This window comes from Paenibacillus sp. FSL A5-0031 (genome assembly GCF_001956295.1).
GTDB lineage: Bacteria > Bacillota > Bacilli > Paenibacillales > Paenibacillaceae > Pristimantibacillus.
In genome coordinates this window covers 230,687-346,029 of record NZ_MRTD01000003.1, presented here as the reverse complement: position 1 = coordinate 346,029, position 115,343 = coordinate 230,687, and the positions used below count along the sequence as shown (strand labels likewise).

General features: G+C 45.8%; 108 protein-coding genes, 2 other RNA genes and 1 other annotated feature (2 of these 111 running past the window's edge). Of the genes, 22 read left to right on the top strand and 88 right to left on the bottom strand.

Going from position 1 to position 115,343, the window contains the following annotated elements:
* Both BK120_RS07815 and BK120_RS07810 read right to left on the bottom strand, forming a co-directional pair.
* On the bottom strand, positions 1-1,966 hold the 5' portion of the coding sequence (locus BK120_RS07815; protein WP_083681722.1) for a poly(ethylene terephthalate) hydrolase family protein. 359 nt of this gene lie to the left of the window's left edge; only the first 1,966 of its 2,325 coding nucleotides appear in the window; it begins with the start codon at positions 1,964-1,966; its stop codon lies beyond the left edge, outside the window.
* Positions 1,957-2,745 (bottom strand): ABC transporter ATP-binding protein, encoded by a 789-nt coding sequence (locus tag BK120_RS07810; protein ID WP_076266911.1) that lies wholly within the window; start codon positions 2,743-2,745, stop codon positions 1,957-1,959. The genes BK120_RS07815 and BK120_RS07810 overlap by 10 nt, the downstream gene beginning before the upstream one ends.
* A gap of 157 nt (positions 2,746-2,902) precedes the next feature.
* Here BK120_RS07810 and BK120_RS07805 point away from each other — a divergent pair, with 157 nt between their 5' ends.
* Positions 2,903-3,532 carry a GTP pyrophosphokinase gene (locus BK120_RS07805; protein WP_076266910.1) on the top strand — a complete coding sequence of 210 codons (630 nt, stop codon included), beginning with the start codon at positions 2,903-2,905 and terminating at the stop codon, positions 3,530-3,532.
* A 47-nt stretch (positions 3,533-3,579) separates the two neighbouring features.
* Here BK120_RS07805 and BK120_RS07800 read toward each other — a convergent pair whose 3' ends face one another.
* Genes BK120_RS07800 through BK120_RS07790 form a run of 3 tightly spaced genes read right to left on the bottom strand, consistent with a single transcriptional unit; the run spans position 3,580 to position 4,770 of the window.
* On the bottom strand, positions 3,580-3,996 hold the full coding sequence (locus tag BK120_RS07800; protein ID WP_083681720.1) for a hypothetical protein: 417 nt from the start codon (positions 3,994-3,996) through the stop codon (positions 3,580-3,582).
* 6 nt (positions 3,997-4,002) lie between these two features.
* Positions 4,003-4,215 (bottom strand): DUF1540 domain-containing protein, encoded by a 213-nt coding sequence (locus tag BK120_RS07795; protein ID WP_076266909.1) that lies wholly within the window; start codon positions 4,213-4,215, stop codon positions 4,003-4,005.
* Positions 4,216-4,269: 54 nt separating this feature from the next.
* Positions 4,270-4,770 carry a YpuI family protein gene (locus BK120_RS07790; RefSeq protein WP_076266908.1) on the bottom strand — a complete coding sequence of 167 codons (501 nt, stop codon included), beginning with the start codon at positions 4,768-4,770 and terminating at the stop codon, positions 4,270-4,272.
* Positions 4,771-4,954: 184 nt separating this feature from the next.
* On the opposite strand from BK120_RS07790, the gene BK120_RS07785 reads away from it, so the two are divergent.
* A complete protein-coding gene (locus BK120_RS07785) occupies positions 4,955-6,802 on the top strand; it encodes a S8 family peptidase (protein WP_076266907.1) in 1,848 nt (615 codons plus the stop codon).
* A gap of 67 nt (positions 6,803-6,869) precedes the next feature.
* Here the strand turns inward: BK120_RS07785 and rnpB are convergent.
* The 31 genes from rnpB to BK120_RS07630 all read right to left on the bottom strand — a co-directional run bounded on the left by rnpB (position 6,870) and on the right by BK120_RS07630 (position 41,714).
* Positions 6,870-7,276, bottom strand: an RNA gene (rnpB, locus tag BK120_RS07780) — RNase P RNA component class A.
* 77 nt (positions 7,277-7,353) lie between these two features.
* A complete protein-coding gene (locus BK120_RS07775) occupies positions 7,354-8,475 on the bottom strand; it encodes a Nif3-like dinuclear metal center hexameric protein (RefSeq protein ID WP_076266906.1) in 1,122 nt (373 codons plus the stop codon).
* The gene (locus tag BK120_RS07770) at positions 8,451-9,224 is read right to left on the bottom strand and encodes a tRNA (adenine(22)-N(1))-methyltransferase (protein ID WP_076266905.1); all 774 of its coding nucleotides are present in this window, start codon (positions 9,222-9,224) and stop codon (positions 8,451-8,453) included. Before BK120_RS07770 ends, BK120_RS07775 begins: the two co-directional genes overlap by 25 nt.
* Entirely contained in the window at positions 9,224-10,060 is an 837-nt protein-coding gene (locus BK120_RS07765; RefSeq protein ID WP_076266904.1) for a hypothetical protein, read from the bottom strand. Before BK120_RS07765 ends, BK120_RS07770 begins: the two co-directional genes overlap by 1 nt.
* 126 nt (positions 10,061-10,186) lie before the next feature.
* Positions 10,187-11,317 carry an RNA polymerase sigma factor RpoD gene (gene rpoD / locus BK120_RS07760; protein ID WP_053376806.1) on the bottom strand — a complete coding sequence of 377 codons (1,131 nt, stop codon included), beginning with the start codon at positions 11,315-11,317 and terminating at the stop codon, positions 10,187-10,189.
* Positions 11,318-11,335: 18 nt separating this feature from the next.
* Positions 11,336-13,189, bottom strand: a complete 1,854-nt coding sequence (gene dnaG / locus BK120_RS07755; RefSeq protein ID WP_076266903.1) for a DNA primase — start codon at positions 13,187-13,189, stop codon at positions 11,336-11,338.
* A 41-nt stretch (positions 13,190-13,230) separates the two neighbouring features.
* Positions 13,231-13,701 carry a YaiI/YqxD family protein gene (locus BK120_RS07750; RefSeq protein ID WP_144376704.1) on the bottom strand — a complete coding sequence of 157 codons (471 nt, stop codon included), beginning with the start codon at positions 13,699-13,701 and terminating at the stop codon, positions 13,231-13,233.
* A gap of 80 nt (positions 13,702-13,781) precedes the next feature.
* A complete protein-coding gene (locus BK120_RS07745; protein WP_076266901.1) occupies positions 13,782-14,597 on the bottom strand; it encodes a pyruvate, water dikinase regulatory protein in 816 nt (271 codons plus the stop codon).
* 27 nt (positions 14,598-14,624) lie between these two features.
* Positions 14,625-16,706, bottom strand: a complete 2,082-nt coding sequence (gene glyS, locus BK120_RS07740) for a glycine--tRNA ligase subunit beta (protein WP_076266900.1) — start codon at positions 16,704-16,706, stop codon at positions 14,625-14,627.
* On the bottom strand, positions 16,699-17,586 hold the full coding sequence (glyQ, locus tag BK120_RS07735; RefSeq protein ID WP_076266899.1) for a glycine--tRNA ligase subunit alpha: 888 nt from the start codon (positions 17,584-17,586) through the stop codon (positions 16,699-16,701). Before glyQ ends, glyS begins: the two co-directional genes overlap by 8 nt.
* A 358-nt stretch (positions 17,587-17,944) precedes the next feature.
* Positions 17,945-19,486, bottom strand: a complete 1,542-nt coding sequence (locus tag BK120_RS07730; RefSeq protein WP_076266898.1) for an MDR family MFS transporter — start codon at positions 19,484-19,486, stop codon at positions 17,945-17,947.
* A 153-nt stretch (positions 19,487-19,639) separates the two neighbouring features.
* A complete protein-coding gene (recO, locus tag BK120_RS07725) occupies positions 19,640-20,383 on the bottom strand; it encodes a DNA repair protein RecO (RefSeq protein ID WP_076266897.1) in 744 nt (247 codons plus the stop codon).
* Between the two features lie 127 nt (positions 20,384-20,510).
* Positions 20,511-20,672: a YqzL family protein gene (locus BK120_RS07720; protein WP_076266896.1), complete on the bottom strand. Its 162-nt coding sequence runs from the start codon at positions 20,670-20,672 to the stop codon at positions 20,511-20,513.
* Between the two features lie 100 nt (positions 20,673-20,772).
* Complete coding sequence (gene era / locus BK120_RS07715; protein ID WP_054024225.1) at positions 20,773-21,696, bottom strand: GTPase Era; 924 nt, start codon at positions 21,694-21,696, stop codon at positions 20,773-20,775.
* 8 nt (positions 21,697-21,704) lie between these two features.
* The gene (gene cdd / locus BK120_RS07710) at positions 21,705-22,142 is read right to left on the bottom strand and encodes a cytidine deaminase (RefSeq protein ID WP_076266895.1); all 438 of its coding nucleotides are present in this window, start codon (positions 22,140-22,142) and stop codon (positions 21,705-21,707) included.
* Positions 22,143-22,166: 24 nt separating this feature from the next.
* On the bottom strand, positions 22,167-22,529 hold the full coding sequence (locus BK120_RS07705; protein WP_076266894.1) for a diacylglycerol kinase family protein: 363 nt from the start codon (positions 22,527-22,529) through the stop codon (positions 22,167-22,169).
* The gene (ybeY, locus tag BK120_RS07700; RefSeq protein ID WP_076266893.1) at positions 22,529-23,026 is read right to left on the bottom strand and encodes an rRNA maturation RNase YbeY; all 498 of its coding nucleotides are present in this window, start codon (positions 23,024-23,026) and stop codon (positions 22,529-22,531) included. The genes BK120_RS07705 and ybeY overlap by 1 nt, the downstream gene beginning before the upstream one ends.
* Positions 23,023-25,269 carry an HD family phosphohydrolase gene (locus BK120_RS07695; RefSeq protein WP_076266892.1) on the bottom strand — a complete coding sequence of 749 codons (2,247 nt, stop codon included), beginning with the start codon at positions 25,267-25,269 and terminating at the stop codon, positions 23,023-23,025. The genes ybeY and BK120_RS07695 overlap by 4 nt, the downstream gene beginning before the upstream one ends.
* Positions 25,270-25,286: 17 nt before the next feature.
* On the bottom strand, positions 25,287-26,258 hold the full coding sequence (locus BK120_RS07690) for a PhoH family protein (protein ID WP_054026960.1): 972 nt from the start codon (positions 26,256-26,258) through the stop codon (positions 25,287-25,289).
* A gap of 6 nt (positions 26,259-26,264) precedes the next feature.
* The gene (yqfD, locus tag BK120_RS07685) at positions 26,265-27,464 is read right to left on the bottom strand and encodes a sporulation protein YqfD (RefSeq protein WP_076266891.1); all 1,200 of its coding nucleotides are present in this window, start codon (positions 27,462-27,464) and stop codon (positions 26,265-26,267) included.
* A gap of 48 nt (positions 27,465-27,512) precedes the next feature.
* Positions 27,513-27,791 (bottom strand): sporulation protein YqfC, encoded by a 279-nt coding sequence (gene yqfC, locus BK120_RS07680; protein ID WP_076266890.1) that lies wholly within the window; start codon positions 27,789-27,791, stop codon positions 27,513-27,515.
* 149 nt (positions 27,792-27,940) lie between these two features.
* Positions 27,941-28,435, bottom strand: a complete 495-nt coding sequence (locus BK120_RS07675) for a hypothetical protein (RefSeq protein ID WP_076266889.1) — start codon at positions 28,433-28,435, stop codon at positions 27,941-27,943.
* A 60-nt stretch (positions 28,436-28,495) separates the two neighbouring features.
* Positions 28,496-29,485 (bottom strand): flotillin-like protein FloA, encoded by a 990-nt coding sequence (gene floA, locus BK120_RS07670; RefSeq protein ID WP_076266888.1) that lies wholly within the window; start codon positions 29,483-29,485, stop codon positions 28,496-28,498.
* 33 nt (positions 29,486-29,518) lie between these two features.
* Positions 29,519-30,892, bottom strand: coding sequence for an NfeD family protein (locus BK120_RS07665; protein ID WP_076266887.1), 1,374 nt, complete (start codon positions 30,890-30,892; stop codon positions 29,519-29,521).
* A 156-nt stretch (positions 30,893-31,048) separates the two neighbouring features.
* Positions 31,049-31,492: a GatB/YqeY domain-containing protein gene (locus BK120_RS07660; protein WP_076266886.1), complete on the bottom strand. Its 444-nt coding sequence runs from the start codon at positions 31,490-31,492 to the stop codon at positions 31,049-31,051.
* Between the two features lie 15 nt (positions 31,493-31,507).
* Positions 31,508-31,681 (bottom strand): 30S ribosomal protein S21, encoded by a 174-nt coding sequence (gene rpsU, locus BK120_RS07655; protein WP_005547957.1) that lies wholly within the window; start codon positions 31,679-31,681, stop codon positions 31,508-31,510.
* 91 nt (positions 31,682-31,772) lie between these two features.
* Positions 31,773-32,120: a histidine triad nucleotide-binding protein gene (locus BK120_RS07650; RefSeq protein ID WP_076266885.1), complete on the bottom strand. Its 348-nt coding sequence runs from the start codon at positions 32,118-32,120 to the stop codon at positions 31,773-31,775.
* Between the two features lie 127 nt (positions 32,121-32,247).
* Positions 32,248-32,862, bottom strand: coding sequence for a hypothetical protein (locus BK120_RS07645; RefSeq protein ID WP_076266884.1), 615 nt, complete (start codon positions 32,860-32,862; stop codon positions 32,248-32,250).
* 15 nt (positions 32,863-32,877) lie between these two features.
* Positions 32,878-36,732 carry a helicase-exonuclease AddAB subunit AddA gene (addA, locus tag BK120_RS07640; RefSeq protein WP_144376703.1) on the bottom strand — a complete coding sequence of 1,285 codons (3,855 nt, stop codon included), beginning with the start codon at positions 36,730-36,732 and terminating at the stop codon, positions 32,878-32,880.
* A 3-nt stretch (positions 36,733-36,735) separates the two neighbouring features.
* Positions 36,736-40,251: a helicase-exonuclease AddAB subunit AddB gene (addB, locus tag BK120_RS07635; RefSeq protein WP_076266883.1), complete on the bottom strand. Its 3,516-nt coding sequence runs from the start codon at positions 40,249-40,251 to the stop codon at positions 36,736-36,738.
* 32 nt (positions 40,252-40,283) lie between these two features.
* The gene (locus BK120_RS07630; RefSeq protein ID WP_076266882.1) at positions 40,284-41,714 is read right to left on the bottom strand and encodes a class I SAM-dependent rRNA methyltransferase; all 1,431 of its coding nucleotides are present in this window, start codon (positions 41,712-41,714) and stop codon (positions 40,284-40,286) included.
* Between the two features lie 86 nt (positions 41,715-41,800).
* Between BK120_RS07630 and BK120_RS07625 the strand changes: the two genes are divergently transcribed.
* The gene (locus BK120_RS07625; RefSeq protein WP_076266881.1) at positions 41,801-42,775 is read left to right on the top strand and encodes a Na/Pi cotransporter family protein; all 975 of its coding nucleotides are present in this window, start codon (positions 41,801-41,803) and stop codon (positions 42,773-42,775) included.
* Between the two features lie 2 nt (positions 42,776-42,777).
* Here the strand turns inward: BK120_RS07625 and BK120_RS07620 are convergent, their stop codons facing one another.
* The 5 genes from BK120_RS07620 to prmA all read right to left on the bottom strand — a co-directional run bounded on the left by BK120_RS07620 (position 42,778) and on the right by prmA (position 47,282).
* Positions 42,778-43,209 (bottom strand): NUDIX hydrolase, encoded by a 432-nt coding sequence (locus tag BK120_RS07620; protein WP_076266880.1) that lies wholly within the window; start codon positions 43,207-43,209, stop codon positions 42,778-42,780.
* 115 nt (positions 43,210-43,324) lie between these two features.
* The gene (mtaB, locus tag BK120_RS07615; RefSeq protein WP_083681716.1) at positions 43,325-44,716 is read right to left on the bottom strand and encodes a tRNA (N(6)-L-threonylcarbamoyladenosine(37)-C(2))-methylthiotransferase MtaB; all 1,392 of its coding nucleotides are present in this window, start codon (positions 44,714-44,716) and stop codon (positions 43,325-43,327) included.
* Positions 44,717-44,721: 5 nt separating this feature from the next.
* Complete coding sequence (locus BK120_RS07610) at positions 44,722-45,498, bottom strand: RsmE family RNA methyltransferase (protein WP_076267065.1); 777 nt, start codon at positions 45,496-45,498, stop codon at positions 44,722-44,724.
* A 111-nt stretch (positions 45,499-45,609) separates the two neighbouring features.
* Positions 45,610-46,284: a site-2 protease family protein gene (locus BK120_RS07605; protein WP_076266879.1), complete on the bottom strand. Its 675-nt coding sequence runs from the start codon at positions 46,282-46,284 to the stop codon at positions 45,610-45,612.
* Entirely contained in the window at positions 46,284-47,282 is a 999-nt protein-coding gene (prmA, locus tag BK120_RS07600; RefSeq protein WP_076266878.1) for a 50S ribosomal protein L11 methyltransferase, read from the bottom strand. Before prmA ends, BK120_RS07605 begins: the two co-directional genes overlap by 1 nt.
* A gap of 230 nt (positions 47,283-47,512) precedes the next feature.
* Here prmA and BK120_RS07595 point away from each other — a divergent pair, with 230 nt between their 5' ends.
* Positions 47,513-47,782 carry a TetR/AcrR family transcriptional regulator gene (locus BK120_RS07595; RefSeq protein ID WP_076266877.1) on the top strand — a complete coding sequence of 90 codons (270 nt, stop codon included), beginning with the start codon at positions 47,513-47,515 and terminating at the stop codon, positions 47,780-47,782.
* Between the two features lie 235 nt (positions 47,783-48,017).
* On the opposite strand, the gene BK120_RS07590 is transcribed toward BK120_RS07595, so the two are convergent.
* The 13 genes from BK120_RS07590 to gpr all read right to left on the bottom strand — a co-directional run bounded on the left by BK120_RS07590 (position 48,018) and on the right by gpr (position 60,709).
* Positions 48,018-48,224 (bottom strand): hypothetical protein, encoded by a 207-nt coding sequence (locus BK120_RS07590; RefSeq protein ID WP_076266876.1) that lies wholly within the window; start codon positions 48,222-48,224, stop codon positions 48,018-48,020.
* Positions 48,224-48,391, bottom strand: coding sequence for a YfhD family protein (locus BK120_RS07585; protein WP_076266875.1), 168 nt, complete (start codon positions 48,389-48,391; stop codon positions 48,224-48,226). Before BK120_RS07585 ends, BK120_RS07590 begins: the two co-directional genes overlap by 1 nt.
* A gap of 110 nt (positions 48,392-48,501) precedes the next feature.
* The gene (gene dnaJ / locus BK120_RS07580) at positions 48,502-49,632 is read right to left on the bottom strand and encodes a molecular chaperone DnaJ (RefSeq protein WP_076266874.1); all 1,131 of its coding nucleotides are present in this window, start codon (positions 49,630-49,632) and stop codon (positions 48,502-48,504) included.
* Positions 49,633-49,731: 99 nt separating this feature from the next.
* Positions 49,732-51,564, bottom strand: a complete 1,833-nt coding sequence (gene dnaK, locus BK120_RS07575) for a molecular chaperone DnaK (RefSeq protein ID WP_076266873.1) — start codon at positions 51,562-51,564, stop codon at positions 49,732-49,734.
* Between the two features lie 83 nt (positions 51,565-51,647).
* Positions 51,648-52,208 carry a nucleotide exchange factor GrpE gene (gene grpE, locus BK120_RS07570; protein ID WP_076266872.1) on the bottom strand — a complete coding sequence of 187 codons (561 nt, stop codon included), beginning with the start codon at positions 52,206-52,208 and terminating at the stop codon, positions 51,648-51,650.
* Between the two features lie 52 nt (positions 52,209-52,260).
* Positions 52,261-53,286 (bottom strand): heat-inducible transcriptional repressor HrcA, encoded by a 1,026-nt coding sequence (hrcA, locus tag BK120_RS07565; protein WP_076266871.1) that lies wholly within the window; start codon positions 53,284-53,286, stop codon positions 52,261-52,263.
* 261 nt (positions 53,287-53,547) lie between these two features.
* On the bottom strand, positions 53,548-53,823 hold the full coding sequence (locus BK120_RS07560; RefSeq protein ID WP_076266870.1) for a hypothetical protein: 276 nt from the start codon (positions 53,821-53,823) through the stop codon (positions 53,548-53,550).
* Between the two features lie 199 nt (positions 53,824-54,022).
* Positions 54,023-54,493 (bottom strand): N-acetyltransferase, encoded by a 471-nt coding sequence (locus BK120_RS07555; RefSeq protein ID WP_076266869.1) that lies wholly within the window; start codon positions 54,491-54,493, stop codon positions 54,023-54,025.
* Positions 54,494-54,576: 83 nt separating this feature from the next.
* Positions 54,577-55,746, bottom strand: a complete 1,170-nt coding sequence (gene hemW / locus BK120_RS07550; protein ID WP_483874403.1) for a radical SAM family heme chaperone HemW — start codon at positions 55,744-55,746, stop codon at positions 54,577-54,579.
* 145 nt (positions 55,747-55,891) lie between these two features.
* Positions 55,892-57,709: a translation elongation factor 4 gene (gene lepA / locus BK120_RS07545; RefSeq protein ID WP_076266867.1), complete on the bottom strand. Its 1,818-nt coding sequence runs from the start codon at positions 57,707-57,709 to the stop codon at positions 55,892-55,894.
* A gap of 80 nt (positions 57,710-57,789) precedes the next feature.
* Positions 57,790-58,227, bottom strand: coding sequence for a hypothetical protein (locus BK120_RS07540; protein WP_076266866.1), 438 nt, complete (start codon positions 58,225-58,227; stop codon positions 57,790-57,792).
* A 17-nt stretch (positions 58,228-58,244) separates the two neighbouring features.
* Positions 58,245-59,498 carry a stage II sporulation protein P gene (gene spoIIP / locus BK120_RS07535; protein ID WP_076266865.1) on the bottom strand — a complete coding sequence of 418 codons (1,254 nt, stop codon included), beginning with the start codon at positions 59,496-59,498 and terminating at the stop codon, positions 58,245-58,247.
* Between the two features lie 203 nt (positions 59,499-59,701).
* Positions 59,702-60,709, bottom strand: a complete 1,008-nt coding sequence (gene gpr / locus BK120_RS07530; RefSeq protein ID WP_076266864.1) for a GPR endopeptidase — start codon at positions 60,707-60,709, stop codon at positions 59,702-59,704.
* Positions 60,710-60,926: 217 nt separating this feature from the next.
* Here gpr and rpsT point away from each other — a divergent pair, with 217 nt between their 5' ends.
* Positions 60,927-61,199, top strand: coding sequence for a 30S ribosomal protein S20 (gene rpsT, locus BK120_RS07525; protein ID WP_053376847.1), 273 nt, complete (start codon positions 60,927-60,929; stop codon positions 61,197-61,199).
* 162 nt (positions 61,200-61,361) lie between these two features.
* Here rpsT and holA read toward each other — a convergent pair whose 3' ends face one another.
* The 7 genes from holA to BK120_RS07490 all read right to left on the bottom strand — a co-directional run bounded on the left by holA (position 61,362) and on the right by BK120_RS07490 (position 69,813).
* Positions 61,362-62,396, bottom strand: a complete 1,035-nt coding sequence (gene holA, locus BK120_RS07520; protein ID WP_076266863.1) for a DNA polymerase III subunit delta — start codon at positions 62,394-62,396, stop codon at positions 61,362-61,364.
* A gap of 259 nt (positions 62,397-62,655) precedes the next feature.
* Entirely contained in the window at positions 62,656-63,606 is a 951-nt protein-coding gene (locus tag BK120_RS07515) for an anti-sigma factor (protein ID WP_256710829.1), read from the bottom strand.
* A 14-nt stretch (positions 63,607-63,620) separates the two neighbouring features.
* Positions 63,621-64,169 (bottom strand): RNA polymerase sigma factor, encoded by a 549-nt coding sequence (locus BK120_RS07510; RefSeq protein ID WP_053376850.1) that lies wholly within the window; start codon positions 64,167-64,169, stop codon positions 63,621-63,623.
* Between the two features lie 381 nt (positions 64,170-64,550).
* Positions 64,551-67,142 (bottom strand): DNA internalization-related competence protein ComEC/Rec2, encoded by a 2,592-nt coding sequence (locus BK120_RS07505; protein WP_076266861.1) that lies wholly within the window; start codon positions 67,140-67,142, stop codon positions 64,551-64,553.
* Positions 67,143-67,251: 109 nt separating this feature from the next.
* Positions 67,252-67,782: a deoxycytidylate deaminase gene (locus BK120_RS07500; RefSeq protein WP_076266860.1), complete on the bottom strand. Its 531-nt coding sequence runs from the start codon at positions 67,780-67,782 to the stop codon at positions 67,252-67,254.
* Between the two features lie 97 nt (positions 67,783-67,879).
* Positions 67,880-69,172 carry a homocysteine synthase gene (locus tag BK120_RS07495; protein WP_076266859.1) on the bottom strand — a complete coding sequence of 431 codons (1,293 nt, stop codon included), beginning with the start codon at positions 69,170-69,172 and terminating at the stop codon, positions 67,880-67,882.
* An 80-nt stretch (positions 69,173-69,252) separates the two neighbouring features.
* Entirely contained in the window at positions 69,253-69,813 is a 561-nt protein-coding gene (locus BK120_RS07490) for a ComEA family DNA-binding protein (RefSeq protein ID WP_076266858.1), read from the bottom strand.
* A 195-nt stretch (positions 69,814-70,008) separates the two neighbouring features.
* Between BK120_RS07490 and comER the strand changes: the two genes are divergently transcribed.
* On the top strand, positions 70,009-70,848 hold the full coding sequence (gene comER / locus BK120_RS07485; protein ID WP_076266857.1) for a late competence protein ComER: 840 nt from the start codon (positions 70,009-70,011) through the stop codon (positions 70,846-70,848).
* A 40-nt stretch (positions 70,849-70,888) separates the two neighbouring features.
* On the opposite strand, the gene leuS is transcribed toward comER, so the two are convergent.
* The 5 genes from leuS to BK120_RS07460 form a co-directional block, all read right to left on the bottom strand.
* Complete coding sequence (leuS, locus tag BK120_RS07480) at positions 70,889-73,327, bottom strand: leucine--tRNA ligase (protein ID WP_076266856.1); 2,439 nt, start codon at positions 73,325-73,327, stop codon at positions 70,889-70,891.
* A gap of 82 nt (positions 73,328-73,409) precedes the next feature.
* Positions 73,410-73,663 (bottom strand) — a binding site (T-box leader).
* A gap of 100 nt (positions 73,664-73,763) precedes the next feature.
* Positions 73,764-74,954, bottom strand: coding sequence for a CynX/NimT family MFS transporter (locus tag BK120_RS07475; protein ID WP_256710828.1), 1,191 nt, complete (start codon positions 74,952-74,954; stop codon positions 73,764-73,766).
* Positions 74,955-75,121: 167 nt separating this feature from the next.
* Complete coding sequence (locus BK120_RS07470) at positions 75,122-76,315, bottom strand: GNAT family N-acetyltransferase (RefSeq protein ID WP_076266855.1); 1,194 nt, start codon at positions 76,313-76,315, stop codon at positions 75,122-75,124.
* A gap of 143 nt (positions 76,316-76,458) precedes the next feature.
* Positions 76,459-76,761: a hypothetical protein gene (locus BK120_RS07465; protein ID WP_076266854.1), complete on the bottom strand. Its 303-nt coding sequence runs from the start codon at positions 76,759-76,761 to the stop codon at positions 76,459-76,461.
* 53 nt (positions 76,762-76,814) lie between these two features.
* Positions 76,815-77,009 (bottom strand): YwbE family protein, encoded by a 195-nt coding sequence (locus BK120_RS07460; protein WP_076266853.1) that lies wholly within the window; start codon positions 77,007-77,009, stop codon positions 76,815-76,817.
* A 127-nt stretch (positions 77,010-77,136) separates the two neighbouring features.
* Here BK120_RS07460 and BK120_RS07455 point away from each other — a divergent pair, with 127 nt between their 5' ends.
* On the top strand, positions 77,137-78,966 hold the full coding sequence (locus tag BK120_RS07455) for a DEAD/DEAH box helicase (RefSeq protein ID WP_076266852.1): 1,830 nt from the start codon (positions 77,137-77,139) through the stop codon (positions 78,964-78,966).
* A gap of 609 nt (positions 78,967-79,575) precedes the next feature.
* Here the strand turns inward: BK120_RS07455 and BK120_RS07445 are convergent.
* From BK120_RS07445 to BK120_RS07435, 3 genes are all read right to left on the bottom strand, one after another.
* Complete coding sequence (locus BK120_RS07445; RefSeq protein WP_076266850.1) at positions 79,576-80,373, bottom strand: Cof-type HAD-IIB family hydrolase; 798 nt, start codon at positions 80,371-80,373, stop codon at positions 79,576-79,578.
* A gap of 73 nt (positions 80,374-80,446) precedes the next feature.
* The gene (locus BK120_RS07440) at positions 80,447-81,199 is read right to left on the bottom strand and encodes a 16S rRNA pseudouridine(516) synthase (protein WP_076266849.1); all 753 of its coding nucleotides are present in this window, start codon (positions 81,197-81,199) and stop codon (positions 80,447-80,449) included.
* Between the two features lies 1 nt (position 81,200).
* Positions 81,201-82,856, bottom strand: coding sequence for an RsmB/NOP family class I SAM-dependent RNA methyltransferase (locus tag BK120_RS07435; RefSeq protein ID WP_076266848.1), 1,656 nt, complete (start codon positions 82,854-82,856; stop codon positions 81,201-81,203).
* Positions 82,857-83,166: 310 nt separating this feature from the next.
* Between BK120_RS07435 and BK120_RS07430 the strand changes: the two genes are divergently transcribed.
* The 5 genes from BK120_RS07430 to BK120_RS07410 all read left to right on the top strand — a co-directional run bounded on the left by BK120_RS07430 (position 83,167) and on the right by BK120_RS07410 (position 86,579).
* On the top strand, positions 83,167-83,856 hold the full coding sequence (locus BK120_RS07430) for a Gmad2 immunoglobulin-like domain-containing protein (protein ID WP_076266847.1): 690 nt from the start codon (positions 83,167-83,169) through the stop codon (positions 83,854-83,856).
* Positions 83,825-84,412, top strand: a complete 588-nt coding sequence (locus BK120_RS07425) for a sigma-70 family RNA polymerase sigma factor (protein WP_083681714.1) — start codon at positions 83,825-83,827, stop codon at positions 84,410-84,412. The genes BK120_RS07430 and BK120_RS07425 overlap by 32 nt, the downstream gene beginning before the upstream one ends.
* A complete protein-coding gene (locus tag BK120_RS07420; protein WP_076266846.1) occupies positions 84,405-85,355 on the top strand; it encodes a DUF4179 domain-containing protein in 951 nt (316 codons plus the stop codon). Before BK120_RS07425 ends, BK120_RS07420 begins: the two co-directional genes overlap by 8 nt.
* Before the next feature lie 175 nt (positions 85,356-85,530).
* Entirely contained in the window at positions 85,531-86,046 is a 516-nt protein-coding gene (locus tag BK120_RS07415; RefSeq protein WP_076266845.1) for a thioredoxin family protein, read from the top strand.
* Entirely contained in the window at positions 86,043-86,579 is a 537-nt protein-coding gene (locus BK120_RS07410; RefSeq protein ID WP_083681712.1) for a PCYCGC motif-containing (lipo)protein, read from the top strand. The genes BK120_RS07415 and BK120_RS07410 overlap by 4 nt, the downstream gene beginning before the upstream one ends.
* A gap of 121 nt (positions 86,580-86,700) precedes the next feature.
* On the opposite strand, the gene BK120_RS07405 is transcribed toward BK120_RS07410, so the two are convergent.
* From BK120_RS07405 to BK120_RS07395, 3 genes are all read right to left on the bottom strand, one after another.
* Positions 86,701-90,267: a LamG-like jellyroll fold domain-containing protein gene (locus BK120_RS07405; protein ID WP_076266844.1), complete on the bottom strand. Its 3,567-nt coding sequence runs from the start codon at positions 90,265-90,267 to the stop codon at positions 86,701-86,703.
* 282 nt (positions 90,268-90,549) lie between these two features.
* Positions 90,550-91,353, bottom strand: coding sequence for a GTP diphosphokinase (yjbM, locus tag BK120_RS07400; protein WP_076266843.1), 804 nt, complete (start codon positions 91,351-91,353; stop codon positions 90,550-90,552).
* Between the two features lie 17 nt (positions 91,354-91,370).
* Complete coding sequence (locus tag BK120_RS07395; RefSeq protein WP_076266842.1) at positions 91,371-92,468, bottom strand: quinone-dependent dihydroorotate dehydrogenase; 1,098 nt, start codon at positions 92,466-92,468, stop codon at positions 91,371-91,373.
* Positions 92,469-92,642: 174 nt separating this feature from the next.
* Between BK120_RS07395 and BK120_RS35170 the strand changes: the two genes are divergently transcribed.
* Positions 92,643-92,783, top strand: a complete 141-nt coding sequence (locus tag BK120_RS35170) for a hypothetical protein (RefSeq protein WP_179089760.1) — start codon at positions 92,643-92,645, stop codon at positions 92,781-92,783.
* A gap of 5 nt (positions 92,784-92,788) precedes the next feature.
* Here BK120_RS35170 and BK120_RS07390 read toward each other — a convergent pair whose 3' ends face one another.
* From BK120_RS07390 to BK120_RS07380, 3 genes are all read right to left on the bottom strand, one after another.
* A complete protein-coding gene (locus BK120_RS07390; protein WP_076266841.1) occupies positions 92,789-94,183 on the bottom strand; it encodes a L,D-transpeptidase in 1,395 nt (464 codons plus the stop codon).
* 160 nt (positions 94,184-94,343) lie between these two features.
* On the bottom strand, positions 94,344-94,580 hold the full coding sequence (locus BK120_RS07385; RefSeq protein ID WP_053376893.1) for a ferredoxin: 237 nt from the start codon (positions 94,578-94,580) through the stop codon (positions 94,344-94,346).
* 56 nt (positions 94,581-94,636) lie between these two features.
* Positions 94,637-95,923 carry a DNA polymerase IV gene (locus BK120_RS07380; protein WP_076266840.1) on the bottom strand — a complete coding sequence of 429 codons (1,287 nt, stop codon included), beginning with the start codon at positions 95,921-95,923 and terminating at the stop codon, positions 94,637-94,639.
* Positions 95,924-96,125: 202 nt separating this feature from the next.
* Here BK120_RS07380 and cimA point away from each other — a divergent pair, with 202 nt between their 5' ends.
* Positions 96,126-97,742 carry a citramalate synthase gene (cimA, locus tag BK120_RS07375; RefSeq protein WP_076266839.1) on the top strand — a complete coding sequence of 539 codons (1,617 nt, stop codon included), beginning with the start codon at positions 96,126-96,128 and terminating at the stop codon, positions 97,740-97,742.
* A gap of 67 nt (positions 97,743-97,809) precedes the next feature.
* On the opposite strand, the gene BK120_RS07370 is transcribed toward cimA, so the two are convergent.
* Positions 97,810-98,349 (bottom strand): TlpA family protein disulfide reductase, encoded by a 540-nt coding sequence (locus BK120_RS07370; protein WP_076266838.1) that lies wholly within the window; start codon positions 98,347-98,349, stop codon positions 97,810-97,812.
* A 252-nt stretch (positions 98,350-98,601) separates the two neighbouring features.
* On the opposite strand from BK120_RS07370, the gene BK120_RS07365 reads away from it, so the two are divergent.
* Complete coding sequence (locus tag BK120_RS07365; protein WP_076266837.1) at positions 98,602-99,057, top strand: M67 family metallopeptidase; 456 nt, start codon at positions 98,602-98,604, stop codon at positions 99,055-99,057.
* Here BK120_RS07365 and BK120_RS07360 read toward each other — a convergent pair.
* The 3 genes from BK120_RS07360 to BK120_RS07350 are packed head-to-tail and all read right to left on the bottom strand — an operon-like array spanning position 99,043 to position 102,264.
* Positions 99,043-99,777, bottom strand: coding sequence for a 3'-5' exonuclease (locus tag BK120_RS07360; protein ID WP_076266836.1), 735 nt, complete (start codon positions 99,775-99,777; stop codon positions 99,043-99,045). The two genes, BK120_RS07365 and BK120_RS07360, sit on opposite strands and share 15 nt — an antisense overlap.
* A gap of 12 nt (positions 99,778-99,789) precedes the next feature.
* On the bottom strand, positions 99,790-100,857 hold the full coding sequence (locus BK120_RS07355; RefSeq protein WP_076266835.1) for a DUF294 nucleotidyltransferase-like domain-containing protein: 1,068 nt from the start codon (positions 100,855-100,857) through the stop codon (positions 99,790-99,792).
* Between the two features lie 42 nt (positions 100,858-100,899).
* Positions 100,900-102,264: an ammonium transporter gene (locus BK120_RS07350; RefSeq protein WP_076266834.1), complete on the bottom strand. Its 1,365-nt coding sequence runs from the start codon at positions 102,262-102,264 to the stop codon at positions 100,900-100,902.
* 607 nt (positions 102,265-102,871) lie between these two features.
* On the opposite strand from BK120_RS07350, the gene BK120_RS07345 reads away from it, so the two are divergent.
* Positions 102,872-103,297, top strand: a complete 426-nt coding sequence (locus BK120_RS07345) for a MerR family transcriptional regulator (RefSeq protein WP_372238962.1) — start codon at positions 102,872-102,874, stop codon at positions 103,295-103,297.
* Between the two features lie 35 nt (positions 103,298-103,332).
* Positions 103,333-104,013 carry a zinc metallopeptidase gene (locus tag BK120_RS07340; protein ID WP_076266832.1) on the top strand — a complete coding sequence of 227 codons (681 nt, stop codon included), beginning with the start codon at positions 103,333-103,335 and terminating at the stop codon, positions 104,011-104,013.
* A 93-nt stretch (positions 104,014-104,106) separates the two neighbouring features.
* On the opposite strand, the gene gltC is transcribed toward BK120_RS07340, so the two are convergent.
* Both gltC and BK120_RS07330 read right to left on the bottom strand, forming a co-directional pair.
* Positions 104,107-105,003: a glutamate biosynthesis transcriptional regulator GltC gene (gene gltC, locus BK120_RS07335; protein ID WP_076266831.1), complete on the bottom strand. Its 897-nt coding sequence runs from the start codon at positions 105,001-105,003 to the stop codon at positions 104,107-104,109.
* 34 nt (positions 105,004-105,037) lie between these two features.
* Positions 105,038-105,685 carry a rhomboid family intramembrane serine protease gene (locus BK120_RS07330; protein ID WP_076266830.1) on the bottom strand — a complete coding sequence of 216 codons (648 nt, stop codon included), beginning with the start codon at positions 105,683-105,685 and terminating at the stop codon, positions 105,038-105,040.
* Positions 105,686-105,788: 103 nt separating this feature from the next.
* On the opposite strand from BK120_RS07330, the gene tpx reads away from it, so the two are divergent.
* The gene (gene tpx / locus BK120_RS07325) at positions 105,789-106,307 is read left to right on the top strand and encodes a thiol peroxidase (RefSeq protein ID WP_076266829.1); all 519 of its coding nucleotides are present in this window, start codon (positions 105,789-105,791) and stop codon (positions 106,305-106,307) included.
* A gap of 77 nt (positions 106,308-106,384) precedes the next feature.
* Here tpx and BK120_RS07320 read toward each other — a convergent pair whose 3' ends face one another.
* The 4 genes from BK120_RS07320 to cshA form a co-directional block, all read right to left on the bottom strand.
* The gene (locus BK120_RS07320) at positions 106,385-106,774 is read right to left on the bottom strand and encodes a DUF1499 domain-containing protein (RefSeq protein ID WP_083681704.1); all 390 of its coding nucleotides are present in this window, start codon (positions 106,772-106,774) and stop codon (positions 106,385-106,387) included.
* Positions 106,775-106,887: 113 nt separating this feature from the next.
* Positions 106,888-107,070: non-coding RNA, 6S RNA (ssrS, locus tag BK120_RS07315), on the bottom strand.
* Between the two features lie 48 nt (positions 107,071-107,118).
* Positions 107,119-107,895, bottom strand: coding sequence for a YesL family protein (locus BK120_RS07310; protein WP_076266827.1), 777 nt, complete (start codon positions 107,893-107,895; stop codon positions 107,119-107,121).
* Positions 107,896-108,076: 181 nt separating this feature from the next.
* Entirely contained in the window at positions 108,077-109,693 is a 1,617-nt protein-coding gene (gene cshA, locus BK120_RS07305; protein WP_076266826.1) for a degradosome RNA helicase CshA, read from the bottom strand.
* A 194-nt stretch (positions 109,694-109,887) separates the two neighbouring features.
* Here cshA and BK120_RS07300 point away from each other — a divergent pair, with 194 nt between their 5' ends.
* The 3 genes from BK120_RS07300 to BK120_RS07290 all read left to right on the top strand — a co-directional run bounded on the left by BK120_RS07300 (position 109,888) and on the right by BK120_RS07290 (position 112,446).
* Entirely contained in the window at positions 109,888-110,688 is an 801-nt protein-coding gene (locus tag BK120_RS07300) for a YitT family protein (protein WP_076267061.1), read from the top strand.
* A 144-nt stretch (positions 110,689-110,832) separates the two neighbouring features.
* Positions 110,833-111,021, top strand: a complete 189-nt coding sequence (locus BK120_RS07295; RefSeq protein WP_076267060.1) for a hypothetical protein — start codon at positions 110,833-110,835, stop codon at positions 111,019-111,021.
* A 228-nt stretch (positions 111,022-111,249) separates the two neighbouring features.
* Positions 111,250-112,446, top strand: a complete 1,197-nt coding sequence (locus BK120_RS07290; protein WP_076266825.1) for a putative glycoside hydrolase — start codon at positions 111,250-111,252, stop codon at positions 112,444-112,446.
* Positions 112,447-112,520: 74 nt separating this feature from the next.
* Here the strand turns inward: BK120_RS07290 and pfkA are convergent, their stop codons facing one another.
* The 3 genes from pfkA to BK120_RS07275 are packed head-to-tail and all read right to left on the bottom strand — an operon-like array spanning position 112,521 to position 114,942.
* A complete protein-coding gene (gene pfkA, locus BK120_RS07285) occupies positions 112,521-113,489 on the bottom strand; it encodes a 6-phosphofructokinase (RefSeq protein WP_076266824.1) in 969 nt (322 codons plus the stop codon).
* 29 nt (positions 113,490-113,518) lie between these two features.
* Positions 113,519-114,601, bottom strand: coding sequence for a tetraprenyl-beta-curcumene synthase family protein (locus BK120_RS07280; protein ID WP_076266823.1), 1,083 nt, complete (start codon positions 114,599-114,601; stop codon positions 113,519-113,521).
* A gap of 23 nt (positions 114,602-114,624) precedes the next feature.
* A complete protein-coding gene (locus tag BK120_RS07275) occupies positions 114,625-114,942 on the bottom strand; it encodes a hypothetical protein (RefSeq protein WP_076266822.1) in 318 nt (105 codons plus the stop codon).
* 134 nt (positions 114,943-115,076) lie between these two features.
* On the opposite strand from BK120_RS07275, the gene BK120_RS07270 reads away from it, so the two are divergent.
* Positions 115,077-115,343 carry the 5' portion of an MFS transporter gene (locus BK120_RS07270; protein WP_083681702.1) on the top strand. The gene runs 921 nt beyond the window's last position, so the window shows 267 of its 1,188 coding nt (coding positions 1-267); its start codon is at positions 115,077-115,079; its stop codon lies beyond the right edge, outside the window.

The window sequence follows — 115,343 nt, the reverse complement described above, 5'->3', positions numbered from 1 at the left end:
CTTTATCCTCAACAGCAATCAAATCACGTTCAAGATTTGCCATCGAAAATACAAGATTGCCCTCCGTTATTTCTGCGGCTTGATCAATCGTATTTGGCGATAATTCCAAAGCATATTCCGCCCCAGGCTCCGACCATTCCAGCTCGATTCCTTTTGTACCTTTGTTTTTGCCATCGCGGTCTTCGGCTGATGCGATGCTCCAATCGATCATTCCAGCAACGCTCGCCTTGCCGCCATTTTTCAGAGCTGTTTTTTGCTTGCCATCATCATACCTTGCAATCTCTGTAAAATCGGACGATTCAAACCGATTGGTATACGCTGTATTTGGCAGCCAATCAAGTCCAGAGCGATAATCTTCAAAAAGCTGCTTATAGCTGTTTTCACCCAGCAAAGTAGCTTGCAAAAATGCCGATACATAAACTTTGGAAACTTGACGCTGGTCCTCAGCTGCAAGCAGCTCCTTACGACTCAAGAATAGACCTCCCGGCGGACGCTCATCCATTCTCCCCCAGTCAGAATTAAATTGACTGTGATTAGCATCCGCGATATAAAGAGCTGCCTTAAACTTATCCGTTGACTCTTGGAACTTCGTTCTGCTGTACTGTCGATCACCGTAAAAATTGTTTACATCCGCATCTCGCGCCCCTTGAAGCGTCAAGTAATTTACATCGGTCAGCTGAGCCGATTTATTATCGACTTGCTTATCTGTTGGGGCGATTGCCACAACAGACTCGATTATAACATCATTTAAGCTCTTTAATGTTTTGTCGTCTTTAAACCAGCGATCCGCGTCAGAAGCCATAGCTACTGCTTGGCCGCCGCGGGAATGACCAATTAATGCAACCCTGCTTAAGTCAACCTTTCCGGTAAAAGGATTACCGACTTCTTCGTTCAACTGTTTAATTTGCTGCAAATGCTTAAGAAGTACCCAAGCGCGTACCTTCATATCATTATTAGGTATACCAGACCAAACGGAATAGTTTAAAAAATTCTCATCTACTGAAATGGCTATTATGCCTTGGCTAGCAAGCAGCTCTCCCAAATAGCCGTAACCCCCATCAGAAAAATCCTCCATCAAATGATTGCCATGTACGATAAGTGCAATTGGATATGGTCCTTCACCCTCCGGCATCCAGACACGGCCATTTAAAGGCAGATCATGCTCGTTAAATCCCCAAAATTTTGTTTTCAGTTTTGACCATTCTGTAATATAAGCTGAAGCATCAACTGCCGTAGATCGAACATCAACCTCTTTGCCAAAAATGACTCTATGCTTATCCAGCCCGCTTCCGTAAGTGAAAGTCTGAAATGCAAATTTCCCATTCTCAGCTGGATCAGGCGCATTTATTGTATTATTAATGGAATTGCTGTCCAGCGCGACGTCAGCCGTTTGAGACATAGCTGCAGTTCCTGGCCAATAAACAAACAGATAGCTGATCGCTGCAACAGAAGCTGCTCCAACCATAATCAAAAATTTGCTCCGTCGCTTTATTTTTAACTTTAAGAGGACACCGAGCAAACAGCCCGCAGCAGACCCTATTAAGGTAAAAGCTAACGCAATGATAATCGACATGAGTATGCCGAGCTCAGCATAATACAAAATCAGATAAGCCTCTATCGAAGCGTATGTCCATACAGCCGCAAGTCTGCGTGGTATTGGTAAATACAACATTGAATATATAAATGATAGCAAGTTTGCTGCTAGACTCATAGCAACGATATTCAAAATTAAAAAAAGTAAAATATCAATGCCCGTACCAAGTCCAGTCGGCATGCCAAGCGCGGCTGCCGTCATCGCTAGTGACGCAAATAGAGCTGTGCTTCCTGTAGCAATTCTCGCTATATAATGATCTCGATCATTCCTAAGCTCAAATCGATTTTTTAACCAAGCCATTATTTTTTTCCATCTTTTTGGCTCAGGAGGCTGCTGCAGCTGAAACTGCGGCTCTTGCAATACTAATTCCATAAATCCCCCTCAACAGTAATCCAGTTTCGGCTATTACGCTTCTCGATATGGACAGGCACTCCAAAAAAATCACTCATAAGTGCGGATGTCAGCACCTCAGAAGTGTCATTTGCTGCAAACACCTTCCCCTTCTTAATTAAAAGCGTTTTTGCAAAGCAAGGCAATATCTCTTCCACGTGATGGGTCACGTAAATAATGGTAGGAGCATTCTGCTCGCCTGCCACAGCAGCTATCATTTGGAGCAGCTGCTCGCGTGCAAATACATCAAGGCCTGTACATGGCTCATCCAGTATTAACAGCTTCGGAGAAGCCATCAGCGCCCTTGCGATCAACACTCGCTGCTTCTCTCCTTGTGACAGCGTGTTGTAGGTTCGCTCCATTAAAGCAGTACAGCCAAGCGTTCTCATTAATTCTTCTGCTTGGATCATGTCAGCAGAATCGGTTTGATCATATAGTCCAATTGTTGCAAATTTGCCGCTAAGAACAATTTTCAGAGCAGTCTCAGAGCCATATAGCTTTTGCTGCAATGAAGTACTAACCCAACCAATGCTTTTTCTCAGCTCGCGCAAATCAAATTCTCCGAATTTTTTTCCAAGAACCGCCATACTGCCTTCAGATGGCCATATATAGCCGTTAATCATATTCAGCAATGTTGTTTTGCCAGACCCGTTCAGTCCAAGCAAACACCAATGCTCACCTTCGTTTACTTTCCAGCTTATTTGTTCCAAAATTTTATTGTTATTTTGTTCCCACGATACGTTATGAATGTCAATAATCATGATTAACTCTCCCGTCTGTTGACTTTTAAGTATGCTATAAATTTGACTTGGCATATAATATCGACCATTATAATAATACAACGATTCTCGCTTATGTCGAAACCGTTCCAGCTAATAATCACATATATATAATTGTTATATCAGGAGTGATCTGCGTATGAAAACGAATCAACTAAAGCAATGGGCTCATTTTTTTCTGACTTATAAATTTGCGCTCGATGCTGTAGAAACAAAACTTAACATTCTAAATGAAGAATTTCAATTTATTCATGATTACAATCCGATCGAGCATATGAAGACCAGAATCAAAGCGCCAGAGAGCGTTATGCAGAAGCTTCAGCGCAAAGGGCTCCCTATTACTCTTGAGGATGCCAAAGAGCATATTCGGGATATTGCTGGTGTACGCGTAATCTGTTCCTTCTCTACCGATATTTATCAAATCGTCGACATGATTAGCAAGCAAAGCGACGTGCGTGTCGTTGAGCTCAAGGATTATGTCATCAATCCGAAGCCAAATGGTTATCAGAGCATTCATTTGCTAATTGAAATACCGGTCTTCCTTACCGATCGAACCGAAAATGTGCTTGTAGAAATTCAAATTAGAACGATTGCCATGGATTTCTGGGCAAGTCTCGAGCATAAGATCTATTATAAATTCAATGAGCAAATTCCGCTACATATACAACAGCAGCTCAAAGGCTCTGCCGATATGATTCATCTCCTGGATCGGGAGATGCTCGCTTTGAATGTGGAAGTACAGAAGCACCGTGAGCAAGCTCTAAAATAAAAAAAGCTCCCTCCCGATTTACCGGGAAGGAGCTTTTTTTTATTCGGTTAGGTGATCGCGTAATAAAAAGGGACGATAATTAAATTTAACATTAATGCAATAGCTCCGATCGCCATAGACCAACCGCCTAGTCCGCGTGCGCCTTGTCGGTATGCTATAAAACCAAGTACGACTGATGTTGCACCAATGAGTACAGGCCATAGAAACCAAGACGCAATTGCAAACACAAGTGATACCCATCCAAGAGCATAACCTCCGGACTCGGCATCTACCCGCTCTTCTCTCTCCTCATAACGGTCTTCTTTGCGCTCTGTATGAACCGCTGGATTGTTGATTGCAAAATCAGCAGCCATTTCTTCATTTACATCAATCAAGCGATCCGTCCCCACAACTGGATGGCTTGTTCGTTCAGATCGATCTCGATCATCCAACAATGATTTATAATCGTCTTCATATTTACCCATCGACCATCACTCCTTTGGTTTAAAGGTAAGGCAGCATGTTGACTTTGATTGTTCAGCTTGATCTTGATGAAATAGTCCGAGGTCATCCGCAGCAAATTCTTCTTTAAAATTGGCGCCTGCATGTTGATCGATTTCGATGTTGATTTCACTAGCTCCACAATTATTGCCTTCTTTCCAGAAGTTGCAGTTAGCGACACTACAAGACACGCCTTTTGGCATAAAAAAATCACCTCCACTATCAAGTTTCCCTGACCGGAGGTGATTCATTCTGCCTTATTTTTGTCCTTGCATACGACGCTGAGTCATGTAATCATTTTCGTAATACGCTAATTCATCACGCAGTTCTTCAAAAACCTTGGAAACACTAAGTACGATACCACGAGAATCACGATTCGGTTTAAAGCGGAAACGAATCGCATCTTGGCCAGTATAAGCATAACGGCCATCTTCAGAATAACATTCGTTCTTCGGATAGAAAAACGCGCTTACGCATTGATGGTAAACCTCATACAGCACGCGTTCCGCATAATCTGTATCAAAATTGGGCCGTCTGAGCAATACTCCCAGCTTTTCAACCGAGACTTCAGAAAAGACCAATAAATGTCTCAAATCGGATAAAAGGCCTTTGTAAAAAGTATGTGCTTCTTCTCCATCATCTTCGCCGGTTAATTGGGGCAAGGAATTGTTATTCAGAAACGGTTCCAGTTGGCTTAACGCATCCTTTAGCTTTGTGCGAGTTGATTCCGTTAGTGCTTTGACGTTGGCAGTTGGCATATAGGTAGTTCCCCTTTCATAATCCAAACACACGTAAAAACTACAATCATCACTATCGTACCACAAATTACATTTAAGTGGTACTGGCGATTAACGCTTTCCTTCGCATATTTTAAGCCTTGGAATCCGAACCTATAGATTAGACTTAGCTCTAATATAGAACGATCAATGGAGGGTTTCAGGCATGCATAGAAAATGGATTGGTGGCCTTACAATTTTAGCCTTAGCTGCTCTGCTTATACCAATGACGCCGATATTTGCCCCTAAAGACGTCAAAAAACCGCCGCAAACGTCTAGTTTTTCTGCAAAACGCGAGCATACGCTCAAAATTGCTGCGCTGCAATCCGATATGAAAGCGACAGCGATGCTTTGCTCCACGGAGTGCTCCAAAGATTTTCAGAAGCTGATGAGCTCCAGCATGGGATCAAAAAACGAAGCTGATCAACAAATCAAGCATATGATGCATGAGCATGCGCACATGGCTTATATTAGCTGGATTTCAGGCAATCGCAGCGTTGATCGAGGAGCCCTTCCACAAACAGAAGATCAGAAAGTCAAATCTTATGTTTCTGAAGCAAAATCACAAGTTAGCAAAGGGGCCAAGTTTGAATCCCCTTCTTTCACGGCCAAAAATGGAAGCCGTTATATGGTGCTGGGTGTGCCAGACTCCAAGCATAGTGGAATCGGTGTTGTCGGTGTCATCAAACAAGATATTTTGAAATCCGTAGAACATCATCAAATGCGCAACCTTAGACTTGTACCTTATCCGGCGGAAGGAAATTACAAAATCGAATCCGTGAAACCAAACTCAACGATCGATACGACTGTTCGTACTGGCGAGGATAACGGTAATGCCAGTCATTATCATGTTCGCGACGTCGTTGTCCATTTCGTTAAGCCTCTTTCGGGCAGCGAGCTTGAACAGGTAAAACGCGATATAAATGCGGAGTGGGTTAAACAAGTCGGGGATACTTTTATTTTCCGCTCAAGAAATATTGAAACGGATCAGCTCGTCCGTTATTTCAAGCAAACGTGGAATACCGAATATACAGAACCACATTATTTGTATATGACAAATGAGAGCTCAGCCGCAATCGTTCCAAATGACGCTTTGTACTCAGAGTATCAATGGAATTTGCCTTCAATTGAGACGGAAAAGGGCTGGAGTTTATCTAAAGGCAGTGACAAGGTAATTATTGCTGTGCTTGATACCGGCGTGCAAAGCAATCATCCGGATTTGAAGGGTAAGCTTGCTGAAGGCAAAAATATTGTAGATGAAAATGCAGCTCCCGATGATGATGTTGGCCACGGAACCCATGTTTCTGGCATCATTGGCGCTACCGTTAACAATAATGAAGGTGTTGCCGGTTTATCGTGGTACAACAAAATTATGCCTGTTAAAGTATTGGATAGCAGCGGTGCAGGCTCCACTTACTCCGTCGCTCAAGGTATTATTTGGGCCGTTGATCATGGAGCCAAGGTCATTAATATGAGCTTAGGCAACTATGCGCAGGCCGATTTTCTTCATGACGCGATTAAATACGCCTATGACCATGACGTCGTCATGATTGCAGCAAGCGGTAACGATAATACGGATCGTCCGGGGTATCCAGCCGCATATCCGGAAGTATTCGCTGTTGCGGCTACCAACAGCAGCAAAGAAAAAGCTTCATTTTCTAACTATGGCGATTATATAGACGTTGCAGCACCTGGCGACAGCATTGCGAGCACCTATCCTGGCAGTCAATATGCGGCATTGTCCGGCACATCTATGGCAAGTCCCCATGTCGCGGCATTGGCAGGATTGATTCGGTCCATTAATCCTGAGCTATCCAATGTTGAGGTTATGGAAATTATGAGAAAATCAGCTATTGATTTAGGAGCCAAAGGAAAAGACGATTATTTTGGCTATGGAGAAATCGATGTTGATAAAGCACTGCAAGCTGCCTCAAAGTACGGTGGAGCGCTGCAAACTTATCCCGATCAGGTAAAAAGAAGGCTTGATCGGATTATGAATAAGTACGGGAAGTAATTCAGCAAACACAATAAAGCACCCATCGCATGCGATGGGTGCTCTTTGTTTGTAAGTGTAAGGTCGTGCGGAAAGTTTGTCGTAAGCCGGGTTCTGTACTTCTGGTGGTCCAAACGGGAACGACCCTCCCACGATGAAGCGACAATCATCTATCTAGGCCGTACATTGCTATACGGCTCCAGCAACCAACCCGGACGCGCCTCAGGCTAAGGCTGCAGCTTAGGGGCTGCGGCGTCCTCTCGGTCTTGCTCCAGATGGGGTTTACCAGGAACGTAGTCACCTATGCTCCTCGTGGTCTCTTACACCACGGTTCCACCCTTACCTGTTCCGGCTAAAAGCCGGCCATCGGCGGTCCATTTCTGTGGCACTATCCTTCAGCTCGCGCTGACTGGACGTTATCCAGCATCCTGCCCTGCGGAGCCCGGACTTTCCTCTCGCGGCAACAAGGCCGCCAGCGATTGTCTGTCAAACTTTCCGTGGCATCGTTAAGTATACAAGGTATTTCACAAAAGCTCAACCCTCAATGCCATTCCAATCTAACAATAATTTAACTATACAAAAGTAAACGGTTCTGTGTTCAAGGAAGAAGCAACCGCTGTCGTTTCATATTTACTGCTCACAAGTTGTTCATTCAACCAATTTGCAACTTTCTGCTTCATCACTTTTTCAATGTTATGACCAGGGTCGATGATCGTCATTCCTGCAGCCAGCGCATCATGTGCCGTGTGATAATCAATATCTCCAGTAACAAGCACATCAGCACCGGAAAACACAGCATGGCGTACATACTTGCCGCCTGCTCCTCCGAGTACAGCGGCTTTGCGAATGACTCGGTCGAGTGCTCCAACGACTCTCACTGCTGGAACATCAAACAATTGCTTCGCTTGTTCTGCAAGCTCACCCAGTGTCGTCGGCTCGGCTAGCTTGCCGACTCTGCCCAGTCCAAATGATCTGCCCTTTAAATCGACTGAATATAAATCATAAGCAACCTCTTCATACGGATGTGCTTTGAGCATAGCTTGGACCGTTTTACGGTGGACACTGTGAGGCACGATCGTTTCAATCCGAATCTCATCAGCATGCTCCAGCTTTCCTTCCTCGCCAATGAACGGGTTCGTTCCTTGTCCAGGAATAAATGTTCCTGTCCCCTTTATATTGAAGCTGCAGTTGCTGTAGCTGCCAATTTTACCTGCTCCTGCACGCCACATAGCCTCAAGTACTTGCTCGTGATGGCTCTCTGGTACAAATACAACAAGCTTGTACAGCTTATCCGTATGTACTTCCTCCAAACACTGACGGTTATCCGGCACGATACCGATTAAATCAGCGAGCCAATCATTTATTCCGCCATCTGCCACATCAAGATTGGTATGTGAAATATAAACGGCAATGTCGTTTTTGATAAGCTTCTCGTATAGGCGCCCTGCCGCAGTTGATGTATCCAGCTTGGCTAGCGGCCGATATATGATCGCATGATGAGCGATAATAAGCTCAGCACCTTGCTCTATCGCTTCATCAACAACAGCATCCGTCACATCCAATGCAACGAGGATCTTCTTAATCGGTTTATTTAATGTGCCAAGCTGCAAGCCGATTTTGTCATTCTCAACCGCATAATGCTTAGGCGCAAGCTGCTCCATTAACTGGATCACGGTTTGTCCATTGGCAAGCATTGTAAAACCTCCTCAATCACGTTCATCTCCGCCTGAAACTGCTCGCGTTTACTCGCTGATTCAGCAAGATCTGATCCACCCAGCTGATCACAAATACGCTCAAGCTTATTCAGCTCATGACGCCATTTTTTAAACAATACAGGTTGCGGCTCGCGAAGCAAATACGGACCCATTTGCTTCAAAACACCAAATAGCTTGTCAGCCGCAAGCTTAACCTTCAAGAAGCTGCCATCATAAAGCTCGCTATTGCGCGCTTTAGCATCCGATACACGTATGGCGTGCATCACTTCATAAATTTTTCCGTCTTCTTCGAGAATGCTTTCTGCAGCCAAATACCAATTATGCTTCAATAGCCATTCGCGTACGACTTCTTCACCTACATTAGGCTGCAGCACAAGCTCTACAACCCCTTCTAGCTTGCCTGCCGCATGACCTGCCTCCAATATATCGCTCATAAGGCTGCCGCCCATACCGGCGATTGTGACCGTGTCTGCCTCACCAGGCTGAAGCACGTTCAGGCCATCGCCTTGTCGGACTGTCAAACGAGCAGTCATTCCAGCAGCAGCACCTTGCTTCTTCGCTGCCTCATATGGACCGAGGTTCAACTCTCCTGCGATCGCTGTAGGGCACTTATCGATTTGCAGCAAATATACGGGGAGCATCGCATGATCCGAGCCAATATCAGCTACACGCGAGCCCGCGGTTACGTAATCTGCAATCTTCTGCAGACGCCTTGATAGTTTTAACATTATACAACCCACACCATCCATTGTTTTCGCATTGAAAATAATATTATGCCGCCTATCGCTATTTTGACAATGAGCTGCAGCTGCAACAAAATCGCATCATTTACGAACATGACCGAGTATAGCTCAGGCATAAACCACACGAGCGCGCAGGTTGCAAACAAAACAGCAGATACCGGCTTCGACCAGCGATGTACAAACCAACTGCTCCAGCCAAATAAACAAGCGATAGGCAGCCAGTACAGCTGCACCTCATACCATTTCGAATCCAGCATAAATTGTGACAGCAGCCACGCATAAACAAGTATAGCCGCCAACCATCCACTTAAATGAAGGGCAGGAATGCGAGCCTTGATTCCGTAAACAACCCAAAAGATCGAACAAAAGGCTAATAAGCCTGTTTTCCAGCCCCAATGATCAATAGCATGCAGATTCAACATATACAATCCCCCGCCTAGAAGGAGGAGCATTCCCGTACTTGTTATTGCCAATCCAGCCGACTCATTGCGGCTGCGAAGTCGCTGTCCCGTAAGTAAAAAAACAGCCACTGCGCCGACCACAACAGCCATTTGCAATAACGGATGAAATTCGTTAAAATAAAGCACAACAAAGGAAATTAAGGTAAAAGTTCCAAATGTAAGTAGCCATTGCATACCTGTTGCTCGTTGTACTGCGGCGATTGCTTTTCCAACTGTATGATGCTGTTCTTTAGTTGTTTGGATCGTATCTTGATCAGCATACAAATTCAGCAGAAAGTCACAATATTGATCTGGCAGCAGCTTGCTTCGGCGCCAATGATCAATTTCTTTCACGATAATTTGCCGACGATCCTGGTTCATAAAATCCCGCTATCCTTTCGGTCGACTTGTCTTGCCTGCACAAGTCCGTATGTATGAGGTTGGCATTTTAGAAAAAAGACCTCGCTGCACGAGCAGAAAGGTCAATATACTAAACATCAAGTTTTTTTATTCGAGGAAATCTTTCAAACGTTTGCTGCGGCTTGGATGACGCAGTTTGCGAAGTGCCTTGGCTTCAATTTGACGAATACGCTCACGCGTAACACCAAACACTTTGCCAACTTCCTCAAGCGTTCTCGTGCGTCCATCATCAAGTCCGAAGCGAAGACGAAGTACATTTTCTTCTCTTTCAGTCAATGTATCGAGCACGTCTTCCAGTTGCTCTTTAAGCAGCTCATACGCAGCAGCATCTGCTGGAGCAAGAGCTTCTTGGTCTTCAATGAAATCACCTAGGTGAGAATCATCTTCTTCCCCGATTGGAGTTTCAAGCGATACCGGTTCTTGTGCGATCTTCATAATCTCGCGAACCTTCTCGGTGCTTAGCTCCATCTCCGCAGCAATTTCCTCCGGTGTCGGTTCGCGTCCAAGTTCTTGGAGCAATTGACGTGATACTCTAATTAGCTTGTTGATCGTTTCCACCATATGAACCGGGATACGAATTGTTCGTGCTTGGTCAGCAATGGCGCGAGTGATCGCTTGACGAATCCACCATGTTGCATACGTACTGAATTTGAAGCCCTTCTGATGGTCAAACTTCTCAACTGCTTTAATAAGTCCCATATTGCCCTCTTGAATCAAATCAAGGAACAACATGCCTCTACCTACATAACGTTTCGCAATACTGACAACAAGCCGCAGGTTCGCTTCCGCAAGTCTACGTTTTGCTTCCTCATCACCATTCTCGATACGTTGTGCAAGTTCAACCTCATCATCTGCAGAAAGTAGTGGAACTCGACCGATTTCTTTCAAATACATACGTACCGGGTCATTAATTTTTATACCCGGCGGCAAAGCTAGATCATCATCAAAGTTAAAGTCGTCCTGTTCGCGCTCTTGCTCTTCCCCTTGGGCAGCGAGTGGATTTTCTTCGTCATTTTCGTTCAGTACCTCAATCCCAAAATCATCGAGCTGTTCGAAAAATTCATCAATTTGTTCAGGGTCTTGATCGAACGGAGCCAACTTATCCATAATTTCTTTATACGTCAAAGATGACCTCTTTTTGCCTTGCTCAATCAATTGGTCCTTCACATGATCCAGTTTTTGTTCGGTATCTAGTTCAGTATGTTGATCATTCGCCATATTCCGACTCCCTCCCCCCTAGAAACGATCTTCCTGTCGTCCTTTGAGCTGTCTCTCTAGGGTTATAATCTCACTTGCTATTTGTGCTGCTGCCAAAAAATCTCCGGTACGCTCAGCACGCACCATTTCTTCTTTCTTGCGTTCAATATCACGATACTGCGGTACTTTAATAATGTCCTGGATATATGCGTCCATCATCGTATCATCGAACGGAAAGTCACCGTCCATCATCAAAATCGATGCAGCTGTACGTTCTAATCGGTCATCATGCAGCGTTGCAATAAAGCGGCTAACATCCGGATCATAGCCTTGTGCAAAATAAGCGTATAAATAAGCAGCAAGAGCTGCGTGATCCTCTACATTAAACGCATCGCCGAGTCGTTCATGAACCGATTGCGCTACCTCTCGATCCCGCATCATAACGTGCAGCAACCTTCGTTCTGCATGTGTGAAAGCAGGCATAAGAGTAGGTGGTCCAGACTTTCGGGGCTTTTCATTCCTACCATTATTCCACGAATTGTCGTTATTATCCCCTTGCGGTTTCTTTTTTTGCAGCTCCTGTCTAATTTGATGACAGTCCTGTTTCAAAGCATCCAGTGAGATTTCGAACTCTCGTGAAATTTCCTTCAGGTAGACCTCGCGTTCTGTTGAAGAATCAAGCTCTGCAACAATTTGTACCGCTTCAAGCAGATAGTTCTTTCTACCTTCTTCTTTTAGCAGTATATGGTTTTTCCTTGAATATATAAGCTTAAATTTTGTCACCGATACCGGCTGATCCATTATCTCTCGCAAGAAATACTCCGGACCATATTCGCTTATATAATCATCGGGATCCTTTCCTTTCGGAAGCATCGCCACCGATACTTTGAGGCCTGCGCTTTCAAGCATCGGAATTGATTTGAATGCTGCTGCTTGTCCTGCATCATCACCGTCATAACATACAATGACTTCTTCGGCTTGTCGTTTTAGAATAGCGCAATGTTCTTCGGTCAAAGCCGTTCCCATCGTGGCAATCCCATTTTTTACGCCAGCGCTCCATGATTTAATGACGTCCATGTAACCTTCAAACAATACAACTTGCTTACTCTTTCGAATAGATGGCCGCGCATAGTGCAGATTGTAAAGTGTTCTGCTTTTCGTAAACAGCATCGTTTCCGAGGTATTCAAGTATTTCGGCTGTCCTTCGCCTATAATGCGACCCGCAAACGCGGTAGCTTTGCCGTCTCGATCCCATATCGGAAACATAATGCGATTTCGAAACCGATCCACATATCCACTCCCGTCAGATTTAGCCGAAAGCAATCCGCCTTTTTCCATCAATGCAAGATCAAACCCACGATTCGTTAAAAACCGGGCCAGCAAGTCCCATTCCTCAGGAGCGTAACCAATCATAAAATGATCAATCAGCTTATCACTAAGTCCGCGATCCCGCAAATATTGTTTTGCCGCTTGTCCTTGCTTCGTGTTATTCAGCACATGATGATATAGCTTAATTGTCAGCTCATGCGCCTCAATGATCTTGGCTCGGTCTGCATCATGCGGCGTGGACTTCACTCCATCTGGTGATGCCCAGGTTACAGGCATTCCCGCATCCATCGCCAGCACTCGAACAGCTTCAGGAAACGAATAACCTTCCATTTCCTCAAAAAAACGAATAACGTTGCCGCCCTTACCGCAGCCGTAGCAATGGTAAATTTGGAGCTCCGGCGTCACTGTAAATGAGGGAGTCTTCTCCGAATGGAACGGACATAACCCCTTCATATATTTGCCGTGCTTCGTGAGATGAACATATTTCCCGACCGTCTCTACGATGTCATAATGCTTGCGAACCGCATCAATGACCTCTTCCGGTATTTTATTACCGTATGTCATCGTTCATCACCTTCATCCTAGTAACACGTAAATAATATTCGCTATACGTCATGGTTCTCCTGCTCATTTCGTAAAACTTTTGTCAACTTTTGTTGAAACCGTGCACGATCGTCGTTGTTCATCGCTTTTGGCCCTCTTGTTTTGCCTCCGGTACGGCGACGTTTCGCAAGTTCGTGTCTACGTTCCATCAAATAATCAATGTTCTCATCGGTATATTGTTCTCCGCGAGGAGACAATACGACAGCGCCTTTGCCGATTGCTATGCATGCCAGTCCAAAATCTTGTGTAACGACAATATCTCCACGCACAATATGGTTCACAATGTATAGATCGACAGATTGATTGCTTCGGTCCACCTGTACAATATCTACACCAGGCTGAGGCTCCAGCCGATGGTCGTGAGAAGCAACCATAAGCACTCCTACAGAAAAGAGTCTTGCCGTTTCACCAATTTCCGTTTTTACCGGACATGCATCCGCATCGACCACAATGGTAGGTTTTTGTTGACGAATAGAAAATCACCGCTCGGTTTCAAATTCTTTTCCTATACTATTATATACGGCATAACTCTAAAAAATCCTTCCGCTTGACATTATGGCAAACGTACATATTCCATAATCAAACTTGCTGTCTCTTCAACGGCTCGATGTGATACGTCAATCACAACGCAGCCTAGCTGCTTCATAATAGTATCGGCATAAAGCAGTTCCTTTTCAATACGATCAGGAGTCGCATAAGATGCATTATTCGGTAAGCCAAGTGCTTTAAGGCGTTCTTTCCGTATTGTATTTAAGTATGGAACACCTATTGTAAGCCCAATTATTTTGCGTTTTGGCAGCTTAAACAATTCGTCTGGCGGCTTTAGCTCAGGGACTAGCGGCACATTAGCAACTTTGAACTTCTGATGCGCGAGGTACATCGATAAAGGCGTTTTTGACGTGCGTGATACGCCAACGAGTACAATATCTGCTTTTAGTACGCCGGATGTATCTCTCGCATCATCATATTTTACCGCAAATTCTACAGCATCTACCTTTTTGAAATAATTGGCATCAAGCACATGATTAAGACCAGGCTCTTGACGTGATTTCCGCCCAGTCCGCTTCTCCAGCGTCTCGATAAAAGATCCCAAAAGATCGATCGCGGTTACGCTGTATGCCTCTGCAAACTTTTTCATGCTGTCGCGAAGATGCGGAATAACGAGTGTATAGATCACTATTGCATCAACTTGCTGCGCCTGCTCAATAATTCGCAGCAAGCCTGCCTCTTCCGTTACAAAAGGGGCTCTGCGGATATCGGTATGAAGTGGATGAAATTGCGCGATTGCTGCGCGTACAACAAGCTCCCCTGTATCACCAGCTGCATCGGAGACGACATATACGATTACTTCCGGATTAGAACGAGACATGATCTATCATCCTCCTTACGGACTCAATTACCAAACGAGCTTCGAGAAATCTGCAATAATCGCAATATCTTCTGCGATACCAGCAAGCGTTGACAATCGATTCGCACGAACAGCCTCATCAGGTGCCATGACCATAACATTCTCAAAATAGTTATGAATAAACGGCTTCAACGATGATAAAGATTGTAACGCTCTTGAAATATCTCCCTCATCAATCGCTTGTTTAAACGTTGGACGCTGCGCTAGCCATGTTTGATACAGCTCTGTTTCCACCTGTTCTGCGAACAAAGCTGGATCAACCGCTGCACCAGCAGCTTTGGAGCCCAAATTGCTGACACGGTTAAATTGCTCGACAGTTAGCTTAAATTCAGTGCGGTCGCTGCTTGCAGCAAGCGCTTGAACGACGCTCGCACGCTCGATGGTCGATTTCAGATCTGCAAAACCAGAAGCCATAACGGCGTCTACAACATCATAACGAACGCCTTGCTCGGACAATACGTTCTTAACGCGAAGCGCAAAGAAATCAGAAAGATCTTTGCGGATTTCAGCAGCGTCGCGTTTAAGGCCGCGGTTCTCATGTACGGATAGCGCCGCATCATACAAATCGTTTAGCTCCAGCTTCAAGCCGTGCGCCAAAATAATTTGAACGATACCTGCTGCTTGCCTGCGAAGGGCATAAGGATCTTGCGAGCCTGTCGGAATGATGCCGATCGAGAAACAACCAACGATGGTATCGATTTTGTCTGCTAAGCTTACGATTGCTCCTGTTAATTCAGATGGAGCTAGATCTCCGGCAAAACGCGGCTGATAATGTTCATTAATGGCTTTCGCCACTGAAGCTCGCTCTCCTGCTTTAAGAGCATAATCTTCCCCCATAATGCCTTGCAGTTCAGGGAATTCATAAACCATTTGGGATACGAGATCGAATTTGCAAATATCAGCTGAGCGGCTAATGTCGCTGGACGTTTGCTCATCGATCAGCAAATGCTTGCTCAGAAGATCAGCTGTTGCACGAATGCGTCTTACCTTGTCAGCTACTGAGCCTAGTTCTTCGTGATATACGATATTCTCAAGCTTCGAGAGAGCATGCTCTATCGTCAGCTTGTGATCTTCTTCATAAAAGAATTTGGCATCCGATAGTCTTGCGCGCAGTACTTTTTCATTACCTTTCGATACTAGCTCGATCGACTTAAGATCGCCGTTGCGAACCGTGACGAAAAACGGAAGAAGCTCTCCTTCGCTGTTGAATACCGGGAAATACCGTTGATGCTCACGCATCGATGTAATAAGCACTTCTTGCGGAATGTTAAGAAATGCTGGGTCGAAGCCGCCAAACAATACATTTGGATATTCAACTAAAAATACAACCTCTTCAAGCAAGTCTTCCTTTATTGCAATTTCCCAGCCTTTTTCTTTGGCCAGACGATCGATCTGAGCTACAATCAGCTCTTCACGTTCACTGACATCAGCAAGAACATGCTGTTCGCGCAGGCGTTCAACATATTGAGCAGGTTCTTGTACAGTAGCATCATTGCCAAGGAAACGATGTCCGCGTGTTGTATTGCCAGTTTGTACTCCTGTAATTTCAAAAGGAATCACATCTTGACCAAATAGTGCAACCAACCAGCGGATCGGTCTAACAAACTTTAGCTCATGATTGCCCCAACGCATGTTTTTCGGGAAAGACATCGAAGTAATCAAGCTGAGCAAGCCATCTGGCAGTACCGCTGCTGTGTCTGTACCGATGCTGCTTTTGGTAGCATAAACATATTCAACGCCAGCTAGTTCTTGGAAATACAGCTGTTCAGGCTCAACGCCTTGGCTTCTAGCAAATCCAAGAGCAGCTTTGCTCCAATTGCCTTGGTCGTCTTGAGCAATTTTACGAGAAGGGCCTTTAGCTTCCTCATTCATATCCGTTTGCTTCTCAGCTACGTCGTTGATTAGAACAGCAATTCGGCGTGGTGTAGCATACACATTTACAGCGCCGTGTTCGATTCTGGAGTCCGAAAGCCACTTCACCATTTTATCCTTTAGCTGGTTCATCGCACCGCGAACGAACCGAGCAGGCACTTCTTCAAGTCCGATTTCAAGCAACAAATCTCTAGTCATGCTGCTCCACTCCTTTCTTCAGCAAAGGGAATCCAAGACGTTCTCTTTCCTCGTAGTATGTCGATGCGCAAGCACGCGCTAAATTTCTTACCCGTGTAATGTAGCCCGTTCTCTCCGTTACGCTGATTGCGCCGCGCGCATCGAGCAGGTTAAAGGTGTGCGAGCATTTTAATACGTAATCGTACGCTGGAAACACAAGATGATGCTCCATCGTTTTTTGAGCTTCCTGCTCATACATGTTAAATAATGAGAACAGCATTGCTGTATCCGATGTCTCGAATGTATATTTGGAATGCTCATACTCTGGTTGTTTGAAGACGTCACCGTAGGTTACTCCTTCAACCCACTCCAAATCAAACACATTCTCTTTTTGTTGAATATAAGAAGCCAAACGCTCCATACCATATGTGATCTCTACAGCGACAGGATTAGCATCAATGCCGCCAACCTGTTGGAAATAAGTGAATTGCGTAATTTCCATGCCGTCCAGCCATACTTCCCAGCCTAAACCCCAAGCGCCAAGAGTTGGCGATTCCCAGTTATCCTCAACGAAACGGATATCATGCTCAAGTGCATCAATGCCTAGCTGCTTCAAGCTTTCCAAATAAAGCTCCTGAATATTGTCAGGCGATGGCTTCAAAATAACTTGGAATTGATGATGCTGGTATAAACGGTTTGGGTTCTCACCATATCGACCGTCCGCTGGACGTCTTGATGGTTCCACATAAGCAACATTCCAAGGCTCAGGACCAATCGAGCGTAGAAACGTCATAGGGTTCATCGTTCCTGCACCCTTCTCAACGTCATAAGGTTGTACGAGAATACAATTTTGTTCAGCCCAGAACTGCTGCAAAGTCAAAATCATTTTTTGAAAATTCATAACTGACCCTCTCCTTCTTCCTCTGTTTTGTGTCCGTAAAAGCGAAGCAGGCAAAGGCGTTTATACGCAAAAAACTCCCGTCTCTACGCCTGCTCCCAGACGTAGGGACGAGAGTTGTAATCCCGCGGTTCCACCCTACTTGGTCAGCTCCTTAAGAGCTAGCCCTCTTTGCTTGTATACGACTCCGGAGTGCCTTTTCATCGTTTTGACCGTCTGGGCTTTCACTTTCCCCAGCTCGCTAACCAAGTCCGCTTAAAACGATTACTTTCTCCATCACTGCCCAATATTCATATTGCATTATTTTATGCTTCTTTATGCCAATTGTCAAACATCGTTCCTAGGTATCATACTAAAGCCGCTAATGTGCACGAATCTCGTCTGTATTAGACGTTTTCCCGTCACGTTTGCCAATAATATCTTTCATACCCGTATTCCCCATCATCAAAACACAAACTAATGCGAAGCCTGCGGGAACAATAGACCAAACAAACGTTGTTGATACTGAATCTGACAAAGCGGCAACAATTTTCTCCATGACTGGAGCCGGTATTTCCGCACGCTTCTCCGGCGATAACAGCTCACGTGCATTTTCTGTCATCGGAGCTGTTCCTTCCCCACCTGCAAAAGCATCTGTCATACCCTTTGTAAAGTGGTTACGCTGAATAATGCCGAATACCGTAATCCCCACTGTCATGCCTAATGAACGAATGAAGGACATCGTAGATGTGGCGCTTCCTCTTTGCCTCATATCGAATCCATGAATGGAGGACATACCAAGCACAGAGAATGAGAAGCCGATACCAAATCCAGTTAAGAACATATACACGGACAACATAAATCTTGTTGTTTCCGGCGTAATGGTGGATAGCAAGAAAATACCTGTAATAAAAATAACAGCTGAAATCATCATGACGCTGCGATAGGACATTTTGTTAACTAATAAACCACCGAGCTGCGCCGCAATAACTGATCCCAAGGTCATAGGCAGTAGAGTTAAACCTGCACTAACCGCTGTTCCGCCGAATACGCCTTGGACAAACATCGGGATATATAGAGCTGCTGTAATAAACGCCGCTCCGTAGAACAAGCCAGCTCCTGTACTTGCTGCAAACAGTCTTTGTTTGAACATATTAAACGAAATGATTGGTTCTGCTGCCTTCGTTTCCACGAAAAGAAATATGCCGAGTAAAACCGCAAAGCCAGCAAATAAACCAATAATTTGCAGTGAATCCCAAGCAAACTCAGTTCCACCGAGCTCAAGTGCAAACATGAGACAGACGATAGAGCCCACAAGTGTCGTTGCTCCCCACCAGTCGATCTTTTGCTTGGCATGAGAAAGCGACTCTTTGTAATAAATAACGATAAAAGCAAGTGCCACAAGACCAATGGGTACATTGATGTAAAAGATCCAGCGCCAATTGATATATTCCGTTAAGTATGCGCCTGCAAGCGGTCCAAACAAGCTTGAGGTACCAAATACAGCACCGAACAATCCACCCATTTTACCGCGTTTCTCTGCTGGAAAAATGTCAAATACGATTGCAAAGGCAATTGGCATCATCGCACCGCCGCCAATACCTTGAATAGCACGGTAAATGGTCAGCTGCGTAATCGATTCAGCCGTTCCGCAAAGAACAGAGCCGATTAGAAATAAAGAAATACCTAAAACAAAAAAACGTTTTCTCCCATACATGTCAGACAATTTCCCGAAAATCGGCATGCCTGCCATCTCAGTTACCAAATATGCAGATGTAACCCATACATATTTGTCCAAGCCGCCTAGATCGGATACAATCGTTGCCATTGCTGTCGATACAATCGTATTATCGATTGATGCGACCAGTATACCAAGCAAAAGTCCGGCCACAACAAAGCCCAGTCTATTTTGTCCTGTAGACATCAGGTCAACCCCTCCAATTACTATGAATCTCAAACAACCTCATCTATCATAAATCAATTTCTTAGATGATGAAATCATGCAGAGGAATGAGCCTTCCCTCCGTCTTGAGACCGATAACAAACCAAAAGCACCCATTTTAAGAAATGAATTTCTTTACATTAATTTATCGAGCTGATCAAGAAAATTACGCGACTTCAACTGCATTCCTAAATGAGTGTCTAACAGCTTACGCATAGCAATTTTAAGCTCTGCTTTTGTCTCAGGCTTCACTTGAATTGAACCAAGTCTTCTCATATCCATCCTGCGGAACAAACGAAGCAGCTTATAAGCACCCTCACCTAGCGAAACCGCATGAGGATCTTTGCCAGTACAACGCGAGCATAATATTCCACCCGCATAGGGAGAAAGTTTAAAAGGACCTACAACGTTACCGCAGCTTACACACTCATCAAGTGCAGGAGCATAACCAGACAAGTCCAAAATGCGCATTTCATAAAGATGAGAAACGATTTGCGGGTCTTTGCCTTCTTGAAGTGCTGAAAGACATGCTTTTAGCTGTTCAAAATGAAAGCCCGTTGCCTCGTCGTCCTGTATTGAACGATCCGTCAATTCTGCTACGTAAGAGGAATAAGCAGCCAAATCAAGCTTCTCACGCAAAACATGGTGAGATTCAATAATCTCACCATGATTAAGCGTGCCAAGCCCGCTGCTTCGGAAATAAACAAACTCTCCATATGTAAACGGCTGTGCGAGCGAAGAATGTTTGCTTTTCACCTTTTTCGCTCCGCGTATAAGTACGCCCGCTTTTCCATTTGTCTTCGTCAGCAGTGTAACAATTTTATTGCCTTCCCCGTAATCCATGCTTCGCAGCACAATTCCCTCGACACGATACAACATAATGCAAACTCTCCCCTGAAAGCAGAAACGTATGTTTACCGTCCCATGGCGGCAAACATACGTTTAGCTGTTAAAAACACAAAAGCTCTATACTTGATCAACCGATTCAAATAATGCCATTGATACGTTAGACAGATGTGTCCTCGAGGTCCAGCTCGGCAAGCTCATCCTGATTTCCTACTAACGCATCGGAGCTGCCTTCTGCTCCGTATTGGTGTATTTCCTTGTATAACATGAAAGACTCGACATCCCCGGTCAACGTAAAATACTTCCACGAAAAATTCCGCATACGTATTCATCCCTTTCCGTCCCCTGAAATGCTGCTTCAGACGTTAATAGGATGCGATAAACCGTTCATGTCTATCCTTAACAAAATACGTCAATTATGCTTATTCGTTCCGGTAACCAAGATCCTTCAGTACGCGCTCCTGATTGCGCCAATCCTTCTTCACTTTTACCCACAGCTCAAGAAAGATGCGTGAGCCAAGCAGCGCTTCGATATCTTTTCGAGCTTGTTTGCCAACTTCCTTCAGCAGATCGCCTTTTTTGCCAATGATGATCCCCTTCTGAGAATCACGCTCTACAAAAATAACCGCGCCGATATAAACGACTCCATTTTCCTTAACGCGCATATCCTCAATTGTCACTGCAATTGAATGCGGAATTTCCTCACGCGTCATATGCAGTATTTTCTCGCGAATAAGCTCCGAACAAACAAATTGCTCAGGGTGATCAGTAATTTGATCTGCTGGATAATATTGTGGTCCTTCAGGCAAATAACGTGTCAGCTGTTCAAGTAAGGTTTCCACATTATTGCCCTTAAGCGCTGAAATTGGGATAATTTCCGCAAATTCATGTAATGCATTATATTGTGTAATCATCGGCAGAAGCTGTTCAGGCTCTACTTTATCGATTTTGTTCATTACTAGGAAAACAGGTGTTTTCACTTTTTTCAATTGTTCGATAATGAAACGGTCACCGCCGCCAAGTCCCTCAGACGCATCGATTAGAAAGAGCGCTGCTTCCACTTCACGAAGCGCGCTTTCCGCGGTTTGCATCATATAATTCCCAAGCTTGGATTGTGGTTTATGAATACCAGGTGTATCAAGAAACACGATTTGTGTGTCATTTGTCGTATAAACACCATGAATTTTATTCCGTGTCGTTTGTGGCTTATCTGACATAATCGCAATTTTTTGACCGATAAGATGGTTCATCAGCGTTGATTTACCAACATTTGGCCTGCCGATTATAGCTACGAAACCGGACCGAAATTTTTTGTTGCTGCGTTCATTTGATGTTTTTTGATTCATATTCTTGTTTAACGCTCCCTATTATCTAATGAAGCCGGCGTGAAGGCACCCGGCAATATGCCTGAAACGGTTGAGATCGTCCATTGACCTTTTAAATTCCCCATAATGACAGGCATTTCTGGTGAACATAGCTCAACTAGAACTTGGCGGCAAACACCGCATGGCGCGATTGGAGTATCCGTATCGCCAATTACAGCTATCGCTTGGAATTGTCCCGGTCGCTTTCCATCCGCTACTGCGCGATATAATGCGGTACGCTCCGCACAGTTTGTTGGACTGTAAGCTGCGTTCTCTATGTTGCAACCATAATGGACTTGGCCTTCATCGTCAAGCAGTGCTGCTCCAACTTGGAAATTTGAATAAGGAACGTATGCTCTTGACATCGCTTCCTTAGCTGCATTCATTAGCGAAGTGTAAGACTCCGACAATCCTTCAAAAACCAACATAATTATCCCGCCATTCCCCGTTTTTTAATCCATAATTAAATGCCATAAGGGCGGCCCAAGTATGAGCAGCCCTATAATTGCAGAAATTGCAGCAGCAACTAACACCGCCCCAGCAGCAACATCCTTAGCAGCTTTAGCTACCGGATGAATATTGGGGCTTGCTAGATCAACTGCCTGTTCAATTGCCGTATTTATCATTTCAGCACTTATCACGAGGGCGATCGCCATTAAAATAATCGCCCATTCTAGCGGCTTAAGTGATAGCATAAATCCTAAACAGCACACCACAGCGGCGGCAATCGCGTGAAACCGCATATGACTTTGAGTCCGAAGAGCAAAACCTATGCCGGATATTGCAACTGCGAAACTAGATATAACTTTTCGCATTAACGAGTTAAGCCAGCCTGCTGCAAAATCGCTTCTTGCTTAGCGGTCATTTCGGCTTCGGTTTGATCATCCTGATGATCGTAACCTATCAAATGCAAAAAACCATGTACAAACAAAAAGCCGATTTCACGTTCCAAGGAATGACCGTACTCCTCGCTTTGAGCAAGAGCCGTATCCACGCTTATTATAATATCGCCAAGCATGCCTGAGATCGGGTCCTTCTCATCCTCGCTGTCCACTTCAAAAATAATATCGAGCTCATCTACGCCATCTTCTTGCATAGCGAATGACAATACATCGGTTGGACGATCAATTCCGCGATATTCACGATTTAACTGATGAATTTCCTCATCGTTTGTGAATGTTAAAGATACCTCACCATCGGAAATGCCTTCCGCTTCACCAGCCAATTGCAGCAACTGCTCTATTTTTGTAATCCAATCCTCGGGTATTTCCAGCTTTTCCTGCTCATTGCTCCAACCGAGTTGCAAGCTCATGCCAAACGCTCCTTTGTTTTCACATCATCCGGATATTCAATACGTGAATGGAAGATGCCAATTACGCTTTCCTTTAGTGAATGCGCAATTTTGTCCAGCTCCTTCAACGTCAAATCACATTCATTGTATTGATTGTCATCCAGCCTGCTTTTAATAATTTTGTTAATCATGGCTTCTACCTGTTCTACTGTCGGGTTGCGAAGGCTGCGAACCGCTGCTTCCACGCAATCAGCAATGCCAACAACAGCCGCTTCCTTTGACTGTGCCTTCGGACCAGGATACCTAAAATCATCTTCCGTAAACGCAGGTTCGACACCTTGTTCTTCCGCTTGTTTTATCGCTTTGTAATAAAAGAATTTAAGCGATGTTGTCCCATGGTGCTGCTCTGCAATATCGCGGATCGGCTTAGGGATATTATGCCCTTTAAGCATATCGACTCCGTCTCTCGCATGAGCAACAATGATTGATTTGCTTAACTTAGGATCAATCGTATCATGCGGATTTTCAATATTGGATTGGTTTTCGATAAAATAATTCGGTCGCTTCGTCTTCCCAATATCGTGGTAAAACGAGCCAACCCGGCATAATAAGCCGTCTGCCCCAATTGATTCTGCTGCCGCCTCTGACAAATTGCCCACCATTACGCTATGGTGATAGGTTCCCGGCGTTTCAGTCAACAGCTTGCGAAGCAGCGGGTGATTGGGATTCGAAAGCTCTACAAGCTTAAGCGCAGATAAAATGCCGAATGTAACTTCAAAGAACGGCATCAAGCCAATGACGAGCACCGCAGTAATCAAACCGCTAGCAAACGCAAAAGCTACGGAGTAGATAAAATGAGCCCGTTCCAGCTGTTCAGACAGCAGCAAAATGGATAAAACAGACAAGGAGCCAAATAAGCTCACCATTATTCCGGCCTTCAATATTGTTGATCGCTGACTCGCTCTATGAATCGAGAAGATGGCAGCAAACGAAACGACAATAATGACAAAGCCGTACTGGAAATCAAAAATTTGATGCTGGCTCGTGTTCAATATAATACTTCCCATTATTGCAAATATTATGGAGCTGATCATGGCTAGATGCATATCTAACAGCAATGTAATCAGCATCGTCCCGAGAGCAGCAGGAGCCAAATAACCCGCATAAGGGGCAGCATCCGTCTGCGTCAACGAAGTAATCTCCATCGTAATAATATTGATCAGAAAGATGAGCCACAACATCAAAAGTGAAGAGTTGTTATATTTGGGCTTAATCCCATTGATACTTCCAGACTGATGCAAATACGCGTAAATGACGACGATAAACATCACAGACATGATGAGCAATCCGAACTGCGGCCAATAAGTCTTACGATCCTGCAGCAGCGAAGAATCAACGAGCAGCTTGTACAATTCAGGAGTAATCGTCTGACCGCGTTTCACGATCAGCTCACCTTCTTTAATTACGACAGGCGGCGTGTTTTGCTTAGCCTGCACTTTAGCCTCATCCGTCGCTTCCTTATCCAGAAACTTGTTTGGCATGATGGCGAATCTTGCAAGCTCCTGTACAATTTCTCTGCTTGTCCGGCTTGATAGCGAGCTTGCATTAACAAGTTCCGCAACCTGTGTTCGAGCGGTTTCCGCATCACGAAGCTGCTCTACTGTCAGTTTACGCACAATATCCCGAGCTACATCGCGCATCTCGGTTAGCGTTTCTGCTGTTAGATTAGGCATCTTGTAAAAGGTTTCTTCCGGAATGGTGTATTGCTGCTCCTTCGCAATAAGCGCCATTTCCTCAAGCAGCGTGTTGTTATACGTGCCACGGCCCTTATTCAGCTTAACAAAGGTATCAATATACTCCGAATAACGGCCTGGAATTTCATTGCGATAAATATCAATCTTATTTTGCAAGGTTACTTGATCGTCCTGATTCAGCTGCTCTATTCGAACAAAGATTTGGTCGACAAGTACCTCGTTGCGTAGCGGTACTATCGAATAGATGACATCGACTTTCTCGGCTGCATCCTCTTCCGCTTGTCTAGTCGCCTTCTCGTCTTTAATTTGGAAGGGCGCTTTGATATCCTTCTCGCTTACAGCGCCCTCCTGAATATCATAGGTTTCAGGAACGAGATGCGGAGCTAAGCTGAAATAGAATAGCAGCACAAACATCAACATCAGCACCCAGCGAACGGCTGCACTCTGCTTCCAACCCGCCGTTTTGGACGGCCGCAAGTTCCCTTGTTTTCCGGTCTGGTTTTGGTTCATGCAGCAGACATCCCTTTCTAGGCTTTGTTTTCAGCATCCCAGTTGTAGGCAACAATAATCTTTTGAACGAGCGAATGACGAACGACGTCCTGCTCTGAGAAAAGGATGATGCCAATTTCCTCTATGTCTCTCAGAATCCGCTGAGCTTCAATTAAGCCGGAGTTTTTGCCCCGCGGCAAATCGATTTGCGTAACGTCTCCCGTTATAACCATTTTAGAACTAAATCCTAGTCTAGTTAGGAACATTTTCATTTGCTCAGGCGTCGTATTTTGTGCTTCATCCAAAATAATAAACGCATCGTCAAGCGTTCTGCCGCGCATATAAGCAAGCGGGGCAATTTCAATCATACCGCGCTCGAGCGCTTTGACCGTCTGGTCAGGTCCAAGCACATCATGCAGCGCATCATACAAAGGGCGAAGATAAGGATCAACCTTCTCCTGCAAATCACCTGGCAAAAAGCCGAGATTTTCTCCCGCTTCTACGGCAGGTCTCGTAAGTACAATTCTTTTTACTGAGCCTTCCTTCAAAGCAGCGACAGCGAGCACAACGGCCAAATATGTCTTACCTGTTCCGGCTGGGCCTATCCCAAACACGATATCCTTCTTGCGAATTGTCTTCACATAATGGCGTTGACCGATCGTCTTTACCCGAATCGGCTTACCACGGAAGGTAGTTGTAATTTCTTTCTTAAACAAGTCCAACAGCTCTTCTGCCTGCATCGATCTGGCGAGCTCAAGTGCATATGCAACATCACGCTCTGATGGCTTATAGCCCCCGCGAACGAGCTGTAAGAGCACATTGTATAGTTGTTCTAACGAATCAACCTCTTCTACAGGACCTGATATGACAATTTCCGCTTCACGCGATGTAATCGAAGACTCTACTTGCGCTTGAATAAGACGTAAAAAATTATCTTGTGGTCCGAATACTCCAAGTCCTTCCGCTGCGTTGCCGAGCGGTATCTTTACTACTTTCGTTTCAATTTGCAACAATCCTCATTCTCCCTGCATATGGACTAGTGGCATTTCCTTAACGATAGATTGCTCGACTTCAAAAAGAACTTTCATATAAACTTTACCATTGTCCGCCTTTTCATGCAAAACAATTTCATCGCGGATGACTGCATCGCTGCCTGTTTTAAGCAGCAATTTGGCTTTAGCCTGCAGAATGCCGACGTTCTTCGCTTCTTCTTCGGTAAGCGTGCGGTCTTCCATACGGGTTTCCATTATGGTCTCCTTCATTCTACCAATTGGCAGCGACCAATTGCGCCAGGAAACCTTCTCTTCGTGCTTAATTGATTCGGATTTTCCAAAAGCAGAATCACCATACCCGCTAAGCTGAAGCGCTCTTGAGCCGATGACAGCAAACCATTTCGTCTCTTTATCTCCAGTATACACCTTAACCTGTTGAACAAGCGGTGAAGAAATTTCAAATTCGTACCAAACAAGCCCACGAACATTGCCCTTGGCAACGACAGTACGCGAATTCATTTCTCCCCCAATCGTTCCCGAGATCAAAATTTGGTCTTTTTTCACCTTCGTATTTTTTCGAACGACAGGCCGTCCCGCCTCCGCAATAATCTCAGTAACAACAGCATCATCAGATGCGACCAAATGTCGAGGTGTATTCAAGGATGCCTTATCCGGTATGGTTGATTCAACCACTTGAATAATAACCTTTGTCCCCTTTTTCTCCACACCAACCCAAGTTGAGCCTGGAAGCTTGCGAACAAGCTGCTTGGACAGCACATCAGCATCGGTTAAACGGAATGACCATTGCATAGGATATAAGCCTTCCTCTTTGGCTGCAGCCCTTATTTGATCCTCCGTCAGCTTGACATTGCCTTGCACTTCGATGCTCCAAACAAGCGAGGAGAGCATAAAGATAATCGCAAAAAACAAAACGATGCCCGCCGCAAACAGCTTTCTGCGCTCTGCTTTGACTAGCAAAAAAGGCAATCCTTTGCGCTTCGTAACATGAACACGACAGCCTGTCTCTTTTAAATACGGACGAAGGCCAAAAAAATCACTGATTGACAGCTCACATTCAAGCAAGCCGCTGCTTGTCCATCTAATGGAAGACAGCTGCAAGCCGCCAGCCAGCGCTCGGTTGACGAGCTGCTCAGGTTGTCCCCCCCGAATATGAATGGTGACCATACCCTTTAACCAATTTGCACCTTGTCCGCTCACGTCCATTCCCCTCCATTACCTCAGCTATTAATAAAGAAAATCGCTTTATCTATTTCATGGAATCAATTGAATATTCGTAATTTGTCCCTCAATAAACACTTCTTCCGTCCAAATCGTGCGGATAACTAGAGAGCTTCCCGTAACCTCCAACTGGCCTTTGCTAAGCGCGAGTCTCAGTCGCTCACTAGAGAAATGAACAACACCACGATGGTTCTCGATATATAATTGGCAGTCTCCAATCATTGTTAATCGCGGCAAATCAAATACGACATCATGCGGCATATCAAGCAGCTCTGCTGTCATTTTGCGAAATCTCTTTTTTATGTGGCGCATGTACGATTCTTTGCCTCCTTCAAGGTTTGCTACAAGTAAAGCAAAGGAATGGCGATTTTCATGTACTGTACCAAAATATGCGAACCGCTCGATAATTATGGCTCCAAAATAAAAAAACCGCCTAAGCGCAGCGCTTAGGCGGTTTAAATTTATTTCCGAAAAGGTTTTTTCGAGCGCGGCGGTCCTAATACTTCGGCCCAAATAACTGCTTTCCGCAAATCATTGGATCGAATGGATGCTGCATTGATGCTCTGGCTTCCATAATTGCGCTGTGCTGCAGCCTGTGCTGTTTCTTTGTTAGCTGCTGCTCTTTGAAGCGCGCGCTGCTGAGAAGCTGTTTGCGGCGCTTCTGCGCTCTCTCTGCTAGAACGCGTCGAATTCATATCAGAAGAACGTTCAACTTCAGCAGCAGAGCGATAAACCGTTCCTCCAGTTGCCTGCTGCGATTGCGGCTGCGGGCGCTCTACCTCTCGCTCCTGTTCTCCGGACTGCGGGAACAATGTTCGCGGCAGTCCTCCGCCGCCAAAGTCAGGCATTTGTCCAGGCTTCTTCTTCGCGCCGGATTTGCCGAATACCGAAGCCAGCGCACCCAATATAACGACTACGATAAATATGTTATTCATCAGAAATTCTATAATCTTCAACTTGCCTTCACCTCCAAGGCTCAGTTACGTTGATCCAACCAAATAACTGGGCCATCGACTTTATCGGCCGTCTTTAATGTCTGTAGAACTGTCCTGCTTGCCGATAGAGCTGCGCATATGGGTATCCGCTTCGATGTTTTTCAAGTTCATATAGTCCATAACGCCAATTTTCCCGCTTCTAAGCGCTTCAGCCATGGCAAGTGGAACTTGTGATTCCGACTCTACTACGCGCGCTTCCATCTCAACGACTTTTGCTTTCATTTCCTGTTCGTGAGCAACGGCCATCGCACGGCGCTCCTCGGCTTTTGCTTGAGCGATTTTTTTGTCCGCTTCCGCTTGTTCCGTTTGAAGATGTGCACCAATGTTTTTGCCTACATCAACGTCCGCGATATCGATCGACAATATTTCAAACGCTGTACCTGCGTCAAGCCCTTTGCCAAGCACAGTGCGAGAGATCATGTCCGGATTTTCCAAAACGTCTTTATGTGAGCCAGCAGAACCTACAGTCGTTACAATCCCTTCACCAACACGAGCAATGATAGTTTCTTCACCCGCGCCACCGACTAGGCGTTCAATGTTGGCACGAACCGTAACACGAGCTTTTACTTTCACTTCAATACCATCCTTCGCAACCGCAGCTACGATTGGTGTTTCAATGACGCGCGGATTAACGCTCATTTGTACGGCTTGCAATACATCACGACCAGCCAAATCGATAGCCGCCGCACGTTCGAATATAAGTGGAATGTTCGCACGTTGTGCTGCAATCAACGCATTGACAACCCGATCGACGTTACCGCCTGCCAAGAAGTGACTCTCAAGCTGGTTTATGTTAAGTCCCAGCCCTGCTTTTGTTGCCTTAATTAACGGGTTGACGATTCTGCTTGGTACGACGCGGCGAAGACGCATGGCAACGAGCGTAATAATTCCAACTCTAACGCCCGATGCTAATGCAGATACCCACAGCATAATCGGGAAAAAGCTTAAGAATACGGACAGTACGATAATAACAACGACAGCTAAAATTAAAAAAGATACGATAGGATCCATTTGTTCAAACCTCCATTTGTATATTCGTTTTCTCTATTTTGTTACTTCTTTGACAACGACCCAAGTACCTTCCGCTTTAATGACGGTCACCGTGCGGTTCGTATCGATAAACTCTCCAGAGGTAACGACATCAATTCGCTTGTCATTCATAACAATTGTTCCTGCCGGTCTCAGCGGAGTAATTGTTGTCCCTTGCAATCCGAGCAGTGAATCCTTTATATCCGCAGAAACAAAACCTTGCTCCGTTGTCAGCTTCTCGCGCAATATAAATTTGTTCCAGATACCTCTTGATTTGTTCATTCTAATAAAAATAACGATTAGAATGGTGGCTACAACTAGCGCAATAACGATCGATATGAAAGCCGTCATTGGGTCTGAAGCAGCGGTAACGACTCCTGCTACCAACGCAGCACTGCCGAGCAAGCCCAAAATCCCAAAGCTTGGTACAAACACCTCGATTATGAGCAAGGCTATTCCAATTACGAACAGCACGACTGACTCCATTCCGGCAAATCCAGCAACATAGTGGCCAAAGAAATAAAGGGCAAACGATAATATTCCGACAACGCCCGGTACTCCAAAGCCTGGAATGATCATTTCAATAACGATACCTGCAATGCCAAGTATGAGCAAAATCGTCATAACGATTGGATTGAGCAGCCATCTAGCTACATTTTCCGCAAGTGACGGAACAACCTCGATTTGTGTTCTGCCTTCCAAGCCCAGCCATTTGACTGCTTCATCCACGTTCGCTGCTGTATGCTCAGAGTATCCGACTTTCTCAGCTTCACTTGCTGACAGGGTAAGAATTTCTCCCTTCAGCTTATCTCTGCCAAGCTTGTCTTTCAGCTCCACCATTGCATTCGGATCCGCCATAGCGACAGCGATATTCTTATCGCGACCCTGCAATCCTGCAGACTCGCTCATTTCAGAGGTCCAAAAGGAAATCGTTTTGGGATTATCCTCTAATGTTCCCGAGCCATTCACCACTGCAGCTGCACCTATCGTACTCCCTGGCTGCATAATAATATTGTCAGCATTCAAAGCAATATAAGTGCCTGCTGATACTGCTTTCCCCTCAACAAAAGCCGTAGTAGGAATAGCGCTCTCCCTTATAAGATGACCAATTTCCTCTGCGTTTACGACTTTGCCGCCAAGCGTATTAATAACGAGAATCACATGCTCAGCTTTTGCTTCCTCAGCTTCTTTAAAGGCTCTCTCCAAAAAGGATTGAAGCCCCGATTCCACCGTTTGTTTGACGGGAATCACATACACTGCTGGGCCAACTTCATTTGCTGCCTTTGCTTTCTCCCCCGGTGAACCAAATAATGCTGCAAGCGTCACCATTAACACCGCTGCGATCAATGCGATTGGAGTGGCGGACATACTTCTTCGCCATCGATTCATGTGCAAGAAGGTTCCTCCTTTTTTTCGTGTTTGCTTTCTACTACGTTTGACAAATGAAAACGTTTCAGGCAGCCTTCTCCATATCATACCATTTACATTTGAAACGTACAAAAAAACACCCCCGTTAAGGGGTGTTTTGTGAGTCCGTATGTTTAGTTAGTTGAGATGTTGCTGAACGAGCTGATTTACTAGTTTACCGTCAGCGCGTCCTTTTGTTTTAGGCAAAAGGGCACTCATAACTTTTCCCATATCGGCTTTGGAAGAAGCACCGAGTTCATGGATGGTCTGCGTTACTATCTCTTGAATCTCTTCTTCAGTCAGCTGTTCGGGAAGGTATTGACTAATAATTTCAATTTCGACCACAAGACCCGCTACTAAATCATCGCGGCTGGCTTTTTTAAATTCTTGGAGGGAATCTTTACGTTGTTTGATTTCGCGACTCAATATATCAAGCACTTCGTTATCGTCCAATGGACGCTTGAGATCGATTTCCAAGTTTTTCACTGACGCGCGCATCATACGAATAACGGAAAGTTTAAACTTGTCCTGATTCTTCATGGCTTGCTTCATATCATCGGTCAATCTTTCGCTCAGGTTCATTATGGAAGGATCCTCCTAAAACTTTCTCTTGCGCGCAGCCTCAGACTTCTTCTTGCGCTTTACACTTGGCTTTTCATAATGCTTGCGTTTTTTCACCTCAGCTAGAACACCATCTTTAGCGATGGAACGTTTAAAGCGGCGAAGCGCAGCATCAATAGTTTCGTTTTTGCGAACTTTAGTTTCAGACACCAGTTTTCCCTCCCTCCGAAACAGACCGTCCAGAGCTATAACACGGTTTATCAAATTTCATTATATGTCAAACCAAAAGGCAGTGTCAACTTTAGATATCTACAACCCGAGAAGAAAGTTTCGTTCCCCCCAATACATGGATATGCAGATGATAAACAAGCTGTCCTCCGTCGGCATTAACATTGTTGACTAGTCGATAGCCTGACTCCGCAATTCCTTGTTCCTTTGCGATTTGACGAGCTACCGCGAACATCTCGGCTATGACCTCGTCATCTTCATCGGTAACATCATTCATCGTTGCGATATGCTTCTTAGGAATGATAAGAATATGTACAGGAGCAGCTGGCTGTATATCGTGGAATGCGAGAATTCTGTCATTCTCAAATACCTTCTTCGACGGTATTGCACCCTCGATTAATTTACAGAAAATACAGTCCATAGGTTTCACCCCCTATTCGCTTTCCTTACCATATCATACCGAAATTTTAGCCGCTCGTCCAATCATTAAAGATAACCCGCAAAAACTTCATAGGCGCTCTTCCAAAATAGCGACAGAATCCAAGCTGCTACTTCGAAATCTCAGCTGATTTTTCCTTCATAACAGCCTGCATCTGTTCAACAAGCACAACCCATTCAAGCCCGCTGGACAATCGAATAATTGCAATGCGGCTCTCCCCGATATTTGCATTAAAACCACTCATAATACCGGATATGGTTTCAAACGCGTTTTTTAATCCCTGAATGTACGCGGCATCGGTTTCGTTCAGAGCACCATCATAGTGACCAATCGTTTGCAAGCCTTTATCGACATCAGTTACATAGGCTGAGGTAAGCTCTTTATTGATTTTATCCGGCTCTGCATTCACGCTTGCTGCTTCTGCAGTAAATTCCACCAAAGCATGGCCGCTCGCTGCTGCTTGACCTGAAAGAAATGCAATGGCATACCGTTCGTCCAAAGTTTTACTTTGAAGCAAAGCATCCAGCTGTGGAAGCATTTTTTCTACATAATCTTTAGAACCAATCGCTGCTTTAAATATTTTTTGGCCTTTTACATAATTGTTTTCTTGTTTATTTTGTAAAAATTGCGAGTACAAAAAAACATTGCCGATTAAGCTAAATACAAGAATAACGAGAGTTATCGGCAGCGCGATAGAGCGTTTGCCCGTATGCTGTGGTTCCAACTTCACAGCCTCCTTTTAGATTTGGTTTGTTCTCTTAAGGTGAACGGATTGACCCCCGTCAAAGAAAAAGACATGGCTCTCATCCACTTTTCTCCCGAGAACAGATTCGATTGCTTCGGCATACAGCTCCAGCTGGAAACGATGCCGCTCCGCTGCTTCCACCCATTGCTCCTTATAAATGCGATCCGTCTTATAATCGAGCAGTACGACGCCAGCAGCATCCTCGAACAAACAGTCTATTACCCCTTGAATCAATATCGGCTCATCTAGATCTGAATTCGGATAAACACGTTTAGCAGGGAACATGCAGCTAAACGGAACCTCTCTTCGCACCCAGTCAGCGTTTAACAACCGCTGTCCCAGCTCGCTTCGGAAAAAAGCTGCGACGTTCGGCAAATCGATTGCCTCCGATTGCTTTACTGTTAATAGGCGCCGTTCAATCATATGATCAAGCGTTTGTTTTAGCATCGGTTCATCTATTTCCTCTGTGAGGGAGACAAGCTGCATAAGCAAATGATTAACAGAGCCCTTCTCAGCTGCTGTAAGCGACTTTTCCTCCATAAAGGCTGGACGGCGCAGTCGGAACGTATACGATGCTTCTGGAGCAGCTGCAGCTTCTTGAAGATGTGTATTCGCCTGATGCTGATTCAGCTCGTCGAATGGAACAGCATCCTCCTGCTCCTCCGAATACAGCCTCTTCATTTCCGTAACCGATGTTTTGGCAGCGAGTGCCGCCGCTTCTTGATGCGGATAATGCCATTCCAACCGCTCACGCAGCTCATCATCTGCTTCTACATGCTCAAGAAGCGAAAGTGAAGTAACCGCTTGAAGCCGTTCTTCCTTGTCCTGGTCCTGCAGCTCCGTCTCTGACGCTGCTGCAGCTTCAGTACCGAATATAGAAGCAGAAACAACACCAGCATGCCAGTTCGGAGCATTGTGGTCAGTCAGCTGACTGTCATTGATTTGCCTAGCCGCAAGCGGACCTAGCCAATCGATAAACGAGCGTGCGGCAGCAACCCGGAAATCAGACATTTTACCTGAAGCCTCGACGGAAGAAAGCCATCGCTTAAGCTTAGCTTCGGCATCCGCTACAGTCGCGACGAGAAACATTTTTTCCTTTGGCCGGGTTAACGCAACATACAAAATACGCATTTCCTCTGCTAGCATTTCTTTACGCATGGCTCTTCGGATAGCCAGATAAGGAAGTGTAGGATAACTAATACGAAGAGCAGGATCAACAAAACGAGGCCCGAAACCGAGCTCTTTGTGTTTTAAGAAGGCACTTCGCACATCCTGCTGATTGAACAGCTTGCCTAGACCTGCTACGAATACAACCGGAAACTCAAGCCCTTTGCTCTTATGAATGGACATGATGCGAACGACATCCTCTTGTTCGCCGAGCGCTCTTGCAGTACCCAAGTCACCGCCGCTATCGCGCATACGTTCGATAAATCTTAGAAATCGAAACAAACCGCGGAACGAGGTCGCTTCATACTGCCGAGCCCGGTCATGCAGCGCTCGCAAATTCGCTTGACGCTGCGTCCCTCCCGGCAAGCCGCCTACAAAATCGTAATACCCGGTCTCGCGGTAAATTTCCCATAGCAAATTAGCAAGCGAGCCCTGCCTTGCTTCCTCACGCCAGCGATCCAAGCTGTCCAAGAAAAGCGAAAGCTTCCTGCGCGTGTCCTCATCCATAAACAAATCGCCTGCTGCTTGAAGAACCGCATCATAATACGTTGATTTCGCAGATTGGATGCGTATTCTTGCAAGTTCCTCACCGTTTAATGCAAATAATGGCGATCGCAATGCAGCCGCAAGCGGAATATCCTGATACGGATTATCGATAACTCTTAACAAGGAAAGCATCGTCTCGACTTCCGTCGCTTCAAAATAGCCGCTGCTCAGCTCCGCATACGCAGGAATACCGCATCCTTGCAGCTCCTCAATGATAATTGGCGCCCACTGCTGAGTTGCCCTTAACAAGATAACGACATCCCGCCATTGCATAGGCCGATTCTCACGCCGTTTACCATCATAAACCTGGAATCCGCTGTCGATAAGAGATTGCAGCTGCTGAGCGATCCAGCGCGCCTCTAACTGCGCCGTCTTTAGCTCGGAAGCTGATTCGAGAAGCGTTCCATTTTCTCCCTGTTCGCCCTCAATCTGTCCCTCTGACGAATCTGAGTTATCGGCATCCGCTGTCTCTTCTTCATCTGCATCCGCTTTATTCAATACGGCAAACTCAACTTGACAACGATCGGCTGGCACTGGATCTGGGTAGGTAGCGCCACACACGAGTTCTGCTCGCTCATCGTAATCCATCTCGGCCACAGTCTCGCGCATGATGGCGCGGAAAACCGCATTCACGCCATCAACAACTTCCGATCGACTGCGAAAGTTGCGCGCCAAATCGATGCGCAGAGCGTCAGATTCCTCTGTTTCCGATCGCTTGTTCATCTCATGACGAGATAGATACGATTTATATTTTTGCAAAAACAGCTTCGGTTCAGCAAGGCGGAAGCCATATATGCTTTGCTTAACATCGCCAACCATAAACCGGTTGCCAGCACCTGGCCGTTCAATTAACGAAACGATTGCTTCCTGCACCATATTCGTATCCTGATATTCATCCAGCAATATTTCATCGAATTGCTGCTGAAATTCAATCGCTGCAATCGAAGGCAGCATTTGTTCAGGTGTAGAAGACGGATCACGCAAAATACGTAAGCAATAATGCTCCAAATCACCAAAATCGAGCATCCCTTTCGCGCGTTTAGCCGCTTCATAGCCTTGACCAAATTCGATAACGAGCTCGGATAACGCCTTCATCAGTGATGCAAGCTCCTGAAGCTCTTCCAAAAACTGCTCCGCAGTTCTGCCAAATAACTCATCAGAAAGTGAAGTGATCAGCTTCTTTGCTTGATCGCGCAGCTCCTTCGCCTGCTCCTGAAGGGACTTGTCATATTCATCGCCGCGCATCGCCTTCAACTTGCCGAATTCGATGGACTGAAAAGGCGCTATCCAACTTTCCCAGGGCATGGAATGTACCATCTCTGAGAGATTGTTGATGATTTGCAAATCATCATCAAAGGTAACCGCATAAGGTGCTGGGCCCGCAGGTTGTCGCGATAGCTCTAAAGCTTGGTGCAGCAGCGAGCTTGCTCCTTCTAAAGCCATCTCAATATCGGCTATTAAACTAACAACCCACGTACTGTTTTGCAGCGCTGCGACATCCGCGATATTAAAGGCATCTGCGGTTTGCCTAAGCCAATATTCAGGCCATGGATGGCTTTGCGCAAAGTCGAACAATTGTTGAACCAGAAGGTACAAAGGCTCATCGCCGCGCTCACCGCCATAACGATCAGCAAGCCTTAGAAAAGCGCCATTATCGCCTGCCCCTTCATACTTTTGCTCAAATAGCTGATCGAGAACGTCAAGGCGCATTAGCTCGCTTTCAGTCTCGTTTGCAATACGAAAGCCAGGATCAAGCCCGATTAACGGATAGTAACGCCTAATGACGTCCATACAAAACGAGTGTAGTGTCGTAATCGACGCTCTATTCATTAGGGCCAGTTGCCTTCGCAAATGCTCCGAATCAGGTTGCTTTTCCAATTCAAGCTCTAAAGCGTTTCGAATCCTATCCTTCATTTCCGCTGCAGCCGCCTTCGTAAAGGTTGCAACGAGCAGACGGTCAACATCGGCGTTCGCTGATATTTTACGGATGATTCGCTCAACGAGAACGGCTGTTTTGCCAGAACCCGCTGCAGCAGCTACAAGGATGTTCGAGCCGCTTGTAACGATTGCATCCCATTGATCATCGGTCCATGTACTATTTTCCGGCTTGGGTGAATCCTTTGCAGTGTGCATCATCCATTACTCCCCCTCTAGCTGCTGCCATATATGTTCCTTTGAAGGTTTGCTCAGCTTCCTATACTCATTTCCGTCGAACTGAGCATCAAACTGACAAACCGCTTTATAATCGCAATACTGACAAGGTGTTTTTGTTCCGATACGATAAGGCTCAATAGAAACATCACCCGACTGTATCGAGCTGCCAATTCGGCTGATTGTATTTCTGACAGAATGGCGGAGAACGTCCCATTGTTCATTCGAGACGACCGAAGAGCTGCTATAAAAGCTTCCATCCCGCTTCAAAGCAACGGGCAGCAGCTCTGAATAGCCAGTGTCAAGCTCATCGTCCATCAGTCTAACGGTTTCCGAATCAGCCGTAACCAGTCCACGCATTTTGAATCGCTTTAATAGCTGACCGCTTGCTTCTGCAGGGCTAATGCTGTTGGTCAGCGCCAGAATTGGATTGTGCACATGAAAATAAAGAACACCGGCCGGAGAAGCAGGTCGACCAAGCCATGCCGATGCATGTGTAACCAGTACATCCAAATAAGTCAGCATCTGCAGGGAAAGCCCATGGGCAACTTCTTCAAGTCTAAGATGCGTCGAGCTCGATTTGTAATCAAGCACACGCAGCAGCAGACCTTCCTCCGTTTCTGCAGCATCAACACGATCGATCCTGCCGATAATCTCTATCTCACCGCCCGCCTCAAGCGGAATGCGGAGTGCCGGCAGCTTCCCATCAGGGCCAAAATCGACCTCGGTGCCTACGGGATGGAATTGCGCCCTTCGCGCATGTTCACCCAGCATAAGCGCTGCTTGGCCAACAATTTCCTTCAGCTTGCGAGCGATATATTGAAAACGACTGCTGCTTAACAAGATTTGTGATTGCAGCTTAGGAACCAAATCATCGACCGTTTGCGAGACGACCGCCTTAAGCTCCGCTTCCGATGTTTTCCCCCAGCGTCCTCCAAAGCTCGTCGCCACCTTACTTAGAGCAGCGTGAAACAATTGACCAACATCAGGGGCATCCAGCCGGTAAAGCTTTCTTTCCCGCAGCTTTAGGCCGTGTATGGCAAAATGCTGAAACGGACACGATACGAACCGTTCCATACGCGATACGCTAACTTGCAGCCTCGCCCCATAAAGCTCGCGCGCTGTATCCTTAGAAAGGAACTGCTCTTGGTTCTCATAGGTCAAGGAGCTTGTCAGTAGCTGAAGCTTCTGCTGCCACTCCGGACGAACCGCGTACCAATTGTATAGATCCCACCAGAAAGGCGCAATAACAGCTCCCTGCTGCCATTTCCGAATAGCTCCGATCAAATAGGACATCGTTCGCTGCGGCTGCGATACGAACTTTCTTTGCTCGGACAATGGCAAGCTTGGCGAAGGCTCTGCCGCGATACTTTGAACGGCTATGCCCGGGAACAACTGACGGACATGCCTAACAATCTCTGAAGGCAGCAAGCTTTTCCCTTCCTCGTCGGCTTGTGCCCAGCTTAGCCATAAATGCTTGCTTGGCGTGGTCAATGCGTTATAGATCATAAATCGCTCATCAAGCAGGCGCCTGCGCACCCCTGGGGCCATTACGATTCCAGCATCAGCCAAACGTTCCCGCTCCGATTCGGTAAGAATGCCGTCTTCTTTCACACGCATCGGCATGATGCCATCATTTGCGCCCAATACATAACATACATGTATATGCCCCGACCGCGTTCGGTCCATGCTGCCGATCAATACTTGATCAAGCGCTGGCGGTACCGCGGCAAGCTTCAAGCTGTCAAGCCCCGCCTCAATCATGCCGGCGAACAATTCTGGCGTTACGGTCTGTTTTCCAGCCAGTTCAGCTAATTGATCCAAAAGCTGCATGACACTGTCCCAAAGCTGCTTATGGCTTCTTGCTCTTTGTGTTTTTCCAGCCCCAGTTTCTTGAATGCTCCAGCGCTCGAGCTTGTCTGCTGCTTCGGATTCATCTAACAAACGATATAATGCCTCGCACATCCCTTGAACATTTTCGGCCTTGTTCAGTGCATCAGAGAAGCGGCGAAGAGGAGGAACAACAACCTCTCTGGCAGCAAGTACGATATTGAATTCACGCTGCGCCTTTTCGCTGATTTTGGTCTCTATATCCTCGTCATCATCAAGCGACACAGGAACTAACGGATGCCACCGCTTATGGTCAAGCCATTTCCAGCCATCAATACCAGCAGCGAGCGCATAGTTTTCCAGCATATCGAACCAATCTCTAGGCAAACTTCCGTCAACCTTGAACAACATCTCCGTCTTAATGCAGCGGAACACCGCATCGTATCGCCAGCCAAACAAGACGGTTTCAAGCGCAGACCGAATAAACTCAATCAATGGATGATGGACAGCCTTCTCCTTCTGATCGACAAAATAAGGAATGCCGTAATCAGCAAAGACAAGTCCGATATAGTCGGTATAATCCTCCGCATTTCGTACCATAACTGCAATATCCCGCCAGCGCAGCCCTTCTTTACGTGCTCTGCGAACGATATCGCGTGCAACGGCCTCAACCTCAGCACGCCGATTCGCAGCAGCATGCAGCGACAAGCCGCACCGTGCATCTTCTGCGTCCAATATCGTTTTGTCAGCAATAAGCATCGGTATTCTCTCGCTATAATGCTTCTCAAGATGAGCAAGCATTGGACTGCTTTTAAACCGAACAGGAGGAATTTCGTCTAGCAATATGGGAGAATCGACCTCAACATCATATTGAGCAGCCAGCTCCATCAGCTTATTATAGGTTTCGGCTGTTGGATGAAACAGATCCAGTTCATGCGGCAGCTCGCCTATTCCATAAGTTCTGTTTAGTGTAAGTGTGACCGTCACCTGAGCGGATGAACCGATCAACGTTCCTAGCGCTTCATATTCCGTTGGCGTAAATCCATAAAATCCATCCACCCATATATGCGCGCCATTCATAGCAGAGGCATTAGCAAAACCATTTTGCAAATAACGCAAATAATCCTCGGCGTCAATATACATGCCCGCGAGTTCCTGCTCCATCTGACTATAAATGAGCTGCAAATCATGCAGCTTGCGCTTTAGCAATGTTGATTGGCCTGCTTCTGCCATAGAAGCGTCTTGCTTGTCCTGTAAGAGCTCGGAATCTATTCCGTACCTTTTCCACTCTGTTAGAAGCTCTGCAAGCCTATCGATGAATCCAGGCTGTTCCGCACCGTTTTGAAACAACTCAAGCTGCTTTCCTAGCCGATGTACGATCTTGTAGAGAAGCATATGCTTCCCCGTATCGTTAATCGGAACGAGCGCCGTTCCGCCCGTCTCCTGCATGACCCGAAAGGCAAGGCGCCGAAAGCTAAGCGCCTGCGCCCTGATCGTCCCGTTTATTTCACCGCTCTGCAGCAGCGCATATTCGGTTTGAAAAGTAGCCTGTTCCGGTACAAGCATGACGAGCGGCGGTCCGTCCGGTTGACCTTGCAGTTGCTTTCTTATTTCATTCAAGCAATAGGATGTTTTTCCGGCTCCCGAACGCCCGATGACAAAGCGAAGCGACATGTGCAACTCTCCCGTCTATTCGTTTAAATCAATTATTTGCTTCGTACTTCAAATATTGCGAATTTCAAGTAATGTCCTTCATTCACGCCGAGCAGCTGAGGATGATCCTTGCCTGCCGCGCGCCATTCAACCAAACGAAGAAGCTTGCCTGCATCTACAGCCGCTTCTTGGATCGTTTCCAGAAACAGCTCAGGACGCATATGATACGAGCAGCTTGCCGTAACTAAATATCCGCCTTCATTCACAAGCTTTAAGCCTTGTAAATTGATATCTTTGTAGCCGCGGCATGCGCCTGCTACAGCGCTCTTCGTTTTTGCAAATGCCGGCGGATCAAGAATAACAACATCCCAGGTCCGTCCCGCTCCGCCTTCCATCTTCTTAGACGTATCTACGCCGCCAAGCGCGCGCTGTTTTCTCTCGTCTAGCCCTTTCACTTGAACGCGCAAATAATCGAAAGCGTCTGCGACAACAAACTCGACCCGATCTGAGTATCCGTTGCGCTCAACGTTGCGTTTTGCGGTTTCGATGGCGTGCTCCGAAACATCCAAGCATGTTACTTTCTTGGCGCCATATTTACAAGCATGCAGTGTGAAGCTTCCTGTATGGGCAAAACATTCAAGCACCGATGCACCATCCCAGAAAGGAAAAGTAACCACTTTGCCATTCGCGTTAACTGGCACTAAATCGGAAGCACCAGCTGATTTACTAACAGAACTGGACTCGGTTGGAATAGAGCCTGATTCCAGTGCTTCACGCTCTACGAGATGAATGCCGCTCCGGCCTCCCCAGCCTTTCATAAGCGGAGCAATGGCAGCACGGTTTTCACGTTGATCGAAGAAATAGCCTGTTTTCTGGCCTTCAACAATATCAACCTCAAGCTTCAAGCCATTTTCCTCAATTTCAATAATGGATGGGCAGTCGCCGTAAAGCACGCCTGTCCGCTCTTCCAATCCTTCAAGCACTCGAACACCTACATCACTGCGCTCATAGATGCCGACAGGCTGAAATACGTCAATCAACGCCTCAATCAGCGCTTCTCTTCTTACATCCATCCCAAGAGTCAATAGCTGAAGCACCAGCACATTGTTGAAACGGTCAACAACAAGCCCAGGAAGAAAATCCGCTTCCCCGTAAACTAATCGGCAATCGGCATCCGCAACGAAGCGACGGCGATGCTCCTGACACTGCCGAAGGCGATCACGGAAAAAGCCTGCATCCATCGCAGCGATTGGTGTATGTGCAACGATTCTTACTGTAATTTGTGATTTTGGATTCCAATAGCCTGTTGCTAAATAACGTCCTTGATGGTTAACAACATCAACCAAATCACCCGGCTGCGCATCGCCTTCCAAACGATCAATTTCTGTCGCATAGACCCACGGATGTCCTTGCTCCAGCCTCTTTTTCCTTGCTTTTAGAAGAAATATTTTTGGATTGCTCACGTTTATCTCGCTTCCCCTCATTGGACTTGCTAGTCATGCTTGTCTTGCTTGCAGCATATGTATATTTACGAATCAAAAATTGAAATAAATAATAAGGAGTCCAAACCATGGTTCAGACTATACTCATTCCAATGCTGCTTGGGTTTTCTGTTTTCATGTGCGGCATGAAGCTGATGGAGCTGGCGCTGCATCGATTAGCCGGCCCCTATTTGACCGGAATCCTCAAACGATCAACTGCAACCCCGATTCACGGACTAGCAATCGGAACGGTCACGACTGCTTTTCTACAAAGCAGCACAGCCGTAACGGTTATCGCCATTGGAATGGTCAATGCCGGCTTGCTTACATTCCCGCGAACACTAGGCATAATACTCGGTACGAATATTGGCACCTGCATAACGACAGAGCTAATCGGTCTAAATTTAAATAAACTGGCCGTTCCCTTGCTCATCCTCTCGATCGGAATGTGGCTGTTAACGGCTTTACTAGGAGAATTACGTCTGTTTCCTGTTGTTCGGAATGCACGCTGGCTTCCAGCAGTTCGTTCGACCTCTGTCGTGCTGTGCGGCTTCGCTCTGCTCCTTACTGGCATGACGATGATGCAAGGCGTAGGCTCTGCCGTCCAAGACAGCCCCATGTTCAGCTGGTTTCTTGGAAAAGCAAATGAGAGCTTATGGTGGGGGCTCGCAGCGGGTGCGCTTCTAACAGCTGCTGTTCATAGCAGCGCAGCCGTTATTGGTATCATTATGGGTTTCGTATCTATAGGCGCAATGCCCATTGAACTTGGTATCGCCGTCGTTCTCGGCGCTAACATCGGGACTTGTGCGACAGCATTGTTAGCCTCTATTGGCGGGACTAAGGCCGGACAGTATGTGGCATGGTCGCATGTCATCTTAAACGCTGGAGGCGCATTGCTATTTATGCCGTTCATCGGTGAGCTTGCGACGATATCGGAATGGATATCCTCGTCTGCAGCAGGGCAAATCGCTCATACGCAAACAATTTTCAACATTCTAAGCTCATTGATCGCTCTGCCATTTTGTTATCTGCCCACATTTAGGCGCCTTGATCCCGTTACTTAGCACTAATCCGTTTGCAAACCAAGCAGCTGGAATGCTCCTGCAACGATGCGATGATTGTTATCGTATCCGGATTGCTTTTGACGTCTCCAAGCTTCCCCAGGCTCAAACCAATCGACCCCGCGGATCTCTTCTACTTGCGCATGCAGAGATCCTCCAACAGCCTCAACTAAATAATAATGAACCTCTTTATCGACCATCCCGAAGGCTTCATGCTCATATTTATATTTAATTTGATCAATCGGAGCGATGATCACCCCTTCAAGACCTGTTTCTTCGACGATTTCACGCAAAGCGGTTTGTTCAATCGTTTCGCCGGGCTCCATTTTTCCTTTTGGCAGCGAAACTTTTCCGTAACGATCCTGAATAAGCTGGATTTGCAGTTTTCCTTCCTCGGTGCGGCGATAAACGACACCGCCTGCTGAAATTTCCTTCATGTCCGTTTCCCCCTTGCAGCATTAAACAGATTGTATATGCAGCAAAGGATTCCTCCATCTTTTCCACATAAGGAATCGATAAGCAAAGGAATCCCCGCATTTTGTCAAGCTATAGCTAGGCTCTTATCGCTTCCGGACGCTCCAGCACGAAGGTGTGCTGCTCCATGCCGCTCACTGCGGCAGGATGATCTTCCATCACGCGAACAAGCTTGGCGCGACATTCGTTGACGCCTGCTTCCGTGATTTTCACTCGGCAAAGCTTGCCGATCAGCGATTCTGTGCCGTCGAATACGACCTGGATATAGTTATCCGTATAGCCCATAACAAGTCCAGTACCCGGGGCACCCTTGTAATCGCGCTCTGGGATAACATCGAGAACATGGCCAACGTACTGCTCTGCGTACGCTAGCTGCATTTTCTCAGACAAATCAATTAGCTTATGCACGCGCTCATTTTTCACTTCTTCATCCACTTGCTCGTCCATTCGAGCAGCAGGCGTACCTGTCCGTTTCGAATAAGGGAACACATGCATTTCAGCAAATTTCAAATCTTCCATGAAGCGGAAGCCCTCTTCGAACATTTCTTCCGTTTCTCCAGGAAAACCGACAATAACGTCCGTTGTAATGGCAACGCCAGGCATTGCCTCGTGCAATCTTTTAATTTTTGCTGCGAATTCTGCAGTCGTATATTTACGGCGCATCCGCTTTAATACGGAGTCTTCACCTGCTTGGAGTGGAATATGCAGATGGCGGCACATTTTGCTGGAACGGTTCAACACATCAATCATCGCATCGTCGATTTGACTTGCTTCGATCGAACTAATTCGAATGCGCTCAAGTCCCTCTACCTTGTCCAAGTCCCATAGCAGACTTGTTAAATTGTAATTTTCCATATCATCGCCATAGCCGCCAGTGTGAATGCCCGTCAGCACAATTTCCTTGTAGCCGGATGCAACGAGCTGTCTAGCTTGCTCCAGCACGCTTTCTGAAGCACGGCTGCGAGATAAACCGCGTGACCATGGAATAATACAAAACGTACAGAAGTTGTTGCAGCCCTCTTGAATTTTTAAGAAAGCACGCGTCCGCTCCGAGAAGTCCGGTACATTCAGTTCCTCAAAATCGCGAGTCTTCATGATGTTGCGGACGGCGTTAACCGGCTGACGATCATCGTGAATTTGATTCACAAACGTCATAATTTTCTCCCGGTCCTGTGTCCCGATGACAAGATCAACGCCTTCAATAGCCATAATCTCTGCTGGAGAGGTCTGAGCGTAACAGCCCGTGACCGCAATGACAGCATCGGGGTTGCGTCGAACAGCCCGTCTAATAATTTGGCGGCTCTTCTTGTCTCCCGTATTAGTTACCGTACATGTATTAATTAAGTAAACATCAGCAGTCGATTCGAAATCGACCTGTTCATAACCTTCGTTTTTAAATAGCTGCCATATCGCTTCTGTATCATAGAAGTTTACTTTGCAGCCCAGCGTATAAAATGCGACTGTTGGCATAGTTGTTACGCTCCTCCCATTTCTCCGGATTCATATAATAAGCAGGTTAATCCTACGATGCCCGCTGTTTCCGTTCGTAATATTCTTCTGCCTAATCCAACCAGCACAGCACCAGCTGCTTCTGCCTCGTCCGCTTCACGATCCGTGAAGCCGCCCTCAGAACCAATAATGAGCAGCACTTTCGGCGAGCTCACTTCGCCTTCTTGTTCGGTCCATTCGTTAATCGCTGTGCGAACGCCTCTGCCATGGGCAAGATGTCCTTCACGCTCATAACAAAATAAAACCAAATCGTAATTGGACATAGACTTTATGAGCTCACGCCAGCTATGCAGCGGCTCAATCGCCGGAACACGGTTGCGATGTGCCTGCTCTGCCGCTTCCTTCGCAATTTTACTCCATCGCTCTATGCGCTTTGCTTCCTTCTTTGCATCATATTGAACGACCATGCGCTCGGACTGAAAGGGAACAAATGCATAAGCGCCGATCTCTGTTCCTTTCTGTATCACAAGCTCCATTTTGTCGCCCTTAGGCAAGCTCTGAGCGAGCGTTATTGCCCATTTCGGCTCACTATCGTTGCCTAGCATCTCAACAATTTCTGCTGTTACGAGTGTTGCAGATGCTTCAAGCACAGCGACAAGCGCCGTGCGCGACTCCCCATCGCTGACAATAAACTTATCGCCTGGCTTCGTGCGCATAACCCTTGCGGCGTGATGCGCATCGTCGCCGATTAGGCGGATTTCAGAGTCGCTAAATTGCTCCGCCGCTATGAAATATCGTTGCATGATCTTTTTCCAACCACCCTTAAACAAATTCCATCCTTCATAATAACATGTTTGTATTCACTAAATCTATCAGAAACCGTTGCCAGCAGCCTGCGAGCGGCCGCCTAGCCTCTATAAGAAAATCTGGTAAACCCACGCAAACGTATTATTCATTAAATCTGCGCCTAACCCAAGTACAGGATCAAGTGTTACTTTACGAAGCGGCGGAATAAATACGATTAATAAAAAGATAAACATTCCCCACTGCACATTTTGATCCATCTTGTAACGAAGCTTTAGCGGCAACAGATCTGCGATGATCCGGTAGCCGTCAAGCGGAGGAAGCGGAATAAGGTTAAAAATAAACAATAAATAATTATACCAAATAAAATAATCAAAAAATCGATGTACAGCTGCATCCACACCGACAGATGCTCCGCTTAAAATATCTGAAGCCAAAATCGCAACATAAATAAAAATGCTTATCGTACCCATGAGCAAATTGCTTAACGGTCCTACTGCGGTCACTACAATGCTCATCATTCTCGGACTTTTGAATTTGCTTGGATTTACCGGTACGGGCTTCGCCCATCCAAATCCGGCAATAAGAATCAACAGCGTCCCTAGCACATCCAAATGCACACGCGGATTTAGGGTTACACGCCCAGCATTATAAGCAGTATCATCACCAAATTTATAAGCGCTGTAAGCATGAGCGAACTCATGCACGGTAAATGCGATAATTAAAGCCAATACGATAAATGGCAAATCCTCCAGCGGAAATCGCAAAAAGCTTTGCAAGTCCATTAAATCACCTGTGGCTTTCTCGCTACGATTGCGATCCAATCCTCATCGCGGCGCTTCTCAATAATTTCAAATCCATGACGAATTAATCCTTCTTCTACATCGGTTTCTTTATTTTTGTAAATGCCGGAAGCAATATAAATTCCGTTGGGTTTTAATGCAGCATATACATCGTCCACAAACATCAGGATGATTTCTGCCAAAATATTAGCAACAACAAGATCTACAGGCACGGTAACTCTGAAAGCGCCATTCGCAGCTGCTTGTTCTCCTCCAGCAGATTCTTCCTTAATTACACCAAGCAAATCGCTAAGCCGCACTTCAACTTTCTCGGAAAGATTGTTTAGCGACACGTTCTCTTTGGCACTGGAAACAGCGACGGGATCAAGGTCAACCGCAAGTACGCTCTTCGCGCCCAGCAGACAAGCTCCAATAGCGAGTATTCCCGAGCCTGTGCCGACATCAATGACTTCTTCTCCGCCACGAATGACAGACTCGAGCGTCTGCAGACACAAGGAGGTGGTAGGGTGTGTCCCTGTTCCAAAAGCCATTCCTGGATCCAGCTCGATTATGCGCTCATCCGGACCTGCTTCATACTCTTCCCAAGTTGGCTTAATCGTTAACTTATCTGAAATGCGAATCGGCTTGAAATATTGCTTCCATGCAGTAGCCCAATCCTCATCATCTACAGTTGCAACGATATATTCTACAGTTCCGGGATCAATTTCAAATTCACGAAGCTCTTCGACACGAGGTCTAATCGCTGCAACTAGCGCATCGGTATCGGTGTCTTCTCCAAAATAGCCCTTGATGATCGCTTGGCCTTCTGGAATATCGTTAAGCGGCGTTTCGTACCATTGTCCAAATGATGTATCACGCTGTTTGCTGAGTGTACCCGATTCTTCAATGGATACGCCTCCTGCTCCCATCTCATGCAAAAAGTTGGATATCATCTCTTGCGCCTCTTCAGTTGTAGAAATTGTAAGTTCAAACCATTTCATATGTAATATCCTCCAATGCCAATCGTAAACGGCTATCGCCGACCGCGGTCGACTAGACAAACGTTTCGCTTTAAAAACCTAACATCTATTGTACACCAGAGTAGTGCCTTTGCACAAAAAAATGACACAAGAGACCGACGGCTGTATTTATACTACAATCGTTACGGAATCTAGAAGAGTATAATTACAATTCCAGCAAGCTTTTTATCGTCGGGAGGTTTACTGCAATTATGTCACCTAGAAATATTGAAAAAGATCAGATGCTGCGTGTTGAGGGGCAGCGCCAAATACTAGAAGCAGCGATGCATGTTATAGCACGGCGAGGATTGCCAGCAACCAAGATAGCTGATATTGCTGCAACGGCCGGCATTAGCGTTGGCAACGTTTATAAATATTTTCGCTCAAAAGAGGACATATTCCAAACGCTGGTAGAAAGCGGCCAAAAAGAATACAGAGAGTTGATGTTGACGAAGCTTTGCTGCTTGGCACAAGAATCATAACGATGCAAGGCGCCCCTGGCAGAATTGAACTGGATTTAGCAAATCCGCTAACGAAACGAGCTGAACATTCACTGCGGTTCGAAAGCATAGCAAGTATAGCGAATGGCGTGACATTCTCGTCCAATCGCTGCGCCCTGCACAGCTGGAGCTTCTAGAAGCAGCTCATATCATATTTAATGGTTCAAACGAATAAAAGGGACTGAAGGCTATACTAGCCCACAGTCCCTTTTTATGTTTAAGTAATAATTGTATTTGCGTTGCCGCCCATTTGTTTAATAAGATGAAGCGCGCGTTCGGCGACTTCATCATCTATGGTTGCCGTCAGCAATCCACTGTCAAGCAACCCATTCACTTCAATTGCACGCAGCGCTTGAAGCTTCCGCATCGTCTCCTGAGCAGCACCCTCACCCTCGAAGGTCGCTTGGATTTCAATATGGCTCATTATGCCTGCTCGTTGCGCTCATCAGCTGCAGCTGCACGCTGAGCAGCTTTGCGATCCGCTTCGTCAGCAAGCTCTTCAGAAAATTCCACATCTTCGTTTTCGCCTACAGGCAGGTTGCCAAAGTTTGTTTTCTCCAAGCTGTTATTGTTGTTGTTATTGTTTGTCATCGTATTAGTTCCCTCCGGTTGTGTGTTGATGTATGGTTTTCCTACCCGAATAGAGTATGTTAATCCCCCCCATTCTATACAGCCGTGGGAAGAAAAAAAGACGTGCCGGGTTATTCACCGCGGAACGCCTTTTTCATTTTTTCGAATATAGATTCATGATGTTCTTGATCATTCGATACGGAATCGCCGCTTAGCCCGCCAAACTGACGAAGCAGGTCCTTCTGATCATCCGTCAAGCTCGTTGGTGTTACGATAGTAACCTTCACATGCTGATCGCCTTGACCATATCCACGAAGCTTAGGAACACCCTTGCCTTTGAGTCTGAAGTAAGTGCCTGTTTGTGTGCCAGCTGGCACCTTGAGCTTCACTTTCTCCGTTAACGTAGGAATCTCAATTTCATCGCCAAGAGCTGCTTGCACGAATGTAAGCGGAACTTCGCAATAAATATCATCGCCTTCACGTTCGAAAAACTCATGCGGCTTCACACGGATAACAATATACAAGTCGCCCGCAGGACCGCCGCGAAGACCGCCCTCACCTTCGCCAGACATACGGATTTGAGCTCCGTCATCTACGCCGGCTGGAATACGGATGTTGATTTTGCGTTGACGCTTCACTTTACCCGCGCCATGGCAAGTTGTACATTTATCTTTTATTACGCGGCCTGTGCCGCTGCAATTCGTACAAGCACGACGGTTGACCATACGGCCAAATGGCGTATTTTGAACAACCTCCTGCTGTCCGCTGCCCTTACAAACCGAACAGCTCTCCGGCTTCGTACCCGGCTTAGCTCCATCACCATGACAGGTATCGCAAGTTTCTGTTCTAGGAATCGTAATTTCAGTTTCTTTGCCGAATACCGCTTCCTTAAACTCAACTGTCATTGTATATTGCAGGTCATTGCCGCGCTGCGGTGCGTTCGGATCACGACGACCGCCTCCGCCGCCAAAAAACATGTCGAAAATATCGCCGAAGCCTCCGCCGAAATCAGCCCCGCCTCCGCCGCCCATACCTTGGTTTGGATCAACATGGCCGAACCGGTCATACGTTGAACGTTTTCCATCGTCACTTAGTACATCGTAAGCTTCTTTAACTTCCTTGAACTTCGTTTCTGCATCTGCAGCTTTATTTACATCGGGATGATATTGACGTGCTAGCTGACGGTATGATTTTTTAATATCGTCTGCTGAAGCATCCTTGCCAACACCAAGAACCTCATAATAATCGCGTTTGCTTGCCACCTGTTCTCACCTCCGCTATATATCCTATGATTCCTCTATAAGCACGAAAGGAGGTCAAAGCCAGGTAGCGCCTGTCTTTGACCTCTCGCTCGCTACACTTTATTTATTATCGTCAACCACTTCATAGTCAGCGTCTACTACATTGTCTTTGCCTTTTGCAGCGCCGCCAGCTTCTGGGCCAGCACCTTCAGCTGCTTGTGAAGCTTGCTCATAAAGCTTAACTGAAAGCTGTTGAACGATTTCAGTCAGCTCTTCAGCTGCTGCATTGATTTGTTCAAGATCGTCTGTTGCAAGTGCTGCAACTACTTTCTCTTTTGCAGCGTTAGCTTTTTCGATTTCAGCAGCATCAACTTTATCGCCAAGATCTTTAATTGTTTTGTCAACGGAGTAAACCAATTGGTCAGCGCTGTTTTTCGCTTCAACAAGGTCACGACGTTTGCGATCTTCTTCAGCGTTAAGCTCAGCGTCTTTCATCATTTGGTTGATTTCATCATCGCTCAGGCCGCTTGAAGATGTAATCGTAATTTTTTGGCTCTTGCCTGTTCCTTTATCAAGAGCAGACACGTTTACGATACCGTTCGCATCGATGTCGAAAGTAACTTCGATTTGCGGAACGCCGCGTGGTGCAAGAGGAATATCGTTCAATGTGAAACGACCAAGCGTTTTGTTGCCTGCCGCCATCGAGCGCTCACCTTGCAAGACGTGAATTTCAACGCCCGGTTGATTGTCCGCATATGTGGAGTACACTTGCGATTTACTTGTAGGAATTGTAGTGTTACGATCGATCATCTTAGTGAACACGCCGCCAGCTGTTTCAATACCAAGCGACAATGGAGTAACGTCAAGCAATACAACGTCTTTCACATCGCCAGTCAATACGCCCGCTTGTACAGCTGCGCCAAGAGCTACAACCTCATCCGGGTTAACCCCTTTATGCGGTTCTTTGCCGATCAATTTTTTAACTGCTTCTTGTACCGCTGGAATACGAGTCGATCCGCCCACGAGTACAACTTTATCGATATCGCTTGGGGACATTCCTGCATCGCTAAGCGCTTGACGAGTAGGTCCAAGCGTACGCTCTACAAGGGAAGCTGCAAGCTCTTCAAATTTCGCGCGAGTAAGGCTAAGCTCCAAATGCTGAGGAACGCCGTCAACCATTGTAATGAACGGAAGAGAGATAGCTGAAGTCAATACGCCGGAAAGTTCTTTTTTCGCTTTCTCAGCAGCATCTTTCAAACGTTGAACAGCTGATTTATCTTTGGAAAGATCAATGCCTTGCTCTTTCTTGAATTCAGCAACAAGGTGATCGATGACAACTTGGTCAAAGTCATCTCCGCCTAGTTTGTTGTCGCCGCTTGTTGCTTTAACTTCGAAGAAGCCATCGCCAAGCTCAAGAATGGAAACGTCAAATGTACCGCCGCCAAGGTCATAAACAAGAATCGTTTGATCTTCTGTTTTCTCAAGGCCGTATGCTAGTGCTGCAGCTGTTGGCTCGTTGACAATACGAAGAACTTCAAGACCAGCAATTTTACCAGCATCTTTAGTCGCTTGACGTTGGCTGTCATTGAAATAAGCAGGAACCGTAATAACGGCTTGCGTTACCGTTTGACCCAAGTAAGCTTCAGCATCAGCTTTCAATTTTTGCAAAATGATTGCAGAAATCTCTTGTGGTGTGTAATCTTTATCGTCAATTTTTTCTTTGTGGTTCGTACCAATGTGGCGTTTAATCGAGCTAATTGTACGATCAGGGTTTGTGATCGCTTGACGTTTTGCTGTTTCACCAACAACACGCTCGCCGTCTTTCTTAAAACCTACTACGGAAGGAGTTGTGCGGTTGCCTTCCGGGTTAGGAATAACAACTGCTTCTCCGCCCTCCATTACTGCTACGCAAGAGTTTGTTGTACCAAGGTCAATACCAATTACTTTACTCATAGCTATAGTTCCTCCTACAATTTTTATATTTTATCCTAATAACAGCTTGCTTTGTCTCATTTATCGAGAAAAAGTTTTACCGTTTAACTGCTTACTTTAACCATCGCTGGACGCAATACCTTGTCTTTCAAGATATAGCCCTTCTGAACTTCCTCAACAATGATACCCTCTTCATGCTCATCGGAATCTACTGTCATAATCGCTTGATGGAATTCAGGGTTAAAAGGCTCGCCAACTACGTTCATAGCTTTGAGGCCTTCCTGCTCAAGTGTTGACTCGAGCTGACGGAAAATCATGTCTACACCCTTCGCAAGTGATTCAAAATCACCATTAACGGATGCGGCTGCTACAGCGCGCTCAAAATTATCTACAACCGGAAGCAGTTGACCGATCAGCTTCATCGATGCGTACTGTCCGAGTTCTTCTTTTTCTTTCATTGTACGACGGCGGAAGTTATCGAAATCCGCTTGTGCGCGCAAGAAGCGCTGCTCTTTCTCCTCAGCCAGCTTCACAAGCTCCGCATAACGCGAATCTTCTTCCACAACCTCGTTTACAGTATCCTCGCTTGCTTGATCTGATTGCTCAGCAGATACCACTTCTTCTACAGCCTCGGCTGCCTCATTATGTTGTTCTTTCGTACTCATGCAATCACCTCCTAAAAAAGTTTACGAAGTAAACTTGGCAAAATATCATTAATTACTTATACCAGCGGCCAAGAAGAACCGCCATATCCTTGGATATAATATCCAACAAACTAATGACTTTGCCGTATTCCATTCGCGTTGGTCCTAGAATGCCGATCGTTCCCAGCGATTGGCCATCAATGGCATAGGTTGCTGTGATAAGACTGCAATCGCTAATTGCCTTATGGTCATTTTCTGTCCCGATACGTACTTGTATACCTGACGGAAGGCCGGAAAACATTTTCATTATGGCTGGTGTCTCATCAAGCAAATCCAAAATCGTTTTTACTTTGTCTACATCCTTGAATTCAGGCTGTGTCAGCATATTGGTTGTTCCGCCTAAGAAGATTCGGTGCTCATCCTCATTCTGCAATGCATGATCCAGTACCTGCAGCAGCTGTTCATAGTGATCAACATGCCTCTCAAGCTCTTGCCCAACTTCAGTGTAAAGCTTCGACCTTAGACGAATCAGCGGAACGCCAACCAATCTCGTGTTTAAAATGTTAACGACCTTTTCCATATCGTCCATTTTCAGGCCGTCAGGAATTGAAATCGTCCGATTTTCAACATGTCCGGTGTTCGTCACAATAATAGCAACTGCTGATGTTTGATCAAGCGGCACAAGGCCAAAATGCTTAAGCGATGTGCTGAACATTTCAGGTCCAAGCAAAATAGATGTGTAATTGGTTAAATTGGAGAGAATCATCGCCGTTTGTTGAATAACCTGCTCCATTTGATTCATTTTGTCCGTTACGAACGAGCGAACCACACCAATGTCTTTCTCATCCACTTCGCTAAGCTTTATTAAATGGTCGACATAATAACGGTAACCTTTCGTTGATGGAACACGCCCTGCTGACGTGTGCGGCTGCTCTAAGAAGCCCAGCTCCTCCAAATCCGCCATTTCATTGCGAATGGTTGCCGGACTAAAGCCTACGTCGCCGCGCTTCGAAATACTGCGTGAGCCTACTGGTTCAGCCGAGCGAATATAATCATCCACTATTGCATGTAAAATCATCCGTTGTCTCTCCGTCAGCATTCGAATTCCCCCTACGTAAATGTCAAATCCGATATTTCGATGTACCTTCGTTAGCACTCAATCCGATCGAGTGCTAATCATTACTACAAAAATACCAAACCAGCTTGTCGATTGTCAAGTCAGTTCGGCATTTTTCATGCGCCTAATTCAATTTAAACATCTTATAAACGATTTAATCACACAAGGAAACTCCGCTGTGGCTTAAAGAAAAGCCGCTTTGCCAGCAATATATGTTGGCATAGCGGCTTATTCTACAAACAATTACACTTTATGAACTCTTCCTGCTTCATCTGTTGCAAACTTTTCTCTTCTCACGCGATTTTCACCTTGGTATAGCTCTACAATACGATAAGGTGAAACGGAGTCATCTATAATAACTTTCCAGCCATTTGTATTTAGCAAAGCGAACAGTTCATCGTAACCCATTGCTTTAAAACCATAAAACCCGCTAAATCCTGCCCATTTCTTCAAAAGCACTGTCGTTACATGCTTTAGCTTATCCTCTACTGCTACGATTTGATCTTTTTTTTGGCTCATTTTTATTTCTCCTCTATATGACAATAAACATCTACCTTGACTATATACCAAAACGCGCAGCATTACTATCAACGAGTTCGGACAAACTAACATATTAGTTGAATGAAACAAAAAAACCACTTACCCAATAGTCCTAATGCAAGCGCTAAAGGAGAGTGGTTTATTTTCAATAAAAGAAGATGCGTTCAGAAAATGTGCTTTAATTCAGCATTCTCAGAACAGCTATTTCATCGCAAGCAAGCTGCTTTGGACAGTTGATGCAATCCTTCCAAACCTTTTCGGGGAAAATTTCCTTATCAACGACCTTGAAGCCATTTTTCTCAAAAAAGGAAACGGCATAAGTTAAAGCCATCACCTTCGGAATTTGCTGCTCTCTAGCCTGCTCGATCAACGCTTCTACCAGCTTGCTGCCGATCCCTACGCCCTTGTAGCCATCCGACATGCCAAGCGAGCGAATCTCAACCAATTCTTTCCCTAGCCGCAGCAGTGAACCGCAGCCGACAACTTCTTCCCCAATTTCCGCGACGACGAATGTATCTATCATATATTCGAGCGCTTCCCGAGTGCGAGGCAGCATAATGCCTTGCTCTGCATAACCTTTAATTAATTCAAACAATGTCTCAATATCATTAGACGTTGCTTTTCGACATACGACCTGTACTGCCTGCATTTGTGCATTCGCCTCCACCCGGTGCAAGATCAAAATCAATATGAATAAATATACACCACAACGAATTTTTTCTCAAGAGTATTTTAGCCGTTATATCCGATAAAAGCACCAAAAACTTCGTTCCCGAGAAGCACACCTTTGTCAGTCAACCGATAAATGATATCGTCTTCTGTTTGCTCAGCTTCCAGCAGGCCATCCTTCATTAATTTATGAATAACATCACCGAACTTGTCCTCCAGCTTCTGGCCTTCGAATTGATTCGAGAAACGTGATGCCGGAACTCCGCTTAGCAGCCTGAGCCCAACCATCATTAAATCCTCCATCGCTTCAGCCTCAGTAACTTCAAACGTTTCAAGGCGCGGAAGCTTGCTTGATGCCGCATCGATATACGGTGTAATCCCTTTTAAATTAACATGACGCATGCGATTGACATAGCCATGCGCGCCCGCTCCGAGGCCGTAATACGGCTCATTGCGCCAGTAAGTGGAATTATGGCGGCTTTCATAACCTGGTTCGGCGAAATTGCTAATCTCATAGTGTCCGTATCCATTTTGTTTCAACATGTCCATTAGCAAAATAAACATATTAAACTCTTCTTCCTCTGGAGGCAAAGGCAGCTCGTTGCGCTCATAGAGCTTATGGAACAACGTATTTTCTTCTACTTTTAGACTGTAGATGGAGTAATGTGGCAATCCCAGCTCCATCGCTTTGTTCACACTGTCTCTTAACAGCTCAACCGTTTGACCTGGCAGGCCAAACATCAAATCGATGGATAAGTTAGTAAATCCAACTTTGCGTGCATTCTCGATACTGCGATATACATCGTCTACGCTATGAATGCGGCCAATACGCTCCAGCAATCCATTATCAAAGGATTGAACTCCAAAGCTTATCCGGTTCACGCCGCCTTCCTTCATAGCTGTCAGCTTGTCTATGTCCGTTGTGCCTGGATTCGCTTCCATCGTAAATTCCACATCTGGAGCAAGCGGGAAATAAGTGCGTACTGCTTTTAGAAATCTTTCCATTTGCGGAGGAGTCAGTACGGTAGGCGTACCTCCACCAACAAAAACAGTATCAATTTCTACTGGCGGCCATTCCGCAACGGTACGCTGCATTTCTTGCTCAAGCGCATCGAGATACTGATCAACAGGCTGTCCCTTTAGTACATAGGAAGTGAAATCGCAATAATGACATTTATTCGTGCAAAAAGGGATGTGTATATATAAAGCGCGTGGTGATTGCGTCATGTTCATCGTTAACATTCTCCTTCAAGCGTAAACGGATGGCACTGCATTAGAGCGGCAGGCTCACGTCCCGCGTTGAAATATAAGTCGGTAAATACAGTTCACTTAAAATAGAAAAGAGGGAGAGCTGCGCCCTCCCTCATCCTCGTACGTTTTAATCCTCGCCGATTTTGAGTACCGCCATGAACGCTTCCTGCGGCACCTCTACACTACCTACTTGCTTCATCCGCTTCTTGCCTTCCTTCTGCTTCTCAAGCAGCTTCCGCTTCCGGCTAATGTCACCGCCGTAGCATTTGGCAAGAACGTTTTTACGCATTGCTTTTACTGTCTCACGCGATATGATTTTGTTGCCGATAGATGCTTGAATCGGCACCTCGAACATTTGACGCGGAATAAGTTCCTTCAGCTTTTCACAAATAACCTTGCCGCGTTGGTAAGCACGATCGCGGTGGACAATGACAGACAAAGCATCAACCTGTTCATTGTTAAGCATGATGTCCATTTTGACCAGATTGGATCTGCGGTAGCCGGATATCTCGTAATCGAACGATGCATAACCCTTCGTGCTTGATTTCAACTGATCGAAGAAATCATACACAATTTCTGACAAAGGTAATTGATACGTAAGCGTTACACGATTCAAATCCAAATATTCCATATTCACGAACTCGCCCCGCTTGTTCTGGCAAAGCTCCATAATTGCGCCGACATAGTCGTTTGGTACAATGATAGCAGCCTTAACGAAAGGCTCTTCTACGAAGTCAAGCTTGCCTGCTTCAGGATAGTTCGATGGATTATCAATCTCCATCGTTTCGCCATTTGTCAGTGTAATTTTGTAAATTACGCTCGGTGCTGTCGTAATAAGCGGGATGTTGAATTCCCGTTCAATCCGTTCTTGAATAATTTCCATATGAAGCAAGCCAAGAAATCCACAGCGGTAACCAAAACCCAAAGCAGTTGATGATTCCGGCTCATATTTGAGTGATGCATCGTTAAGCTCCAGCTTCTCAAGCGCATCACGCAAGTCATTATAGTCCTGTGTCTCGATTGGATAAAGTCCGCAGAATACCATCGGGTTAATCTGACGATAGCCTGGCAGACGTTCAGGTGCAGGTTTCTTCGCATCCGTAATTGTATCACCGACACGCGTGTCCTTCACGTTCTTGATGCCCGCAACGACAAAACCAACATCACCGACCGCAAGCTCCTTCACGATCGCCATGTTCGGCATGAATGCCCCAACCTCGATGACCTCGAATTCTGCTCCCGTTGCCATAAACTTAATTTTATTGCCTGCTTTGATGCTTCCATCCATAACTCGTACATAAACGATTACGCCTTTGTAGGGATCATAATGGGAGTCAAAAATAAGCGCTTTAAGCGGCTGATCTGGATCTCCTTCTGGTGAAGGCATCTTCGTAACAACCTGCTCCAGTATTTCCTTAATGCCGATTCCCGCTTTTGCGGAAGCAAGTACCGCGTCGCTGGCGTCCAATCCAATGACATCTTCGATTTCCTGCTTTACCCGTTCAGGCTCCGCACTTGGCAAATCGATCTTGTTAATAACAGGTACGATCTCCAAATTGTTGTCTAACGCCAAGTATACGTTAGCCAGCGTTTGAGCTTCAATGCCTTGCGCAGCATCAACAACGAGCAAAGCACCTTCACAAGCAGCGAGACTGCGTGAAACCTCGTATGTAAAGTCGACGTGTCCAGGCGTGTCAATCAAATTGAGTATATACTCGATCCCGTCATCTGCCTTATATGCCAAGCGTACCGCTTGCAGCTTGATGGTAATTCCGCGTTCCCGCTCCAAATCCATTTTGTCAAGAACCTGCTCTTGCATCTCGCGAGATGTCAAAGCGCCGGTAAATTCTAAGATCCGGTCAGCAAGCGTAGACTTTCCGTGGTCTATATGCGCGATAATGGAAAAATTCCTAATTCTCTTTTGTCGGTCACGTACGTCAGTCATGCCTAACCCCCACAATTTCCAATAATGCTAATCATTCCTCCTATTATATCAGTTAAGGGGAAGACCAGCAATGTTCATTATCACTTCGTCAGCCCATCGAATATAGATACGACCATTCGAATGCCTTCACTTGACATATTTTGCAGCAAACCAGAGGTTGAATCTGCGATCTTATTTACTGCTGGCTGGTCACTCTTAAGCGGAAGACCAGGCATCCTTTCATTTTCAGCAGGAAAGGTTTCAGCCGTTTCTCCTGTAGTATCGCCATCATATGCAGCAAGCCGCTTTAGTTCTTTAAGCTCCTGCTCAAGCTGGGCAATCTTTTGCTGCTGTTCCTTCTGAAAATCATTAACTGGCTGCACATTCTGCTCTGTCTGCGGAATCTCTGTGTACCCGCTTGAGCCTTCTATAGGTCCATATATACGCTCGATGCCCGAAGAGGACATATCAATGCCATACATAATGATTATCGCCAAAGCACCGCCCAGCACCGTCCATTTTAGCGCATTTCGTTTCACTTATTCTTCGCCCCCTCCTACTTTTTTGTTGATGCCTTCTCGTCTGCCCAGTAAATTTCGGAAATAACTGCTGCCAGCGCATCCGCTGTTCGATAGGACTCTTCGAGGGTGTTGTCTACGCCCCCTACTTCAATAAGCACATTATCCTCAGCTAGCGATTGATTGTATTCGGCATTGCCTGATGAGGCTGTTTTGCCCCAAATTCCGCGAGAGATGCCTGGATATTTCTTTTCGAGCGCTTCATGTATTTTTGTCGCAAAGGCTTCATTTTTTTCCCAATTGGGATTTTTATGGCCGATAATGAAATAAACCTGCGCGTAGCTTTTGCCATCAATATCGATGGTCGTTTCTTTCCGTCTTTGCGAGTCCCGGTGAAGATCAAAGAAAAATTTCAAATCCTTGCTGCTGGCAATGGCTTCTTTCACCGTCTTCATCGAATATTTATAGGAATAATTCCAATCATAACCTTTAATCGCCGTTGGATAATCAGTGTTCGAGTGCTGTGCACCTACACCCTTCTCCTCCAGCTTCTGGGCAAGCCGTTTGCCAACCAGCGTAATATTTTTTGTACTAGAATTCGGATCTTTCTTCTTGTCTGTCAGCTCAGGGTACCAGGATTCGCGATTATGCGAGTGATAGATAAAAGCTACTTTCTTCCCGCCAGTCGTAGGCTTCGCCGTTTCGCCGTTATCACCTTCGCCATTTCCTGTAGATGGCTTGTCTGTCTGTACCGGCAGCGGCTCCTCCTCATTCTCTTCTGTCGTCACGTTGTTCGATACATCTGTTCCTGTATCCTCATGCAATTCACCAAGCGGATCATATGTAATCGGTGCATTATCTTCCGGCCCCACCGCTGTATCCGTACCGATGCCCTTGCGAATTAAGTAAGCATCATTAACCCCCATGCCAGGCAGCTCGCCTGCAAGCAAGCTTTTGGGATCGTTAGGATTAATATCCGTTAAAGCTCTCATAAGAAACGCGCTAATTTGCTTTGATGTAAACGTATCTGTCTCCCGACTGCTTTGAAATGCAGGCATCTCCATCTCTAGCATATCCCCAAAAAAACCGCTCGATACAGCAGCAGCAAAACCTTTCATTGAATTTACAGGTGAAGCCGTCGTTTGCTGATGCGCCATACCCGCTGCTCCTAACAAAATAAAAAATACCATTGAGCAAAATGAGAGCAACGCGAATGTACGTCCCGTTACTAGCAATTGTCTCACTCGTCTACTTTCCTTCCCTATATCAAGCAGCATAATTTTTCTTTTCATTGGTTTATTACCTCCCGCTTCATAGTGCTAGCCGCATTAGTCACTACTAAACTATGAGAGTGATAGAGTTCATAGAACCAAATCTATGTGGAATAATTAGCGTTGATAGAGTTATAGGGATACAGAATAGCAAATCGAGCAAAAAAAGAAGCTGTCCAAAGGTTATGCCTTTAGAAAGCCTCTTTCTTAATTATCATAGGAATTTAATGCGTATACGCCGCAACATTGCTTGAATCAACCGCTTCGTGCAGCGATGCATTTAGCCCGCTTGCTATAATGTTGGCGATATCCTCTATAAATTCATCAATTTCCTTTGGCGTAACCAGCAGATCATGGCCAAGCGGGCTGAGCACTTCCCTGACAAGCTGCAGCCTCTCGTTTTCTTCCATCTGATTTACCAAACCTAAAATTTGATCCGAATTTGCGCTTTGTTTCTTAAAATGACTGCTCATCATCTCTAGTGTGTTGTTGACGATGGTCGAAGCATAAACAACGGTAGGCACTCCGATCGCAATGACCGGGACACCTAAAATTTCTTTTGTAAGCCCTTTTCGCTTATTACCGATGCCGGAGCCCGGGTGAATGCCTGTATCTGCAATTTGGATCGTTGTATTCACTCTCTCTAATGCTTTAGATGCTAATGCATCAATCGCAATGACGAGTTCCGGACTCGTCTTCTCAACGATACCTTGAACGATTTCACTGGATTCTATACCAGTTATGCCAAGCACTCCAGGCGCTACCGCACTTACCGCGCGATAACCAGGCGCCACTTGATCAGGCATCAGCTCGAAAAAATGGCGAGTGACCATTACATTCTCAACAACAATTGGACCAAGCGCATCAGGCGTAACATTCCAATTGCCTAAACCTACAATTAGAACTCGCGCTGTTTTATTTATGGATAACCGTTCAAGGAAAGCTTCAAAATGTTTGGCAAACTGTGTCGCCACCCTATCCTGCAGCCCAGTATCCCCTTTTCGCAGCTCCGGAACCTCAATCGTCACATAATGCCCTTGCATTTTGCCAATGGCCTGAGCGCCTTGTTCGTTTTGAACATGCAGCTGCGTAATCGTTATTCCTTCATCTTCAGTAGTTTCGGATTGTATGCCTGGTATAGGCCCGCCGCTTGGCGCCTCTGCCATCTCCTTCGCTTCAAGCGCCAAGTCTGTTCTAACATTATATTTTTGCAAATCAAGTTCTTTCTCCATTGCTCATTCTCCCTTCAAACACCAGTTCTGATGTTATTGTTTGCAGATGGATTATTTTCATACTCGTAGATGAGCCTTCATCCTTACGGAATACAGTTTTTATAAGGAGCTTCCTGCTATTGCTTTTTGAGGAGTGGCATGATAATATACTTTAAGTTGTGTTGTCTAGGTTTATGATGTAGATAAACCGTTGTAAACAGTTTAGGAGGTGAATTCCATGCCAAATATTAAATCCGCGATTAAACGCGTTAAAACAAGTGAAAAGCGTCGTGCTTTGAATGCATCCCAAAAATCCGCACTTCGTTCGGCCGTTAAATCTGCTGACCAAGCTATCGCTGGCACTGATGTAGATGCTGCTAAAGCAGCTCTTATCGCTGCAACGAAAAAGTTGGACAAAGCAGCAACTAAAGGCCTGATTCATAAAAATGCGGCTTCCCGCAAAAAATCTCGTCTTGCTAAACGTCTGAATGCCCTTTCGGCTCAAGCCTAAGCAAGATAACCGCTCATACGAATGACGTTGTCCATCTGGTCAACTGAAATTCGTTTAGCACAACAAAAAAAGCTTCACTGCTCTTATCGAGCGGTGAAGCTTTTTTGTTGTTCCATGCTGCTTATCAGCTTTTCACATAAAAAAAAGGCAATGGAAAGAAGGCTATGCGCCCTTCTCCATGCCAAGTGAAAGCAAATACAGCTCTAAACCGAGCGTTTTATCAATTGCTCCGGTTTTCATTTTATAATCGAGATCTGCAAGTGAAGCCAGCAGCCTGCCAAGCCTAGCCACTTGAAATTTCCGGCTTTTCTCCGCTGCAAGCTTGACTGCGTATGGATGCAAGCCTAATTGGCCAGCCATTTGCTGAGGGGAATAGTGATGCTGCTCCAACTCTTTGATTTGCAGCATGATTCTTAATTGCCTAGCGATAAGAGCGGCGATCTTGATCGGTTCTTCACGACGAACCAGCAATTCTCTGTACAGACGAATAGCTTTGTCAATGCGAAGCTCAGCGATCGCATCCACAAGCGCAAATACGTCCTCCTCAACTGTTGCTGCAGTTAGCATGGATGCCGTCTCTACATCAATGACACCGCCTGTTCCCGCGTGCAAGCACAGCTTGTCCACTTCCTGCGACAATTGCTGCATATTCGCTCCAGCGCGTGATAGGAGCAGCTCAGCCGCATCTGAAGACAAGGTTCTTTGCTGATCTGTTGCGCGCTTAATCATCCATTGCTTAAGCTGAGCCGCGTCGAGTTCAGGGAACGGAACTAAGGAATGACGATCCTTTAACGTTTTTACAAGCTTTCGACGTTCATCCAGCTTCTCTGATTGGACAGAAATAACGATTATGGATGTCTCTGAAGGATACTCCATATACTGTATCAGCTTCTCAGGACGATGCTCAAGCTTACCGCCTTCCTTGCCTCCGGCACACAGCACAGTCGCATCTCTTATCAAAATCAGCTTCCGCTGCACAAAAAAAGGCGATGTTTCCGCTTCAAGAACCGCTTCTTCAATCGAGGTTTCCGCTGTATCAAATTTAACAATGCCAAGCTCTCGCTCCTCAGCTGTAAACATCGCCTCGGTCAATACGTTAATAAATTGCTGCAGCCGATAACGATCCTTGCCATACAGTACATAAATGGGACGGAAGCGTCCGCCCTTTATTTCTTTTAATGCTTCCTTTGCATCCATACCTTCACCTCGTCACGAGTAAGTACAAATAGACGGCAACAAAGGGATGAGCCATATAAAGCCTCATCCCTTTGCCGAACATCTATATAAACATTCGCAGGCAGGTCCATGGTACCGCCCTGCGGATGGTCATACGACGTTAAGGATTCGTCGCAGACACTATCGCTGCTAACATTATACGCATAAATCGATGTAAATGTGCGTAATAACCCTTAATTTTTGCAGACCGCAATCTGTGCTGAAGCGAGCAGTTTCCAAGTTAATGCCCTGCCTTCTGCTCCGTCAGCGTAGATAAATCGATCACATACTTCTCAATTGCTCCTTGTTCAACATGAACCTCGTAGGTCAGCTTTTTGCTGTCCTCAGACCAGGCCAGATTGAGCAGCTCACCGTTTTTGCGCGGTGATGTGAAGACGACAGATTGATCGGCAGCAGCAACAACTTTTATTTTAAAATTGTCAGCCTTGCCGCTATAAAGGCCATCGGGTGAAACTGTTGCCGTGCTGTTCGTATTCACACCTAAACCATTCTCGCCTTCGTTTTCAACCAATCCTTCAGAAGGATTCGAAGTTAAGCCTTTGACTGAGCCATCCTCAAATGACCCGCCATCAGGCGCTTTGTCTTCTTCATTGGTTAAAGGATTGATTGCGGTACTCTTGGACGTTGGCGCTGAATCGTCATCTTTACCTTTATTTGCCGTTTCCGTCTTCACTTCTGGGTCTTCAGCACCGTTAGCGCTCGCTCTATAAGACATTTCCACTGGCGTATCGTTCATCATATCAGCCGCGACGTTATTCGATTGCTTGGCTGAAGATTCTGATGCATTCATATCACCAATCGAGCCTGAATTATACGTTACGATAAACAGCCCTGCAACGATTCCGGCTGCGATCACACCACTCATAATGCGCATGGACGGCCAGCGGCGTTGACGCTTCGAAAGACGTTTTGTTGCTTCCGTTCTGCTAACCATGGATGGCGGTTCCGCTTCAGCCTGACCAAACAGTTCCATCCGCTCTAATTGAGGCATAATCGCATCGACTAAGCTATAGCTCGGCATAACTTTTGGCAAACTGGTAAGCTCGGCGGACAATAGCTGTAACCGCTCGAACATGGCTGCACAGTCCGGACACTGTCTAGTATGATTCATCAAGACTTCGATTTCGCTTTCATCGAGATCGTTGTCTAGCTGTCTTTGCATTAGTTCCATCACCTCTTGACAATTCATCCCCGGACACCACCTTTCTGATAATCATGGAGTAAAGTCTGCAGCTGTTGCCTAGCTCTGAATAAATAGGATTTCACTGTATTGAGCGGCAAATCGAGCGAATCTGCAATTTCATTGTAAGAGAAATCCTGTAAATACCGAAGGACGACGACCGCACGATGATGCTCAGGAAGCTTATCGATAGCGGCTTGAATGTCTTTAACAGCGTAAGCAGACATTACCTCGTCCTCCACGTTTTGTTTTTCGTGGAATACCATGTCGTGCTCATCTATTGAGACGGTCGGTTTATTTCTCCGAAACTTGTCAATGCAAATGTTGGTTACAATACGTTGAATCCATGTTTTGAACTGCGCTTTTTCTTCGTACGAGCCTATTTTTGTATAGATGCGAATTAGCGCTTCTTGCGCTGCATCAAGGGCATCCTGTTCATTATTTAATATATAATAGGCTGTCCGATAAACATGCGTTTCAATCTCTCGCAATAGAGTAATTAAAGCGTCGCGATCTCCCGACTGAGCGGCTCTTATAAGCTCCGGCTCCACCACGAAGGATCCCCCTCTCTTGCAACCATTCTGACGAACTGGTTGCGGTAAAAGTTGCAGATAAATTAGAAATATTACTTTATTTTTTTTAGTAAGTTTTAACAAGCAGAGCGATTGTCCCCAAGCGGACCGTCTTGAATGCACGAAGCAGGAAAAAAATCATAAAAAATTTACAGATACTCGCTATGCTGTGAAAGAATCGAAATAAACTCCACATTAAAGGATACCAAATTTCAACTAACTCGTATATAGAAAGAAGTCGAATACCTCTGAAAACGGCTCGACTTCTTTATTCCTAAGTATGAATGATTTTCATATGATATGCGAATTTAGGTACGGAAAGATGAAGGCAGGCTTTCTATCCGCATTTTTTCGATGACCGCCTTACTTCATTTTTGTATACGTAAATAAATCTTGGCTGGTTACAATAAACCGTACCTCGCCGTCACGATCTGTTCGCCACAAAGCGGTTCCCGCTTGATTTAATCGAGAAATCACATCTGGACTAGGATGGCCGTAGGTGTTTGTCGCTCCAACAGAAGCTACTGCTCCAATCGTACGCCAATAATCGAGCCACTCTGTGCTTGTTGAAAAACGACTGCCATGATGTGCAACCTTCATAACTGAGACTTTTTTTTCATTTGAATCCATTATATCCATTATATTTTGCTGCCGCTCATTTCGTATAATGGAACGTTCCGTGGCAGCATTAATATCACCGGTAAACAAGAAGACCGACTGAAATAGCTGAACACTAAGCACAACACTAGCTTCATTCTGTTCCTCAAGGTGAGCCACCGCTTCCTCTTTTTGCGCCATTGGCCACAGAACACTTATCTTGGTATTTGCATCTAGCTGCTGCTTCATGCCCGCAGACGCGCTGTACATTGGAATTCCCAGCGTAATTGCCTGCTTTATAAGCTGCTGAGCATCATCTGCTTCCTTCACTGTTCCATTCCACCAAATGCTGCGTATTGGAATCGTCTCCAAAACCGCTTTTAAACCACGGATATGATCGCTATCCAAATGTGAAATGACGAGGATGTCAATCTCGCGCACGCCTCTTTTCATTAGTAAAGGCACAAGCACCTTTTTCCCAATTTCAAAAGGGTCGCTCCGCTCCTTCCACTCTTCTCCCGGCTTGCGGAAGCTCAACGTACCTCCGCCATCGATTAAAATATGCTTGCCGCCGGGTGTTCGGATATGTACAGCATCGCCTTGACCAACATCAATAAAACTAACCTCTGCATGACGGTTAAATAAATCCGGTTTAAAGGCATAAAAAATCATAATCAAAACTAACGCTAACAGCAATAGGCTGATCCTTAGCTTTTTACTGTTTTCTTTAACCACTATGTAAGGAAGAACCGCTCCAATTGGCGCTGTCTCCTCTATGGTCGCCGCTTCTTCCTCATGTTTCGCAGCGATTTGCATCGTCCAACTGCGCAAAATCCGAAATATGACACCAAATATAACCAGCCAAGCTGCCACCCACCAAAGAGGCGGAGTTGCCCAAATCGTCCTTAGTGAATCCACTTCGGACAGCTGCTCGACGAAAGCAAACGTCCATTCATTCGCGAAATGCGAGAAATAGGCCAGCAGCTTGCCGCCGCCCTCCCAAGGTATTGCAAGCAGAAGCGATACTGCACCTAGCGGCATAACGACAAAGCTGATGAACGGAACGAGCACAAAATTCGCGAGCATAGACAACACATGAAACTGATTGAAATAATAGATCGTCAGTGGAAAAGATACAATCTGCGCTACGAGCGTAACCGCTGCCAGATCAAGCAGCGATTTTCCTCTGCGCCACCTCGGCATCGCTTGCCGTACAGGCTGGACTCCGACAATTAGACCGATCGTTACAATGAACGACAGCTGAAAGCTGACATCCTCAATAAAATAGGGATCATAAATAAGCATAAGCACCGCTGCCGCAGCTAACAGATGCAGCCCATCCTTCAGCTTGCCCATCCGGGCTGCCAATAGTCCAAGAACGGACATTAGACCCGCGCGGACAACCGAAGGGGAAGCGCCGGCAAGCAGCACATACAAGGGAACGGACAACATGAGGATGAGCAACATTCGTTCGCGGCTTATACGTGCGAGGCGCAGCAGTCCGCTAAGCGCATAAAGGAATACAGCAACATGGAGGCCCGAAATCGCTAAAATATGCGTTAAACCAAGCCTTGAAAATTGCTGGAACTGCTCTGGATCGAGGTCCTCGCGAATGCCGAGGACCAGTCCCTTCATGTATCCGGACTGCGAGGACGGATACAGCTGTTCCATCTGCGCGCCAAGCCATGCGCGCGCGCTGTCGACGCGGCCGAGCAGCGCGGCCGCGGTCCACATGGGGCCCGGCGCCGGTTTTACGGCGGCGGTGCCCTTCACTTTGAGCAGCCAGTGGATGCTCTGGCTGCTGAGGTAGCGGCGGTAATCAAATCCGCCGCTATTGGATGCGCCAGCCGGCCGCGTAAGCTCGCCGGCAAGGCGCACTTTGGCGCCGCGCTGCCAAGCCGCGGCGATGGCCTGCTCCGGCTGTTCCATCAGCCGGACATGCACGATCAACCGCTCGCGCAATGGCTGCGCAGCGGCTTCACCTTGAACGTGGATGCTTTGCGCCTCCACGCGAAACATCGCGCGGTCGCCGTCGACCTCCACCGCCGACACAATAACGCCTTCCGCTTCCGCCGCATACGCGGCTCGCGGTCCATCCGCCTCAGCGGCGGCAAGCAGTGCTGGCAGCGCAGTCACGTTGCGGGCATCCGCCCATAACCGCTCGCCTGCGGCAAGGCACACTGCCAAAGCACAAGCTGCCGCGAGCTGCCACGTCGCTTGCTTGCCCAGCACTGCGGCGGTTGAGAGCAATATTCCCGCTCCCGCCGCAAGCCAAACGCCGCTGCTGTTCAAACCAGCAGCAGCCGCGCTCCCAAATACCCAACAAATCGCAAACCAAATTAAAGGACGTCGATTCACCTCTAGCTCCCTCCAATTCGCAAAGCCTCATAACAAAAAAAAGAACCTCTGTCGCATCAAAAGATGCAATCAGAGGTTCCTCCTCGTTTCTACTATTTAATGAACAACGCTATGATGTTACATCCATATGCGCCTGAGCAGGTGGCTCGTAATGATCCAAACAACGGAAAACAATACCTTTCTGGGCCATCATATTGCTCACCTTTTCACTGTCTTTCGGATAACTGCGATGATAGACGATTTCGATAACACCGCTGTTCGCGAGCATGTTAGCGCATGTCCAGCAAGGCTGGTCGGTTACATAAACGGTTGAGCCTTCGCGATCGGTACGATCGGTGAACAGCAGCAAATTTTGCTCCGCATGTATCGTTCGAATACAGCGTTGCTTCTTGAATGGCTGCTCCTTGCCGTCGACCAGCTTCATCTCAACTTCTTCCGAAATCATGCAGCCTGCCTCGAGACAATCCTGCACGCCCATCGGAGCGCCGTTATACGCTGTGCCAAGCAGTTTTTTTCCTTGTACAAGAACAGCTCCAACATGTCTGCGCGGACAACGCGAGCGCGTCGAAACCATATAGGCAATATCCATGAAGTAGGTGTCCCAGTCCTTGCGGTCGGCATCCTTCGTTTGGGTGCTCATAACTCAACTTCCTCTCTCATGCTGCATCTGATGATCTCTGGTTGCATTTATTTATTGTATATTTCTTCGTTAACGCTTCTTACTAAAACGTTTAGTCTTAGGCTTGGCTGGCAGCAATGGCTTGCTCAATATCCGCCAAAATATCATCAATGCCTTCTGTACCGATCGATAGACGAATCATGCCTGGAGAAACGCCTGCATTAGCTTGCTGTTCCTCAGACAATTGCAGATGTGTTGTGCTTGCCGGATGAATAATTAGCGACTTGGAATCGCCGACATTCGCCAAATGTGAGAATAGCTGAACGGAGTTGATTACTTTCTTGCCCGCTTCTACTCCGCCTTTGATGCCAAATGTCATAATAGCGCCTTTGCCCTTCGGCAAATATTTTTGTGCAAGGTCATAAGATGGGTGGCTTGGAAGTCCTGGATAGCTAACCCACTCAACCGCTTCATGGCCTTCCAAATATTCAGCTACCTTTTGCGCGTTTGAGCTATGGCGTTCCATCCGAAGATGCAGCGTCTCAAGTCCTTGAAGCAATAGGAAGGAGTTGAAAGGTGAAATGGCCGCACCCATATCTCTTAGCAATTGGACGCGTGCTTTAATGATATAAGCGACAGGGCCAACTGCATCGGTATAAACAACGCCATTGTAGCTTGGATCTGGCTCAGTAAGACCAGGGAATTTGCCGCTGGCTTTCCAGTCAAACTTGCCGCCGTCTACAATGATACCGCCGATTGATGTTCCATGTCCGCCGATAAATTTAGTCGCGGAATGCACCACAATGTCTGCTCCATGTTCAATCGGTCTGCACAAGTACGGGCTCGGGAATGTATTGTCCACGATAAATGGAATGCCATTCTCATGTGCAATTGCAGCAACCGCTTCAAGATCGATCACATCGCCCTTCGGATTTCCGATCGTTTCAGCATATACTGCTTTCGTACGCTCGTTGATTGCTCCGCGGAAGTTTTCCGGATTCGACGGATCAACAAATCTTACAGTGATGCCAAGCTTTGCAAGCGTCATTGAGAATAAGTTGTAAGTGCCTCCGTACAGGCTTGTAGCGGAAACGATCTCATCGCCAGCTCCTGCAATATTTAGAATCGCGTATGTAATAGCCGATTGACCAGAAGCAACTGCCAATGCTGCCGGAGCACCCTCTAATTCAGCTACACGTTTCTCAAAAACATCCGATGTCGGGTTCATGATTCGGGAGTAAATATTTCCAAATTCCTGCAATGCAAATAGATTCGCTGCATGATCTGTATCTTTGAATCCGTAAGATGTCGTCTGGTAGATAGGTACCGCGCGCGACAACGTAGTCGGATCGATTTGCTGACCTCCGTGGACGGATAGTGTATCAAGGGAAAGCTTGCGTTGTTCTGACATTTTCTCGACTCCTTCAAATGAGTTAATAGATAATGGCAAACGGAAGGTGTAAATGTCCGCTTCTTTCCATTCTCTCACAATTATGGACGAGCTACAATGCTGTCTTCCAATCCTTTTAATAGTTTTTCTCCAATTCCCTTGACACGGAGTAAATCAGTAACGGTCGCAAATTTGCCGTTTCTTTCTCTATCTTCAATAATTGCTTTTGCTTTGGATGGTCCGATTCCTTTCAAATCATCAAGTTCTGCCTCCGTTGCGCGGTTGATATCAAGCTTTGCTGTATCCTCCATGCCCGCATCAGCAATCGGTGCTGCTGGCGCAGTGGATACAAACGTATCATCCTTTATAGCAGCTTTCTCATCCGGTTCATTTCGATGATCAACACCCGCAGCTGATGCTTCTTGCTCTTTTACCGGAATCATCTCCGTCTCCTTCTTGTTCTTTACGTCTTCTTCACCCGTATCTGCTGCATCAATTGCAGCGACTGCAGATTTCACAGCATCGTTTAAAGGTACCCAATCATCTGTTTCCGGCTGCTTAGGCTCCATAAAAGCAGCGGCCAGCAATATAGCTGCAGCAAGTATTAAAATAGAAGCAAATAAAATGGCTTTGCTAGAAATGGTTCCAGTTAAAGGCTTCACTTCTTCACTCTCCTTTGAAAGCGACGAATTATTTGGTAATTAGTGACATATGAAACAAGTCCTGCGGAATAAGGTAAGAGAGCACACGAAATGAGTACGGCTATTGAAATTTTCACTCGGGATTTGTTCGCATATAACCTTTCTCTACAAATTAAAGCAGGTTATGCGCGCGCCAAACCTATAGGAGGGTTCAGCATGAATGTCGGATTTATCGGGACGGGCACAATGGGAAGCCTGCTCATTGAAGCTTTGATCGCATCTGGTGCATTATCACCAAAACAAATTGCCATCAGCAACCGCACCTTTGCAAAAGCGCAAGCCTTGGCCAACCGTTATTCCGGCATGAGAGCCGAATATACGAATGCTGCGGCTGCCTGCGGCTGCGATATTGTTTTTTTGTGCGTAAAGCCTTTGGAGTTCAAAAAAGTGGTCGATGATTTGAAGGCAACTATTCGACCAAATCAGATTGTCGTATCTATAACGAGTCCTGTCCTTATCTCTCATCTAGAAGGAGAACTCGATTGCAAGGTAGCTAAGGTTATTCCGAGCATTACTAATTATGTATGGAGCGGAGCATCGCTTTGCATTTATGGGGAAACGATTGATGAGAATGATATGGCTCAACTGGAGGACTTATTATCCCATATTAGTCAGCCGCTGCGAATAGATGAGAGTTACACACGCATCGTATCCGACATTTCAAGCTGCGGACCAGCTTTTATGTCTTTCCTGCTTGAGCAATTTGTGGATGCTGCTGTTGAAGAAACGGGTATTAGCCGTGATGAAGCGCTGCGTGTTGCAAGCGCCATGCTGCTCGGAACCGGCTTGCTGCTGACCGAAGGCGGCCTTACACCTGCAGAGGTGCAAGAGAGAGTTGCCGTCCCTGGCGGCATTACAGCCCAAGCGCTAAACCTGCTGCGCCGCGAGACAGAAGGAGTATTCAATCAACTCATCCGTACGACACATGCAAAGTTCGATGAAGACGTGGTCAAGGTTTCCACCGCCTTTATAGGCGAAGAGGTGAACGGTCAATAGCTGTTCTTCAGCTAATGCCCGCTCACCTCTTCTGTTTGTCTTAATTAGCAACGATATTGACTAGCTTGCCTTTTACCGCAATGACTTTACGGATCGTTTTGCCGGCAATCAGCTCTTGTACCTTCTCAAGCTCTTTCGCTATGTTTTCCATCTCAGCAACGTCCATATCAGCTGCAATGGAGATGCGATCTGCGATTTTACCATTTACTTGTACGACGATCTCAACCTCTTGATCGACCGTCCAAGCTTCTTCGAACGTCGGGAACGCTGCATACGTAAGCGAATCTGTGCGTCCCAGCTTCTCCCATAGCTCTTCCGCGATATGCGGCGCAATTGGCGAAATCAATTGAACGAATTGCTCCATTGCTGCTTGCGGAAGCACATCTGTTTTGTAGGCTTCGTTTACAAAAATCATGAGCTGGCTGATTACGGTGTTGAAGCGAAGTCCCTCATAATCATCCGTAATTTTTTTGATTGAACGATGCCATGTGCGCTTGAATGCATCACTCGTTTCGCCATTGCCGATTTTGGCATTCAAGCTGCCATCCTCGTTCACGAACAAACGCCATACACGGTTAAGGAAACGATATGTTCCTTCCACACCATTGGTATTCCAAGGTTTCGTTGCTTCAAGCGGACCCATAAACATCTCGTACATACGAAGCGTATCTGCGCCAAACTCGTTTACAATATCATCTGGATTGATAACATTTCCACGCGATTTGGACATTTTTTCGTTGTTGTTTCCAAGGATCATACCTTGGTTGACAAGCTTATGGAACGGCTCCTTTGTATCTACAACGCCGATATCATAAAGCACCTTGTGCCAGAAACGAGCGTAAAGCAGATGCAGAACAGCGTGCTCAGCACCGCCGATGTAAAGGTCAACCGGCAACCATTGCTTTTGCTTCTCTGGCGAACAAAGCTGTTTGTCGTTTTTAGGATCGATGAAGCGCAGGTAGTACCAGCAGCTGCCAGCCCATTGCGGCATCGTGTTCGTTTCACGGCGAGCCTTCATACCCGTTTCAGGATCGATCGTGTTCACCCATTCCGTAACGCTGGCAAGCGGTGATTCCCCAGTTCCTGAAGGAGTAATAGCATCAACATCAGGCAGCAGAAGCGGAAGCTGATCCTCAGGAACAGTCTTCATCGTACCATCCTCCAAGTGAAGGATCGGAATCGGCTCACCCCAATAGCGCTGGCGGCTGAACAACCAATCGCGCAGGCGGTAAGTGATTTTCCCTTTTCCTTTGCCCGATGCATCCAGATGCTCTATCATTTTCGCAATCGCTTCTTCATTCGTCAAACCGTTCAAGAAATCGGAATTGACATGAATGCCGTCGCCTGCATAAGCTTCCTTCGTAACATCTCCGCCTTGCACAACCTCAACGATTGGCAAATCAAATTGCTTAGCAAATTCCCAGTCGCGAGCATCATGACCTGGAACAGCCATAATTGCACCCGTTCCATAACCAGCAAGAACATAATCTGCGATCCAGATTTGTGTTTTCACGCCATTAACGGGATTAATGGCATAAGCTCCTGTGAACACGCCTGACTTGTCTTTCGCCAAATCAGTACGCTCCAAATCACTCTTGCGCGATGCTGCCAGTTGATAAGCTTCAACCGCTTCTTTTTGCTCTGCCGTTACGATTTTTGCAACAAGCTCATGCTCAGGAGCGAGTACGCAATAAGTCGCGCCAAACAATGTATCTGGACGAGTCGTAAATACGACCAATGCGGAATCGTGACCGTCAATCTCAAAGGTAACCTCAGCTCCTTTGGATTTTCCAATCCAGTTGCGCTGCATATCCTTAATGCTTTCTGTCCAGTCCAGCTCTTCCAAATCATCCAACAGACGATCCGCGTATTCCGTAATTTTCAAAATCCACTGACGCATAGGCTTGCGAACAACAGGATGATTGCCCCGCTCGCTTAGGCCGTTAATAACCTCTTCATTGGCAAGCACTGTTCCAAGAGCTTCACACCAGTTAACTGATACTTCAGCAACATAAGCGAGTCCTCTGTTGTACAATTGGATAAAAATCCATTGCGTCCATTTATAATATTCAGGATCGGTTGTACTAATCTCGCGATCCCAATCGTATGAGAAGCCAAGTGATTTTATTTGTCTGCGGAAATTATCGATGTTTACAAACGTAATATCGCGCGGATGCTTTCCTGTATCAAGCGCATGCTGCTCAGCAGGCAATCCGAACGCATCCCAGCCCATCGGATGAAGGACATTATAACCTTTCATTCTTTTGTAGCGAGACACGATATCCGTCGCTGTATAACCTTCAGGATGTCCTACATGCAAGCCAGCTCCAGATGGATATGGAAACATATCTAATGCGTAAAACTTTGGTTTATCAGCATCCTCTGTCGTTTGAAACGTTTTGTTTTTATCCCAAAATTGCTGCCATTTCGGCTCCACAACAAGCGGGTTATAGCCGTGAAATTGCTGTTCTTGACTCATGTGCTCATATCCTCTCTCAAATAAATGCTGAATGCATAATTGTACAAAAAAACATAAAACCTCTCGCCCCTAGCGAATTATCGCTAGGGACGAGAGGTTGTTCTCCCGTGGTACCACCCTAGTTAGCGAAAGACATGCTTTGCCGATCGCTCACTTGTCGCCCTTATCGCGGGCCAAACGGTGATTTTCGCGTAAACGATGTTTCGTAAACATCGCTTTCGTTAATCGCACAGCTCCAAGGCGAGCTTCATTTCGCTGCAGGTCCGGCTTCCACCATAAATCACCGGCTCTCTAGGCCTGACAAACGAAATTACTGTTCCTCTTCAACGCTCCATATGCATAAAATCGTTAGTTTCGATTATAAAGATCACACGGTTCGGTGTCAAGAGAACGAACTTGAACTTCAAGCGTATCCTAATCGATTTGCACAACACATCTATTGTTCTTGTGCTCCTGATATGGTTTTATTCGCTCCAGCTCCGAAGCCTATATATCCAAAAATAACGGCAACGGCTACTAGCATCACTAATGAGACAGTCCAATTATTCGTCAAATCATGAATGAGTCCAAACAACAGCGGTCCGGCAGCGGCAAGCAGATAACCAAGTGACTGCGCCATCCCCGACAACTGAGCCGACTGCCTTGTGCTGCTTGTCCGCAGTACAAAAAACATAACTGCGAGACTAAAGCCGGAACCGCCGGCAATTCCGAGTAAAATCATACAAATCGGAATAAGATCCACATTCCCGCTAAGAAGCCCTAGGTATCCTAGGAGCAGCAAGATCGTTGTAAGAATAACAAGCAGCCTTTGGCTTGCCTGCTTTCCCGCAATGACAGGTATAATAAATGTCGCGGGCAAGCTGACAAATTGCAGCAGTGACAGCATCCATCCCGCATCAACGTGACTCATGCCGCGGTCAGACAAAATTTCAGGCAGCCATGATATGTTGACATAGAAACAAAATGATTGAAGACCCATAAATAATGCGACTTTCCAAGCTAAGCCAGAGCGCAGCAGACTACCGTTCTTCTCGCCATTCGTTGTTGCTTTGTTGTTATCCTTCTTCGCAAACGAACGAAGTTGCGGTACCCAAGCAATCGTAGCAATTAGAGCGAGCAGTGCCCAGCAGGCCAGCATCCCTTGCCAGCCAAAGGAAATCTTCTCTGTAATGGGAATGCTGAATCCTGAAGCTAAAGCAGCGCCTAAATTCATCACGACCGAATATAAACCAGTCATTAAACCGACGGTGGCCGGAAAATCTCTTTTTATCATGCTCGGAAGCAGTACGTTTGCAACTGCAATCGCCATGCCAAGCAAGATCGTTCCAACAAATAAAGCGGCTATCGCTGGAAGGGATCGAATTACAATCGCGCCAGTCAGCACGACCATTGCAATAAATAATGTGTTTTCCATACTTATGCGCTGAGCAATTCGTGGCGCAAGCGGAGAAATAAGTGCAAATGCTAGCAGCGGCAAGGTCGTCAGCAGCCCAGTGAGCGCACTGGAGATGCCAAACGAACGCTGAATTTCAGATACGATTGGTCCAACTGCTGTTAATGGCGCTCGCAAATTAGCGGCTATGAGCAAAATGCCAAGAAGCAGCAGCCATGAGCTTGTTATTGCAATTGGCGCAGAAGATGTAGATGCTGATGATAAATTTGTATTGCTGATTTTCACGAAATAATCCTTCTTTCTCATGCTGATCAATCTAAGTTGTTTAGTTTCCCATATAAGCGCCTTAAACATTCAACAAGGCGCCATATATGATTAATACAAATAACAAATAGCAGCTTTTATTTTTTTACTCGATACCAATACTCGTATTGCGGGACATACCCGATTTTATCGTACAGCCGATTAGCTGCTGCGTTATCTTTTACAACGAGCAGATAACCTTCAGTCGCTCCACGCCCTTTGCCCCATTGTAGAAGATGCAGCACTAACTGCTCGCCAAAACCTCTATTTCGATAGTTTGGATCGGTCACAATATCATAAATACCAATCCAACCATCTTCAATCACCGCATAGCCGCATGCTACCGGTATTCCATTGTCGTGCAAGATTGCGCAGCATTTATCCAGCGGTGACTGTTCTAACATTTTGCGTGTAGTTGACCGCTGTTCATCCGTTAAACGACTAAAAACCGCAACCGCATCCAGCCAATTCTCCGAAACTTCCTGTTCGAGCCAAATTTCAGCAGCTTTCGGCGATAGCGCGTCAGAAAGATGTATCGTCTTGACAATCGTCCGGTCGATAAGCTCATAACCGCGAGTCGCCAGTTCCTCATCAAGCGAGGTTGGCTGGACGAAGGGTGTTATTTTAAAAACAGAGCGAATGCCCTTTTGTTCATACAGTTCCTCGCAGGAGCTGATTTTTGCATTAAGCTGAAGCGTGCTGCCGTACACAGGATTAATCGAATTGGAACGTTTCGTATAACCTTCTGCAAAACGAAGCAGCCAGCCGTCGTAGACAACCGTTTGCAAAGCTGGCCAGCCATTCAAGCTCATTTCCTCTATGCGAAAATGCAACAGTCGCTTAATCTGCTCCATATGATGCTGATCATGCCATATAAAATCTTTTATATACTGACTCACTTCAAAGACATGACCGTCCGCATCTACATAGTCAGCTTTGTACTGCTCATCTGCTAGCTGTGCTATCGTGTCAATAATCCGCTTACGTATGCTTGCAGCTTCATGAACGAGCTCAGCGATCGAAGTTGACCTGCTGTATATTTTTGCTTGTTCGTTAAACTCATTATAATCCAAATGTTTAACCGTAAGCGGCAAGCCGGCTCGCACCTTTAAGATTGCTTCTTCATAAAAATAAATATCCCAACGTAAAATATGGGCTGTGACGTCTCGAACCGACCACTTTCCTGCGGCAATGCTCTGATTCCAAATACGTTCGTCGTAACGCCCCAAATCGGTTACAAACGTTATCCACTCTTCGAAGGTGTCTAGCAGCTGCTGTTTCTCGGTAACCATATGCAAATTCCACTCCCCTTAAACTGGCATAATCATCCAAGCTTCCATTTATCATAAAGGATGATACCTTAAGGAGCGAGATTTATTTCCATTTTTGAAATAAAAAAAGCCGCCTCATGAGCAGCTTATTGCGATTCTGATCCTCATACCATATCAAATCGTTCAAGCTGTTCCAGCTGGTTTTCTCGCTTCAATATTTCACGCTGCATCGGTCCAAGCAAATCAAAATGCGGATACTCTGACCGTGCATGAATATAGCGAGGATTAAGGCCGTTATCGAGGCACCAGCGCGAGAGCTTCTCCATATCGGAGCAGCCTACCTTCGTTACTGTCTTCATGTCTGGAAACCTCGAATCCAGCCAGTAGTGCGTCAGAAATGCAATTTCTCCGCGGGCAACGGCTTCTTTCCATCGCTGCAACTCTTTTCTTTTTATGCCAAAGGCCACAGCACATCGCTCCTTTAACGTTGAACATTCCTTCCTCACTAGATATGGACTCTTTAAGTCAGGATGTTCTTGACTCTCCCTACTTGCCCATCAGCCAGTCTCACTTTAATGCCATGAGGATGCTTAGGCGAATTCGTCAAAATATCTTTCACGACACCTCGTGTCAGCTTGCCAGTCCGTTGATCCTGCTTCAAAACAATGTCTACCGATAGGCCCGCTTTGATCGCGGAGCGCTCTGTTCCATTCATATTTACCATTCCTCTGCTGCTCTAATGTCGGCTTTTAGCATAGCATAAGCAAAGTAAAGATGCACATTATAAGGACAGCTGTTATACTTAACATCAAAAGATGTAAACGAAATGAGGAAATGTATTAATGTCTAACGCATTTAACGCTTTGGGTATAATTCCCAAGCTAAGCGAATTGCTCCACCATGATGGAATTATCGAGCCGACTCCGGTTCAAAAGCAAGCGATTCCACTTCTGCTCAACGGGCAGGATGTTATTGCACAAGCTCAGACGGGCACAGGCAAAACGATTGCGTTTGCTTTGCCTATTTTGCAACGTATTAATATAGAGAAAGAACAAGTCCAAGCTCTCATATTAACTCCAACGAGGGAACTTGCGATTCAAATTACGAGCGAGCTCAAAAAACTTGTGCCCGCTGTTGGCGTAAGCGTGCTTGCTGCCTATGGCGGCCAAGACGTTGATGCTCAGATTCGCAAGCTGCAGCGCTCGCCCCATATCGTAGTTGCCACACCTGGTCGTCTAATCGATCATATGAAACGTGAAACCGTCAGCCTAGGCAAGCTGCAAATGCTTGTTCTCGATGAAGCGGATCAAATGCTTCACATGGGCTTCTTGCCAGATGTAGAAAGCATTATTTCACAAACGCCGAAAGCTCGTCAAACGATGTTGTTCTCAGCTACAATGCCTGATGCTATTCGCAAGCTGGCTGCTGATTATATGAAGACGCCTGTCGATATTCGGGTACGCAGTACTAACGTCACACTCGACAGCATTACACAAATCGTCTATGAAACAACGGATAGAAGCAAGCAGCAAGCTCTCGTGCATTTGCTTGAGCGTCATCAGCCCTATTTGGCCGTTATTTTTTGCCGGACTAAAGTTCGCGCGAAAAAATTAAACAAGGAACTCCAAGAGATCGGCATCGAATCGGATGAGCTGCACGGCGATCTTACGCAAGCGAAGCGCGAGCAAGTAATGAAGCGCTTCAGAGATGCAAGACTGCAAGTGCTTGTAGCAACTGACGTTGCTGCACGCGGACTCGATGTTGAAGGGGTTACCCATGTTTACAACTACGACGTTCCACAAGACGGCGAGCTGTATATTCACCGTATTGGCAGAACGGGTCGCGCTGGGCAAGATGGCGCAGCCATTACACTCGCAACTCCTTATGACAAAAACCATTTGATTCTTATTGAACAAAGCATAAATGCTAAGCTTCCGCGCCGTGCAATTGACAACGAAGGCAACGAAACATCTGTACGCGCACAATCCGCCGATCGTCCTGAGAGAACACGCAGTGCAGCTGGCAAAAGCAGTACACGCGGCGGAAGCAGCAAGCCATCCGAGGGTGGACGCCGCGGCGGTCGTGACCGTTCTGCTCAAGGCGATCGCAATGCGAAGCCCGGCGGACGCAGAGGCCAACGCGAGACCGTTCGTCCTAATGCTGGCAAACGTACAGGCAGAACAGCTGAGATTCGCGGTCAAGCTTCCGAAGCAGCTGGCGAGAGCACAGGCTGGTCAGCTAATCGTGGAGATCGATTCGAATCCGCAAGCCCCGCTCGCGGCAATGACCGTTCCCAAAGCCGCAGCAGTTCCACTCGCGGCGGTGACCGTTCCGAAAATCGTGGAAGTTCAGCTCGCGGTGGCGAACGCTCCGAGAGTCGTGGCGGTTCAGCTCGCGGTGGTGCAAGCCGCAGCGGCGGCTTCGGCAGTCCTCGCGGCGCAGAGCATGTAGCAGGCCGTGCCTCGTCCAAGGTGGATAGCCCTTGGGAAGCAGCACGCAGTGATTTCAAAGCGAAAACACTAAATGAGCATGAAAACGGCCGTGGAACAGGCAAGCGCGGCAAATCATCGTCAGGCGGACGCAGCGGCTCACCTGCCGGCGGTCGCGGCAACAGCCCGCGTGGCGGAAGCTCTTCGAGCAAACCGCGCGGTGGCGGCGGACGCAATCGGTAAACAACTTTAAAAGAAAGAGCGGTCAACACAGGAACTTATTCCTCGTGCTGACCGCTCTTTCTTTTTCTATATCATTCCGTCAGGATCTTACTTCGTTAACCGTTAAATCATACTGATTATTATTGATAGTCAATGCCGCCTCATAATATCCTCTGCCGCAGCTAGTAGAATTGCATTGGCATACGCGCCGCTGCATCCGCAAACGTAAAATTTAGTTTTCGTATATCCGGGATAAATATTAGGAAGCTTTTCATAAAAGGTGTGAGCATGGTGAGTGAAAATAGCTATAACATTATTTCGCACATTGGATGTAGTTGATTGGATTTCAATGCAGGCGTGGATTTCAAAGGAGATTGGCATTATTAGAAGATTTGCAGCTGCATTGTTTTATCCTTTTTTTGATCAATCTCAATTACATTCTTCCTTTCCACTATAGCTTCGATTTGAACCATAGCTATAATTATTCTTAAAAAAATAGATTCGTGTGGGTTAACATTAAATTCGCAAGCAATATCTTTGACTCTTACCAACTTGAGCTCTATTACAATCATCCCAAAGAAAAAGGGCTGTTTCAAAAGTTTTCACTTTTGAAACAGCCCTTTTGTTTAATTAGCTCCAAGCGTGCTCATAAAGCGCTCTAGCCACGCCATCCTCGCTATTCGAAAGTGCAACTGCATTAGCTGCCAGCTTCACTTCCTCAGGGGAATTGCCCATTGCTATGCCCATGCCCGCAAATTGAAGCATCGTTATATCATTATGATAATTGCCAATTGCTAGAATTCGGCTGCGATCAATGCCTTTAATTGCAGCAAGCTGCTGCAACGCTTTTCCTTTATTGGCCTCAATATGATGCACATCGATAAAGAAGTCGCCGCTCCGAATCGAATGAAGCTGCTTAGGCCATCCCGACCATTCCGTTTGTACGACATCCATCTGATCCTTCGTTCCGAAAACTGTAAATTTCACAAGGCCGCTAGGCAAGCCCAGGCGGAAATCATGAATCGATGGTTTAGCTTGAAAATGGCCATACATTGCTTCCACTTCCGGCGTCATGCTCTCGACCATCATTTCAAACGCAGTATTCAAATCAAAATGAATGCCATTCTCGCGGCAATATTGAATAAAACGCAATAAATGCTCAGGTACCATATCGAATTGGTGAACAACGGAATGGTCATCCGCATTAATCGTTGCTGCTCCGTTATGAGTAATCACTGTCCCGCTAAGTCCAAGCTCTTTCAGCACAGGAAGAGCGCCAGATGGTCCTCTCCCAGTACATAACACGATTTGAGCTCCGCGATTGGCAGCTTCATGCACCGACTCACGAATAGCTTTCGTCAGCACATGATCATCTGTAAGCAGCGTCCCATCTACATCTAAAGCAATTAAGTCATAATTAAGGCTCATGTCTCCACTCCTATTCCAAACTCTGTAAGTGCTCTCTCTATCTCTTAATTACAGCAAACACTAGATACAATGTCTAATCCGTCTTCCGTTTATGCGAGCGCAGAAGCTCTAGTTCTTCTTCCGTCAGCTCCCGATAGGAGCCCTCTTCAAGGGTTTCATCAAGCTTAAGCGGGCCCATCGATACTCTTTTCAAGTATACGACCTTTTTGCCGACAGCTTCAAACATTCTTTTCACTTGGTGAAACTTACCTTCCATAATGGTAAGGGAGATACTCGAAAATATTTCATCATCCCTTTGTTCACGACTCTTGATGTGTAGCTCAGCCGGCATCGTAACATACCCGTCGTCTAATGCAACGCCAGCCAAAAAAAGCTGCTTGTCTTCTTCGCCAACATCGCCAAGCACCAATGCTTCATAGGTCTTCGCAACATGCTTGCGCGGAGACAACAGCTCATGAGCAAGCTGCCCATCGTTCGTCAGCAGCAGCAAGCCAACCGTGTCTTTATCCAGTCGTCCGACTGGAAATGGATCTCGCTGCCGATCGCTGAGCTCAAGTAAATCGATTACTGTGCGTTCACGACTATCCTCTGTTGCAGAAATAACGCCCTGCGGCTTATTCAACATGAAATAAACGACTTCACGATACACTACAGGTGCGCCGTCAAAATAAACCTTTGCTGTATCAGGGTCAACGATTAGTCCGCTGTCTTTCACTACTTTATCATCGACAACAACCATGCCGAGCTTCACAGCTCGTTTAATTTCGCTGCGCGTACCCAGTCCCATATGGGCGATTAGCTTGTCAATTCGAATACGATTACTCATTCTACATCCATCTCCATCCTGCAGGCAGTTCATTTTTGATCATTCCAGCGGCATATTTCCCCCAACCTAAGGGGAAACCGTCTGTACAAACTAATATATACCCTTTTGAGGGGGCGCCAGCATGCACCGTTAGTTCCGATTCATCAACAAACAAGGTTTCCCCTTTGAGATATCGAATCGTCTGCTCATCAGACGAGCTCCAATTAACGGAGCGCACGGCTTCATCTGGCTTTAACCCCATGGCTAGCGGGTGTGACGGTTCAAATCGACCTCGAAAAGCTTCACCTACATACCAGCCAGCTCTAACTACGCGCAAGCCATCGAGCGATGGCAGTTCGACAGGCTGAATATATACGCGAGAACCATAGGCAACAACACGCCCTGGCCAGCTTCGTGCATTTATCGCAAATTGATCTGCATACTGGTGCCACAGCTCAATTGGACTTGCTTCTTCAGAAAGGTTCATCGCGGCTCCATCACGACCACTCCCTGCTCCTTTCTTGTTTGCAGGGCGCTCCAATCCAGCGTTGGCCCAATCATTTCTCGTTTGCCGTTTAGCTGCTCGGCGCTCATCCCTATGATCTTGTTTCTTTTCTTGTCTTTTCCCGCTGCTTGGCACGACTTCACGTTTCAAGCTTCCTCCAGCAGACTGGACGCTCTTACTCTTTACAGAAGCAGCAACCACTACCTCTTCTTCAATGATGCTAGTCCGCTCCCCGCTGCGTCTAAGGACAGCCGCATAATGGCCTTCTCCCTCGATTAAATGCGGCCATAGCCTTACCGTTCCTTGAATGGATTGCAGACGCTCAGCATCAAGCTGCGCCATGCCTTCTGCTAAATCCGCTCTGCCTGACCTCCAGCCATGCTGAGGAGAAATAGCTTCAACAAAAAAATCTTCATGGTCGGCTAAAAACTGAGCTATTTGCTGCTCATTCTCCTCCGGCGAGAACGTGCATGTCGAATAGACCATTCTCCCCCCAGGTGCCAGCATCGCTGCGGCATGCTGCATAATATCGCGCTGCATAAAGGAGCATTTTTCAATCGAGTGCTTCTCCCATTCTGCAATCATTGAATCATCCTTGCGAAACATGCCCTCGCCGGAGCATGGGGCATCAATGAGAATACGATCGAACCATTGTGGAAAAACAGCGGCAATTGCTGCGGGCTCATCGTTAAGCACGACAGCATTGCGAACACCGGCAAGCTCTATATTCTTGGCCAAAGCCTTTGTTCTTTCTCTAGCGTTATCATTCGTGACGAGCACTCCGCTTCCTTGCAGCTTCCCTGCAATTTGCGTCGATTTGCCTCCAGGAGCCGCGCATAGATCAAGTACGCGTTGACCAGGCTGAACGTCCAACAGTTCTACAGGAGCCATCGCACTCGGTTCTTGAATATAATAGAGCCCCGCATGATAGTGCGGATGTTTGCCTGGCCGTTCACCCTCTTTGTAATACAAACCATCCGGTGCCCAAGGTATTTCACGCACCTCTTCGCCCATGTTAGATAGCTTTTTCCATTGCTCGACATCTAGCTTTAATCGATTGATTCGAAGACCGTATACTCTGGGAGCATCATACGAAGACATAAAGCTATCAAACTCATCACCAAGCAGTTTTTCCATTTTTTCTGTGAAATTACGCGGCAAATTGCCGTTCATGCTATTTCCTCCTGCCAAATAAATAGCCTCTCAGCATTCGCCGAGGCATTCGTACACAAAGCTTAAGGATTCATTATACAACGCACAGAATAATGAAGCGTCATTAATATTGTTGAAAAGTTAGACAAGCTCCGAAACGCTATTCATTATACAAAAGTTGGTCGCAGTCCGCAGCTAATTAATGGAATATATTCCCTTGCGTCTTTTCGCCCATCTCGCTCATCTAACCTATATAACCTACATGAAGCGCACAACAACAAACGTTTATCACAAATAATACACGGCGAAAAGCCATAAGGAGATTATTCATATGAATAAATTAGTAATAGGTACAGTCGTAACCTCAGTCATTGCCGGGGCATCCCTTATCGGGTTGATGACGACTTCAGTCAACGACCGCAGCATCGTTCAAGCCAAGGATAACGTAAACCAAATAACGCAGCAGCATGTGAAACAGCCCGAGACAAGCATTAGCAACGACTCGTTCCGCAACATTGAAGCAGCAAAGCAAAGTTTAGTATTTGAAATAAAGGGCGAAGCAAGCCTATTTGAAGGCACCTACCATTTCACAATCAAGCAGGGTGATAAAATCATCATGACTGATTTTGGAACGGCTTCTTTAGGCGGACCGGAATGGGGCAAAGTGAATCAGACCATTATCGTTCCGGTAAATAAGTTGTCACTCGACATCCCGCTCCATATCGAGCTATATGAAATTGATCAAGAGAGCGGCGAACAAGTTCGCAAAGTCATCATGCCGCTAACGATGTACGCAAGCAGCAAAAACGTCGACAACGAATCATTTCGCAATCTGATGATCACTCCTGTATCCGTCGATTATTCCTTAAAGGGCGAGGCGAGACTTTTAGAGGGCACCTATAATTATACCCTAAAACATGGCGAAAAAGTGCTTGCCGCAGGTTTTGGAACAGCCTCTATCGGCGCACCTGACTGGGGCAAGGTTCAGTATGATTGGAATCGTGTGGGAGAGCATAACTAGAGAACGACTATTACTCATAAGGAGGCCGACCGCCATTTCAAATGAAATTGAACTTGTAAAAAAAGCGATAGCCGGTGATGACGAAAGCTTCTCCAAGTTGATCGCGAGTCGGCAGGATCGGCTCTACCGAATCGCCTATACATATGTTCGCAACAAGGACGATGCTCTCGAAATTGTACAAGAAACCATATATCGCGCCTTTATTTCTGTCAAAAAAGTGCGTGAGCCGCAATACTTTCATACGTGGCTAACAAAGATCGCCGTCAATTATGCGCTTGAATATATTCGAAAAGCGAAAAAAACAGTCTATATCGACAATGATTATGAGGCTGGTTACGCTCCTGAACGAACCGAAGAACAAATCGATCTGCAACAGGCACTCAACAGTCTTGACGAGAAGTCCAAAACGGTGATCATCCTTAGGTATTTTGAAGATTTGCCTTTAAAAGATGTTGCCGAAATTGTCGATATGCCGTTAAGCTCGGTGAAATCGATCGTCTACCGGGCTTTAGCAAAGCTGAATATTCACCTAAACGAGGGGGAAGACGATGAGTAACCGAATGGATTTATTTAAAAAAACATATAATGAAATCGATATTCCCGATCAGCTTGCTGCCGTTGCCAATGCAGCTATTCAAAGAGGCAAAATCGAGCGCAAGCGCACGAAACAAGCAAAATCAATCCGCTGGGTTAAACGTGTAGTTGCTGGTGCAGCAGCCCTCTTTATTCTTTTTACAATCAGCATTAATACGATGCCTGCTTTCGCTAGCAGCTTAGAAAAAATACCGGGTCTTGGCCAACTCGTGCGTACTTTGCAGTTTTACAAAGGAAGCGCAGGCGGCGGTACAATTACGGACTCCACTGCTATTAATGTCATTTCGCTGGAGAAGAAAGGCGATCTTGAGCATATTGTCATTCATTTTCAGAAAAACAATAAAGACCAGCAAATGACGAATTCGTTTAGCGTCAACTATAGCGAGTATCCTAATACGATGACTTTTTCAATTGGCGGGGTTAGACAATTCTCAGCGGAGAAGGACTTAGCTGAGCTAAAGAACAGCAGCTTAATCACGGACGCTTATCCATTAATTTCGCTCGACGATTCGCTGGTTCGCTTTAACATAACTTTTAAGAACAATATAAGTTACGAGGTCAAGGAATATAAAGAACCGGCACAAGTTGTTCTTACGATAAAGCTGGACTCTGCAGAAACTAATCTTCCCACCGTTTATTCGCTTCGTACCGTTTCTTCCCCATTCGGAGAAGCGCAAGGCATCTACGAAGAAATGTTAGCAGGTCTTGAAGGAGTACGAACGCTCAAAGATCAACAAGGGGGTTACTTTGTCGAAGCTGGATATTATAGCAGTGAAGAAGCAGCTATGGGAAAAATACAGGAAATAGTTAAAACCTATGGCATTTCTGATCATTCGTTATACATTGAACAGAGAGATGCCATGCAAGATCCTCAAGCAATTAACGCCAGATCAGATAATCAGTAATATCCAACATTTTATCCATCTATTTCCTTTCATTCTCTAAATCCGAATGTTGTATGACATTGATGCTCAAGCTCTTACATACCAATACGGATTTGTTATATAATATATTTAAGTAAGGACATGCTGTTCTTTCATAGCTTGTCCACTTAAACCTGTTTCGGAGGTAGTTGCTTACATGAAGAAGAAAAAGAAATTGAAAATGATTTACGTCTATATCGGTATCGTTGTTATTTTATTCGGTCTTATTACCGTTTTAAACAACAGTGGCAAAGTAAACGCCGTATATGACAAGCCCCTCTCCGAGCTGAACCCAGAAACACGCAAGCTGCTTAATGATCCTAACTATCAGAATATCATTTTGCCTGCTGAATTAGACAAGAAAGTGGCCGATAAGGAAGATTTCTTCGTTTATCTATTCGCTTCTGATTGTCCGCATTGCCAAAGAACGACGCCACAGCTTATGCCGCTTGTTGATGAGCTCGGAATTGACCTTCCGCAATTCAACTTAAGAGAATTCCCTAGCTATTTCAACAAATATAATGTCGAGTTTACGCCTACACTTGCTTATTTCAAAGATGGCGTTCAAATTGACAAGCTAGAGGGCGGACTTGCTGAAGAAGGAACTACCGGCTACAAACTAGATGATTTCAGAGCGTTTTTCAATAAATATTCGGGGGCTGAAACCAAATGATGAAGCGTCAGCGCCAAACGGCTGAGCAGATTACGGAGGAGCAAAAAAATTCACGCATTCGCAGCATCATGTATGCTTTGCTGCTCGCATTCGCTTTTATTACTTTGCTCACCGCATGCGGCTTAGCGAACGACGAGAAGGCAGGCGCTGAGCATCAACACGGTTCCGAAACATGGCAAACAACAGCATCCTATGATGAGCTGCCTGGTTTTTTAGCGGACTATACGCCGCATACGAGCGAGCTATATAAAGGAGTCCATGCTCACGCCGACATTATGAGCGGTATCACTTGTTATTGCGGTTGTTCAGATGGGTTAGCAGTTGAAACCCCGCATGACTCGCTTCTGCGCTGCTACGTTGCCGAACATCCTGCGGACGAGGGCGCTGTAACATGGACCAATCACAGTACCAGCTGCGGCATTTGTAAGAAAGAGATGGAAGAAGTAATCGCCTTAAGCAAGCAAGGCAAGACCAAGGAAGAAATACGTGCAGCCATCGATAAGCTGTATAAACCAAAAAAATCAACAGATTAGTTAACGCTCGTCTGCTGTATAAGTTGAAGAAGCTGTCCAGCAAGGTCTACTCCGACCTTGCTGGACAGCTTCTTTTTTTCATACATGTAATGCAGCTAAGGCTTTATTTACTTATTCTTTCTTATTTGCTCCAGTCAACGATTAATTTGGCCATTAATACGAGATCGAGAATATCAATGACCTTGTCGTTGTTCAAATCCCCAGATTTAACTGCATTCCAGTTGCTGTCGCCTTCCTTCGCACCATATGATTTCACGAGGATTGCTAAGTCAACGATGCTTACCTTCTCATCATTGTTATAATCGCCAGGGATATTAATAACTTCAAGGGCATGTGAATTGCCCGCTATTGTTACTTCCTCCACACTGTCGGATAATACTGCTTTTTTCACTGTAATTTGAGTTGGGCCTGCCAGAGCTCCTGCCTTAGCTTGGAATGTGAGCTTCATCCAATCCCCATTCGCATTCGTCTGTGCTTCATTCAAATGGACTGCAATCAATCTTACTTGTCCATCCTTATCCTTCGTTTCTGGAATCAAAAATTTAGTTTCATCCATGGATACTGCCGAAACAAAGGTCAACTTGGAAGGATCGTATTCAATCGTAATGTCCTCTGCCATAACGGAACCCACTACGTTTTCTAGACCGTAAGTAAGCGCAATGGAACCACCCACTGTTACTTTCGTTTCACCTTTTAAGCTGGCTTTTTCCGTTTGCTTGTCCTTTACGGTACCTGTAAAATCAATTTCACTCATGCTCGTAAAGGTGCCTGCTGCATTATAAGTGCTCTTTACCACAAACTTGATATATCTGCCGGAAATCGTTTTGTTAAGCGGTGTAAAGTCTTTATACGTACTGCCTGTCCACGATTTGCCGAAGGTACCTGTCGCTTTATTGGCTTCATTCGCAAGGAACGCCGCGTCACTTAGATCTGACAAGCGATCAGATGTGTATACCTCAAAGTCTTTCGGAAATTCCAGCGCAGTTTGATTCATTCTGCTTGTTCTTTGAATGCCGCTCAAGCTATGGCTATTTTTTGAATCAATAATAACCCAATGAGGGAAATCTGCCGCGGGAACTTCCCATTTGGAGTGCCAGATAGTCGCCGAATCACCATCAAGAATATTTGATGCAAATGCATCTTCATTATCCGCATAAGAGCTGAATGATTCGATTGCAAATGCCGATTTCGATAGGAACTGATAAGTCACAGATTCCTTTGCCGCTTCCAAAGCGAGCATAAGATTCACATAAGCTTCATCGATTTCGTTAACTGGGCTTTCAGGAGTAAGCGCCGATGCGCTGCTTAAAGCAGAACGGAGCTCCATCATCTTGGCAGCGGAATAGGTGACGCCTACAACACTTTCACTGGCAGCATCAAAGGCCGAAGCATCAACCTTCAACTTGTTAAGCTGCTCATACGTATAGGCAGGAATGATTTTGTAGGAATCGGATAACGCTTTGATCTCCGTTGCAGTGAGCGTCCGTTTCCAAATTTTCAAATCGTCCATCGTAACATTGGCACCGCCGTTCCCTTTGTTGCCATCCGCGCCAATAATCGTATTAAAAGCTGTGTCAACACTGCTCATGCCAAGTGCAGTCATCTCTTTAGAGGCCTTCTCCACCCCATCGACATACACTTTGCCAACTTGGTTTGCTCGGTCGACGGTGACCGTGAACAAGTGCCATTCACTTCCAACACTACCCGCCGAAGTATCCATTCGGTTCGTGCCGTCTGCAATGTTTAACGTCATAGCATTGGCTACAGCAGGTCCGATATACCAACCGACGTTTTTGCCGCTGTTCCAGTTTTTATTAGAAATGACCGTCTGATCACCAGATAAATTGCCTGTATGCCAGAACGATACCGTAAAGCTGCCACTGCCAAACTTCAGATCGCTGCGGCTGCCCATATCGATATAATTCGCATTGCCTGCCGGAATGTACGCTGCTTTATTTGATTTGCCCTGCACGTACGCAACGCTTCCGCGTGATACAGCCGAACCCGTCACGCCGCTCGCATCATCGTTTAAGTTGTCGTCAAACTTCATATCAACGACTAGGTCCTTCCACATCGTTTCAGGGTCAATCGGCGTAAGCTCAGGCAGCGTGCCTTCCGTACGGAATGTATGCTGGATCGCGCTAGACTTGTTCCCGTAGCTGTCTACGGCATAAATGACCGCATTATAGGTCGTTTGCGGATCAAGTCCGTCCAGTGGAATCGTCATCGCATTCGGAATCGGCGTAAAGAAATAGTCGGAGAACACATTGACCGATTTTGCGGTCGTACCCGTCCTTTTGTTCGTAAGCGTCAGCTCGTAATGATGCATGTTTTGGTCATCCTTCGCTTGATTGAAGCTCAGCATAGGCGTGCCATCCAAATCCGTCACTTTCAGATCCATCTCAGCAGGAAATTGCGGTGCTACTTTATTGCGATTTGCACTCGTATACTTGAAATTGCTTTTGATCTCTTGAATCGAGTTGCCTTTCAGCTCAATAACCCATTTCTCGCCAGCAATTGTACCGACGCTGTTGAATGGGGGAACCGGTGTCCAATTATCCATAATATCTGCCGGATCTGCATTAAAAGCAATTCTATCTACTTCAATCCGGTCCGCATACACTTCAATAAAATCAGCCTGAGATACCGGAAATTCAAAGCGGCTGACAAGCCCTGCATTCGTTACAGCAGAGTAGCCATGCTCTGCTTCAATGTACGACATCGAGCCAAGATTCAGAGCCGTATAATCCTTCTGGAAAATAGAGCGTTCATCGCTGTTGGTCAGATGGGAGTGCCCCGACAACGTAATAACCTGCGGGTAACCCGCCAGATCACTGTTAAGGTTCGGATTCGACGCCTGCTGTCCGTCCATTACCGTCCCTGTGATCGGCTGATGGATGCCTACAAAGATCGGCTTATTTTTGTTTAATGGATCAGCCGTAATTTCAGCCAATCTGCCCTTAAGCCAATTGCGCTGGCCTGTATCCGAGTTGTAGTTGTTTCCGTTCAAGAAGAAAAAATAATAACCACCGATTTGAGTTTCATAATAGCCGTTGGCTTGTGATGTGAACCAATCCGCTGGATAATGCTCATTCACTTTTGCAACTGTCGCGTCATGATTTCCCATTGCAACATGCATCTTTGTATTGGTCATATTTTTTCTAGTAAGATTCGCTTGGAAAATTTCCCTTACCATTTGATGATCGTTCGGTTTGTCTCCTCCGTTATCGTTGATCATATCACCCACAACCAGGATGGCATCAGGATTTGGGAAGATTGATGCGATAGTATCGAAATAGCTTTCATATCTTGGATCACCTGTCGTGCGTGAGCCTACATGAACGTCTGACATCGCTACAAATTGCAGCAGCGGCTTTTCACTAGTTTTAATCATGTAACCAAACGTTACCGCCTTGCTCGCCACGCCATCCTTTATCGCAATCGCGCTAAGGTTTGTGGTTTTGGCAATCGTGATTGGATTATTGTCAGCTTTTTTGCTTTTCTCGTTAGGCAGCGTTCCATCAAGTGTATAATAAATGCTAGCATCACTTGTTTTAGAGCTTAATACAACCGCTATCGCAGCCTCGTAACGTCCTCCAGCGACAGATGCTTCAGGTGCTTGTACCGCACCATCGGCAGCGCTTGCTGATCGAATGAACCCTTGTGCATTGGAACATAAAACAGCCATAACTATGAAAACCGCTAAACTTCTCCTCCACTTAAAAAACAAATCAATCACTCCTTTTATTTTCTTGTTTCATGTGCATTATATATGTTTTAATTGGTTGTATTGTTAAACAGAAGTCATTTTAACGTTTGTTTATTGTAAATGATGGAATGGACGCCACCTCCCTTGGACAACAAAAAAAGACGACTTCTCACTCTATAATGGAGTGAAAGTCGTCTTCAATGTTCATTTTGCCTAACTATCCTAAATCCAATTCACATTGGTTTTACGCCTGCTTTTATGCTAGCTTTGGTTTGCTTTCTTAGCTTTCCCAATGGCTGTTTGAATATCAAGCGAAAGCTGATTAAGCTCATGATAGTCCTCTTTTTCAAATTTCTCGTTAAATTTCATTTGAAATTGAGCAGCTTCACGAACCCGATTATAAAAATACAAATCTTGAATGCCTTTAAGCACCTTCGAGACCACGTTGGACTGCTCCTCGAATTCGGTCTGCGCATCCAAAATCTCTTTGCGAATGCTGGTCATTTCTGTATCCAGCTGCGATGCGGCTTCAGCCGCTTTCTTCAACCGCTCACGCACATCCTCAGGCAAGCTTTCTTTAAACTTGTAGTTTAATGAATGCTCGATTGTTGCCCAAAAATTCATTGCTAACGTCCGTATTTGAATTTCAGCCAACACGATTTTGTATCCTAGTGCTGTTTGAACCGGATATTCAACAATCATATGGTAGCTTCGGTAGCCGCTATCTTTGAAATTCGTAATATAATCCTTCTCATATACAAGGGAAAGATCTTTACGCGTGCGAATCAAGCCAGCTACTCGGTGAATATCATCCACAAACTGGCACATAATGCGAATACCTGCAATGTCCTCTATACCCGTATCCAATTGATCCGAGGGGACTTTGAGACGCTTGGCCTTTTCCAGAATACTAGAAATTCGCTTAACCCGGCCGGTGACGAATTCTATCGGCGCGTAAGCTTCTCGTATCTTCAGTTCGACCCGCATCGTTTTAAATTTCACTTTAAGTTCTTCAACCGCTTGTTCATAAGGCTGTAAAAAAAGATTCCAGTCTCTACCGTCCATCCGGCCGCCTCCTGTTCTTAAACGTGATCTGCACCAACTGCTTCGGCAATATTGCGGTAGCCATCTTTGCGTAAACATTCTTTTAATCCACTCGTTAGCTCTCGCAGCACTCCAGGCCCTTTGTAAATAAGCGCCGTGTAGATTTCAACAAGTGAAGCTCCCGCGCGGATTTTATCGTATGCGTCTTGTGCTGTAAAAATGCCGCCCGAGCCAATAATGGGCAGCTTGCCCCCGGTTTGGCGATATACCGCCCGAATGACCTCCGTTGAACGTTCTCGCAGCGGCTTGCCGCTGAGCCCGCCCGCTTCGCCAGCATTCGAATGCTGAAGGCCTTCGCGCGATAATGTTGTGTTTGTTGCAATTATACCTGAAACTCCGCTGTCCATAATAGTCGCAACGGTAAGCTCCAGCTGTTCATCTGTCATGTCAGGCGCAATTTTGACGAGAACAGGTTTTGCTTTTGCTCCTGTTTTCGCCGCTTGCGTGTTTATTTCCTTTTTTACAGCGGTAAGCAAATTTCTTAGTTCTTCACCATGCTGCAAATCACGCAAATCCGGGGTGTTCGGAGAGCTGATATTGACGACAAAAAAGTCGCCGTATGTATACAATTCGCGTATGCAGGTCTGATAGTCCTCATGAGCAAGTTCATTTGGCGTTATTTTGTTTTTGCCAATGTTAACCGCTATCGGGATTCTATTTATTTTGCGTCGTGACAGCTTCTCTGCCATTGCCGCTGTGCCATCATTGTTAAAGCCCATCCGATTAATAAGCGCTTCGTCTGATGGGAGGCGGAACAATCGCGGCTGCTCATTGCCAGCTTGTCCTTTTGGCGTTACCGTTCCAACCTCAGCAAAACCAAAACCTATGCTTGAGAAACCGTCCGCAGCTTTGCCGTTCTTATCAAGTCCAGCAGCAAGTCCAACAGGGTGCGGGAATTGCAGTCCGAATAGTTCTGTAGCAAGCTCAGGCGACTTTGCTACGCCATACATCGCATTCATCAGACCATTCAGCCCTGGAACTACACCGCCGGCAGCTAAGCCGTCAATCACAAGATGATGGGCCCTCTCAGGATCCATTCGAAAAAAAATAGGTTTTAAAATTGAAGAATAAATCAACTTACTCACTCCGATCTTAGATGTATGCTCTATCTGACAGTTTATCTTTTTTGCGGCAAAAAGAAAAGAGCCTGCACGCAAGGTGCAAGCTTCCATTGTATTGCGGCTTGTCTAGAAAACGATTACAATGAGATCATATTATTTATTACTATGAAATAGAGAGGTTGATTGACGATGAGTTCACCAAAAAGAAGACCGGCTACAATCAAAGCGAAACCGAAGGATGAAGTAAACAAAAAAGCGCTTGTATGGATTGGTTCAATCGTCGGCGTCGTTGTTGTAGCTGTCGCGCTGCTTCTTATTTTTACTTCGTAAGCGGTCTACGTCAACCATTTATAGATTTTCAAGGGATTGGTTTCGTTTTGGAGCGGCTCCAGCTGAAAACGTTCTGCTGGCTGCTGCACCTTAGACGGAAGCGTCCCATTTTTTATTTTGACAACCGTTCCTAGCGGCACCATATCAAACAACTCCTCCACATCAGCTTTGCCCATCCGGATACAGCCAAGTGATTCGTCCTTGCCAATACTGCCGGGTTCATCCGTTCCATGAATCGCGTACAGCGTATTCGATAATGTCATTCCTCGGCTTCCGAAGTTACCATCGTCACGCCCATTCGGATTTCTAACCTTTTCACTTATGTAGAAGCTTCCCTCAGGCGTTGCATCGCCTCCGAGGCCCACCTTATAGCTGCGCACAATGATATCCCCCTGAATAACAGCAAGTCGATAACTCGCTTTATCTACCACGACCTCTAGCGGCTGGCTCCACTGTTTATCCAAAATTCCATTTGTGCCTACGATCGGACTCGTTCTTTTTTCACTTTCCTCTTGCTGCTGATTTCCTGCTGCTTGTTCTTGTTCTTGGATTGAACGGTTTTTTTGTGCTTGCGCGGCTTTCAGCTTTCGCAATACAGCAGGAAACATAGAGCGCATACCGCTGCGTTCCCCGGAAAGAACATTGTTCGGATAAGGCCCAATAAGATCATCCAGCTTCTCCGGCCACTTTTTAAATTTTTTCTCATATTGATAGATGCCGCTTGCAAGCGTCCAGTGCGTCTCTTGCTGCACGCTCCATTCCTTATATTGTGCTGCTGCCGAGCTCGCCTCAGAAGGCTCACACTCGCAGGTAAGGCGGTCATACATCGTTACATCCAGCTTACTGCTTCCATTTTCTTTTTCTATGGACATGAGCAGTCTAGTGTTCCCTGTCCATTTCCGCCAGCCCTCATCTTCCTCAAGGCGAGCTGCAATGGTATGAAGAGGTGCTTGCTTGCCGGCTGCAATGAGGCTGTTCCATGCGCTGCCGACTGGATTTCGTTCTTTACGAGGTATAAACACAACGCCAATTGGGTTCACTTCAACTAAGGCTATAGGCTCGGGCTGCTCAGGCCTTTCCTTGAATACGGAAGTGCTAGCTGGAGCAAACACTGCAACGAGCAGGAACAATAGAGCTAATGCTCCTAATTTGCGAGCTCGTCTTTTTTTCTTTTGCTGCAAATCCCAATCTTTAAGCAGCTGCAATTGATTTTCCGATAACGGATGGCTCTCATGCTCGAAGGCATCGTATACCTCACCAGCTTGCAGGAAGCAATAATTCGCTTTGCCCTCCTTGCCAGCGAGCTTGTATTGCTTGCCTAACAAATACCAACCCATTTGGTTATCAGGGTGCTGCTTTACAAATTGCTTCAAATAAAAAATATCTTCCGGAGAGTCCATCCCCCATCCTCCCGACATGTGGTATATAACCTCTATATCGGCAGGGAGGGAGTTTGATTGTAATCCCGAGTCCATTTCTGTTATTGCAGCATATACAAAAAAAAGTTCCTCACCGCTGCATAGCAAAGCGGGGAGGAACTTTTTTATCATCACTCAAAAATTAGTAATTAAAAGGAACGTCTGCAATTTTGATTGAATCTGTCGGACAGCCGTCAGCTGCATCCTGCAAATCATCGAACAAATCTTCAGGAATTTCAGTGTTGCCTGTATTACCGTCAGCTTTATAAATAACTTCTGCAAGACCTTCGTCATCATAATCATAAATGTCAGGAGCAGTTGCTCCGCAAGCTCCACAAGCGATGCACGTATCTTTTTCAACCCAAGTAAACTTACCCATGGAAATCCCCTCCCAAATAAATAAACGGAATAATCTCGTCTCTGTACAGTCAAGCTTCATTCATCAATATATAACAAACTATCGTCCTTTTGCAAGGATGTACCGCGAATTCGTTTATTCCTAATTAAGGTTGAAGGATCATCACCAAGCATTCCTGCCGTCAAAACAGCATCCTCTCCATACTTGTCGCGGAGCTGATCCATCGCTTTAGTCAACGCTTCTTTTCTCGGCTGCTTCTCGTAGCTGAACAAATCAAGCTGCAAGGCAGTTTCAGCAAGCAGAGTGAGGTTCTGGAGCGTTATGCCAAGCAGCCGGATCGGCTCGCCTTCCTTCCAATGCCGGTCATATAGCTTGCAAGCCTCCCTATAGAAATCTTCACTCGATTCCGTAGGTGCTGCAAGGGTGTGGGAGCGGGCAATCGTCGTCATATCCGGCTTGCGAATTGTGATTTGAACCGTAGTTGCGACCATCTTTTGCCTTCGCAGCCTTCGACCTGTCTGATCCGCCAAATTAAGCAGCACACGGAAAACGTCGTCCCGCGACGTAATATCGCTTGGAAGCGTCGTCGTATGACCGATCGATTTGTTCCGTTCCCGATTTGGGTTAACTTCAGAGTAATCAAGTCCATAGGCAGCTGATTTCATCCAAGAGCCAACTACGCCAAAATGCTTATTCAGCATCGTTTCCTCCGATGCCGCCAACTGGCCAATCGTCCGAATATTCAGCTTGCTGAGCTTATCAGCCGTTTTTTTGCCAATGCCAAACAAATGATCGCACGGCTTATCCCAAAGCACCTTTTGCACATCACGAATCCGCAGCACAGTCAGCCCGTTTGGTTTTTTCATGTCGGATGCCATCTTTGCAAGCAGCTTATTTGGAGCTAAACCAATAGAACAAGGAAGAGACCACTCGGACTTGATTCGCTGCTGCAGCGAAGCCGCAATATCAAGCGGCGAGCCGAACATTTTCGAACCGGTAATGTCCATATAACATTCGTCAATCGATACAGACTCAACGAGCGGCGTATATTGTCTAGCGATTGCCATAAAGCCATGTGAATATTTACGGTATAATGAAAAGTCCGGTTTGATTAATATAAGCTCAGGACAAAGTGTTAGTGCCTGTCTGACTGTCATTCCCGTCTTTATCCCTCTGCTCCGTGCTGCATAAGAACAAGTGACGAGGATACCCTTTCGCTGCTCAACGCTGCCGGACACCGCAGTTGGTTTGTCCTTATATTTCTCCGGCTCCTCAGCCTCATGTACGGAACAATAAAAAGCATTCATATCTAAATGAATGATAACTCGGCCCTTAGCCGGATAGAACTCATTCGTATTCGTCATAATCGCGCAACACACCGCCTAACCTAAGCCATAAGCCTACATAAGCTTATCCACCCAAGCATACAATTCCAATAGGGTCAAGTCAACGAAGCACGCGCGAGCTGACAAAAATTCCTTTTGCCCCCTCTACTTTCAAGGCGACAAGTGTTATAATACTAAATTATGATTTGAAAAGGCATTCAGTGAAGGAGGCGTCCCGTTAATGACAAAAAACATATCTATATTCGATACGACGCTGCGTGACGGTACTCAAGGTGAAGGGATCAGCCTGTCGGCAGATGACAAATTAAAAATTGCCCAGAAGCTCGACACGTTGGGCGTTCATTATATTGAAGGCGGAAATCCTGGAAGCAACAGTAAGGATATTGAGTTTTTTCAGCGGATCAAAGCTTTCAATTTAAGCGCCAAAATTACTGCCTTCGGCAGCACTCGTCGCAAAAACAGTTTGGCAGAGCAGGATGCCAGCCTTGTTCGCATCGTGGAGTCCGGTGTTCCGGCTGCTACGCTTGTAGGCAAGTCATGGGATTTCCATGTACATACAGCCCTGCAAACGACTTTAGAAGAAAATATGTCGATGATTTTTGATTCCATTGCTTTTCTAAAGCAAAATCAAATGGAAGCCTTGTTTGATGCCGAGCATTTTTTCGATGGCTACAAGAACAATCCAGAGTATGCCATTGCTGTTTTGAAGAAAGCACAGGAGGCTGGCGCCAACTGGCTCGTCCTATGCGATACAAACGGCGGCACATTGCCTAGTGAAATCCATGAAATCGTTTCTCGCGTGAAGCAGGAGCTAACGGCCCCTATCGGCATTCATACACATAATGACTGTGAGCTGGCTGTCGCAAACTCTTTAGCAGCAATCGAAGCCGGAGCTCGTCAAGTACAAGGCACGATCAACGGCTACGGCGAGCGCTGCGGGAACGCGAACCTATGCTCCATCATTCCTAACTTGCAAATCAAAATGAATTATGACGTTTTGCCAGAGGATAAGCTTCGCACATTGACGAGTACAGCTCGATATATCAGTGAAATTGCGAATGTTCACATGCCTGTTGGTCAAGCTTATGTCGGCAATGCCGCATTCGCTCACAAAGGCGGCATTCATGTCTCCGCCATTATGAAGGATTCCAAAACCTATGAGCATATTCAACCAGAGCTTGTTGGAAACAAACAGCGAATACTTGTCTCTGAGCTCGCAGGACAAAGCAATATCATATCCAAGGCGAAAGAGCTTGGACTTGACGTCAACGCAAATAATGAGAAAACAAAGCTCATTATGGATCAAATTAAAGAGCTCGAGCATCAAGGCTACCAATTTGAAGGCGCCGACGCTTCCATGGAGCTGCTGCTTCGCGAAGCATTCGGCAGCGAAGTAAAAGAGTTGTTCAAGGTTGAATCCTTCAAAATGCTCGTAGAAAAAACAAACGGCCAAATGATTTCAGAAGCGATTGTAAAAATCAACGTTGGCGGCCAGCAAGTTTATATGGCTGCTGAAGGCAATGGACCTGTCAACGCCCTCGATAACGCCCTGCGCAAGGCGCTGGTGCAGTTTTATCCGGAAATCGTTGATATCCATCTATCCGATTATAAAGTCCGTGTAATCGACGAGAAGGACGCTACAGCAGCTAAGGTACGTGTTCTTATCGAGTCGACAGGACTAAACAATACGTGGAGCACAGTTGGCGTATCAAACAACGTCATCGAAGCAAGCTGGGAAGCTCTCGTAGACAGTATTCGTTACGCCCTGCTTAACATGGTAAAGGTTGACAGCACGCTCGTTGATCCTCATGATCGCATGGGACTCGTCAATCATTAAAACAACAAAAAAAGAGTCGAACAGGTTATTCACGCCTGCTCGACTCTTTTTTTGTTGTTGCTGCCGACTACATCCATTTCTCAATCATGCGTTCCCACTCCGCATAAGGAATGACGCCATTGATCCGCTCTCTAATTACACCTTCGCTGTCAATAAGGAACGTTGTTGGAAACGTATCTACCTTATACTGCTTCGTCACATCGCCCACCCGATCCATTAAGATTGGAAACGTGAACTCATATTCTTTGACAAAGTCTCTAGCTGCCCGTTCTTTATCGAATTTCGTAGCATTAACGCCAACGAGTGAAATTTTTTCCCCGTATTGCTCATGCAGGCGCTGCAGGTCCGGCGCTTCCAGTTCACAAGGACCACACCAGGATGCCCAGAAATTAACGAAAGTCAGTTTATCCTGTTTGCCCCCTATTTCATAGGACTTCTCATCAAGATCAGGAAGTTTGAAGGTTGTCGCTTGAAATCCCGCTTTCGGCTTAAAATCAACTGAAGTGGCTGCTATCGCTGCTGAATCCGAGTCATCATTTTTATATTGAAATACAGCTAATCCTGCAAACAGCAACGCAATCGTAAATAGTGCTGCGACACGTTTCATGAGGTTCCATCCTTTTTTTCACATTTTCAAATGCCTATATCGCTTCATGGTATCATGCACCGTATAGAAGCTCAATACACAGGACAAATTAGCCATCAAAACGTCATTTTTAAAGAAATGGTTCTTATCTATTCTCTGACGACTATTATGGGTAAGTTGAGCATAATTCATACTCAGCCTTGTTGAAATTAGCGGACTTAAGCCTATTTCGTTATACTTAATTCATTCGCATTATAAAAAGGAGGCATTGTGTTGGAAACACACCAAACGCGTGGCTGCATAACCAAATCGGCATTCGAGCGGCTTATTCAAATATGTGCGGATGCTCAACCTTTTGAGGCATGCGGCATTATGGCAAGCAGCCAATCCCTACATTCCATTACCGCTGATCAAAATGAAGCCATTATAGATATTGTTATCCCCATAACTAATAATCATAAAGATCCCATGCATTCGTTCTCGTTTGATCCGACCGAGTGGACCGCTGCTTATTATGACATGCAAAAAAACCGACAAACGCTTGTCGGCTTATTTCATTCGCATCCGCGTACAAAGGCTATTCCGTCTTCTAGCGACACTGACGGTTTCCTGCCCGCTTCGGAGCTTTCCTATTGGATTGTTTCACTGGAGAACATGAAATCGCCTGACGTTAAGCCCTATCGCCGCTCAGAAGGTTCATTTATTCCACTGCAGCTAGTGCTTGCTTAAATAGGCATACAGATCGCCGAGTGTCGTAATATTTCGTTCCAAAATACGCGTCAAATAGTTCCGCCACAGCTTTGCTGTCATGATTGAATCCTGCAAAGCATGATGCCGCTCTGTAATTGGAATACAGCAGCTCTCAAGCAAATCATCGAGACTGTATCCTTCCAGATTGGGCTCCAGCCATTTGGCCACCATCATCATGTCCAGCACTCTGTGGTTCAAATTAATCTTTGACGTTCTCCACAATGCCGCGTTCAGAAATTGCTTATCGTGGCCGGAAGCATGAGCGATAAGCAGCCTTCTGCCGACAAACTCCATAAAATCATGAAGCACTTGCATCAAATCAGGAGCATCTTGTACCATTTCATTCGTAATGCCGGTCAGTTCGACAATCGCTTTCGGAATTCTTCGTTTAGGATTCACGAGACTATAAAAGGTTTCACTTTCAACAAGCTCGCCATCTCGAAACAATACAGCGCCAAATGAAATAATTTCATCCCCATTATTCGGATAAAAGCCCGTTGTCTCAAGGTCAAAAACAATGACCTCCAGCTCTCGAAGAGGCATATCGAACATCGACTGCTTGCGCTGCTCTTTATTGACATTCCGAATAAACGCCATTTGCTGCGCATTTTGCGAGCCTAGCATAGAAGCGATGGCAGGCGTAAATCCTCCCATTTTGTATAGGTTCCACATGCGACCGACGCCTTTTTGTTCCTTCATTTCTCCACCGCCTTACGTAAACCTGCCCATTGTTTGCTTAAAAACCGTTCGTTGCAGCCTCTTGCCAAGACGCAGTCCACTCTTAAGCTCATCCGTCATTTCCTTCGTAAGCTTATGGCTCGACAGCTTTCCATTGTTGGCATATAAGCCATCTGCATTTTTCTCAGTCGTCATTAGACGGAGCCGGAGAAAAATCCGAAAAGCTTGATCATAAATAGCCCCGTCGGCTGATGACATCTTTCCTGCCTTTACAAGCATTCTAATTCTCTCAAGCGTAGAGGTTTCACGGATGCCTTCTTGTATTGATAATAGCCGAATCGAATTAACCATAGGAATATAGGCCCCATATTTAATATCCAAGCTGCCCGCTTCCTCGCCATACTGCTCCTTTAGCAATTGGCCAAAAAAGCCTAGCAGCACCTTATGCCGTAGCGTATTATCCAGCATCCGCTGCAGGATGATCTGGTGGTTAAGCATATCAATAAAAAACAATTCTTTAAGCTGTTCAACGAGCTTATAATCACCATAAATACAGCGGCCATCAGCGATAATAAGCAAATAACGCACTGCCTCCCACGCAGGCTCCTCAAACCAAGCACCCAGTTTAACGCCCCACTCCGAAATGGACAAACACCAATCGGAGTTGCTGCTTAGCACATTGCCCTCACAAGGCGGGTAACCTACACTTTGGAGATTGTTTACAATGAGCGCACTTAAATTCAAAAAATAGTTCTTAACTTCTGTTGAATCAGCCACTGGATCTTGATAGACAACTCCGCTGTCTTGATCGCTTGACAAAGTTTGCTCTTGCCGACCGCCGCTGCCGAACAATACATATGCGTAAGGCACGGGGGGAGAACCATTCCCCCTCCGTGCCATTTCCGCTTCTGCGAGGATAATCGAGCGCTGAATCACCGCATCGTGCACCTCATTTAATTGTTCATTAAATTGTTCGACTGGACGCGTTGGGAGAAGAGCCTCCATATGCTCGTGAACCTGATCCCGCAAGTTTCGCAGCCTATCCACATGATCAGCTGAACCAATCTGCTTAAGCAGCTGCAATCGCACCGGATCACTCATGCGACGCTCTCTCCTTTCGGTCAGTCCATCGCGTTCCTTCTATTAGCCTTGAATGTTTTGACCAGCTTTTTTCATTTGCTCAGGATAACCATAAGCTCCATGCTCACTCAGGTCAAGACCGATAATTTCTTGCTCTTCTGTTACGCGGAAGCCCATCACAAGCTTCATAATGCCTAGAATAAGGAATGATGCAGCGAGTACGAATGCACCAACGACTACTACCGATTCGAATTGAACCCAAAGTTGCTTCCAGCTGCCTGTGTCGATCAAGCCGCCTGTACCTACGCCCACTTTATCTGCGAGTTCTTGTGTTGCAAAGATACCGTTGGCAAGCGTACCCCACACACCAGCCGCGCCATGTACAGATAGAGCATAGATAGGATCATCAACTTTAACTTTCTCGAAAAATTTCACACTGTAGAACACGAGCACGCCAGCTACTAAACCGATGACGACTGCCGCCCAAGGAGCGACGTAAGCACAAGAAGCTGTAATTGCAACTAGACCTGCTAGCGTACCATTCAGCATAGCCGTAATGTCAGCTTTGCCTGTTACTGCCCAAGAAATAAGAAGCGCTGCAACGCCGCCTGCGCCTGCTCCAAGCATCGTGTTGAATGCTACATATCCAAAAAATCCATCGCCAATCGCTACCGTGCTGCCTGCGTTGAACCCAAACCAACCTACCCATAGAAGCAATACAGAAAGTGCTGTGAATACTTGGTTATGTCCCAAAATCTCATTCGCAGAGCCGTCTTTGTTAAATTTACCAATACGAGGTTTAAGTAATACAGTCGCTGCAAATGCTGCAAGCGCACCCGTTAAGTGAACAACTGTGGAGCCTGCAAAATCTTGCGCTCCATCTTCAGCCAGCCAACCGCCGCCCCAGATCCAGTGAGCTACTACAGGATAGATTATGGCAATAAAGAATACGGTAAATACGATATAAGCTGAAAGTTTAGCTCTTTCTGCAAAACCGCCCCATGCTATGGAAAGCGAAACCGCTGCAAATGCTAATTGGAATAAGAAGAATACTGTACTAGGATAGCTCTCGCCTTCACCAGCTGCTAGGGATGGATCGAAGAAGAAATTGCCCCAACCGATCAATGCGTTAATTCCGCTATCGCCGCCAAATGCGATGCCGTAGCCGAAAGCCCAATAAATAAGTGCTGCCAAACCCGTTGTGAAAATTGTTTTGCCAGCAACGTGACCAGCATTTTTCATCCGTGTTGATCCTGTTTCAAGAAGAATAAAACCGCCTTGCATAAGTAGAACAAGAATGAATGCGAGCATAACCCATAGAGAGTTGAGACCCATGTTCAACGTTGCTGCGGAAGGATCCTCTGCAAACGCCATTACCGGGAACAATAAGGTGAAGATTCCTAAAGCTAACATCGTTTTCTTAATCATTACGACCACTCCCTAAATGTTATATTTCCTTACACGTTAAGAAAGACTTAATGTCATTATAGTCAGTAGTGCTCAATTTGACAATACGTTTTAACTATTTTTATAAAAAAAATCAAACGTTCGGCATATAATCTAACACGAACGTTAAGAAATGAGGCAAATCAACCCCAAAATCGTCAGCGGAAACTCCTTATTCTTCGCATTTTCACTCTATATAGGTATTGGTTCCTACTTTTTCTAGTTAAAAGCGTAAATCACTATGACTCACACTCGTTTCATGTCACCTAAATTGCGTTATATAGAAGAAACACATGAAAACGCTCTGTCGAAATTGAAAATTGACACTAAAATTGTATAGTCATGTAACACGTTTGACTGTATGGTTACTTTCCTATTATCATTAGAGGAACAATAGTTATACGTTTTCCCATAAGATGGTGATTGTGAATTTCACCTCAATAGGTAATGATGTTCTTTTAGACATGACGAGCTAAAACAACAAACCTGTTCTTTGTCGACACATCATCTCAGAATGAGATGAAACATAAGCTTAGTACGCAAGCGCGATCTAGTTTACTTATATTTTGAACGAATGGAGGATTTGAAAATGTATCGTATCGGAGAACTATCCAAGCTTGCGCAAATCAGTGCACGAACCATTGATTATTACACTTCAATCGGTCTAATAGAGCCTGCAGAGCGTTCCGCCAAAAACTATCGCCTCTATTCTGATGAAACTTTGCAGCGTCTGGAACGTATTGAACAGATGAAAAAAGATAAATATACATTAGATGAGATTAAGGCCACAATTGAAAGCTGGAGCAAGATTACACCTGAGGAGCAGGTCTCACGTAAGCTTACGGACTTGCAGTACCATCTAAGCCAGCTCGAGCGTGAAGTGAAGGAGTTAGAGCCTGTTATTAAGAAGCTCAAGCCTCGTCAAGCCAATCACCTCTACACGCGTCTCATGCCGCAAACCGCAGCTTGCATAGAGGCACTAATGCTTCTCATTAACAAAAGCTCCCTCATGTAGCTATACATTTCATCAAAAATTGGAGGAATGACTCAATGGCGTTTATCTATGTTTTAATCGTACTTGCATTTATACTAACAATTTGGGCTCAATTCCGAGTCAAAGGAACGTTTAAAAAATGGACGCAAGTTCAAGCCAACAGTGGTTTGACCGGTTACCAGGCAGCACGAAGAATGCTTGATTCTAACGGACTTCATGATGTACCGATCGAGCCAGTACGCGGTACGCTAACCGATCATTACGATCCGATTCACCGAGTTGTACGTTTGTCGGAGCCGGTGTATTATGAAAATTCAATTTCAGCGATTTCAGTCGCTTGTCACGAAGTCGGCCATGCCATTCAGCATGCGGAGCATTACCCAATGCTCGTGCTCAGACATCGTATATTCCCAGTCGTGAACTTTGCGTCCGGTGTAGCACCATTTTTATTTATTGCCGGTATTCTATTCTCTGCACTCAACCTAATTGGGCTTGGCATCATATTTTTCTCAGTAGCAGTTGCCTTTCAGGTCATTACACTTCCGGTTGAATTTAATGCAAGCAACCGAGCTAGAGACATTATGGTTGCTGAAGGGTTCATAACGAATGATGAGGAACGCGGAGTTGCAAAGGTGCTTAACGCAGCGGCTTTAACGTATGTAGCAGCGGCTCTCTTGTCCTTGCTGGAACTTGTCAGATATATCTTAATCTTCGTAGGCGGCAGCCGTCAGGAATAAGCTTACGTGTCTTATAGCTAAACAAAAGAGGAGCAGTTCCCCTTCGGTCTTCATCGACCGATAGGAACTGCTCCTCTTTCTTTGTTCTTTTATCTATTTTATCGTGTTCTGGAAATAACGAAGCAGAAAACCGTGAAACACTTTCGCAACCAAAGGCAATTTCTCATTTGAACGCTGGATAAGTCCGATTGTACGAGTCACCTGAGGTTCGATCACCCTAACTTTAGTCGGCTGCAATGGCCCTGTATAGTGAAGCGCCATCTCTGGAAGAAGACTTACGCCCATCCCAGCAGCTACCAAACCGCGAATCGTATCCGTCTCTTCCCCTTCAAAACCAATCTTCGGTGTAAAACCTGCCTCTTGGCAAGCCCCCCAAACGATTGGCCTAAGTGAGTACCCTTCGCTAAATAACACAAACGTCTCATGCTCCAGCTCTTTCAGTTCAATCGATGCTTTGTCCGATAAGCGATGCCCCGGCGGCAATATCGCATATAGCTCCTCTGTCAGCAATACTTCGCCGCAAACGAATTCATGTTCATCCGGGAAAGGAGATATAAACGCCAAGTCAATCTCGCCTTTCACCATGTCACGAATAAGCGAAGGATACATCCCCTGCTTAAATTTAAATTTCACATTCGGATGGAGCTTGCGGAAAGCTGCCACAACCTGTGGAATTAATGAGATCCCAAGGCTATGCGGGAAGCCCAGTCTAATTTCACCCTTCTCGGGGTCAAGAAATTCATGTATTTCAATGACAGCACGTTCCAGATCAGCCAATATCACTTCAGCCCGCTTTAGAAAAAGCTGACCGACTGGTGTGAGCTGCAAATTTCTACCTTTTTGAACGAACAGTTTTACGCCAAGCTCTTCTTCAAGCTGATGAATCTGCCGGCTTACTGCAGATTGCGCCACATGCAGCTCTTCCGCCGCTTGCGTTACATGCTCTTTTTTCGCTACTTTTACAAAATAATGAAGCTGACGAAGTTCCATACCGGTTCAATTCTCTCCCGTACTTACATAGTTTTTATGAGTATCGCTGTTTCTTTTGAGTCTTTATTCGGTCAAAGAAATGGTAGAGCAAGAAGCCTGCAAGAGCGCCGCCAACATGTGCCCATAAATCCACTTTGGCTACTACAATCGAATAAATAACCCCAAATATTAATATCGTATACACCGTTTTACGAGAGCTCTCGTCAAGCTGAGCCTTGCGGAACAACGATATGAACAGAAACGCGCCATACACGCCGTAAATAGCCCCTGAGGCTCCTACACCCACATGACCATAAAGATCGTCTTGCAGCACATTTACGAAAGCGCTCATCGCATTTCCCGCAATCCCACAAAGTAAATAAAATATAATATATCTCGTTTGTTTAAGCAGATACTCTAGCGGCGGTGCAAACACGAGCAAAGCAAACATATTGTAGAGCAAATGCTCAAATCCCGCATGCATGAACATGCTTGATAAATAACGCCATGGCTGTTCTAATCCAAATGGATCATTCACTGGGTCAGTAGCAAACGCGCCATACTGATATGCATGCAAGGAATCATTAGGATCGCCATTCCATAATACGACAATAAAATAAATAATATTCAATAAAATTAATATTGATGTTACGGGATACATCTTTAAGTAAGAGCGAAAGCTCTCATATCGCAAGAAGATCACGAGTACATCCCCTTTCTCAATCCAACAATTGGACAAGGTTGTTTCATAACGATTATAATAAATCTGGTATTGACCATATCTCATTAGAGGAGGAAATTTACAAATGACACAAGAACGTAATGGAGCTGCCACATTCAAAGGCAACCCGATCACATTAGTAGGACCAGAACTTAAAGCAGGGGACAAAGCCCCAGATTTCAATCTTAACAAATCACTTGTTGAAAATGTTTCCCTCAAGGACTACTCCGGTAAAATCAAACTAATCAGTGTTGTGCCTTCAATCGACACTGGCGTTTGCGATGCACAAACTCGTCGCTTTAACGAAGCTGCTGGCGAACTAGGCGACAATGTTGTTGTCCTAACTGTCAGCGTTGATCTACCGTTCGCACAAGCACGCTGGTGCGGTGCTGCAGGTATCGACAAAGTTGTGCTGCTGTCTGACTACAAAGCGCATAGCTTTGGTGAATCATATGGCGTATATATTAAAGAACTTGGTTTGGATCAACGTTCGATCTTCGTTATCGATGCTAATGATACGATCCAATATGTTGAATATTTGCCTGAAATGACAGAGCACCCGAATTACGAGCAAGCAATCAACGCTGTAAAAGCACTCGTGTAAATTCAAAACAAAGAAGTTTTTCAGCACTATTGCAAACAAAGCGAGTGAAGGCTACCCTTCCTCGCTTTGTTTATGAATTAATTATTTACTTTAAATGCAGCTAGCTTCTTATCAAGCGTACGATATAAATCCATAATGACTCTGTAATTAGAACCAAGATCCCCTAATGAGCCGCGGGATGCTGAATAAATATCGACAGCTGATTGGAGCGGATTTACGCTAATAACGGAAACGGTGATGTCCATCGTTCTTCCAAATGCTGTGCGCTTCTCCAGCACAATCTCCCCTACGGATTGCACCTCATGAAGCACCTTATATCCTTGCATTTTCTTAAGAGTCGATATCACTTCTTCCCAAGCCTTATCTTTCGACAGCTTGTAGAAATGAGATTTGAGCATTGGATCCTTAGCCCTGTCGCCCGTCTGTTCATGACTGCGCAGCAGCCCGATCAAGGTCCGCTTCAACAACAACGATCTCCCCCTCCGGCATCTATGTACATTACTCTATATGATACCATGATTTGTCCCATGAAAAAAGAGCTATCACTGGATTTAACCAGCAAATGCTCTTTATTTGAAAATGAGAACCCGCCTATGCCGTCCGACTCACATGTTTCTGAACCCGCTTACGCAGGTGGGTGACCGCAGAACCGCTTTTGAGATCCCCTTTCGGGGGCATGTCAGCTGCGTCTCGATGTTGGTCTCCCGTGAAACAGCCATTGGTTCAAAACAGCGTAAAGCCGTAACGAGCATCGCAGGAGGTATTGCTTATTATAGACTGAACAAAAGAAAAAGTAAACTTTGATGGGCTGTTATTTACTGGAGCCGCTCGAATCTTCCTTAACCAAATCGATACGGTCTAGCTCAGCTGCCTTCTCTGCTTCTTCTTCCTCTGCCAAACGCGCTTTCTCCGCTTGGTCTTGAAGCTTCTGGTAAATCAAGTTGAAGTTCCAGAACGCCAGGTAAGCGATGATGCTGCCCATAAAGAAAGGAATAAGAAAAGTGAATCTAGTACTGAAATACATAACCGCGCCGCTCATAATCGCTGTTGAAAGCGAACGGAAAGGTTTGCCGATCGTAATGAGAACGGCGTTTTTCAGTAATTGAAACGTTTTCATATGATAGTGGACAAGCATAGAGAAAAAATTAAATAGCGATACGATTAACAGCAGCAAAAATGCAATGAAAATGTATGAAAGCAAATTCAATTGTTCACGATATACGATAAAGTCAACAACCATAATCGCAAGCAGTATCGTATAAATAATACCGCCTAGCATACTTTGCTTATAATTTTCCTTGTAGCCGCGGAAGAACGTTTTGAACAGCGCAACGTCACTCTCTCCCATTACCCATTTGCGTGCAACCGCAAACATAGCTGCTGTTGCTGGAAATAAGGAGAACGGCGCGACGACTGCCATCGCAATAAGAGCGGAATAGATTTGATTGACATCCTGTGACAAAACCAATCCCCATGCAAAAAAAGCGAATGGAATCGAACAGATCAACCACAAAACATTAATAACTGCCAATCTCATGATCCATTCCGAAATTCGGTAAAACCCACCCATTAGCCCCTTTGGTTCCATCGGATCTGCCTCCAGAAAAGTAAGATTACTCCCACTAGACTACAAAGTATAGCGGAATTCGTATATCTGTTTTGTAATAAGACAACCAATAGAATAATAATAAAAAAATCGAGGTCGTCCAGATGCCCGTTAGGGATCACGGACTTCCTCGATTTTTTTGGTTATACAAGGGAAACGATTATTAGTTATTTACATAACCGTCGGAAGAGCTTTTTGGACGACGGTTTTCTGGACGTCCTTCGCTGCTTCTTTTACCAGCGTAGCCGCCGCCACTGCTGCTGCCGCCACGGGACTCATAGCCACCGCGTGAGCTGCCGCCAGTACTGCTGCCGCTGCTGCGTCTGTCATCGCGACCGCGATATCCGCCGCCACCACTGCCGCCAGTGCTGCTGCTGCGATTGCCGCCGTATGAAGAGGACGAACCGCTGCGGTTGAATGGACGACCGTTTGAACGAATGTCCGGCTTGCGTTTTTTCGCGCGAAGCGGATCTTCCGGTGTCAATTCGATTTCTACGTTTTTCTTCTCGCCAGTCAGCAATTTAATTGCTGCTGAGAGCAAGTGAACGGAATCATATTGCTCAAGCAATTGAATCGAAATCGCTTTGTACTCAGAGAACTCTTCGTTTTGAACGACTTCAAGAAGACGTTCAGCTGTTACACGTTGTTTGCCTTCAATCGCTTCTGCGATGCTTGGAAGCGGTTTGCGGTTCATCTTCTGACGCGTTACTTTCTCAATGAAATGCAAGTGGTCCGTTTCACGAGGTGTAACGAATGACCAAGCTGTACCTTCTTTACCTGCGCGGCCTGTACGACCGATACGGTGTACATAGCTCTCAGGATCTTGCGGAAGGTCAAAGTTGATAACATGCGTTACGCCGGATACATCAAGGCCACGAGCAGCAACGTCAGTCGCTACCAATACATCGATGCTGCCATCACGGAATTTACGCATTACGCTGTCGCGTTGGTTCTGCGACAAGTCGCCGTGCAAACCGTCTGCAGTATATCCACGTTTTTGAAGCGCTTCGCTAAGCTCATCAACCCGACGTTTTGTACGACCGAAAATGATAGCTAGCTCAGGGGATTCCATATCAAGCAAGCGGCTAAGCGCTTCGAACTTCTGGCGCTCATGCACTTCAATATAAGATTGCTCAATAAGTGGAGCTGTGATTTGTTTTGGAATAACTGAAACATGCTCAGGGTTTTTCAGAAATTGCTGTGCAAGCTTCTGAATGTTTGTTGGCATTGTTGCAGAGAACAGCATGGTGTGACGCTCGTCTGGCACTTGCTTAAGGATAGATTGAATATCCTCCATGAAGCCCATATCAAGCATTTCATCTGCTTCATCCAAAATAACGGTTTGTACATCTTCAAGACGGATTGTTTTGCGGTTGATGTGATCAAGCAAACGTCCTGGTGTACCAATAATAATTTGAGGTTTCTTCTTCAATGCACGGATTTGACGACCAATTTCTTGTCCGCCATAAATCGGCAATGAGCGAAGACCTTTGTACCTTGTCAGCTTCCCGATCTCGTCAGCCACTTGAATAGCGAGTTCACGGGTTGGCGTCATTATTAATGCGACAATGCGTTCCTCGCTTGTCGGAATTTTGTTAATGAGCGGAATTCCGAATGCCGCTGTCTTTCCTGTACCCGTTTGTGCTTGGCCAATTAAATCTTGTCCCGCCATAGCAATAGGGATAGCTTTGTCTTGAATCGGGGTAGATTCCTCGAATCCAAGTTCGGTAATTGCTTGTAACACTTTTGGTTCCAAGCCAAATTCAGCAAATGTTTTCAAACTTTTCTCAAACTCCTTTTATCTGCAGCCTACTTAAGAATATCCAAATCATTATAGCACACAATCAATCGTGAATACCAGCAAACCAATTTAAGACATACTAAGCATGCCAAAATAAAGGAATTAAACAAGTCGGTTGCATTGGAGCGATTTTATTGAATCCGCATTCCCTGCGTTACCTTTTTACAATCCCTATGATGACGATAGGCGCCTTCCTTATCGCACTGGGCTTCAATTTTTTTCTAATTCCGCACCAGCTGCTTAGCGGTGGAATATCTGGTATTTCCATGATGGTCGGCTATATTACGGGCGGAAACATCGCCTTGCTTTATTTTATCCTCAATGTGCCGGTGCTATTATGGGGATGGTTTATCGTAGGTCATCGCTTTATTATATGGAGCGTCTACACCGTTGTCGCCTCTACGGTATTCCTACAGGTTATACCCGTCATGAAAATTGCGGATGACCTTATGCTTGGCGCTGTATTCGGCGGGATTATAGTCGGGTTTGGCAGTGGTTTAACACTTCGGTACGGCGGCTCATCAGGCGGTTTCGATATTATCGCCTCGATTGCAACGCGAAAACACGATTGGCCAATAGGCATGATTATATTTTTATTGAATGGCGTAGTCATTGCAGTATTGATTTTGTTTACGAAGGACTGGAATTTAGCCTTATACTCGCTCGTCGCTATTTTTTCCGCTGGAAAAGTAGTAGATCTCATCCACGTGAGGCATATTAAACTTACGGCCTTCATCATCACGACCAAAACCGAAGAGCTGCTCGCAAAGCTGCTCTTGCACCCGCGCGGAATTACAATAATAAAAACACGCGGTGCTTATTCTTCGGGTGATCGCGATATGCTGATGACTGTAAGAACGAAATATGAAATAGCAGAGCTTTGCAAAACGATTACCACCATCGACCCGCGTGCATTCATTAACATCGTAGAAACGGTTGGTGTCATCGGCGATTTTTACAAGCCAAAAGACTAAATCATATACGCAGGTATGGATTTTACACCGTATCCCTATGTTTTTGAAAATGATCCTGATATAATGTTTGTATCCCGTAGTTTGGTTTCTTGCCATATGATTTCCCCTAAACATTAGATATGAAAGGGTGAGGCTCAGGTGGATATGGAAACGGTCAAATTGTCTCAAATTGTAGAGAAGCTAGCCCCAGAGCTCAGTCCTTTTCTTACGAAACGCGAATTGGACATCAGCATTGTGCTGCGTGACGGTCTTGCAGTATTAGAGCCTGCTGACGCAATGGAAATTGTGCAGCACAGTATTTGCAATCAGCAGAGAGAAGCTTTGTTACAATGACAATGCGGGACACACACGGATTATTTATGCGCCAGTCGAGTCACACTCGGCTGGCTTTTGTTTGTTTTGCGGGAAAACGGCGGCGATAATCCCCTATTTGCAAGTCTTTATTTCAGCTTTTCAGCAAATTTTCAATATGAGTTTTATGACAATTGTAAAAAAGTTAATGACCCAGACATGCCATCTGCTTTATAATTTGAACAGAATAGCTAACGGGGAGAGAGCAAAATGGACAACATCATTTCAACATTGCTGCTGCTGTACAGCTTGCTCACTGGAAGCGGAGAGCATAACACCGCAGTGAAGCAGCTAGCAATTGCATACTTAAATTCCGCAGCTGGCCAAACCATCATTGATCCGGATGCAGCTGCAAATGGAGGCGAAATCTCAGGGAAAAATCACGCTGGACTCATCATAAAAGACCCGCAGCCTGAAACACCGCCGATCAAAGGAATTTATGTAACTGCTCACAGCGCAGGCGGTGCGCGCATGGAATCGCTTTTAAAGCTGCTGGACGACACGGACCTCAATAGTATGGTAATCGACATTAAAGATGACAACGGCTACATTACATATCCTACTACAACACCCGAACTGCTAGAGGTTGGCGCTTCGAAGAAATATATCCGAGATATAAATGAACTTATGCTTACTTTAAAAAAACATAATATTTATCCGATAGCCAGAATTGTAGTCTTCAAGGATACGGTACTTGCGCGAAAGCAGCCTGAGTTGTCTTTCCTCCAGCAAGACGGAACGATATGGAAAAACAATCGCGGTGAGAGCTTCGTAAATCCTTATCGCAAAGAAGTATGGGATTATAATATTGCTGTCGCCAAGGAAGCAGCAAAGCTTGGCTTTAAGGAAATCCAATTCGACTATGTTCGGTTCCCAGAGGGCTTTGATAACAAATCAGATACACTGACCTTCAGCAAGGCTGATCAGAGCCGCGTGGACACAGTCGCTGGATTTGTCAAATATGCTAGAGAGCAGCTTCAGCCGCTCGGTGTTAGGGTTTCGGTAGATATATTTGGTTATGCGGCATCCGTACCGACAGCCGAAGGCATTGGCCAAGATTTTGTGAAAATTTCAAATGATGTGCATGTCATTTCGCCTATGGTTTATCCTAGTCACTATAGTACAGGATGGTTTAAACAAAAGGATCCTGACAAAAGCCCATATGAAACTATAAAAGGCGCCATGCTCGATACGCATAAGAAGCTTGATCCGGGTACGGAGGTTAAACCGATTATTCGCCCGTGGATTCAAGATTTCACAGCAAGCTGGCTAGGCGCGGGTCATTTTGTGAAGTATGGCAAAACGGAAGTCGAAGCTCAGATTAGAGCTTTGAAAGAAACAGGCATCAAGGAGTTTCTGCTATGGAATGCCGGAAACAAGTACACCCCTAACGTAGATTATAATTAGCTTAAATCCTATTTAGACACAAAAAAGTCCACCTTCGCTAACAAAGCGGCGGTGGACTTTTTTTATATTTATTTTTATTGGGATAAACGAAGTGCCAGCTCGTACATATCCGTGTCAAATGGTTTCTTCGTATTGACAACAAGATCAATATCAGTCGTAACGAGCTCGCCTTTAACAACGCCGCAGCCTTTGCCTGAATCGCCAGCCATTAGCTGTCTAACAGCAAAGTCACCAAGACGGCTTGCTAGAATACGATCGATTGCCGTCGGCGTACCGCCGCGTTGAATATGTCCAAGTACAGTTACACGCGGCTCAATTCCGCTATTAGCAGTAATCTGTCTTGCTACCTCTTCACCTTTGCCCGCACCTTCTGCAACAACAATAATTGAATGACGCTTGCCTTTGGCAAAATTCGTCTTCATACGCTCTGCAACCTCAGTCAGTTCAAAAGGAACCTCTGGTACAAGAATCGTCTCCGCACCGCTTGCTAGACCAGCATGCAAAGCGATATCGCCGCAATGACGTCCCATAACTTCTACGACGGATGAACGCTCATGCGATGACATCGTGTCGCGAATTTTGTTAATCGCATCTACTACGATGCTAACCGCAGTATCAAAGCCGATTGTAATATCCGTGAACGGAATATCGTTATCAATCGTTCCTGGAAGTCCCATCGTTTTGATGCCCAGCTTGCTTAGCTTATTAGCGCCATGATAAGAGCCGTCGCCGCCAATAACGACCAAACCGTCGATACCTCTAGCACGAAGCACTTCGGCCCCGCGCTGTTGGCCTTCAGGTGTCATAAACTCCTTGCATCTAGCTGTTTGCAAAATCGTACCGCCGCGTTGAATAATATCGCCAACGCTTCTCAAATCCATTTGTCTAAGGTCGTCATTGATAAGCCCTTGGTAACCTCTTTGAACACCATATACATCCAAACCGTGATATAGTGCACTCCTTACAACAGCACGAACGGCTGCGTTCATTCCTTGCGAATCTCCTCCGCTTGTCAATACTGCGATTGATTTGACTGCAGACATGGTCATTCCTCCACATTTTTTATTTATAGTTAAGCCTGTTGTTTCCGAATCCAGATGCTGTTAATAAGGAAAAACAGACGCGTAAGCGGGCTGTTCTTCATTAGCCTCCTAGAAACATTTCTGACATCCGCCTGGTGGCGAACCTTCGGGTCTGACAAATATAAGGCTAAGAGCCCTTCAATAATCAAACGATGAAAACGAGAAGCAGGAAGCTGCTTCACATCCTCACGCGCTCGGTTCACAATCGTACCGAGACGCTCAACAAGCAGACTGTCATTATCATAATAATTGCAAAAATTAAGGTCTCCGCCTACTTGATCCTCTTCTTGATCGATTAAATAATCGAGCAGGATATGAAGTCCGCAAACATGCGGAAAATAAATATTTTTGATCGCTGCAGCGTCCTGCGTGGATAAGCATGGCTCGCTTGCGGCCAGAAACAACATAAACATGCCCAGCGTCGAACCTGATGCCGCAGCAAATTCATTCCATTTCAGGTTTGGATAGTTCCCTCGATGCTGCTCCCACCATGCAAACAAATGCTCCTCGCGCAATTCCTTGCGTATATGCTTGTACACCTGCAAATCGCCATATAAAGTGACTAGCTCGATCACATGCTGTTGAACACTTCCATAGGAAGGCAATTGCGCGACATGGATCTGACAAGTTCGCACCAGATAATGCAAATAACCGCCATCGTCTTTTTCATCGCGAAATGCATAATAATCCTGAAGCTGAGCTTCGGGATTGACGGCATCGAGCATCGATTGATGCAATAATCGAAAATCATTCGGATCAAGAGAGGTGCTGCGATCACATAGATTATCCAAATAGTCGCTAATGGTCTGCAGCGCAACAATTAACGGTATGAGCACATGTCTGTGCTCTAAGTTCGCCGCTGCATAAACTCCGCCGCCTTGGCAATGAAACTTCTTGCTGTCCATACTGCTAAGAGCTTGTGTTCGCAGCTCAGCATCAGGTATTCGCAGTGCAAATACGCGATGTTGCTTGAGCTCTCGCGCCACTTCGGGAAGTACATATTTATATACGCGATGCATGAGCTTTAGTGGGCTCTGGGGCACTCGATGGCCTGTCAAAGTCGTCAATCTCATGATGCACCTCTCCTCAAAATCGTTCATGAATGCCAGCGCGGCTCTAATTGCTGCTCTAGGCGATACCAAATATGAAGGTCGTTTATCCTACTTGCATAATCGGCAATTTCATAGTTTAGTATACAGGATTGCTCAAAGCTATCTTCTTCAAACAGCTTTGCCTGCTTTTCATTGATGAACGCTTCAAACTCTTTCACGCGATCGGGGATCGTCCCACGAATGAGTTCCCACTGCTCTACGATCGCAAGCTGCACAGCTGCTGCATACTGCTCCCATTCCATTTCCAGCACGGGAATACGGATCCGAAGCCGTTCATTCCAGTCAAAACGATAAGCACCCATTGTAAACCTCCGCCTCTAAATGTATCATCTCAGCTCATAATAATCCAGCTTCAAATCTCATTGGTTCGATAACTAATCCATGTTATACTGAGAACCATATTGTTTTTGTAAAGAGATGGAGTGAGCTTTAAAAGATGGACACATCTGAGATTGCGCCAGCAGAGCGCTCTTCGACTGCACGCAAGGAAACACTTTCACTACGAATTTACAGCTTCTCTTCTTATTCTACCGCTGCGATGGTTGTTTCCTTTATCCCGTTATACTTTTTGGATAGAGGTTTCTCTGAGCAGCAAATTGGAATTATTTACTCAACAGGACCGTTCATATCAATCTTTGCGAATATCCTTCTTGGGATAGCCAGCGACAAATTCAGAACGATAAAAAAACTGCTTATGATTCTG

Bases quoted from the DNA above. Each gene is read 5' to 3' on its own strand.
- BK120_RS07810 (WP_076266911.1), bottom strand. From the start codon at position 2,745: ATGATTATTGACATTCATAACGTATCGTGGGAACAAAATAACAATAAA.
- BK120_RS07805 (WP_076266910.1), top strand. From the start codon at position 2,903: ATGAAAACGAATCAACTAAAGCAATGGGCTCATTTTTTTCTGACTTAT.
- BK120_RS07800 (WP_083681720.1), bottom strand. From the start codon at position 3,996: ATGGGTAAATATGAAGACGATTATAAATCATTGTTGGATGATCGAGAT.
- BK120_RS07795 (WP_076266909.1), bottom strand. From the start codon at position 4,215: ATGCCAAAAGGCGTGTCTTGTAGTGTCGCTAACTGCAACTTCTGGAAA.
- BK120_RS07790 (WP_076266908.1), bottom strand. From the start codon at position 4,770: ATGCCAACTGCCAACGTCAAAGCACTAACGGAATCAACTCGCACAAAG.
- BK120_RS07785 (WP_076266907.1), top strand. From the start codon at position 4,955: ATGCATAGAAAATGGATTGGTGGCCTTACAATTTTAGCCTTAGCTGCT.
- BK120_RS07775 (WP_076266906.1), bottom strand. From the start codon at position 8,475: ATGCTTGCCAATGGACAAACCGTGATCCAGTTAATGGAGCAGCTTGCG.
- BK120_RS07770 (WP_076266905.1), bottom strand. From the start codon at position 9,224: ATGTTAAAACTATCAAGGCGTCTGCAGAAGATTGCAGATTACGTAACC.
- BK120_RS07765 (WP_076266904.1), bottom strand. From the start codon at position 10,060: ATGAACCAGGATCGTCGGCAAATTATCGTGAAAGAAATTGATCATTGG.
- rpoD (WP_053376806.1), bottom strand. From the start codon at position 11,317: ATGGCGAATGATCAACATACTGAACTAGATACCGAACAAAAACTGGAT.
- dnaG (WP_076266903.1), bottom strand. From the start codon at position 13,189: ATGACATACGGTAATAAAATACCGGAAGAGGTCATTGATGCGGTTCGC.
- BK120_RS07745 (WP_076266901.1), bottom strand. From the start codon at position 14,597: ATGTCTCGTTCTAATCCGGAAGTAATCGTATATGTCGTCTCCGATGCA.
- glyS (WP_076266900.1), bottom strand. From the start codon at position 16,706: ATGACTAGAGATTTGTTGCTTGAAATCGGACTTGAAGAAGTGCCTGCT.
- glyQ (WP_076266899.1), bottom strand. From the start codon at position 17,586: ATGAATTTTCAAAAAATGATTTTGACTTTGCAGCAGTTCTGGGCTGAA.
- BK120_RS07730 (WP_076266898.1), bottom strand. From the start codon at position 19,486: ATGTCTACAGGACAAAATAGACTGGGCTTTGTTGTGGCCGGACTTTTG.
- recO (WP_076266897.1), bottom strand. From the start codon at position 20,383: ATGTTGTATCGTGTCGAGGGAATTGTGCTGCGAAGCATGGATTACGGG.
- BK120_RS07720 (WP_076266896.1), bottom strand. From the start codon at position 20,672: ATGCGGAATTTTTCGTGGAAGTATTTTACGTTGACCGGGGATGTCGAG.
- era (WP_054024225.1), bottom strand. From the start codon at position 21,696: ATGAATCAAAAAACATCAAATGAACGCAGCAACAAAAAATTTCGGTCC.
- cdd (WP_076266895.1), bottom strand. From the start codon at position 22,142: ATGTTGGTTTTTGAAGGATTGTCGGAGTCTTACACTTCGCTAATGAAT.
- BK120_RS07705 (WP_076266894.1), bottom strand. From the start codon at position 22,529: ATGCGAAAAGTTATATCTAGTTTCGCAGTTGCAATATCCGGCATAGGT.
- ybeY (WP_076266893.1), bottom strand. From the start codon at position 23,026: ATGAGCTTGCAACTCGGTTGGAGCAATGAGCAGGAAAAGCTGGAAATA.
- BK120_RS07695 (WP_076266892.1), bottom strand. From the start codon at position 25,269: ATGAACCAAAACCAGACCGGAAAACAAGGGAACTTGCGGCCGTCCAAA.
- yqfD (WP_076266891.1), bottom strand. From the start codon at position 27,464: ATGGACGTGAGCGGACAAGGTGCAAATTGGTTAAAGGGTATGGTCACC.
- yqfC (WP_076266890.1), bottom strand. From the start codon at position 27,791: ATGCGCCACATAAAAAAGAGATTTCGCAAAATGACAGCAGAGCTGCTT.
- floA (WP_076266888.1), bottom strand. From the start codon at position 29,485: ATGGATCCTATCGTATCTTTTTTAATTTTAGCTGTCGTTGTTATTATC.
- BK120_RS07665 (WP_076266887.1), bottom strand. From the start codon at position 30,892: ATGAATCGATGGCGAAGAAGTATGTCCGCCACTCCAATCGCATTGATC.
- BK120_RS07660 (WP_076266886.1), bottom strand. From the start codon at position 31,492: ATGAACCTGAGCGAAAGATTGACCGATGATATGAAGCAAGCCATGAAG.
- BK120_RS07650 (WP_076266885.1), bottom strand. From the start codon at position 32,120: ATGGACTGTATTTTCTGTAAATTAATCGAGGGTGCAATACCGTCGAAG.
- addA (WP_144376703.1), bottom strand. From the start codon at position 36,732: ATGATGCACACTGCAAAGGATTCACCCAAGCCGGAAAATAGTACATGG.
- addB (WP_076266883.1), bottom strand. From the start codon at position 40,251: ATGTCGCTTCGCTTTGTCATCGGGCGTTCGGGAGCCGGAAAAACATCC.
- BK120_RS07630 (WP_076266882.1), bottom strand. From the start codon at position 41,714: ATGAGGGGAAGCGAGATAAACGTGAGCAATCCAAAAATATTTCTTCTA.
- BK120_RS07625 (WP_076266881.1), top strand. From the start codon at position 41,801: ATGGTTCAGACTATACTCATTCCAATGCTGCTTGGGTTTTCTGTTTTC.
- BK120_RS07620 (WP_076266880.1), bottom strand. From the start codon at position 43,209: ATGAAGGAAATTTCAGCAGGCGGTGTCGTTTATCGCCGCACCGAGGAA.
- mtaB (WP_083681716.1), bottom strand. From the start codon at position 44,716: ATGCCAACAGTCGCATTTTATACGCTGGGCTGCAAAGTAAACTTCTAT.
- BK120_RS07610 (WP_076267065.1), bottom strand. From the start codon at position 45,498: ATGCAACGATATTTCATAGCGGCGGAGCAATTTAGCGACTCTGAAATC.
- BK120_RS07605 (WP_076266879.1), bottom strand. From the start codon at position 46,284: ATGGACTTGCAAAGCTTTTTGCGATTTCCGCTGGAGGATTTGCCATTT.
- prmA (WP_076266878.1), bottom strand. From the start codon at position 47,282: ATGAAATGGTTTGAACTTACAATTTCTACAACTGAAGAGGCGCAAGAG.
- BK120_RS07595 (WP_076266877.1), top strand. From the start codon at position 47,513: ATGTCACCTAGAAATATTGAAAAAGATCAGATGCTGCGTGTTGAGGGG.
- BK120_RS07590 (WP_076266876.1), bottom strand. From the start codon at position 48,224: ATGAGCCATATTGAAATCCAAGCGACCTTCGAGGGTGAGGGTGCTGCT.
- BK120_RS07585 (WP_076266875.1), bottom strand. From the start codon at position 48,391: ATGACAAACAATAACAACAACAATAACAGCTTGGAGAAAACAAACTTT.
- dnaK (WP_076266873.1), bottom strand. From the start codon at position 51,564: ATGAGTAAAGTAATTGGTATTGACCTTGGTACAACAAACTCTTGCGTA.
- grpE (WP_076266872.1), bottom strand. From the start codon at position 52,208: ATGAGTACGAAAGAACAACATAATGAGGCAGCCGAGGCTGTAGAAGAA.
- hrcA (WP_076266871.1), bottom strand. From the start codon at position 53,286: ATGCTGACGGAGAGACAACGGATGATTTTACATGCAATAGTGGATGAT.
- BK120_RS07560 (WP_076266870.1), bottom strand. From the start codon at position 53,823: ATGAGCCAAAAAAAAGATCAAATCGTAGCAGTAGAGGATAAGCTAAAG.
- BK120_RS07555 (WP_076266869.1), bottom strand. From the start codon at position 54,493: ATGCAGGCAGTACAGGTCGTATGTCGAAAAGCAACGTCTAATGATATT.
- hemW (WP_483874403.1), bottom strand. From the start codon at position 55,746: ATGAACATGACGCAATCACCACGCGCTTTATATATACACATCCCTTTT.
- lepA (WP_076266867.1), bottom strand. From the start codon at position 57,709: ATGACTGACGTACGTGACCGACAAAAGAGAATTAGGAATTTTTCCATT.
- spoIIP (WP_076266865.1), bottom strand. From the start codon at position 59,498: ATGAAAAGAAAAATTATGCTGCTTGATATAGGGAAGGAAAGTAGACGA.
- gpr (WP_076266864.1), bottom strand. From the start codon at position 60,709: ATGGAGAAAGAACTTGATTTGCAAAAATATAATGTTAGAACAGACTTG.
- rpsT (WP_053376847.1), top strand. From the start codon at position 60,927: ATGCCAAATATTAAATCCGCGATTAAACGCGTTAAAACAAGTGAAAAG.
- holA (WP_076266863.1), bottom strand. From the start codon at position 62,396: ATGGATGCAAAGGAAGCATTAAAAGAAATAAAGGGCGGACGCTTCCGT.
- BK120_RS07515 (WP_256710829.1), bottom strand. From the start codon at position 63,606: ATGGAACTAATGCAAAGACAGCTAGACAACGATCTCGATGAAAGCGAA.
- BK120_RS07500 (WP_076266860.1), bottom strand. From the start codon at position 67,782: ATGAGCACCCAAACGAAGGATGCCGACCGCAAGGACTGGGACACCTAC.
- BK120_RS07495 (WP_076266859.1), bottom strand. From the start codon at position 69,172: ATGTCAGAACAACGCAAGCTTTCCCTTGATACACTATCCGTCCACGGA.
- comER (WP_076266857.1), top strand. From the start codon at position 70,009: ATGAATGTCGGATTTATCGGGACGGGCACAATGGGAAGCCTGCTCATT.
- leuS (WP_076266856.1), bottom strand. From the start codon at position 73,327: ATGAGTCAAGAACAGCAATTTCACGGCTATAACCCGCTTGTTGTGGAG.
- BK120_RS07470 (WP_076266855.1), bottom strand. From the start codon at position 76,315: ATGGTTACCGAGAAACAGCAGCTGCTAGACACCTTCGAAGAGTGGATA.
- BK120_RS07460 (WP_076266853.1), bottom strand. From the start codon at position 77,009: ATGAATGGAACAGAGCGCTCCGCGATCAAAGCGGGCCTATCGGTAGAC.
- BK120_RS07455 (WP_076266852.1), top strand. From the start codon at position 77,137: ATGTCTAACGCATTTAACGCTTTGGGTATAATTCCCAAGCTAAGCGAA.
- BK120_RS07445 (WP_076266850.1), bottom strand. From the start codon at position 80,373: ATGAGCCTTAATTATGACTTAATTGCTTTAGATGTAGATGGGACGCTG.
- BK120_RS07440 (WP_076266849.1), bottom strand. From the start codon at position 81,199: ATGAGTAATCGTATTCGAATTGACAAGCTAATCGCCCATATGGGACTG.
- BK120_RS07435 (WP_076266848.1), bottom strand. From the start codon at position 82,856: ATGAACGGCAATTTGCCGCGTAATTTCACAGAAAAAATGGAAAAACTG.
- BK120_RS07430 (WP_076266847.1), top strand. From the start codon at position 83,167: ATGAATAAATTAGTAATAGGTACAGTCGTAACCTCAGTCATTGCCGGG.
- BK120_RS07425 (WP_083681714.1), top strand. From the start codon at position 83,825: ATGATTGGAATCGTGTGGGAGAGCATAACTAGAGAACGACTATTACTC.
- BK120_RS07420 (WP_076266846.1), top strand. From the start codon at position 84,405: ATGAGTAACCGAATGGATTTATTTAAAAAAACATATAATGAAATCGAT.
- BK120_RS07415 (WP_076266845.1), top strand. From the start codon at position 85,531: ATGAAGAAGAAAAAGAAATTGAAAATGATTTACGTCTATATCGGTATC.
- BK120_RS07410 (WP_083681712.1), top strand. From the start codon at position 86,043: ATGATGAAGCGTCAGCGCCAAACGGCTGAGCAGATTACGGAGGAGCAA.
- BK120_RS07405 (WP_076266844.1), bottom strand. From the start codon at position 90,267: ATGGCTGTTTTATGTTCCAATGCACAAGGGTTCATTCGATCAGCAAGC.
- yjbM (WP_076266843.1), bottom strand. From the start codon at position 91,353: ATGGACGGTAGAGACTGGAATCTTTTTTTACAGCCTTATGAACAAGCG.
- BK120_RS35170 (WP_179089760.1), top strand. From the start codon at position 92,643: ATGAGTTCACCAAAAAGAAGACCGGCTACAATCAAAGCGAAACCGAAG.
- BK120_RS07390 (WP_076266841.1), bottom strand. From the start codon at position 94,183: ATGGACTCTCCGGAAGATATTTTTTATTTGAAGCAATTTGTAAAGCAG.
- BK120_RS07385 (WP_053376893.1), bottom strand. From the start codon at position 94,580: ATGGGTAAGTTTACTTGGGTTGAAAAAGATACGTGCATCGCTTGTGGA.
- BK120_RS07380 (WP_076266840.1), bottom strand. From the start codon at position 95,923: ATGACGAATACGAATGAGTTCTATCCGGCTAAGGGCCGAGTTATCATT.
- cimA (WP_076266839.1), top strand. From the start codon at position 96,126: ATGACAAAAAACATATCTATATTCGATACGACGCTGCGTGACGGTACT.
- BK120_RS07370 (WP_076266838.1), bottom strand. From the start codon at position 98,349: ATGAAACGTGTCGCAGCACTATTTACGATTGCGTTGCTGTTTGCAGGA.
- BK120_RS07360 (WP_076266836.1), bottom strand. From the start codon at position 99,777: ATGAAGGAACAAAAAGGCGTCGGTCGCATGTGGAACCTATACAAAATG.
- BK120_RS07355 (WP_076266835.1), bottom strand. From the start codon at position 100,857: ATGAGTGATCCGGTGCGATTGCAGCTGCTTAAGCAGATTGGTTCAGCT.
- BK120_RS07350 (WP_076266834.1), bottom strand. From the start codon at position 102,264: ATGATTAAGAAAACGATGTTAGCTTTAGGAATCTTCACCTTATTGTTC.
- BK120_RS07345 (WP_372238962.1), top strand. From the start codon at position 102,872: ATGTATCGTATCGGAGAACTATCCAAGCTTGCGCAAATCAGTGCACGA.
- BK120_RS07340 (WP_076266832.1), top strand. From the start codon at position 103,333: ATGGCGTTTATCTATGTTTTAATCGTACTTGCATTTATACTAACAATT.
- gltC (WP_076266831.1), bottom strand. From the start codon at position 105,003: ATGGAACTTCGTCAGCTTCATTATTTTGTAAAAGTAGCGAAAAAAGAG.
- tpx (WP_076266829.1), top strand. From the start codon at position 105,789: ATGACACAAGAACGTAATGGAGCTGCCACATTCAAAGGCAACCCGATC.
- BK120_RS07310 (WP_076266827.1), bottom strand. From the start codon at position 107,895: ATGGAACCAAAGGGGCTAATGGGTGGGTTTTACCGAATTTCGGAATGG.
- BK120_RS07300 (WP_076267061.1), top strand. From the start codon at position 109,888: ATGATGACGATAGGCGCCTTCCTTATCGCACTGGGCTTCAATTTTTTT.
- BK120_RS07295 (WP_076267060.1), top strand. From the start codon at position 110,833: ATGGAAACGGTCAAATTGTCTCAAATTGTAGAGAAGCTAGCCCCAGAG.
- BK120_RS07290 (WP_076266825.1), top strand. From the start codon at position 111,250: ATGGACAACATCATTTCAACATTGCTGCTGCTGTACAGCTTGCTCACT.
- pfkA (WP_076266824.1), bottom strand. From the start codon at position 113,489: ATGTCTGCAGTCAAATCAATCGCAGTATTGACAAGCGGAGGAGATTCG.
- BK120_RS07280 (WP_076266823.1), bottom strand. From the start codon at position 114,601: ATGAGATTGACGACTTTGACAGGCCATCGAGTGCCCCAGAGCCCACTA.
- BK120_RS07275 (WP_076266822.1), bottom strand. From the start codon at position 114,942: ATGGGTGCTTATCGTTTTGACTGGAATGAACGGCTTCGGATCCGTATT.